This window comes from Streptomyces sp. NPDC048442 (assembly GCF_040651475.1).
Lineage (GTDB): Bacteria > Actinomycetota > Actinomycetes > Streptomycetales > Streptomycetaceae > Streptomyces.
The window spans coordinates 116,490-231,285 of sequence record NZ_JBEZKB010000009.1 but is presented as its reverse complement, the minus strand read 5'-3'; the positions used below and the strand labels follow the sequence as shown (position 1 = coordinate 231,285).

Sequence of the window (114,796 nt, the reverse complement as noted above, 5' to 3'; positions counted from 1 at the left end):
GCGCGGACGTGGTTGGCGAACTGCGAGGTGATCGCGCCGTCCTGCGTCCAGTGGCCGGAGTTGTGCGGGCGCATCGCGAGCTCGTTGACGAGGATGCCCGGGTTGCCGTCGACGTCCCTCGTCTCGAAGAGCTCGACGGCGAGGTGGCCGACCACGTTCAGCTCGACCGCGATGCGGATGGCGAGCCGCTGGGCCTCGCCCGAGAGCTCGGACGACAGGTCGGGGGCCGGGGCGATCACCGTGTCGCACACGCCGTCGACCTGCTGCGATTCGACGACGGGGTACGCGACGGCCTGCCCGTGCGGGGAGCGCACGATGTTGGCGGCGAGCTCGCGCACGAAGTCGACCTTCTCCTCCGCGAGGACCGGGACCCCGGCGCGGAACGGGTCGTGCGCGTCCTGCTCGGACCGTACGAACCACACGCCCTTGCCGTCGTACCCGCCGCGCACGGTCTTGAGGATGACCGGGTAGCCGTCGCCCTCTTCCGCGAAGGCGGTCACGTCGGCCGGATCGGAGACGATCCGGTGCCGGGGGCAGGGGGCGCCGATCTCCGTCAGCTTCGCGCGCATCACCCCCTTGTCGTGGGCGTGCACCAGCGCGTCGGGCCCCGGGCGGACGGCGATGCCGTCCGCTTCCAGAGCCCTCAGGTGTTCGGTCGGCACGTGTTCGTGATCGAAGGTGATCACGTCGCAGCCGCGCGCGAACGCACGGAGCGTGGCCAGGTCGCGATAGTCGCCAATGACGACCTCGCTCACCACCTGGGCCGCCGAGTCCTGAGGGGTGTCGCTGAGGAGCTTGAACTTGATGCCGAGGGGGATGCCCGCCTCGTGGGTCATTCGGGCGAGTTGACCGCCACCGACCATGCCGACTACCGGGAACGTCACTCTTCCAGGGTATCCGTAGGCACGCACCACTCCGGACGAGTGGTCCTTCGTACGAACACACAAGGGGCCGTCGGTCCTGTGACCGGGCGGAGCCCGTTCCTGCGTCGGGTTCCGGGGGTGATGGTTAGCATGGCTGGGTTGACGACATCAACCGAACGGGGTCGACAGACATCATGAGCGAGCCTGGCGGCGGTAGTGCGTTGCGGACCCGTGTGGAACGGCTCGCGCGCGAAGTCGTCAAGTTCGGGGCCGTCGGCGGCCTGGGGCTGCTGGTCAACATCGCCGCGTCCAACCTGCTGTGGCAGACCACCGACCTCCCGGTGGTACGGGCCGGTCTGATCGCCACCGGGATCGCGATCCTCTTCAATTACGTCGGCTTCCGCTACTTCACCTACCGCGACCGCGACAAGAGCGGCCGGGCCAGGGAGCTGACGCTGTTCCTGCTGTTCAGCGCGGTCGGCGCGGTCATCGAGACGGGGCTGCTGTACACGGCGACGTACGGCTTCGGCTGGAACACCCCGCTGCAGAACAACATCTTCAAGGTCTTCGGGATCGGGGTGGCGACCCTGTTCCGCTTCTGGTCGTACCGGACGTGGGTGTTCCGGACGCTGCCGGCGAAAGCACTGCCGGAGAAGGAGGCGGTCGAGCAGGCCGAGAAGTTCCTGGAGGCCGAAGCCAAGGCCGAAGCCGAGGCCGAGGCCGAGGGAGCAGCGGTGGAGCAGCCCGCGCCCGCCGCGTCCCGCCTCACCTGATCGTCTTCCCTTCGCCCTCCCCGCCTCGCCTGCTGTCCGGCACGACCGTGCTGAGGAAGAGGGCGAAGACGGCGGGCTTCTGCTGGAGGAGTTCCAGGCGGCCGCCGTCCGCCTCCGCGAGGTCGCGGGCGACGGCGAGGCCGATGCCGGTGGAGTTCCGGCCGCTGATGGTCCGCTCGAAGATGCGCGCGCCGAGGTCGACGGGGACTCCCGGGCCCTCGTCGGTGACCTCGATGACGGCCTGGTTGCCGGTGACGCGGGAGCGCAGGGCGACGGTGCCGCCGCCGTGCATGAGGGAGTTCTCGATGAGTGCGGCGAGGACCTGGGCGACCGCGCCCGGGGTGCCGACGGCGCGCAGGCCCGTCTTTCCTGACCGTACGATCGCCCGCCCGGCGCTGCGGTAGGCGGGGCGCCACTCCTCGATCTGCTGCTTGAGTACCTCGTCGAGGTCGAAGGCGACGGCCGAACCGGTGCGCGGGTCGCGGGAGTTGGTGAGCAGCCGCTCCACCACGTCCGTGAGGCGCTCGACCTGGGTGAGGGCGATCGTCGCCTCTTCCTTGACCGTGTCGAGGTCGTCGGTGAGCGTGATCTCCTCCAGCCGCATGGAGAGCGCGGTGAGCGGCGTGCGCAGTTGGTGCGAGGCGTCGGCGGCCAGTCGCCGCTCCGCGGTGAGCATGCGTGCGATGCGTTCGGCGGAGGAGTCGAGGACGTCGGCGACCCGGTCCAGCTCGGGCACGGAGTACCGCTTGTGGCGGGGCCGGGGGTCGCCCGACCCGAGGCGTTCCGCCGTTTCGGCGAGGTCGGTGAGGGGGGAGGCGAGCCGGTTGGCCTGACGTACGGCCAGGAGTACGGCGGCGACGACGGCCAGCAGGGCCACCGCCCCGATGATCAGCAGGGTGCGGCCGACCTCGCGGGTGACGGTGGAGCGGGACTCCTGCACGGTGACGGACTCGCCCCGCTCGCCGGTGGCGTGGCCCTCGATGACGCCGTCGGCGGGCTTGGCGCCGATCTCGATGGGCGACCGGCCGGGGATCTCGATACGGGCGTACCGGTGGCCGGCGATCTGTTTGGCGAGGACCTCGCGGCTGAGGTCCCCGTCGCCGCCGAGCCGCCCCTCGACGACGCTCACCAGCCGCAGCGCCTCGGAGTCGACGGACTCCTGGGCGCTGTTGCTGATGGTGCGGGTCTCGACGATGACGAGGGAGACCCCGAAGACGGCGATGACGACGAGCACCACGGCGAGCGTGGAATTGATCAGACGGCGGCGCATGGCATCAAGAATGCCTGGTCGCCGCACCAGCCGTACGAACTGCGGCGGTCAGCTCTTCTCGAAGCGGAAGCCGACGCCTCGGACGGTCGCGATGTAGCGCGGGTTCGCGGCGTCGTCGCCGAGCTTCTTGCGGAGCCAGGAGATGTGCATGTCGAGGGTCTTGGTCGAGGACCACCAGGTGGTGTCCCAGACCTCGCGCATCAGCTGGTCGCGGGTGACGACCCGGCCCGCGTCGCGCACGAGCACCCGGAGCAGGTCGAACTCCTTCGCCGTGAGCTGGAGTTCCTCGTCGCCCATCCACGCGCGGTGCGACTCGACGTCGATCCGTACGCCGTGGGTGGCGGGCGGCGGGGTCGGCTCGGAGGAGCCGCGCCGCAGCAGGGCCCGGACCCGGGCGAGGAGTTCGGCGAGCCGGAAGGGCTTGGTCACGTAGTCGTCGGCGCCGGCGTCCAGTCCGACGACGGTGTCCACCTCGTCGGCGCGCGCGGTGAGCACCAGGATCGGCACGGTGAGGCCGTCGGCGCGCAGCCGGCGGGCCACCTCCAGGCCGTCCATGCCGGGCAGCCCCAGGTCGAGCACGACGAGGTCGATGCCCCCCTGGAGTCCGGCGTCGAGGGCGGTCGGTCCGTCCTCGCGGACCTCGACCTCGTAACCCTCCCGACGCAGTGCGCGGGCCAGCGGCTCCGAAATGGATGCGTCGTCCTCGGCGAGCAGTACACGGGTCATGAGGGGAATGTTAGTCGGCGTGGCCAGTACCCCGGGAGTGATCACCCCGGAACAGAGCGTGCCTGCGGGACTACGACCCATTCCCATGAAGGACCTTTGAATGTGGGAAGTTAGTTCCATCATCACCTGTGATCCATGTCTCAAGTCCTTCCATATGTTGCCGTGTCGTGTCGTATGGTGGCGACCACGCCTTTAGCGCTAGACGGGGACCTTTGCGCTCAATGACTCACTGAGCTGCATAGGTCTCTTTTTCTGTGCGGAACCGGTTTCGGCCGGTTCCGGAGTAGTGAATGACCTATCGGCCGGGCCCTTCGTGCGAGGACGCACGGCGGGCGTGGATCCCGGTGCGGTCCGCCCTCTCGCCTCGCAATCCGAGTGCGAACCCCCTCCCGGCGTAGGGGTGGGACGGAAATCGCTCCCGGTGCCGGCCGCCCCCCACCGGGCGCTCACCCGTAGACCACACACGGGCGCGTCCCGAGCAAGCAAGGATCGACCATGGCGTCCAGCCTGACGAAGGAAACCCTCGGGGCACCTGCCGGGGACACGGCCTTCTTCGGCCACCCCCGCGGCCTGGCCACACTGTTCATGACCGAGATGTGGGAGCGGTTCTCCTACTACGGCATGCGTGCCCTGCTCGTGATGTACCTGGTCTCCGGCGGCGCCGACGCGGCGACCGGCAGCCAGGGCGGCGGCCTCGCGATGACCGCGGCCACCGCCACCGCCATCTACTCCGTCTACGTGGCCATGGTGTACCTCATGGCCATGCCCGGCGGCTGGTTCGGCGACCGTGTCTGGGGCGCCCGCAAGACCGTCCAGATCGCGAGCTTCGTGATCGTCGCGGGTCACCTGTGCCTGGCACTGCCGGGTCAGATCATGTTCTTCGTCGGTCTGTGCCTGATCGCGGTCGGCTCCGGTCTGCTGAAGGCCAACATCTCCACGATGGTCGGCCATCTCTACACCGACCCGAAGGACGTCCGCCGCGACGGCGGCTTCACGATCTTCTACATGGGCATCAACCTCGGTGCCGTGCTCGCGCCCTTCGTCATCGGCTTCCTCGGTGAGAAGGTCAACTGGCACCTCGGCTTCGGTCTGGCCGCGGTCGGCATGGCGATCGGGTCGATCACCTTCCTGATCGGCTCCCGCGGCTTCAACAAGGAGGACGACCGGGCCCCGAACCCGCTGTCGGCCGACGAGAAGCGCGCCGTCATCACCAAGTCGCTCGTGTGCGTCGCCGTGATCGCGGCCTTCTACCTCCTGGTCGGTCTCACCGACGTCTTCACGCTCACCAAGAACTGGGTGCTGGTCCCGATCATCCTGGCGGGTCTGCTGATCCCGATCGCCGTGCTGACCAAGATCAAGCGGGACAAGGACCTGTCGGGCGAAGAGCAGACCAAGATGACGGCGTTCATCTACTTCTTCGTGGCCGCCGCCGTCTTCTGGATGATCTTCGACCAGGGCGCGTCGACGCTGTCGCTGTTCGGTGACTCCAAGACCGAGCGCAACATCTTCGGCTGGGACATGCCGAACACCTTCTTCCAGGCCCTGAACCCGGGCTTCATCATGCTGCTCGCCCCGGTCGCCGCCGCCGTCTGGCTGGCCCTGGCCAAGCGCAACCGCGAGCCCAGCACGATCGTGAAGTTCTCCATCGCCCTGGCGGTGGCGGGTGCCTCGTTCTTCGTGTTCCTCGTCCCGATGAACCTGGCCACCGACGGCACGAAGGTCACCATGTGGTGGCTGGTGCTGATCTTCCTGATGCACACCGTGGCCGAGCTGTGCCTGTCCCCGGTGGGTCTGTCGCTGACCACGAAGATGGCGCCGGCGAAGTACGCCTCGCAGATGATGGGTGTCTTCTTCCTCGCCGTCACCGCCGGTGACAGCGTGACGGGCATGCTGGCCGTCGCGGAGGTCGACCTCAACAGCCCGGGTGTCGTCGCCTTCGAGGCCGCTGCGGCCGTCGTGGCGGGCGTCCTGATCTGGATGTCCCGCAACAAGGTCCGCGCCCTGATGGGCGACGTGCGCTGACCGCACGTGCACACGGAGGGCCGCCGCACCGAATCGGTGCGGCGGCCCTTTGTCGTTTTTCGTCTGCGGCGCCGTCGTGGCTGGTCGCGCCCACGCGGCGGAGCCGCAAATCGATGCTGCCCGCGCCCCTTGGGGCGCTTAGCGCATGCCCCGCAGCCGCCGCCACGGCGTGAACGTGAAGACCGCACCGCCGAGCAGGATCACCGTCCCTGCGACCAGGGCCAGCGCCTGGAGGGCGCCGTTGTCCCCGGCCCCGGTGTTGGCGAGGTCGCCGCCTGCCGCACCCCCGGATGCCGCGCCTCCCGTGGCCGTACCGCCCGAGTCGCTTCCCCCCGCGGAGCCCGAGGCGGAGCCCGACGCGGAGCCCGACGCCCCGCCCGGCTGGGCCGCCGTGTCGAGTTCGAGGGAGACGGGGGCCTCGCCCTTGACGGTGCAGGGGATGTTGATCTTCTGCCCGCCGAGGGTGACGTCGATGTTCAAGGTGCCGGGGGCGAGAGTCGTCTTGCCGCTGGCGCCCGGCTTGTACGTGCCGGTCATGTCGGGGAGGTCGACCGGCTTGCCCTGTTCCAGGGGCTCCTTGTTGCCGGGCCCTGTCACATTGGCGGAGCCCTTGTCGGAGCCGCCCAGGGTGAGCTGCAGGGAGGGCTTCAGCGCGTCGGCGGGGAGGGCGGCGGGGCTGTTCATGACTCCCTTGGCGGTGACCACGGTGAGGTCGTAGCTGCCGCCGTTCTTCTTGGCGCTCGCGGTGATCCTGGTCTTGATGCTCGCCGGGCCGGGGGACTTGCAGGCGTACTCGACCGCGACCTCCTTGCCGGGGAAGTCGGTCTTGCCGCCGTCGTCGCCGCCGGTGGACCCGCCGGAGTCGGACCCGCCCGAGGTGGTGCCACCGGTGTCGGAACCGCCCGTGTCCGAGCCGCCCGAGGTGGTCCCGCCGGAGGTCGTCGTACCGCCTGCCGTCGTGCCGCCTGCCGTCGTGCCGCCCGCCGTGGTCCCACCGGCCGTGGTCCCACCCGCCGTCGTACCGCCGGTGGTTCCGCCGCCGTCCGTCACCTTGATCGTCGCGGCGGACTTCACCTCCTCCTTCGGTGTGCACTTGGTGTCGGTGGACATCGGCTTGCTGACGTTGATGTTGTACGCGCCGGGGGTGAGCGTGATCTCGCCCGCCTTCTCCAGCTTGAGCTTGCCCTTCATATCGGGCAGGACCATGGGGCTGTTCTTGGGGATGGGCGGGTTCTGGCGCGGGCCCTCCAGCTTCAGCTCGCCGGTGGCGGCGCCGCCGATCTTGATCGTGCCGGTCGGTTTGACGGTGTCCTTGTCGAGGTTGAGGACGTCCGGGTTCTTGGACGCGGCCTCGACCGTCTTCAGGACCACCTCGATCTCGTCGCCGACCTTCGCGGTGGCGGGCGCGGTCACGGACACCTTGGTGGTGCCCTGGACCGGGGGGAGACCGGAGATGGGCGGCGGAATGCACTCCGTCTTGTACGCGACCTCGGCGGCCTGCGCGGGCGAGGCGCCCAGCAGGATTCCCGCACCTGTGAGCATCAGCGCGATCCCTGCCGCGCCCATCCTCCGTTGCGTGTTCACGAATTGCCTCTCGACGTAGGGGGGTTGGTGTGGTCGTGCGGTTTCGGTGCGGAAACCTGTGCGTGTGTGGGGGCGGGCAGGCCCGGGTTGGTGTCCGGGGTGAACCACGGCAGGACGGTGGTGGCGGTGGTCGTCGCCGTGCCGTCCGCACCCCGCCGACCCGACTCTTCCGGTGCGTCACGCTCGTCGCGTCGTACGGTCAGGTGGCGGGCCACCGAGCGCCCACGCAGCGGCAGCGCTCCCGGGCGCACCCGGTCCACCACGGCCATCCCGATCCGGAACAGCGCCGCCGGGACCACGACCCCCAGCAGCAGCCAGAACAGGACCACGCCCCAGGGCCGGTCCACGCCCCAGGGCTGGGCGGCCATCACCTTGGGCCCGTACTTCACCGAGACCAGGTAGTCGCCGTGCGCGCCCGCCGGGAGCTGTACGTCGAGCGCGACCTCGGCCCGTTTGCCGGGGGCGATCGTGCCGCGCCACTGGCGCTCTTCCCAGATCGGCGCGAACACCCCGTGGGAGGTGCCGACTTGGAAGACCGGGTCGACGACGGGGGCCGACCCCGTGTTGCCGAACTCAAGGACGACCTTGCGGGCCTGCGGTGCGCCGAACCAGGTCAGCAGCGACCCGGACCCGTCGAGCCGTACCGTACGGTCGACGACCGAGAGCCGTCCGGCGTTCGGGGCGGGCTTGGGCAGCGGGGCCACGGGATGCCCCGCCACCTTGAACTCGGCGTCCACGGCGGCCTGTTGGCCCTGCACCGTGGCGACGTGCACGACGCACGGGCACGGTTTGGGCGGTTCGGCGACCGCGAGCGTGCGGCTGAAGCGGCCCTCGGCGTCGGTGGTGACGGCCCGGCCGTCGGCGTTGGCACAGGAGTTGGTGCCGCCCGCCACGCCGGTGGCGGGGGACGCCTCGCCGCAGATGAGCATCATCAGCAGCGCGCGCGGCCGCCAGCCGGTGCCTTTGACGGTGATCTCGCCGCCCTTGCCTGCTTCGGCCTTGGAGAGGGTGACGACGGGCTTCGCGCTCTCGTCGGCAGCAGCGGAGGCGCCGATGGGCAGTAACAGCAGAAGGGTTGTCAGCGCCGCCGCGACAAACCGCCCGCCGGTCCTGCCGGCCCTGCTAGCCCTCGTCATGTGCGCTCCTCCTGCGTCGTACGGTCCACAGCGCCGGGCCCGCGCCCACCGCGAGGAGCACGGCTCCCCCGCCGAGCGCCGGCCCCCAGGTCACGAAGGTCGCCGTGGCGGTGGCCTCCTCGTGGACGCCGCCGTCCGCGGTGACGGTGAGGCGGGCGGTCGCGCGGTCGAGGGCGGGCGTGTCGGTCCAGGGTTCGGCGTGTTCGGTGCGGCGGCCGGGGGCCAGGGCGCTCACCGGGTGCGGTGGGCGGCGCAGCAGTTCACCGAAGAGGCCTTCGGCGTGGACGGCGACGTGCGGGGCGAGCGTGGTGTTGCCCCGGTTGACCAGGGCGTACCGGATGACTCCGGCCCCGATCTGCACGTCCTCGACGGAGAGCGCCGCCAAAGTCGGGCCGCTGACGCGCAGTTGCACCGCGGTGCGCTGCTCGCGCCCGTCCGGTGCCGATGCCACGATCGCTCCCGGGTGGTCGCCCGGCTGTGCGCCCGCCGGGACGGTCACCGTGAACGGCACGTCCGCGCGGGTGCGCGCCGGCACCTTCACCTCGACCGAGGCCAGCGCGATCCACGCGCCCTCGGCGTCCTCGGCGCGCAGGCTGACCGTGCGGGCCTCGCGGCCGGGGTTGGTGACGGACAGCTTGTCCTCGAAGACGGTGCCGGGGGCGCCCTGGAGGTAGAAGTACGGGCGCCCCTCACTGTCGGGCCGGGTGCCGCCGCTGGAGGCCGGTCCCGCCGTCCAGGCGTCGGCGGCCAGGGCGGTGGGCGCGGGCCCGGCCACGTACAGGAGTCCCAGCAGCCCCAACAGGGCGGTGAGCAGACGGAGTTGGCGACGCACGATCACTCCGGCCGGGTCAGCTCGCGGACTGCTGGTTGCGCTGGTTGCGCCGGGTCAGCCAGAGCACTCCGGCGGCCCCGGTGAGCAGGACGGTGGCGCCGAGGGTGCCGAGCGCGGCCGCGGAGTCGAGCGGTCCGGTCTTCGGGAGTTCACCGCTGCCGGAGGGCGTGCTCTGGGACGTACCGCCGGAAGCGTCGTCCGATCCGCCGGAACCGCCGCCGGAACCGCCACTGCCGCCCGAGCCCTTGACGTCCAGCTCCAGCGACGGCTTCGGGCTGTTGGAGGGGGTGCAGGTGGTCGTGGTCCCCAGGGCCTTGATGGTCAGGACGGAGGCGGTGAAGGTGACCTTGCCGCTCTTCTTCGGGGTGTACGTCCCGGAGAGGTCGCTGATCTTGATGGGGGTGTTGGCGGGTATCGCCGAGGAGTTGGCGGGGCCCGCGACGGCGACCGTGCCGCCGTCGGCGCCGCCGACCTTGATTTCGGCGTTCGGCTTCATGGCGCCCTTGCCGAGTTCGACGGGGCTGGAGGAGACGCCCTTCTGGAAGGACATGGTGAGGGTGTAGCCGCTGCCGCCCTTGACCGCCTTGATGTCGATCGGGGAGACGGCGCCCTTGTTGCCGATCGGGGTCTTGCACTGGTAGTTGACGTCGACGACGTCGGCCTGCGCGGCGGGGGCGGTGACCAGCACCACCGAGCAGGCAACTGACGCCGCCAGTGCGAGAGTTGTCCGCCGCCGGGTCCGCTTCTGGTACGACACCTTGTGATCCCCTCGTACGCCGGAACGCCGCGTTACTGACGGCGCATCAGATTGGGCGCTCAAGGTACGCCGGGGACCTTGGGAGGGGAAGACAAAGAGCACGCCGTATCGACGTGCTCTCTCACCACACCTTTAACTGCCAACTGCTAAGCAGGGGCGGCCAGTTCCGCCCAGACCGTCTTTCCCGCGCTCTGCCCGGAGCCTTCGGGCGTACGGGCGACGCCCCAGTCCAGGCACAGCCGCTGGACGATGAACATGCCGTGGCCGCCGGGCCGGCCCGCCCGGTGCGGGCTGCGCGGGGCGGGCTCGCCGCCGCTGCGGTCGGTGACCTCCAGGCGCAGGACCTTGCCGTCGCTGGCGACGCGCAGGCTCTCGGGGCCCTCGGCGTGCAGGCACGCGTTGGTGACCAGTTCCGAGACGACGAGCAGGACGTCCTCGGCGGCGGCGCGCCGGTCGGCGGTGGACGCGGGCAGCCAGCCCCAGTCGTACAGCGCCTGCCGGGTGAAGTCGCGGGCGAGCGGGACGATGCCGCTGGCCCCGTTCAGCGGGAGGGAGCGCACCTGCCCGGAAGCCACGAGCGCGGAGCCGGCCGGGGCAGGCTCGGCCTGGGCGGGATCTGCCTGGGCCGGATCGGGCCGGACCGGCGCCTCGGACGAGATTCCACGGGACGCGTCCGGGGACACGGCGGCGGCAGCCGCGAACCCGACGGGAGCACCGGCGGACGTACCGGCGGGCGTGGACGCGTCGGCAGCCACGGGCCCGGCAGGCGAATCGACAGCCGCATCGGACACGGGCGCAGCCGACGCACCGGAGGCGACGCCGTCCGGCTCGGGGCCGAGGTCGCCCGGCGGATGCTGCCGGGTGGTGCTCATCAGCGCTTCACCTCACCGATTCACCAAATCGTCGTTTGCAGGGTCTGGGGTGTTGCAGGCTCTGGCGTATTGCAGGGTCTGAGGTTCCTCCTGCCCGAGGGGACCGTGAGAACACCCACGATTCACTACGAGCCGTGTCACACGTCTCACGTGTGCCGCGCCAAGAGGCAGACGGGCGGGTCAGTCGGCGAGAGGGGACGCAAGGGCGGCGTCGAGCGAGTCGTGGACGGTGAACACCGCTTCCGCCCCGGTGATCTCGAAGACCCGGGCCACCACGGGCTGCATGCCCGCCAGATGTACCGCGCCGCCCGCGGCCTCGGCCTTGAGCCGGGCCCCGAGCAGTACGTTCAGCCCGGTGGAGTCGCAGAATTCGAGCAGCGAACAGTCGACCACGAGGCGTGTCCGCCCCTCGTCGAGCGCCCGCTCCAGAGGTTCCCGAAGCAGCTCGGCCGTGTGGTGATCCAGCTCACCCACCGGCGTCACGATCTCGCTCCGGCCCTCGGTCCGGACTCCGACCTGAAGCCGGCCCCGGTTCGCGCTGCCGACCGTCCCGCGGTCCATGCCCGTCCCTTTTCGCCGTCGTAGTTCTACGTGTTCGCATATTCGTCGCTGTACGTGGCCCACGGTCCCGGCCTCCGCCACCGCCCCGCCTCCGCCCCGCACGCGCGGTGCGTCAAGGCGGCGAGAGGTGCTCTCAACAGCAGCAGAAGACTACGCCTTCTTCACACGCACGGGTAGCCGAACAACCCCCTGAACTGGTGCTATTCGGACATAAGGCACTTGCAAGTGTCCGCCGAGAGCGGGTAGGCCTAGTAGGGACACATCCGACCACCGTCCGCCCACCACCGGCTTTGGAGGCGCCGCTTCACCGCAGGAACACGTATCGGCATCGGCAGCCATATGCCGAGAACGATGGAGGAGACCATGTCACCCCGGCTCGACGAAACGCGTACTCACCACAAACAGGACGCGGCGTCGACACTCCCGCCCCAGCAGATCGAGACAGGAACCGGAAGCAGCGCGAGCACCGTGGCCACTGTGGCATCCACCACAGCCACCTCTGCCCCGGCGCTCACGGACCGGCCCGACAGCCTCTGTGACCTTCCCGAGATTCCGCCGTACGACGAGGTGGGGCCGCTGGATGCCAGGGCCCTGTCGAAGACGCTCTTCGGACGTCTCGAATCCCTCGAAGAGGGAACCCACGACCACGCATACGTCCGCAACACCCTGGTCGAGCTGAACCTGGCCCTGGTCAAGTTCGCCGCCTCCCGGTTCCGCACCCGCAGCGAACCGATGGAAGACATCATCCAGGTGGGCACGATCGGCCTGATCAAGGCCATCGACCGCTTCGAACTCAGCCGAGGTGTGGAGTTCCCCACCTTCGCCATGCCGACGATCATCGGCGAGATCAAGCGCTTCTTCCGTGACACCTCCTGGTCCGTGCGCGTCCCGCGCCGTCTCCAGGAGCTCCGTCTCGACCTCGCCAAGGCGGGCGACGAGCTGGCCCAGCAGCTGGACCGCTCCCCCACCGTGGCGGAACTGGCCGAGCGCCTGGACATCACGAAGGAGGAGGTCGTCGAGGGCATGGCGGCGAGCAACGCGTACACCGCGAGCTCGCTGGACGCCCAGCCCGAGGAGGACGACTCCGAGGGGGCGCTGGCGGACCGGATCGGTTACGAGGACCACGGCCTGGAGGGCATCGAGTACGTCGAGTCCCTCAAGCCCCTGATCGCGTCGCTGCCCACCCGTGATCGCCAGATCCTCTCCCTGCGCTTCGTCGCCAACATGACGCAGTCGGAGATCGGCGACGAGCTGGGCATCTCCCAGATGCACGTCTCGCGCCTGCTCTCACGCACACTGGTCAAGCTCCGCAAGGGCCTGACCGTGGTGGAGTAACTCCCGCTGCCTCTTTGGCCGTTGGACTCTGAACGTTGGGCTGCCCCAGGCCGTATCCGGGGCAGTCCAACGTTCTTTTCGTGCGGGCACGGTGTCACTGTGTGCCGGTGGTGCAAGGACCGCCTACCCAGGACCTCACACCGCAAGCACACCGTTTCGCCAGACCGCGGAGACGAGCGGCACTCCGGGCCGGTACGCCAGGTGTACGTGGCTGGGCGCGTCGAGCAGCGCGAGGTCGGCGCGGGCCCCTGCCGCGATCCGCCCGACGTCCTCACGCCGCAGCGCCCGCGCCCCGCCCGCCGTCGCGGCCCACATCGCCTCGTCCGGCGTCATCCCCATGTCGCGTACGGCGAGGGCGATGCAGAACGGCATCGACGAGGTGAACGAGGACCCCGGATTGCAGTCCGTCGACAGCGCGACGGTCGCTCCGGCATCGAGCAGCCGCCGCGCGTCCGGCCACTGGGCCCGGGTGGAGAACTCCGCACCCGGCAGCAGCGTCGCGACAGTGTTCCCGCTCGCAAGAGCATCCACATCCGCATCCGTCAGATGCGTGCAGTGATCAGCACTGGCCGCGTCCAGCTCCACCCCGAGCTGGACCCCGGGCCCGTACGACAGCTGATTCGCGTGGATCCGCGGCAGCAGCCCCTTCGCCTTCCCCGCCGTCAGGATCGCCCGAGCCTGGTCCCCGTCAAAGGCACCCTTCTCGCAGAACACATCGATCCAGCGGGCGTACGGAGCGCACGCCTCCAGCATCTCGCCCGTCACGAGGTCGACGTAGGCCGCCGGGTCCTCGGCGTAGTCCGGGGACACGATGTGCGCCCCGAGGTACGTAACCTCCGACGTCTGGGCGCTCGCGATGCGCAGCGCGCGTGCTTCGTCCTCGACGGTCAGCCCGTACCCGGACTTGGTCTCGAAGGTCGTCGTGCCCTGCCGCAGGGCTTCGTTCAGATACTTCGCGAGGTTCGCCGCCAGCTCCTCGTCGCTCGCGGCCCGGGTCGCGGCGACGGTGGTCCTGATCCCGCCCGCCTTGTACGGCTGACCCGACATGCGGGCGTTGAACTCCTTGGTCCGGTCGCCGCCGAACACGAGGTGCGAGTGCGAGTCGACGAACCCGGGGATCGCGGCCCGCCCCCCGGCGTCGTACACGGCATCGGCGGCCGGAGCCTTCGCCGCGGCCCCGACCCAGGCGACGCGGTCGCCCTCGACCACGACGGCGGCGTTCTCGATCAGACCGAGGGGTCCGTCGCCGAGGGCGGGGTCGTTGGTGACGAGGCTGCCGATGTTGCTGATGAGGGTGGTGGTGGAGGCGCTCATGTCAGCATCCTCGCAGCAGGGAACCGGGACCGGGAGGCGGGGCGCCCTCCTTACCCCCGGCCGCCGAACTGCCAGTCGTGGACCTCGACGCCGGCGTAGCGGTCGGCGGTCAGGACGGCGCGTGCCGTGCCGGGGTCCGGTGCCCGGAGCAGCGCTGCCGTGCCGAGCCAGGTGGCGGCGTCGTCGGACAGCAGCGGCCCGTAGGCGATCAGCTCGTCCCGGTCGGACGGTACGACGAGGTCGGCGGGCTGCCCCGAGCCAAGCCCGATCACCAGGTACCGGTTGCCGCCGGTCGGGCCGCCGGGGAAGTCCCACATGGTGCGGCCCAGGAGGTTGCGCCAGCGGCGCAGCAGTACGTCCCGGTAGACGCCGGCCTGGTAACCGGGCTCGTCGAAGGCGAACGCGCGGGCGGCGGCCGCATCCGGGAGATCGACGACGTGCACGCTCCCGGTGGGCGTCTCCCGGTCCTCCGTGAGGGTCGGACCGCGAGCGATCAGCTCCTTGGCGTACCCGTCCATGTAGGACCAGTGGGCCTCCAGCAGTTCGTCCCGCAGGGGGACGGAGCCGGGGCGGTCGCGGTGGTAGCAGAAGAACTCCATGCCCACAGAATTGCCGACGCAGGGTTGCTTCTCCACAGGCTTTGACGGGGTGGTGCCCGCGGGCACGCTTCCCTCGTGTGGGGGATGGCACACCCCGCACTTTCGAAGTACTTTCAAAGTTGTGAACGCAGACAGAAACGCCGCTGTGAACTTCTCCGAGCTGGTCAATAAGAACAAGCAGACGCTGGCCCGGCTCAAGGTCACGCCCCGGCTGGTGCTGCACCGCAGGGACGGCGAGGACCTGGTTCTCACCACGGCCGCACGGGCCGAGCAGGACCAGACCGTGGTGTCGGCCGCCACACGCATGCTGGCGGCGATCGCGCGGCGGGAGCCCGGGAGCACGGAGCTGTTGCTGGACCTGTTGCCCGACGCGTTCCCCTGGGTGCGTTTCCTGCCCGAGCCGGATGTGCATGCCTTTGCCGTGGAGCTGGTGTCCACGATGCGAGCCGCCGAGTCCATCGCCAACAGTGCCTCCGTCGCCCAGCTCCTCACGGCCTGGCAGCACACGGCCGAAGTCCACTCCGACCCCGAGCTGCTGGCCGCACTGACCACCGACCACGGCGCCGACTACGGCCCGGTGCCCGACCCGCGGGACTTCGGATGACGCCGGGGCGCGGTGACCGGGCCGCTCCGCCCGCGCCCGAAGGACAGTGGGAAGTCCGGTTCGCGGACGCGGCTTCGGCCAAGGGATGGGAGGAGCTCACCAGGCAAGCCCGCCAGAACACCTATCGCGCATGGGTCGTCATGCGGACTGAGCCGAGACCGGCAAACGAGACCTCGCGTCACCACAGACTGAAAGGCACCCTCGCACACGGCACACACCGCGGGCAGACCTGCGAGCAGTGGCAGATCGAGGTGACCGGCGGAGGCCGCATCTGGTATCTCGCGGACACGACGCGTCACACCTGTTGGATCACCTACGCCGGCACGGGGCACCCCCGCGCCACGGACTGACGTGCCGGACGTCCGCAGCGGTGGGCGGCCCGCGCCGGGGGCGGCGAGGAGTGCGGGCGTACGGCCCCCGTCAGGCGTGCAGTGCTCCGATCGACGTGGCGAGGGCTTTCGCCGTGTCCGGGATGGTGGTGTGTACGCCGTCGCGGACCACCTGGCGGCCGCCGACGATCGTGTGGCGGACGTCTGCGCCCGTGGCGGCGAAGACTGCTGTTTCCGCGCCCAGTATCGGGACCGGGCCCGCCGTGCGGACCGTGTCCAGGGCGATGGTGGTGAGGTCGGCCAGGGCGCCGGGTTCGATGGTGCCCGCTTCGGACCAGCCGAGGGCCGCGTGGCCGTCTGCCGAGGCCGCGCGGAGCAGGGCCGCTGCCGTCCAGTGGCCTCGGGTGCGGGAGCGGAGGCGTTCGTTCAGCTCCATTGCCCGAGCCTCTTCGAAGAGGTCGATGACGGCGTGGCTGTCGCTGCCGAGGGAGAGGGGGGAGCCGGCCCGTTGGAGACCAACCGCCGGACCGATGCCGTCCGCGAGGTCGCGTTCGGTCGTCGGGCACATGCAGGTGCCGGTGGCGGACGAGCCGAGGAGTTTGATGTCGGCGTCGGTGAGGTGGGTGTTGTGCACGCCGGTGGTGCGCGGGCCCAGCACCCCGTTGTCGGCGAGGAGTTGGGTGGGGGTGCAGCCGTGGGCGGCCTGGCAGGCGTCGTTCTCGGCCGTCTGCTCTGAGAGGTGGACGTGGAGGGGGGCCTCGCGGTCCTGGGCCCAGGCGGCGACCGTGGAGAGTTCGGCGGCGGGGACCGCCCGTACCGAGTGGATCGCCGCCCCGTGGCGCACGAGAGCGGAGTCGCGGAGAGCGGAGACCCGTTCCGCCCAGGCCTCCGCCGTACCGTCCGAGAAGCGGAGCTGGTGGGAGTTGGGGGCCGCGCCGAAGCCCGAGGAGAGGTAGGCCGTGTCGAGGAGGGTGAGGCGGATCCCGGCGTCGGAGGCCGCGGCGATCAGGGCTTCGCCCATCGCGTTGGGGTGGGCGTACGGGGTGCCGCCGGGCGCGTGGTGGACGTAGTGGAACTCGCCGACGGAGGTGATTCCGGCGAGGGCCATTTCCGCGTACACGGCGCGGGCCAGGGCGTAGTACGAGTCGGGGGTCAGGCGGTGGGCGACCCCGTACATGACCTCGCGCCAGGTCCAGAAGGTGCCCGAGCCCACCTGGACCGTCGAGCGCAGCGCCCGGTGGAAGGCGTGCGAGTGGGCGTTGGAGAGGCCCGGGAGGGTGAGGCCGCGGAGGGCCACCGCACCCGGCGGGCAGAGCTCGACTCCCTTGCGTACAGCGGTGATTCGGCCGCCTTCGGACACTTCCACCATCACGCCCGGCTCGACGTACGTGTCGAGCCAGGCGTGTTCCAGCCAGTAGGTCGTCATGCGCAGGCGAGACCTTCCGTTACGTCGGCGAGCGCGCGCACCCCGGCGACGCAGTCGTCCTCGGCTGCGTACTCCGCCGGGGAGTGCGAGACGCCGGTGGGGTTGCGTACGAACAGCATGGCGGTCGGGACGGACGCGGAGAGGATTCCCGCGTCGTGTCCGGCGCCCGTTCCCAGGACGGGGATACGCGGGGCGCCTTCGCCGCCGCCACCGCCACCGCCGAGCAGCCGGGCGAGTTCGTCGCGCAGTGCGTTCTCGAACTCGACGACCGGGGTGAAGGACTCCCGGACGATCTTGAGGTCGATGCCGGAGCGGGTCGCCGCCTCGTGGGCCGCGGCCTCGATTCCGGCGATGACCTTGTCCAGGGTGTCCTGGTCGGCGGCGCGCGAGTCGAGCCAGCCGCGGACGAGGGACGGGATCGCGTTGACGCCGTTCGGTTCGACGGAGATCTTGCCGAAGGTGGCGAGGGCGCCGGTGAGTTGGGCCTGGGCGCGGGCGGCGACGACCGTTTCCGCGTACGTGAGCATCGGGTCGCGGCGGTCGGCCAGCCGGGTCGTGCCCGCGTGGTTGGCCTCGCCGTGGAAGTCGTACCGCCAGCGGCCGTGCGGCCAGATCGCGGAGGCGATGCCGACCGGGGCGCTGGAGAGGTCCAGGGCGCGGCCCTGCTCCACGTGCAGTTCGACGAACGCGCCGATACGGGCGAGGCGCTCCGGGTCCGGGCCGATGGTGGAGGGGTCGTGGCCCGCCGCCTCCATCGCCTGCGGGAGGGACACCCCGTCCCCGTCGCGGAGTTCGTACGCCTTCTGGGGTGTCAGCTGTCCCGCTGCCAGGCGGGAGCCGACGCAGGCGAGCCCGAAGCGGGCGCCCTCCTCGTCGCCGAAGTTGGTGATGGCCACCGGCTTCGTGAACTCCGCTCCCCGGTGGCGGAGTTCGTCGAGCGCGGCGAAGGAGGAGACCACGCCGAGCGGGCCGTCGAAGGCGCCGCCGTCGGGGACGGAGTCCAGGTGGGAGCCGATGACGACCGCGTCGCCCGCGGTGGCGTCGCCCTGCCAGGCCCACTGGTTGCCGTTGCGGTCCAGCTCGTAGGTGAGGCCGCGGGCCTCGGCCTGGTGACGGAACCAGGCCCGGCAGTCGGCGTCGGCTGCGGTCCAGGCGTACCGGCGGTAGCCGCCGGACGCCTTGTCGCGGCCGATGGGCAGGAGGTCCGCCCACATGGCGAGGAAGCTGTCACCGCCACCCCCTGCGGTGCGTGCGGGGTCGTCGCTCACGCGTCGTCACCCTCGCGCATCGGGATGCGTACGCCCTGGTCCTCGGCGGTCTGCTCCGCGATGTCGTAGCCCGCGTCGACGTGCCGGATGACGCCCATGCCGGGGTCGTTCGTCAGCACGCGGCGGATCTTCTCGCCCGCGAGCTTCGTGCCGTCGGCGACGGACACCTGGCCCGCGTGGATCGAGCGGCCCATGCCGACGCCGCCGCCGTGGTGGATGGAGACCCAGGAGGCGCCGGAGGCGACGTTGACCATGGCGTTGAGGAGCGGCCAGTCCGCGATGGCGTCGGAGCCGTCGAGCATGGCCTCGGTCTCGCGGTACGGGGAGGCGACCGAGCCGCAGTCGAGGTGGTCGCGGCCGATGGCGAGGGGGGCGGCGAGCGTGCCGTCCGCCACCATGTTGTTGAAGAGTTCGCCCGCCTTGTCGCGCTCGCCCTGGCCGAGCCAGCAGATGCGCGCCGGGAGGCCCTGGAACTGGACGCGCTCGCCGGCCATCTTGATCCAGCGGTGGAGGGATTCGTTCTCCGGGAAGAGCTTGAGGAGTTCGCGGTCCGTCTTGTGGATGTCGGACGCCTCGCCGGAGAGGGCGGCCCAGCGGAACGGGCCCCTGCCCTCGCAGAAGAGCGGGCGGATGTAGGCCGGGACGAAGCCGGGGAAGTCGAACGCGCGGGAGTAGCCCGCGAGTTGGGCCTCGCCGCGGATGGAGTTGCCGTAGTCGAAGACCTCCGCGCCCGCGTCCATGAAGCCGACCATGGCCTCGACGTGCTTGGCCATCGACTCGCGGGCCCGCTGGGTGAAGTCGGCGGGCTTCTCGGCCGCGTACGACGCCATCTCGTCGAACTCGATGCCGAGGGGGAGGTAGGCGAGCGGGTCGTGGGCGGAGGTCTGGTCCGTCACGATGTCGATGGGCGCGCCCTCGGCGAGCATGCGGGGCAGGAGCTCGGCGGCGTTGCCGAGGAGGCCGATGGAGAGGGGGCGGCGGGCGTCGCGCGCCTCGACCGCGAGCTGGAGGGCGTGCTGCAGCGAATCGGCCTTCACATCGAGGTACTTGTGCTCGATGCGGCGCTCGATGGCGCGCGGGTCGACGTCGATACAGATCGCGACGCCGTCGTTCATCGTCACGGCGAGGGGCTGGGCGCCGCCCATGCCGCCGAGGCCGGCGGTGAGGGTGATGGTCCCGGCGAGCGTGCCGTTGAAGCGCTTGGCGGCGACGGCGGCGAAGGTCTCGTAGGTGCCCTGGAGGATGCCCTGGGTGCCGATGTAGATCCACGAACCGGCGGTCATCTGGCCGTACATGGTGAGGCCAAGGGCTTCCAGGCGCCGGAACTCCTCCCAGTTCGCCCAGTCGCCGACCAGGTTGGAGTTGGCGATGAGGACGCGGGGCGCCCACTCGTGGGTCTGCATGACGCCGACCGGGCGGCCGGACTGGACGAGCATCGTCTCGTCCTGCTTGAGGGTCTTCAGCGTGCGCACCATGGCGTCGAAGGAGCGCCAGTCACGGGCGGCCTTGCCGGTGCCGCCGTAGACGACGAGCTTGTCGGGGTGCTCGGCGACCTCGGGGTCGAGGTTGTTCTGCAGCATGCGCAGGGCGGCCTCCTGCTGCCATCCCAGGGCGCTGAGCTCCGTACCGCGGGGGGCTCGTACGGGTCGGGGTCCTGACATGGGGTGCCTCCTGGTCGCGGCCATGATGTGGATATTCACATCCTCGCGACCTGAATAGAACTAGTCAACACCCCTGACTGTGATAACTGGACGTAACAGATGTACATCAGTTACATTCAGTGCATGGGTGAACCAGTGATTGAATCGATGGCCGAAGTCCGCAGCCACCTCGCAGATGCCATAGACCGCGCTCACCGCGACGACACTCCCACCGTCATTACGCGGCGCGGCAAGGAGGAGGCCGTACTGGTCGACATTGACGAGTACCAACGACTGCGACGCATTGCCGAGCAGAGCGAAGACGCCTGGCTCAACCAGCTGGCGGACGCGGCCGAGGCCGAGGGGACGACAGGATCCGTTTCCCTTGAGGAAATGGCCTCACAGCTCCGATCCCACCACGGCTGAGGCGATGGGATACGCCACGCGGTTCACCCCTCATGCTCAGCGCGACTTGCTCAAGATCCCCCAACTCGACGCCTTGCGGGTCCTGCGCCGACTAGCCGAGCTCCAGAAGGCCATGGACCAGGGCGACACCTCGGCATTCGACATCAAGGCCCTCCAGGGGCACTCCGCGCGCCGGCGCCTTCGCGTCGGCGAATGTCGCGCCGTCTACACCGTCGAGAACGGCGAGCTCTTTCTCTGGGTACTGACCGTCGCCAACCGTCGCGACGTCTATCGCGGAATGTGAGTGCGGGACCCAAGGGCGCAGACCGCTTCCAGAGGACGCCGTTCGCGACCCGAGGGCGCCGTTCGACGTCTCACGGAACCGCGCCGGACCTGCGGCGGGCACCCTAGTCCCAGATGGACCGTTCCGCTGGAATATGCCAGAACTCCCCTCCGTAACACCGCGGTTGCGTAGTGTCGACTCCGTCGCGCAAGCCCGGCGGGGAACCGGGGGAGGGGAGTTTCTGCGTGTCCGGAATCGACGCGTGCCTGGTCGAAGCGATGGCGTTGCCCGGTGCTCGCGGGGCCGCCGTCGTCGACTGGACCAGCGGGCTCGCCCTCGGTGCGGCCGGCCTGCCGCCCGGCGGCGACACCGAGACCGCCGCCGCTGAGTCCGCCGAGCTGGCCCGGATGGCCGCCGAGCACGGCACCTTCGCCCCCGGTCACGGCGGGAGCGGCAAGGACGGCGAGGCCGGTGAGGACGGCAAGGGCCTCCTCGTCGAGGACGTCATCATCACCACCCGCACCGACTACCACCTGCTGCGGTACGTGGAGACCTCCTTCGACAGCAGTGTGTTCCTCCATCTGTGGCTCGACCGCGAGCAGGGCAACCTCGCCCTCGCCCGGCTGCGGCTCGCCGACCTCGCCGCCCGGCTGGTGCTGGGATGACCGCACCGGTACTCCTGCCAGCCCCCCTCTCCCCCATGCTCGTTCGGCTCGCCGACGAGCGGGCGACCGGTGCGCTGCTGCGCGACCACGGCACCCTCTACCTCGCCGAGGGCAAGGTCGTCCACGCGGAGAGCCCGGCCTCACCCGGCCTCGACGTACTGCTGCACGGGCGGCTGCCGCGCGAGGGCTGGCAGGAGGCGTTCGACCGGGCGGGACCGGCCGGGCGGGTCGGGCGGTTCCTGGTGGACAGCGGGCGGCTCGCGGGCGGCGAGCTCGAACTCGCCCATTTGGGCGCCCTGTTCGACGCCGCCTACTTCGCCCTGGCCCCCGGCAGCGGACCGACCAGGTTCCGGCACGGGGTCGCGCACTGGATGGGCCCGGTACGGCCCGTCTCCGCGCGGGTCGTCGCCCGCGAGTGCTTACGCCGCAGGGAGCTGCTCGACACGCTCTGGCCCCATCCGGAGATCGACAACTCCCCCGTCGTCAAGGACCAGTTGGACATGCCGCACGTCACGCGCCGCCAGCGGGACGTGCTCGACCTGGCCGACGGCGTGCGGACGCCCGCCGACATCGCGCGGGCGCTCGGGCGGCCCGCGTTCCACACCCTGATCGACGTACGGCGGCTGGCGGCGGCCGGAGCAGTGCAAACGCCCCGCGACGCACCCCGGCCCGCCCTCACGCCCGTACCGCAGTGGGTGGCGGACCTGTCCGAGGATCCGGACGTCGCGCTGCTGCGCAGACTCCGCGACGCGCTGGAGGCGCTATGAGGCACACACCGACGGCGAGGCGCACACCGGGAGTGCGGTGCACACCGTGAAGCGCGCCTTGCGCACGCGGGCCGTGCGTCCGGAGAAGAGATCCCCCGTACCCCGGCCGAAGCCGCCGGACCCCGAAGTCCTGGAGGAATTGCGCCGGTTGAGGGCCCGCCTCCCCGAGCTGACCGGCGCCGTCGCCGCCAGCGTGGACGGTCTGGTGATCGCCGAGGACGCCCCGGGAGTAGAGGCGGAGGGCGTCGCCGCCCTCACCGCCGCCGCGCTCGGCGTCTCGCTGCGGCTGGCGGACACCACCGGCCGGGGCGACTTCCGGGAGCTGCTCGTACGGGGCGAGGAAGGGTACGTCGCGACGTACGCCGCCGGAGCCTCGGCCGTCCTCACCCTCCTTGCCGGACCCCGGATCAACGTGGGCCGGCTGCACCTCGAAGGACGGCGGGCCGGCGCCCGCATCGGCGAGCTCGTCGACCGTACGGACAACCCGGACCGCACGGGCAGCACAAACAGCACGAACGGCACGACCAGCACGACCAGCACGACCGAACCCATCGGCTGAACCCACACGAAGGAAGTGCGACCGCTCATGGCCACCACCGAAGCCGCCCTCAAGGAAGCAATGACCACCATCGAGGGCACCATCGGCGTCGCCCTCGTCGACTACACCAGCGGCATGGCGCTGGGCACCGCGGGCGGCACCAAGGAGCTCGACCTCACGGTCGCCGCCGCCGGGAACACCGACGTGGTGCGCGCCAAGGTCCGCACCATGGAGCACCTCGGGCTCAGCGACGAGATCGAGGACATCCTCATCACCCTCGGCAGCCAGTACCACCTGATCCGCCTCCTCAAGGGCCGCGGCACCAGCGGGCTCTTCCTCTACCTGGCACTCGACAAGGGCCGCGCGAACCTGGCGATGGCCCGCCACCAACTCAGGAAGATCGAGAACGAGTTGGAGGTCTGAGCCGCCACCCGGCGGGGGTGGGGAAACCCGGTTCCCTGCCCCCGCCGCCCTCCGCGAGCCCCGCGGGGGACTACTCCACGAACAGCCCGCGCGCCGCCGCCCGTACGTCGAACTCCTCCAGCCGCGCCTGCGCCTCCGGCAGCCCGTCGCACATCGCCTCCAGCAGCACCCGCCCCAGCAGCATCGGCGCGCACGCCGTGTCGAAGGCGAGCCCCGTGCCGACCGCCGCCGGAATCAGCAGGTCGCTGTGGTGGGCGACCGGTGCGAACGCCGAGTCCGCGACCGTGACCACGGTCAGCCCCTGCTCACGCGCGTAGGCCAGCGCCTCCAGGACCTCCTTCGGATGCCGCGGCAGCGCGAAGCACAGCAGTACGTCCGCGCCCGCCCGCCGGGCCGCGTCGATCCGGTCGGCGAGCATCGACCCGCCCTCGTCGAGCAGCCGTACGTCCGGGTGCACCTTCGCCGCGAAGTACGCGAAACCGCGCGCCTGCGAGGACGCGGCCCGCAGCCCGAGCACCGGCAACACCCTTGAGGCAGCGAGGAGTTGGCCGGCCCGCTCGACCGGCGCCGGGTCGGCGAGCAGCTCCGCGAGGTGCCGCAGGTTCTCGATCTCGGCCTGCACCGCCTGCTGGTACTCGTTGTACGAGGCCGCCGCGTCCGGTCCGCCGTCCGCACCCGGTGCGACCTCCCGCAGGTGCTTGCGCAGCGCCGGATACCCGTCGAAGCCGAGTGCGACCGCGAACCGGGTCACCGACGGCTGACTGACCCCGGCCAGCTCCGCCAGCTCCACGCTCGACAGGAACGGCACCTCGGCCGCCCGCCGCACCATGCTGTGCGCGATGCGCCGCTGGGTCGGGGTGAGCCGCCGCCCCTCGAAGAGCTGCTGAAGCCGCGCCGCAGGGCTGCCGCTGTCGCTGATCACGCCGTTCGCCCCGTCGCCCGTCCCGTTGCTCATCCCGTCGCCCCCTGTCTTCTTCTCCGTACATCCACGATGCGGGAATCCAAGCCGAACCATTGACATCTATTCAGCCACGCAGAACCCTGCATGACCATATACAGACCGCGTGGGAGGGACACACATATGCCCGAGTCCGCCGAGGCACCCCTGGCCAGGGACTCCCTGGTCGAGCGGCGCTCGATCGACGTCGTCCCCGATTCCGAACGCCACGGCAAGGCCTTCTCCCAGTTCACCCTGTGGCTCGGTGCGAACCTCCAGATCACCGCCGTCGTCACCGGCGCCCTCGCCGTCGTCTTCGGCGGCGGCCCGCTCTGGTCGATCATCGGCCTCCTCCTGGGCAACCTGCTCGGCGGCGCCGTCATGGCGCTGCACTCGGCGCAGGGCCCGAAGCTCGGGCTGCCCCAGATGATCCAGTCCCGCGCGCAGTTCGGCGTCAAGGGGGCGGTCGTCCCGCTCGTTCTGGTCATCCTGATGTACGTCGGCTTCTTCGCGAGCGGCAGCGTCCTTGCGGGCCAGGCGGTCGGCGAGCTCACCCACCTCGGCGACACCACCGGCATCGTCGTCTTCGCCGCGATCACCGCCGTCATGGCGGCCGTCGGCTACAAGGTCATCCACACGCTGGGCCGGGTCGCCAGCGTCATCTGCGCCCTGGCCTTCGTCTACCTGGGCGTCCGGCTCCTCGACAGCATCGACCTGGGCACGGTCCTCTCCTCGGACACCCGCTTCGACCTGCCGATGTTCCTGCTCGCCGTCTCCCTCTCCGCCTCCTGGCAGCTCGCCTTCGGCCCGTACGTCGCGGACTACTCGCGCTACCTCCCGCGCAGCACCTCCGGCAAGGCCACCTTCTGGTGGACCCTGGCGGGCTCCGGGATCGGGTCACAGTGGTCGATGACCTTCGGCGTGCTGGTGGCGGCGACGTCCGGCGGGGCGTTCATGAAGGGCCAGGTGTCGTACGTCGTCGGGCTCGGCGGCGCGGGCCTGATCGCTTCGTTCCTGTACTTCGTGATCGCGCTGGGCAAGCTGACCATCAACGTGCTCAACACGTACGGCGGCTTCATGTCGATGGTGACGAGCGTCAGCGGTTTCCGGGGGCAGCGGGAGCTCTCGCCGCGCGCCAGGTCCGTGTACATCGCGGGCATCATGGTCGCCGGAACGGCGGTCGCCCTCCTGGGCAAGGACAGCTTCCTGACGTCCTTCAAGGACTTCCTTCTCTTCCTGCTGACCTTCTTCACCCCGTGGTCGGCGATCAACCTGGTCGACTACTACCTGATCTCGCGCGAGCGGTACGACCTCCCGGCCCTCTCCGACCCGAACGGCAGGTACGGCGCGTGGCGCTGGGACGCGATCACCGTCTACGGCGTGGGCATCGTCGCCCAGCTGCCCTTCCTGGTGACGCACTTCTACACGGGCCCGCTGGTCGCCCCGCTGGGCGGCGCGGACATCTCCTGGATCATCGGACTTCTCGTCCCCGCGGTGCTGTACTTCTTCCTGGCCCGGCGGAACACCGCACACATTCCCGGGGGTGAACCGCAGGAGAAATCGGGGGACAGCCCCAATGCCGTCGCCACCCCGCATCCGTAACGTCGTACGCATGGACGCAACAGGCCGTGCTCGCGACGCCGAGCTGAAGAAGGACCTGGACGCCACCGTGCACGCCCGGAGGGAACTCGGGGCGGACTACGAGGCGGCCCTGGTCGAATCGTTCCTGGAGAAGGTCGAGCAGCGCCTCGACACCACGGTCGACCGGCGGGTGCGCCGGCAGCTGGCCGAGCAGCAGCTGGTCGTCGCGCGGGGCGCGTCCCGGCCCGCACGGCCGGCGTCGGGGGACGGCGGCTTCGGCGAGCGCTTCGGCCTGGCGATCATCTCGCTGATCCTGGCGATCCCGCTGTCCGCGATCGCGGTGGTGAACGCGGGACTGCCAGGACTGCTGATCTGCTGGCTGGGCGTATTCGGCGTCAACGCCGTTCATTCGTCGTGGAGTTGGCCGTTCGGCGGGACGCCTGGGCACGAGCACCGGGAGAAATCCTCCGACTGGGAGGCCTGACGCACGGGCACACCTGTGGGCTCGGCCCGGGAAAGTCTGGCGCGGGGACCGCCGCACCCCCGGCTGCCCGGGGGGCGGGACGACGACGGTCCCCACGCACGGACACGGTCCGGGTCAGAACCGGTGCCGTGTACTGACGTCCGCGGAGGTCCGGGAGCCGCTCCGGTTGTCCGTGACGCCGACAGAGACCACTGTGCCCGTGCCGTGTTAAGCGGGTGCTGCGACCGCATGTCGCGCTCGTACCATTTGCACGAAGGCACGGAATCCGGCGCACGCGGCCCCTTCCCCGTGGGCATCGAGTACGCAACAGGCCCGGATCGTGCCGTGATGCTCAGGCCAACACCTGAGTCCCACCGGCCGGTCCGGGCCCGTACACACGCACTCACGAGTGCGAGACGCGTCAGCCCTTCGCGAGGAACGCGAGCAGGTCCTGCCTGCTCACCACACCCGTCGGCTTGCCCTCCACCAGCACGATCGCCGCATCCGCGCCGCCCTTGCCGCCGAGGACGCTCATCAGGTCCTCGACCGGTTCGCCGGAGCCGACCTGCGGCAGCGGGGCCGACATGTGCTTCTCCAGCGGGTCGCCGAGCGAGGCCCGCTGTGCGAACAGGGCGTCCAGCAGCTCCCGTTCGACGACCGAACCGATGACCTCGGCGGCCATCACGTCCGGGTGGCCCGCGCCCGGCTTCACGATCGGCATCTGCGAGACGCCGTACTCGCGCAGCACCTCGATCGCCTCGCCGACGGTCTCCTCCGGGTGCATGTGCACCAGGTGCGGGATGTCCCCGCCCTCCTTGTACTGGAGGACGTCGCCGACCTGCGCCGAAGGACCGGAGTCCTCCAGGAAGCCGTAGTCGGCCATCCACTCGTCGCTGAAGATCTTGCTCATGTAGCCGCGGCCGCTGTCCGGCAGCAGTACGACCACGACGTCGTCGGGGCCGAGCCGCTCCGCCACGCGCAGCGCGCCCACGACCGCCATGCCGCAGGAGCCGCCGACCAGCAGGCCCTCCTCCTTGGCGAGGCGGCGCGTCATCTGGAAGGAGTCCTTGTCGGACACCGCGACGATCTCGTCCGTGACGGTCTTGTCGTACGCCGTCGGCCAGAAGTCCTCACCGACGCCCTCGACGAGGTACGGACGCCCCGAACCGCCGGAGTACACGGACCCCTCCGGGTCCGCGCCGACGACGGTGACCTTCCCGCCGCTGACCTCCTTGAGGTACCGGCCGGTGCCGGAGATCGTGCCGCCGGTGCCGACGCCCGCGACGAAATGGGTGATTTTCCCGTCCGTCTGGTCCCAGAGCTCGGGGCCGGTGGTCTCGTAGTGCGAGCGCGGGTTGTTCGGGTTGCTGTACTGGTCGGGCTTCCAGGCACCGGGCGTCTCACGGACCAGTCGGTCCGAGACGTTGTAGTACGAGTCCGGGTGCTCGGGGTCGACGGCCGTGGGGCAGACCACGACCTCCGCGCCGTACGCCCGCAGCACGTTGATCTTGTCGAGCGACACCTTGTCCGGGCAGACGAAGATGCACTTGTAGCCCTTCTGCTGGGCCACGATCGCCAGGCCCACACCGGTGTTGCCGGAGGTGGGCTCGACGATGGTGCCGCCGGGCTGCAGCGCCCCGCTCTCCTCTGCGGCCTCGATCATGCGGACGGCGATCCGGTCCTTCACGGATCCGCCCGGGTTGAAGTATTCGACCTTCGCCAGAACTGTCGCCTGAATGCCTGCGGTCACTCGGTTCAGCTTCACCAGCGGGGTGTTGCCTACGAGGCTGATCATCGAGTCGTGAAATTGCACGTCTTCTCCGGGGTCTCCGTGATGGTGCGGCCCAGACTAGACCGCCGCTCCACCTCCCGTATTCACCATTGGCGGAGATTGAGCAGCACCTGTTACCGGGCAGTTAGCAGATGTACGGACTGAACCGCGCACGGATGTTCGCGCGGATGGCTCTTCGAGGAGGTGGCTGCGACTGTGTCGAGAGCGAGGGTGGCACGGCGAATCGCCGCGGGCGCGGCGTACGGCGGCGGTGGCATCGGGCTGATCGGAGCCGCGACGGTGGGCCTGGTGATCGCGGAGGTGCAGTTGGCGAAACGGGCGGTGGGCGTCTCGGTCGCGCCGATCGCCCCACCGGCGGACGGCCTGTACGGCACGGCCTTCGCCGGCCGGACCGGCCTGCCCCCGCTGCGGCTGGGGGTGCTCGGCGACTCCACGGCGGCCGGCCAGGGCGTACGGCGGGCCGGGCACACCCCGGGCGCACTCCTGGCCTCGGGCCTCGCGGCGGTCGCGGAGCGGCCGGTGGAACTGCGGAACGTGGCGCTCCCGGGCGCGATGTCGGACGACCTGGAACGCCAGGTGTCGCTGCTCGTCCGGGACCCGGTGAACCCGCCGGACGTGTGCGTGATCATGGTCGGCGCGAATGACGTGACGCACCGGATGCCCCCCACGCAGTCCGTACGCCACCTGGCTTCGGCGGTACGGAGGCTGCGCACGGCCGGCGCGGAGGTCGTCGTCGGGACCTGCCCAGACCTGGGCACGATCGAGCCGGTCTACCAGCCGCTGCGGTGGCTGGCCCGCAGGGTCTCGCGGCAGCTGGCGGCGGCGCAGACGATCGGCGTCGTCGAACAGGGCGGGCGGACGGTGTCGCTCGGCGATCTGCTCGGGCCCGAATTCGCGGCGAACCCGCGCGAGCTCTTCGGGCCCGACAACTACCACCCCTCGGCGGAGGGTTACTCGACGGCCGCCATGGCGGTGCTCCCCACCCTGTGCGCGGCACTCGGCCTTTGGCCGGAATCCGACCGGCTGGACGGCTCCCGCGACGAGGGCATGCTGCCGGTCGCCCGTGCGGCGACGAAGGCGGCGGAGGAGGCGGGAACGGAGGTCACGGGCGCACGAGCCCCCTGGGCCCTCCTCAAACACCGCCGCCGCAGGAGGATCCCCACCGCCCCGGACCCGGCCGAAACATCGCCCTCTTCCCGCGGATAACGCGTGCGGGTGCGTCGTGGCTGATCGCGCAGTTCCCCGCGCCCCTAAAAGCCTGCCCCTCAGCCCGCTAGCCCTCTTGGGCAGCGGGGCCGCCCCCCGGGGGCGGGACGGGTGGGCAAGGGGGCGGCCCCCACGCGGAGCACGCCGTCCCGCGACCGCACGCGCTCGCCACCGCCCCGCCCCCCCCCCTGAGCAACCGCTTAGAAGTGCGGCCCGCGTCACACCACCCACCAGGTGACCACCCCCGGTACGGCCCGGTAACTTCGCAGAAGGACCGGCCACTTACCCCCGCACCCCCCAGGAGCCCCGATGCCCGAAGCCGTGATCGTCTCCACCGCCCGCTCCCCCATCGGCCGCGCCTTCAAGGGCTCGCTCAAGGACTTCCGCGCCGACGACCTCACCGCGACCATCATTCAGACCGCCCTCGCCAAGGTCCCCGAGCTCGACCCGCGCGACATCGACGACCTGATGCTCGGCTGCGGTCTCCCCGGCGGTGAGCAGGGCAACAACCTCGGCCGCATCGTCGCCGTGCAGATGGGGATGGACCACCTCCCCGGCTGTACGGTCACCCGCTACTGCTCCTCCTCCCTGCAGACCTCCCGCATGGCTCTGCACGCCATCAAGGCCGGCGAGGGCGACGTCTTCATCTCCGCGGGTGTCGAGATGGTGTCGCGCTTCGCCAAGGGCAACTCCGACTCCCTCCCGGACACGCACAACCCCCTGTTCGCCGACGCCGAGGCCCGTACCGCCGCCGTCGCGACGCAGGAAGGCGCCCACTGGCACGACCCCCGCGAGGACGGCCTCGTACCGGACGCGTACATCTCCATGGGGCAGACGGCCGAGAACCTGGCCCGGCTCAAGGGCGTGACCCGCGCCGACATGGACGCCTTCGGCGTCCGCTCGCAGAACCTCGCCGAGCAGGCCATCAAGAACGGCTTCTGGGAGCGGGAGATCACCCCGGTCACCACCCCCGACGGCACGGTCGTCAGCCAGGACGACGGCCCGCGCGCGAGCGTCACCCTCGAAGGCGTCTCGGGCCTCAAGCCCGTCTTCCGCCCCGACGGCCTCGTCACCGCCGGCAACTGCTGCCCGCTCAACGACGGCGCCGCCGCCCTCGTGATCATGTCCGACACGAAGGCGCGGGAGCTGGGCCTCACCCCGCTCGCCCGCATCGTCTCCACCGGCGTCTCCGGCCTCTCCCCCGAGATCATGGGCTACGGACCGGTCGAGGCCAGCAAGCAGGCGCTGAAGCGCGCCGGGCTGACCGTCGGCGACATCGACCTGGCCGAGATCAACGAGGCGTTCGCCGCCCAGGTGATCCCCTCGTACCAGGACCTCGGCCTGGACCTCGACAAGGTCAACGTCAACGGCGGCGCCATCGCCGTCGGCCACCCCTTCGGCATGACCGGCGCCCGTATCACCGGCACCCTCATCAACAGCCTCCAGTTCCACGACAAGCAGTTCGGCCTGGAGACGATGTGCGTCGGCGGCGGCCAGGGCATGGCCATGGTCATCGAGCGCCTCAGCTGACGACCCGCAACCGGCGACCGACAGTCACCGCCTGACTACCGTCAACCCGTGCGCCCCTGGCCCCCCTTGGTCCCCACGGACTCCCCCCACGGCCAGGGGCGCACCCCCTTTGTGGAACAGCTCACGAATCACCGAGATCACCGAGCGCGCAGCCCGTTCGAAGCGCACAATCATCTGAGCGCAGCTGGTGCGCACTCCCCCGTGCGCCCCGTCAATCGAGTCGCGTCCCAGTCGTGACCCAATCTCCCCCAGGATGTGATCTACCTCCAGGGGGAGGCGGATCACCGCAGGTCACGACTGTTTACGGACGAAAGGCCAGGCACAAAGACCTGTCCAATTCATGACGTAATGCACTGACAGCGAGCGAGCGCACACGGGAAGCTGATGTAGGAAGTTCGGGGGATCGGTCGGGGGACCGATGCCGGCCGGGTTCGCCTCGGAGTTGGCCGGGTTCGTCCAGGGGATCGCAATGAATTCAGGAGTACGTCAGTGAGCGCCATGTCTCTTGCCCTGCTGCTCGCCACCGCTGCTACGGCGGCCGTGGGCGGCGCTGCCCTGCACACCGTCCGCGGACTCCGCGAGGAGGTCGCCGCCCTGCGCGCCGACCGCGCGGCCGACCGCGCGGAAGCGGCGGAACTGCAGGCCAGGGCGGCGCTCTCGGCACTCCCCCAGCAGACCCGCAACGGCGAGAGCGCTGTCACTGCGGCCGCCGAGATACGGGCCGCCGTGACCGAGGCGCTGGCCGAGGAGCGGGAGCGGGAGCTGGCCGAGGCGCGCGCGTTCTGGGCGGCGCAGGAGGCCAGGGACGCGGCCGACGCCCCGTCCCTGCTCGGCGGATTCACCGCGGCCGAGCAGGAGTCCCTCTCGTACTACATGCCGAAGCCGGTCGAGTTCACCGGCCTGCAGGAGGGCGAGCTGGAGGCCCTCCTGGAGGCGACCCGTGCCTACGGCGCCGAGGAGTCGGAGTTCTACCTCTCCATCGAGGAGGAGGAGGCCGCCGAGGTCCAGACGCTGAGGGACGCGCAGAACGGCGCGGTGAAGGACCCCGCCCGCACCTCCGAGGACGACGACACAGACGACGACACGGACGGCGACACGCACGGCGAAACGGACGGCGAAACGGACGACGCGGACGACGACCTGCCGCCCGCCGACTCCGCCGAACTTGCCGCCGCCCGCCGCCGCCACCCCTCGCACCCCGACTTCGTGCCCTTCGTGCCGCAGCCGGCGGCCGCCCCGGTCACCGACCGCGGCGACCGCGGCGACCACGACGCGACGATGGCCAGGCTCGAAGGCCTCGCCGTCACCCGCGCCCCGCTCTCGGACATCCGTCCGGGCCCGCTCGGCACCCTCGACGTGTACGTCTTCGTGGACGGTACGACGCTGTGCATGACCCCCGGCCACCGCGAGACGGCGGAACAGCTCGCGCAGTCGCTGCGCGACGGGAATCCGCCGGTGCTGCTCGGCGGCTCCGGGATCTCGGGAGCGTACGCACTGACGTTCTCGTGCGGCGAGGAGAACGTCTACATCCTCGCGGACCGCGTCATCGCCTCGTACCCCGCGTAACCGGTCCCGTGCGCCCCCACCAGGGGCTTCACAGCCGCTTCTCGACCGCTTCCACCAGCGCCACGGCCTCGTCCAGTTCACCGGGCGGGGCCGTTCCCACGACCAGCGCCAAATCGCGCCCCGCGACGGCCAATTGGTCGGCGACGGCGAAGATGCCCGCGTCCGGCATCGGCAGCGGCTCGCGGCCGGGGAACTCCAGGCGCTGCGCGCGCAGCGCGAATTCCCTGGCCAGCGCCAGTCCTTCGGCGGCCGCGCCGAGGCGCAGCCTGCTCTCGGGGGTGGAGCGCAGCCGGTCGGCGAGCCGCTCCACGGCGGTCAACAGGGGTGTCGTATCCAGCACATCGCGACCCTACGCGCCTCCCCGGGGCTGTTGCCAACAAGCCAACACTCAGGCACGGTGACGTGAAGGACCAGCACCGCGCAATGCCTTCCGGAGGCGCCGATGTCCCAAGTCTTCTCCGAAGAGACCCATCGCAATCTGCTCTCCCGCATCCCCCAATGCACCGGTCGTGAAGTGTCCGACTGGTTGCGCACCGTCGATGACGGGCCCTCCCTCTTCCGCTTCGAGGAAAAGGTGAGCTGGCTCCGCAGCGAGCACAACCTGGCCCACGGTCACGCCAAGGCGATCATCCACGAGTACGACCTGAGGCGGGCCGCCCGCAGGTTCTTCCACTGACCCTCCGACCCACCGCCCCCTACTCCCCCCACCCCCTCCAGCTACCTACGCGAAAGGGCCCGCAGACCGTCCGTACGGTCTGCGGGCCCTTCCCGGCACAACGGTTCTGCTAGTCGTCGCCGCTCAGGATCGAGACGAGACGCAGCATCTCCAGGTAGATCCACACCAGGGTCATGGTGAGGCCGAAGGCCGCCATCCACGACTCCTCGCGCGGGGCGCCGTACGCGATGCCGTCCTCGACCTGCTTGAAGTCCATGGCGAGGAAGAACGCACCGAGCAGCACGCCCACGATGCCGAAGATGATGCCCAGGCCGCCGCTGCGGAAGCCGAGGCCGTCACCGCCGCCGAACACCATGAACAGCAGGTTCACGGAAGTGAGCACCAGGAAGCTGATCGCGGCGATCATCACGAAGCGCGTGAAGCGGGCCGTGACGCGGACGATCCGGGTCTTGTACAGCACGAGCATGGTGACGAAGACCGCCATCGTGCCCAGCACCGCCTGCATCGCGGCGCCCTCTGCGATGTACGTGTTGACGTAATTGCTGATCGCGCCGAGGAAGAGACCCTCGAAGGCCGCGTACGCCAGGATCAGCGCCGGAACGGGCTTGCGCTTGAACGACTGGATCAGGCCGAGCACCATCGCGATGACGGCCGCACCGATGGCGAGGCCGAGGCTCATCTGCGTGACCCACGCCACGGTCGCGCCCGCGACCACGAGGCCGAGCGTGATGGCCGTGCGCGTGACGACGTCGTCCATCGTCATGACGCTGCCGCGCGGCGGTGCCACCGGGGCGCCGTACTGGTCCTGCTGGGCGTACGGGTTGGTCGCGTACGGGTTCGTCGCGTCCTGGGCGTACGGATTGCCCTGGGCGTAGGGGTTGCCCTGGGTACCCACGGCGGGGCCCCCGGCCTGCGGCTGCTGCGCGTTGAACCCCGCGCGGCCGTTGTCGCGGCTGAACCCCCGTCGCGAGAAGACCGGGTTGCTGCTCCTCATCTCACTCCTCCATGGCCACCGTGTGCGACCTTGCTGTCAAGAGTAATGGGGTCGCAAAGAAACCACCCCTGTACCCAAGGAGGATCTTTCCCCGATCCTGACAGCCGACGCAACGGCAAAGGTATTCCCAGAAGGCTCCACGACCCGGGGCCCTCCGGGAACCTGCCGCGGCCGAGCCGCCCCCGCGATCCAGCGGACCAGGACCACCCGCGAAGCGGAAGCGGCCGTCGCCCGACCCGGCCTTCTGTCCGCACGCCGGAGAACGTGAATGTGCCCGGAACCGGACTCGAACCGGTACGCCCCCGAGGGGCAGCGAGGTTTAAGCTCGCCGTGTCTGCATTCCACCATCCGGGCCGGGCGCGAGGCCGCGACAACGGCTCTGAGCCTATCCGCAGAGATTCCCCGGACAGCCGCGCATCGGCCCAACGCTGTCTTATTTTATGGATGCTTGATGGAGCGTCAGTAGAGCGGCAGGGTCGGCGGCAAGGGCCGTAGCTGGCACGGGCCCGTTGCACCCTGTGTCGGAGCGTGCACGGGATTGACGGAAACTCGACCTCTTGTGCCCGGGTCTGCGGGGGACTGCCATGGACTGCCGCCCTGTCGGGCAGCTCCTGGCACGGTTCCGGTCTCGGGGTCGCCGTCATACTCAAGGAGGACCGAAGTCTCCGTGGGTCAGACCGGAGACTGTCAAGGGAACCGCCATGCGGAGGGACTCGCGGACGTAAAAGCGACGTGAGGATAAGAAGCGTCCCCCCAAGCGTCCCGACAGGAGCTCCCCCATGACCACGTACACCCAGCAGTCCACGCACCGCGCCACCTCGGTGGCCGCACGCGCCACCGAGCTGTCCAAGGTCTACGGGCAGGGCGAGACCCAGGTCGTCGCGCTGGACCGGGTGACGGTCGACTTCCGGCAGGGCGAGTTCACCGCGATCATGGGCCCGTCGGGTTCCGGCAAGTCGACGCTGATGCACTGCGTGGCCGGGCTGGACTCCTTCTCGTCCGGTTCCGTAATGATCGGTGAGACCGAGCTCGGGACGCTGAAGGACAAGCAGCTCACGCAGCTGCGGCGGGACAAGATCGGCTTCATCTTCCAGGCGTTCAACCTGCTGCCGACGCTGAACGCGCTGGAGAACATCACGCTGCCGATGGACATCGCCGGCCGCAAGCCCGACAAGGCGTGGCTGGACAAGGTCATCGAGATGGTCGGGCTCTCGGCACGGCTGAAGCACCGTCCCTCCGAGCTGTCCGGCGGCCAGCAGCAGCGGGTGGCCGTGGCGCGTGCGCTGGCCAGCCGTCCGGAGATCATGTTCGGCGACGAGCCGACCGGAAATCTGGACTCCCGCTCCGGCGCCGAGGTCCTGGGCTTCCTGCGCAATTCGGTACGGGAGCTGGGGCAGACCGTCGTCATGGTGACGCACGACCCGGTGGCCGCCTCGTACGCGGACCGCGTGATCTTCCTGGCCGACGGCCGGATCGTCGACGAGATGCTGCATCCCACCGCGGACGGCGTCCTCGACCGGATGAAGGACTTCGACGCCGTGGGCCGTACGAGCTGACGCACCCGCTCCGCCCCGTTCCCCCCTTCCCGGCCCTCTCCCACCAGGACGTAACCCCCATGCTCCGCACCGCCCTGCGCAATGTGCTCGCGCACAAGGCCAGGCTGCTGATGACCGTGCTCGCCGTCATGCTCGGCGTCGCCTTCGTCTCCGGCACCCTGATCTTCAGCGACACCCTCCACAACGCCTTCCGCCAGCAGTCCAACAAGGGTCTCGACAAGGTGGCCGTCGGAGTCGAGGACTACGGCAGCCGCCCCGACGACGCCGAACAGCGGCCCGGTATCAGCCAGGCCCAGGTCGCCAAGATCGCGGCAGTGCCCGGCGCGGACACGGCCACCGGCCTGGTCAACGGCTTCGCGGGGGCCGCCGACCGCGACGGCAAGCTCATCGCCCAGGGCTGGTCCAACAGGGGCGGCAACTTCTTCCCCGGCAAGGACGGCAAGGACTGGCGCTACGCCTTCACCGGCGGCCACGGCCCGGCCGACTCCGGGGAGATCGCACTCGACAGGGGGACCGCCGAGAAGGGCGGCTACCAGGTCGGCGACAAGGTCCGCATCGCCACCAACCGGCCGGTGAAGGAGTACACCCTCGCCGGTGTCTTCACCACCGACCAGGGCGAGGTCAACTCCGGTGGCAGCCTCGTGCTGTTCGACACCCGGACCGCCCAGGAGCTCTTCCTCAAGCCCGGCTTCTTCTCCTCCGCCCTGGTGACCGCCGGACCCGGCGCCGACCAGGCCGCACTGCAGAACGCGATCACGCCGCTGGTGTCCAAGGACGCCACCGTGCGGACCGGCACCCAGCTCGCCGCCGAGGAGGAGCAGTCGGTCACCGAGTCGACCAAGACCCTCACCCAGATCCTGCTGGGCTTCGCCGGCATCGCGCTGTTCGTCGGGGTCTTCCTGATCTCCAACACCTTCACCATGCTGGTCGCCCAGCGCACCAAGGAACTCGCGCTGATGCGGGCGGTGGGTGCCTCCCGCAAGCAGATCACCCGCTCGATCCTGGCCGAGGCCGGCATCGTCGGCCTGATCGCCTCGGTGATCGGCTTCGCCGTCGGCCTCGCCATGGCCTCGGGTCTGGACCCGCTCATGAAGGCCCTCGGCGCCCAGCTTCCTTCGGGACCGCTGGTCGTCGGCCCGACCCCGGTGATCGCCTCCCTCGCCGTCGGCGTACTGATCACGATGTTCGCCGCCTGGCTGCCCGCCCGCCGCGCCGCGAAGATCCCGCCGGTCGCCGCGATGAGCAGCGTGCACGCCACTCCCTCCATGAAGTCCCTGGTCGTACGGAACGTCATCGGCGCCCTCGTCACCGCCGTCGGTGCGGCCACCGTCGTCGGCGGCGCGGCCATGGGCAAGGACACGGGCCGGGTACTCATCGGGGCCGGCGCGTTCCTGGCCCTGATCGGCATCATCATCCTGATCCCGCTGCTGTCGCGGCCGGTGATCGCCCTGGTCCGTCCGTTCCTGAACCGGGTCTTCAAGATCTCCGGCAAGCTGGCCGGCCTCAACTCGGTCCGCAACCCGCGCCGCACCGGCGCCACCGCGTCCGCGCTGGCCATCGGCCTCACCCTGGTCACCGGGCTCACCGTGCTCGGCGTCACCATGGGCCGGGCCATCGACAAGCAGACCACCGAGGTGATCAAGGCCGACTACATGGTCACCATGGCCAACAAGTCCTCCATGGACAGGTCCGTCATCGACACGCTCGCCAAGGCGAAGGGCGTCAGCGCCTCCTCCCCGCAGCAGTACGGCACCCTTGAGGGGCCGGGCAACTCCGGCCAGAACGCGGTCGGCGTCACCCCGGGCGACGTCGAGAAGGTCCTCAACCTCTCCGTCGTCGACGGCTCGCTGAGCGGCCTGGCCCGCGGTGAGGTCGCGGTCGACGAGAAGACCGCCGCGAGCGAAGGCTTCCGGGTCGGCCAGACCCTGGACATGGCCTACGAGGACGGCAAGAAGACCAAGCTCACCATCGGTGGCATCTACCGCCACAACGACTACCTCAGCGGCATCATGATCGACGACAGGCTCCTGGCCAAGCACGTCGAGAAGCCGATCATCTACTCGGTGTACGTGTCCATGGACGGCGGCCCGAGCGCGGCCAACGCGCAGTCCCTCATCGACTCGCTCGGCAAGAACCCGGCGATCGTCATCATGGACAGCGACGACATCCGCAACGAGTTCGGCGGCGTCGTCAACCAGATGCTCAACATCATGTACGGCCTGCTCGCCATGGCGCTGATCATCGCCGTGCTGGGTGTCGTCAACACCCTCGCGATGTCCGTCTTCGAGCGCCAGCAGGAGATCGGCATGCTGCGGGCGATCGGCCTGGCACGCGGCAAGGTCAAGACCATGATCCGCCTGGAGGCCGTGGTGATCTCGGTGTTCGGCGCGGTGGTCGGTGTGGTCCTCGGTACGTTCCTGGCCTGGGCCATCGGCCAGACGGTCAAGGACCAGATCGCCGGCTACTCGCTGGTCATTCCGTGGGACCGCATCGGCATCTTCCTGGTGCTGGCAGGCGTGGTCGGCGTACTGGCCGCGATGTGGCCGGCCCGCAGTGCGGCGCGGCTGAACATGCTCTCCGCGATCAAGGCCGAGTAGCCCGGCGGGACCACCGGGACAAGGGGACCACCGGGACAGGGACCACCGGGACAGAGCAGCGGCCCCCACGACGTGTCGGACACGTCGTGGGGGCCGCTGTCGTGCGTACGCGCGTTACGAGCCCTTGCAGTAGCTCATGATCTTCGCGTGGTTCTCCTTGAACTGGTCGTAGAGCGCCGCATTGTCGATCTTCAGCAGCGTCTCGTCGTTGGCGCGCAGCGCCGCGTAGCTGTAGTTGTGGCTGCCGGTGAAGACCAGCTTGCGGCCGGTCTTTCCCTCGTAAGTGCCGTTCACCAGCACGTACTTGGAGTGCAGTCCGACCGGGTTCTTGCCGGGCCTGGCCTCCGCGCACTCGACGCGCTCGGTGAGCTTGCCCGCGAGGATCCCGGAGACGTCGGCGCTCATCGACTTACCGCCGTCGTTGGCGAGGATCACCTTGCAGCCGGCCGACTTCATCGACACCAGCTTGCTCGCGACCTCACGGCGCGAGAAGAGGTTGGCGGCCACCCGCACCTCGGTGCCGGCCCCGCAGTCGACGTTGCCGAGGATGAGGGAGATCGTGTCGGTGGAGGCGTCGTTGTTCCAGCTCTTGCCCGCCGCTTCCTTGCGCGGGAAAAAGTACGTCTTGTACGCGCCCGCCGACGGCGTCTGGTAGTAGTCGTTGTTCACCTGCCGCTTGGCCAGGTCGGCGAAGTAGCCCTGGTAAATGCCGTAGAGACCGGCGTCGACGATGGTGACCGCGTTGTTGAACAGGTCGGTGCGCTGGAGGCTCGTCATGTTCGCCGAGGCCTGTACGACGACGTTCTTGGTGCCGCCGGTCTCGGAGAACAGCCAGAACTTGTTGTGGTTGATCGAGCCGTCCTCGGAACCGTCCACCAGCTCGCGCGAGCCGATACAGCCGCGGTTGGCGCCGCAGTTGGTCACGAAGGAGCCCTTGGACTGGTCCGTGCCCAGCGCCGCCTTCAGGGCGTCGTACTGGCCGCCGGCGCCGGTCGCCGCGTTGTCGATGACGATCTTGACGTTGACGCCGCGGTTCTTGGCGTCCGCGAGTGCGCCCGAGACCTGGGTGTCGGTGAAGGAGTAGAGCCCGGCGGTGATGGTGGAACCCGCCGCTGCCCCCTCGATGAGACCCTTCACGTGGTCGCGGATCCGGCTCTGGGCCGCGCTGTCGCCCGCCGGGTCGTTGAACGTCGCGGTCGTCGTCACGGCTGCCGCCGCCTCGGGCGCGGCGCCCGCGAAGGCCACGGCCGGGACGGTCAGGGCGGCGACCGCCGCTCCCGTCCCCCACAGCCACATCCGCTTCGTACGCGTGCTCTTGCGGTGCTCCACGTCGCTTTCCCCTCTTCACTTGACGTGTCCGTACGTGACTTCCGTACATGACGGAACTCCGTGCCGGGGCCCGGAGGCCCTGATCACGGAGTTCCGCAAAAGCTCAACGTATCTTCGCGTCAGGGGGGTTCAAACACCCTCCCTCAGGTGGTCACTCACTCCCCCCACTCCACACACGGGCCCGCAGCGGCATGCCAGACGCCCCCGAGTCCGCCGGGCGGACAACCAGGATCTGGTTGACGCCTATCTTGTTGCGCTCGAAGGAGAGCGCGGAGGCCGCCATGTAGAGCCGCCAGACGCGGGCCCGGCCCGGGGTGACCGTCCGCAGGGCGGCGTCCCAGTTCTTCTCCAGGTTGGCGACCCAGTGACGCAGGGTCAGCGCGTAGTGCTCGCGGATCGACTCCAGGTCGCGGACCTCGAAGCCGGCGTCCTCCAGGAGGCCCACGGTGCGTCCCGCCGGTGCCAGTTCGCCGTCCGGGAAGACGTAGGAGTCGATGAACTCGTCGACGTGGTAGGTGCCTTCGTCGGCGATCGGCCGCCGGGCGATCTGGTGGTTGAGCAGCCTGCCGCCCGGCTTGAGGAGGGCGTACAGGGCGGCCGCGTACTCGCCGTACTGGACGGAGCCGACGTGCTCGGCCATCCCGATCGAGGAGATCGCGTCGTACGGACCGTCCCGCACGTCGCGGTAGTCCTGCACCCGGATCTCGATGCGGTCGGTGAGGCCCTCCTCGGCGATGCGCTTGCGGGCGAAGGCGGCCTGCTCGGTGGAGAGCGTCACGCCGGTGACGTGGACGCCGTACGTACGGGCCGCGTGGATCGCCATCGAGCCCCAGCCGCAGCCCACGTCCAACAGCCGCTGCCCCGGCTGCAGATCGAGCTTGCGGGCGATCAGGTCGAGCTTGTCGCGCTGGGCGTCCTCCAGGGTGGCGTCCGGGTCGGGGAAGTAGGCGCAGGAGTAGACCATGGACGGGCCGAGGACCAGGGAGTAGAAGTCGTTGCCCACGTCGTAGTGGTGACTGATCGACTCCTTGTCCCGGCGCTTGGTGTGCAGCCTGCCGGTACGGCGGCGCAGCTCCTCGGGCGGCGGGGGCGGCGGCGGGAACGGGCCGCCGAGCTTCAACAGGCCGCGGGCGGCGGCCCGCAGCTTGGGGTCGCGGGCCGGGTGGACGGCGTCCTTGACGTCGCCGTCGCGCTCCCAGATCAGCCCGGCGAGCAGGTCCAAGCCCTCGTACAGATCCCCTTCCACGTCGATCTCACCGGCCACCCAGGCGCGGGCGAGCCCCAGCTCCCCGGGCTTCCAGAGCAGCCTGCGCAGCGCCCGGCGGTCGTGGATCGCGAGGGCCGGGGCGCCGGGCGGGCCCGCCTCGCTGCCGTCCCAGGCGCGGATGCGGACCGGGAGCGGGGCGGAGAGGAGTTCCTCGGCAAGACGGGTCAGCCGCAGCGCGGCATCGGCCATGGTGCACACCTCCATGTCGTCCATGTCGTATGTCATCGACGTACTAGTGGGACTAACACCGGCCGGTGGCTGCCGCATCCCGATTCGCATCACGAGAAGGCAAAATAGATGTCTTTTGCATCTACATGCGTGCGGACACGCCGAAAGGGCCGCCCGCACCACGGATGGCGGACGGCCCTTTCGGGATCAGAACTCGTTCGGTTGTGCAGCAGCCGCGGGTGAGGCAGTTACTGGTGAAGCAGTCGCCTACGAAGCGTCAGGAGGCCTTGGCCTCGGTCTTCTTCGGCTCGGCCGCGGCCGGGACCTTCACCGCGTCGACCGGAGCCGGCGCCGGCTTGGCGGCCTCGTAGAACTCCTCGCGGGGAGTCTCCATGGCGCCGAGCGAGACGACCTCGCGCTTGAGGAACATCCCCAGCGTCCAGTCGGCCAGCACGCGGATCTTGCGGTTGAACGTCGGCATCGCCATGCCGTGGTAGCCGCGGTGCGCGTACCAGGCGAGCCGGCCCTTGAGCTTGATCTTCATCTTGCCCATGACGATCATCGCGACGCCCTTGTGCAGGCCGAGACCCGCGACCGCGCCCTTGTTGGCGTGGCTGTACTCCTTCTGCGGGAAGCCCCGCATGCCGGAGACCACGTTGTCGCCGAGGACCTTGGCCTGGCGCAGCGCGTGCTGGGCGTTCGGCGGGCACCAGGCGTTCGGGTTGCCCGCCTTGCGGCCGACCAGGTCCGGAACCTGGGCGTTGTCGCCACCGGCCCAGATGTAGTCGGTGCCCTGCACCTGGAGGGTGGCCTGGGTGTCGACGTGGCCGCGCGGGCCGAGCGGCAGGCCGTAGCGGGCCAGAGCCGGGTTGGGCTTGACGCCCGCGGTCCACACGATGGTGTTGGAATCGACCTCGAGGCCGTTCTTCAGCACGACGTGGCCGTCGACGCAGGAGTCCATCGACGTCGAGAGGTGAATCTCGATGCCGCGGCTCTCCAGGTGCTCCTTGCCCCAGCGGCCCAGCTCCGGGCCCACCTCGGGAAGGATCTTGTCGGCGGCGTCGACGAGGACGAACCGCATGTCGTCGCGCGAGACGTTGCTGTACTGCTTGGCCGCGTCGCGGGCCATGTCCTCGACCTCGCCGATTGTCTCCGCACCCGCGAAGCCACCGCCGACGAAGACGAACGTCAGCGCGCGGCGCCGGACGTCCTCGTCGGTCGTGGAGTCGGCCTTGTCGAGCTGCTCGATGACGTGGTTGCGCAGGCCGATGGCCTCCTCGACGCCCTTCATGCCGATGCCCTGCTCGGCGAGGCCGGGGATCGGGAAGGTGCGGGAGACCGCGCCGAGCGCGACGACCAGGTAGTCGAAGGGCAGCTCGTACGCCTCGCCGACGAGCGGCGAGATCGTGGCGACCTTGCGGTCCTGATCGATGGTGGTGACCCGACCGGTGAGCACCTCGGCCTTGGGAAGGACGCGTCGCAGTGGTACGACGACGTGCCTCGGCGAGATGTTGCCGGCGGCGGCTTCGGGGAGGAAGGGCTGGTAGGTCATGTACGAGCGCGGGTCGACGACCGTGACGGTCGCTTCCGCATAACGCATCTTCTTGAGAATGCGTCGTGCCGCGTACAGGCCTACGTACCCACCGCCTACTACGAGGATCCTGGGACGCTCCGTGGTGCTCATGCAATCGAGTATCCACCCCTCGGCGGGGGGTACCTCGTGAGCCCCTTCACAAGCTCTGCGGGACCCTCTGCTACACTCCGCGGCCCACGTGACTCAGGTCATGCTGCGAGGAGGGAACCACCGGGCGTCGGGGGTCGTTGAAAACCCCCTCCCAACTGGCCTGATGGCCCCTCACGGGCACTGGACCACTTACGCGATTCATACATCCGAAACACGCCCGGAACCGTCCGTTATGCACGCACTCGAGGCCGCCGCGCCGTCCGATCGGCTCCTGGACGTAAAAAAGGGGCCCCACGGGCCCCTTTTCCTTGTGAAGAACTTCACGAAGTTCGTTCGACGCGCTCTCGCGTCAGGCTACGGACCACCCGATGCCGTCCAGAATGTCGTGTTCCGAGACCACGACCTCGGCGGCTCCGGCGCGCTCCATGAGGGCGAGCAGGATGAGCGATCCGGCGACGATGACGTCCACCCGGCCCGGGTGCATGGCGGGGATCGCCGCCTTCTCGTCGTGCGTGGCGCCGATCAGCATCCCGGTGATCTCGCGGACCTTGTCGTACGGGATCCGGGCGTGGTGGATCGCCGACGGGTCGTACTCGGGGAGTCTCAGCGCGATCGCCGCGACGGTGGTGACGGACCCGGCGAGGCCGACGAGGGTGCGGGGGGAGCCGTCGGCCAGTGGCACGGTCCGCGCGGCCAGGTCGAGGGCGGCCTCGATGTCCTCGCGGATCGCGGCGACCTGCTCGGGGGTGGCCGGACTGGCCGGCTGGTGCCGCTCGGTCAGCCGTACGCAGCCGATGTCGACGGAGCGGGCGGCGCCGACCGTGTCACGGCCGACGACGAGCTCCGTGGAGCCGCCGCCGATGTCGGCGACCAGATAGTCCCCGCCCAGGCCCGCCAGCTCCTTCGTGGCGCCCGTGAAGGAGAACTCGGCCTCCTGGTCGCCGGAGATCACCTCGGGCTCGACGCCCAGGATGTCCAGGACGCCGGAGACGAACTCGTCGCGGTTCTCGGCGTCCCGGGAGGCGGAGGTGGCCACGAAGCGGACCTTCTCCGCCCCGTGGGCCTTGATGATCTCCGCGTACTCGCGGCAGGCGGCGAAGGTGCGCTCCAGCGCCTCGGGGGCGAGACGGCCGGTGCGGTCCACGCCCTGGCCGAGCCGGACGATGGTCATCCGGCGGTCCAGGTCGACCAGCTCGCCCGTCGCAGGGTCCGCGTCGGCGACGAGCAGCCGGATGGAGTTCGTACCGCAGTCGATGGCGGCGACCCGGGTCACTTGGCGGCCTCCTCGGCCTGGTCCGTGCACGGGGTGACGCAGGGGCCCTTCGCCCACCACTCGGGCAGGAGCGCCAGCGCCTCGTCGCCGAAGGGGTTCACGCCGGGGCCCGCGACCAGCGAGTGGCCGACGAGGACGTGCAGGCACTTCACGCGGTCGGGCATCCCGCCGGCGCTGGGGAAGCCCACCAGCTCCTCGATCTCGTCGCGCCGCTTCAGGTAGTCCTCGTGCGCGGCCCGGTAGGTGTCCGCCAGCTCCTGGTCGGTGGACAGCCGCGCCTGCATCTCCTTCATCAGACCGGAGCCCTCCAGAGTGCCGATGGCGCCCGTGGCCCGCGGGCAGGTCATGTAGTAGAGCGTGGGAAACGGCGTGCCGTCGTCCAGCCGCGGGGCCGTCTCGACCACGTCGGGGTTGCCGCAGGGGCAGCGGTGCGCGATCGCGCGCAGCCCGCGCGGCGGGCGGCCGAGCTGGAGCTTGAACGCCTCGATGTCCCGGTCGGTGGGCTCGGTGCGCGGCGTGGTCGGGGGCGGGGTGTGCATGCGTGCCTTCTGTCGGTCTGTTTTGTCTCGTACGGAGAGTGGTTCTACGGTTCCTGGCGGTCGGCCTCGTCGACGCCGCCCCAGACGTTGGAGTACCAGGGCCGGTCGGCGGCCCCGCCCTCGCCCGGCCGCTCGGCGCCGCCGGACGCGTCCGGGTCGTACATGGTGAAGCCGGTCTCGCCCGGCTTCACGTAGTGCAGGTGCTCGCGGGAGAGCCGCACGATGTACGCGTCGTCCTGGAGCCGCGCCTTGGCGTCGCGGAGCTGCTCGACGCGGAGCGCCGCCTCGTTCCTGGCCTGCTCCTGGTCGGCGATCTCGGTGCGCTGCGAGAAGTAGCTCCGTATCGGATACGCGAGTGCCACCACCAGCGTGCAGACCACCAGGACCAGCAGCGCCGCCCGGCCCGTGAGCCGGGAGCGGCGGGCCTGGCGGCGGGTCTGGGAGCGGTAGACGCGGGCGGCGGTCTGCTCGCCGAGCAGCCGCAGCCTGGTCGTGGTGGAGAACCGGTCGCGGTTGCCCTTCGCGGCCATCCGTTGTCCCTCCCCGTTACGCGCCGACGTCCCCGCACACGGTACGCGACCGGGTACGGGGACGTACGGAGGCTTAGCCCCTCGGGAGGGTACGAGCGACCCTCAGGACGGGATCAGCCCTTGAAGCGGGGGAACGCCGAGCGGCCGGCGTACACCGCGGCGTCGTCGAGGATCTCCTCGATGCGCAGCAGCTGGTTGTACTTGGCGACGCGGTCCGAGCGGGCCGGGGCGCCGGTCTTGATCTGGCCGCAGTTCACCGCGACGGCGAGGTCGGCGATGGTGACGTCCTCGGTCTCGCCTGAGCGGTGGCTCATCATGCACTTGAAGCCGTTGCGCTGGGCCAGCTCGACGGCGTCCAGCGTCTCGGTGAGCGAGCCGATCTGGTTGACCTTGACGAGCAGGGCGTTCGCGGAGTTCTCCTCGATGCCGCGGGCCAGGCGCTCCGGGTTGGTGACGAAGAGGTCGTCGCCGACGATCTGGACCTTGGAGCCCAGCTTGCCGGTGAGGACCGCCCAGCCCGCCCAGTCGTCCTCGTACAGCGGGTCCTCGATGGAGACCATCGGGTACGCGGAGACGAGCTCCTCGTAGTACTCGGTCATCTCGGCGGCCGAGCGGGACTTGCCCTCGAACTCGTACTTGCCGTCCTTGTAGAACTCGGAGGCGGCGACGTCGAGTGCGAGCGCGATCTGCTCGCCGGGGATGTAACCGGCCTGCTTGATGGCCTCGACGATGAGGTCGAGCGCGGCGCGGTTGGACTCCAGGTTCGGGGCGAAGCCGCCCTCGTCGCCGAGGCCGGTGGACAGGCCCTTGGTCTTCAGCACCTTCTTGAGGGTGTGGTAGACCTCGGCGCCCCAGCGAAGGGCCTCGGAGAAGGACTCCGCGCCGATCGGGGCGATCATGAACTCCTGGATGTCGACGTTGGAGTCGGCGTGCGACCCACCGTTGAGGATGTTCATCATCGGGACGGGCAGCAGGTGCGCGTTCGGGCCACCGAGGTAGCGGAACAGCGGCAGGTCGCTCGCCTCGGAGGCCGCGTGGGCCACCGCGAGGGAGACGCCCAGGATGGCGTTGGCGCCGAGGGAGCCCTTGTTCTCGGTGGCGTCGAGGTCGAACATCGCCTGGTCGATCAGGCGCTGCTCGGTCGCGTCGTAGCCGACGAGCTCCGGGCCGATCTGCTCGATGACGGCGAGAACGGCCTTCTCGACACCCTTGCCCATGTAGCGGTTGGGGTCACCGTCACGAAGCTCGATGGCTTCGAAGGCACCGGTGGAGGCGCCGGACGGAACAGCAGCACGACCGGTGCTGCCGTCGTCGAGGCCGACCTCGACCTCGACCGTGGGATTGCCTCGGGAGTCCAGGATTTCCCGGGCTACGACGACGTCGATGGACGGCACGAGCATCTCCTTATGGGATGTGACGCTGAAGCAGAGTGCAGGGTCGCTTTCGGCCTTGCGACATGAGCCTAACCGGATCACGGGCATCAACCGGCCGTCGGACCGCCCGCTGGGACGAAAAGATGCCCGAATGCCTGTATTACAGGACGAAGGGCCCATGGATCGTCGCCGCGCGTTACGGACACGTTCACTCAGTGTGCGTACGGGCCCTGCACATATGAGGGGACGCGGACACAAAAGGGCCCCGGCCCGGCGCGTACAGGGGGAAGTCGCGCCCGGCCGGGGTCCAGGAGTGCGGAACGGACGGGGGTGGGCCGTCCGTTCCACGGGGCGGAGACCGGGCGGGGGTGGGCCGCCGGGGTCTCCGCGGGGTCAGCTCAGGTGGAGCTGCTGACCCGGGAAGATGAGGTCGGCGTCGGTGACGACTCCCTCATTCAGGTCGAGGATGTGCTGCCAGCCGCCCTTGACGTGCTTCGCCTCGGCGATCTTGCCGAGGGTGTCGCCGGCCTTCACCTTGTACTCGCCGTCACCCTTGCGGATCGGGGCGGAGGGCTTGGCGGCGGCCTTGGGGGCCTCGGACTTCGGGGCCTGACGGGCCTCGGAGCGGGAGGCGGGGGCCTCGGAGCGGCGCTCCTGCTTCGGGGCGGACTTCTGCGCGCCCGAGCCGGTGCTGACGCCCGGGTCGACACCGTCGTTGCTGAGGTTGCCGGCGCCCGCACAGGCCCAGGCACCCGGGCCCTGGATCTTGAGGAGCTGCTCGGCGGTGGCTATCTGCTGGCCCTTGGACGCCTGGTCGGCGCGCGGCGCGTACTTGGTGCCGCCGGCGGCCGCCCACGAGGAGTTCGTGAACTGCAGGCCGCCGTAGTAGCCGTTGCCCGTGTTGATGGACCAGTTGCCGCCGGACTCGCACTGGGCGACGGCGTCCCAGGTGTCCACGGAGGCGGCGGAGGCCGAGGAGGCCCCCATCAGCGGAGCGGCGACCGCGACACCGGTGACGCCCGCGAGGGTGGCGACACGGGTGGCCTTGGACGGACGGCGGTGCTTGCCCTTGCCAATGAAAAGCGACATGGATATCCCCTCACCGACGCCTTCGAGGTGAGCTGTCGGGTTCGGGCTGTGAGTTCGCCCGGCCTCCGGTCGGGGCCGCCCAGTTGCTGCGGTCCTTCTCGAAGGCTTCACCCCAAGCCGTTCCTCGTACGTCTCTCAACGTCCGGGCCCGGCACTTACCTTGGGTCCCCCGCTCCTGCCTACGGCGCTTTCGCGACGACTGCTTCCGAGGCCCACCGGCAGGATTCGGCGTGCGGGCTCCGGTGCTCACCGGTGGCGAGCGAGGACGACCGAATCACAGGAGCCCCCGATGTTCAAAGAGGCACATCGGGGACATTCAGCCCCTACTTGCCCTCTCCGCGCAGTCGTTTACGCAGGTCAGAGGGGGCACAGCGGGAGCTTCCGGCAGGGACACGCCAGTTGGGGCAGAGAGACTCATGTCTCACTTGCGCAGAACCGGACATAAAGCCCCGAACTACCCGTGTTTCGCGCCTACTTTTCACTCAGGTCGAGGCTCTGGCCAGGCTTGATGAGGTCCGGATCGTCGCCCACGGCGTTGCGGTTCGCCTCGTAGAGCGCGGGCCAGCCGCCGGGCACGTGCGCCTCGTCGGCGATGTGCCAGAGGTTGTCACCGGGGCGCACGGTGTAGTTGCCGCGCTCGGGCGCGGAGCCGTCCGCACCCTTGTCGCCGCCGCGGGAGGCGTGGCGACCCGCGTCGCGCCCGTCGGTCTCGTCCGGAGTAGCCGAATTGTCCGGTACGGGAAGGGAGTTCTCAGGAGCGGGCTCACCACGGTGCTTGCCCGGGTTGGCGGGCGTGGCCGGTGTGGCGGGCGTGACGGGCGTCGTGGGCCCGGCCGACGCGTCCGGGGACTCGGGCGTACCGGGAGTCTGCGCACCAGGCGTGATGGCGCCGCGGGACGGCAGTTCGGCGCCCGGGGTGGTCGGGCCGGTGCTGGGCTCGATGCTGGAGCCCGGGGCCGGCTCGACGGGCAGCTCGCTGCCCGGGGAGGCGGGGGTGGCCGGAGTGGCGGGGGTGGTGGGCGCGCCGGGGGTCGTCGGCTTCCCCGTCTCCGCACCCGCATGCGTACCCGTACCCGCTTCCGGGGTGTCCCGGTGTGCGTCCGTGCCGGGAGTGTCCGGCTTCGCGGAGCCTGCCGGGGGCTTGGGCGGTGCGCTGGTGTCCGTACCGGGGTCGGCCGCGTCGACGCCGCCGGAAGCGGAACCGGAATCGGAGCCGCCGCCCGGGGCGAGCCCGGAGACGCCGGCGCAGCTCGGCCAGCCCTGCGGACCCTCGGCGGTGAACACCTTCTCGGCGACCTTGATCTGCTGGGCGCGGCTGGCGAGGTCGGGGCGCTGGGCGTACGCACCGCCGCCGTACTGGTCCCACTTCTCCTGCGAGAACTGGAGCCCGCCGTAATAGCCGTTGCCGAGGTCGGCACTCCACATGCCGCCGCTCTCGCACTCGGCGACGCGGTCCCAGGTGTTCGACTCTGCCGCACTGGCACTGGTCGCGCCCAGGAGCGGAATCGCGAGGGCGGATCCGGTCACCCCTGCCGCGACGATAAGAGCGGGTGCCTGACGCGGGCGGCGGTGTTTACCGTTCCCGGAGCGCATGCGGTTGCCTTTCAGCTGACGGTGACCCGGCTTCTGGCCGTAACTGCCGGGTCGCCCGTGAACGTAGCCGCAGTCGAACACCCGTCACAAGTCGATGCAGTGCAGATCACGCGAAGGTCACATGGCTGATGGTCTGTCAGTTTCAGCTACCCGCACGGCTCCCCCGAACTCGACCGGGAGGGTGCGCAGTCCGCGCATAATGAGACCGCCTCGCCACCGCAAATCGGCAGGATCTTCCGCGAGTTGCAGGTCAGGGAGACGGGTCAGGAGAGTCGCGAGTGCCGTCTGCGCTTCGAGACGCGCGAGGGGGGCACCGAGGCAGTAGTGAATGCCGTGCCCGTATCCGAGGTGCTGGTTGTCCCGACGGCTGAGATCGAGGGTGTCCGGATCCTGGAACCTTTCGTGTCGTCCGGCCAGTGTCAGCGCTGCAGGACCAGACGTCGCCTCCCTGCACTCCCGCCTACCCGCGCGGCCCCTGGGCGACAGGCCCGGAACGGAGCTGAACGGTCACGGCGAGTCCAGGCAGCCGGGGGCGCTGGTACGCCGGAGTACCCCGGGTACTCGCCTGCAGCGTGCTCATGACTGCGGGCCACAGCCCTTCCTGCCACCACTTCAACTGGCGTGTACGAATGGGGTCGACGGCTCCCCAGGTGAGGGGCATGTCTCGCCACCCCAGACCCTGGCGAAGCCTGTGCAGCATGCCGCAGAACTGCTGACGGATGTCGTACTTGCCGACGAAGTGCTTCTTCGACAGGTATGGACGCAGCATGTCGAGTACGGCCTGCCACTCCGTATCCGTCGGATCCGGGGGACCAGCGTTCCGGTCTCCCGGTGCCACTCGCTGACCTCGCACTTGACCCCGGGCTTGAGCAGCCTCTCCCTCACGCCGACGCGCACCTCGATGTGGAACAGGTCGAAGAACTCCTTGCGCTCCTCGAACGACAGGGCAGCCACGCCCTCACTGCCGTTCCCGACGAAACCGTCGAAGTCGCGGGCGCGGCGCTCGTGTGCGGCGTACGTCTCCAGCCAGCGCTCGGCGTAGCTCTTCTGCACCCGGAAGCTCTCCAGTTCGCCCTGCAATTGCTTCACCGACGCCTTGAGAACCAGGGGGTCGACACCGGCCCTGATGTACTCGGGCACCTTCGTGTTGATGAGATCTTCCTGCGCGGCGGCCTTCTCCCCGAACTCGACAACACGACGCTCGTACTTGGCCTTGTCCCCGGGAGGGTTGTCGCCCTGCTCCGCGGCATACGCCCAAAACCCCATACCCTCCTTCGCCATGAGGTCGGTCAACTCCTCATGGATGACCTGTTCGATCTCGTCGGCGTTGAGGTTCGGCTCCCCGCAAGAGGCGTCGCCTTTGAGGGTTCCCCTGCAGCGGTACACGCGTTTCTGACTGCTGCCGCCTCGGCCGGCACCGGTGTACACCTCACCGCAACTCCCTTTGATGCGGCCGCTGAGGGGGTACGGGCGGTTGCTGTGCCGTCCGTTCTGAAAGCCGATCTTCTTGAGTGTCTCCAGCAGGAGCCCGGCCCGTTCCCGGCCGAAGAGGGGTGGAACGCCGATCTTGACCGGTGTGCCGTGGACGGGTGTGCCGTCCTCATGGAGCCGAGTGGAGTTCTTTGCACCGCTTCGATACGTCTTCCGGTAGACCACGTATCCGTCGTGGATGGTCTCGCTGTGGAGACGGTTGCGGAGGTTGGCAACAGTCCAGGGCACACCGCTTCGGGTGTACAACTCGCGCCTGTTGAGCTCCTTTGCCGCCTCGGTGAAGTTCATGCCGTCATCCACGAGCAGCGCGACGGCCGCGCCGAGGACCATGGCCTCGCCTGCGTCCGTGACAAGGACGGAGCATTTCCTCCTGCGCCCGTCGACCCACGTCATGTCGTCCTGGATCCGGTAACCGTAGGGTGCCGGGCCTCCGGGCCACCCCCCGTAGCTGATCTTCAACTCGCGGCCGGCGACGGTGCGCTCCTTGATTCGTCGCCACTCCAGCTCGGAGAAGGTCACGTACTCCTTGAACCGGGACCAACCGGCCTCGGTGCTTGTGTCGATGCCTTCGCTGACCGAAAGGAAAGCGATGCCGAGGTCCGCCATGTCCCAGGCCCACTGGTAGGCAGCGCGAGCGGTACGCCCGATGCGGTCGACCTTGGGAACGAGGATGCGGTTGAAGCGCTGGTGGTGGGCGTCTGCCACGAGCCGGTCCATCTCGGGACGGCTTTCGAGAACGCCGGAGACTGCTTTGTCGATGTACTTGCCGAAAAGCGTGGCCTCAGGATGACTGTCGAGCCAGCTTCCGCAGATCGCGTCCTGATCCTCAAGGCCGAAACCATCGAGCTGGTTCAGGGTCGATACACGGCTGTACTGAGCAACAACAATCGACGTCGGGGCGCCAAAGCGTGCGCGTGCCACAATAGGCATGTCCAGTCCTCCCAGACTGTTCCGTCCCCGAGGTGTTGCTTCACCGTCGGGAAGGTTCCGGCCTCATCGCGCTGCTGCAAGCGCTTTGGGGCCGGTGCCATTTTTCGGGAGCGTATCCCTGCCTCTGTACAGAAGCGGGGCGAATGAAGAAGAGCGCTCTATGCGGGTAGCAGAAGCGATTCGCCATATCGCACACCGCTGACACAATCGAACTCGCCGCCGAATACCCAGGGGTGCGGTACGAAGGGTTCCGTCAGCCGTACCGGCGAAGCCACGTGTCAGCGAGCCCGGTACCGTCATGGCGTGAACACGCTGCACCCCACGCCGGAACTCTTCACCTGGGAGTTCGCCACCGACCCGTATCCCTCGTACGCATGGTTGCGGGAAAACTCTCCCGTCCACCGGACCACCCTGCCCAGCGGGGTCGAGGCGTGGTTGGTTACCCGGTACGCCGATGCGCGGCAGGCGCTCGCCGATCAGCGGCTGAGCAAGAACCCCGTACACCATGCCGAGGGCGCAGCAGGCAAGAGCAAGACCGGTATCCCTGGCGAACGCAGCGCCAACCTGATGACGCACCTGCTCAACATCGACCCTCCGGACCACACCCGGCTCCGACGCCTCGTCTCCAAGGCGTTCACTCCGCGCCGGGTCGCGGAGTTCGCGCCCCGGGTGCAGGAGTTGGCCGACGAACTCCTGGATCAGTTCGCGGCCAAGGGTGAGGCCGACCTCATTCACGAATACGCATTCCCGCTGCCCATTTATGCAATTTGCGATCTCCTGGGCGTACCTCGCGAGGACCAGGAAGACTTCCGCGACTGGGCGGGAATGATGATTCGTCATGGAGGCGGCCCACGAGGCGGCGTCGCACGGTCGGTAAAGAAGATTCGGAATTATCTTGCTGAACTGATTCACCGCAAACGCGAAACTCTCGGGGCGGACGGATCGGAAGACGACTTGATCTCCGGCTTGATCAGGGCCAGTGACCATGGCGAACACCTCACCGAGGACGAAGCAGTGGCCATGTGCTTCGTGTTGCTCTTTGCAGGTTTTGAAACAACTTTGAATTTGATTGGCAATGGGGCGCTCACCCTTATGAGAAACCCCGAACAGAGGAGGCTCCTTCAGGAGAGCCTTCAGCGTGGCGAAACGGCGCTACTGGAAACAGGTGTCGAGGAACTCCTGCGATTCGACGGCCCTGTCGAGATGGCCACCTGGCGGTACGCGACGCAGCCTCTCGAAATCGGCGGTGTCCCGATCGACGCCGGTGATCCCGTCCTTGTCGTACTCGCCGCGGCCGATCGCGACCCGGAGAAGTTCGAGGGCCCGGACACCCTTGAACTCGCCCGCAAGGACAACCCTCACCTGGGATACGGCCACGGCATCCACTACTGCATCGGCGCCCCACTTGCCCGGCTGGAGGGCCAGACCGCGCTGGCCACACTGCTGCGGCGGCTGCCGGACCTGGAACTGGCGGTGGCTCCCGAAGAGCTGCGCTGGCGTGGAGGGTTGATCATGCGGGGGCTTCGGGTACTGCCGGTGGCTTTCACGCCGCGTTGATCGTGCGCAGGCCCTCGCCTCGGTGGCGAACTCCCAGGTGAAGAGGGTGGGGGCGGCCCGGACGAGGGGATGGGTGACGCTTTGACGTCAGCCTGCGTCGTCAGCACGGGCCTTTTCGAGGTCGGCGAGGGCGGTGGCGGCGGCGAGGTTGCCGGATGCGGCGGCCTTGGTGAACCACTGGCGGGCTTGCAGCGAATTTCCGCCGCGGCTGAGTACCCGTCCCAGTTGATACGCCGCGAACGAGTCGCCGCAGTCGGCCGCCACGCGGAGGCAGTCCACGCCCTTGACGATCTGGCCCTGTGCCACCAACAGGACCCCGTAATGGGTCACCGAGTGCCGGTGGGTGTGCGGCCCGCGTTTCCCGGCCCGCAGGTACAGGCTCTCGGCCTCTGCCCGGGAGCCAGAATCGTCTCGTCCGGCGAGGAGTACCGCGAGGTCGTGCACAGCGGTCGTGTCACCGGCCTGGACACCCAGGCGGTACCAGCACTCCGCCTCGTCCACCTGCCCCGCGGTGTGGAGGAGGCTGCCGAGGCTGGCGGCCACCGTGTTGCGGTACGTGTCGTGCTCGGCGGCCTGGCGGTAGCGGCGCAGGGCTTCGTCCGGGTCGCTGCCCTGCAGCATGCGGCCGAGTTGATGGGCGGACTCCGGATCACCGCCGTCGGCGGCGACGGCCAGCCAGTGCCGGGCGCGGTCGAGGTGGAGCTTTCCGAGGAGTGCAGCCGCGTCGCCGTCCCCGGTCTTCACCGCCCTCTCCAAGTATGTGACGGCCCTGCCGTACTCGCCCTTCGCGGCCAGGGCCCGCCCGGCGGAGCCGGCCGCGGCGGCGTTGTCCTCGTCCGCGTCCGAAGCTAGGACGAACCAGTCGGCCGCCTCCGCGTCGCCGTGTTCCTCCAGCAGCCGCCCCATGTCGAACATGGCCGTGCCGTCCTCGGCTTCGACGGCCTTGCCGAACGCCTCCCTGGCCGCCGCCAGGATCCCCGCCCTGTCGTCCTCCCCTGCGGCCCGAGCGGCAACGAACCAGGCCATGGCGGCCACGTCCGAGGCGTCAGGCGGCTGCGGCAGACAGCCGAGCAGTGCGCCGTGCACCCGCCAGGTCCGCTCGTCCTCGCCGGCCACCAGCATCCCGGCCACCCCGTGCCGCACCTTCGTGGCCCAGGCCAGTGCCTCCTCCGCGGACTCCAGCTCCGGCTTCCTGGACTCGTACTCCTCGTACTCCCAGTGGGTCTCCCGCAGGGAGATCAGCGGCACCGGCCCCCGGTACCCGCACCGCGCCACGTCCAGCGCCGCCCGCACCAGCAGGTGTCCCCGCAGGTGCCCGCCGGAGTCGCCGGCCCACTGCCACTCGTCCCAGAGCTCGGAGCCGACCGCCAGGTACTTCGTCACGTGTTTCTCGTCCCGGACGGCCCGGTGCCGGGGGTTGGGGCTCTCCGCGAGCCGGGTCCGCTCGGCCTCGCTCCAGCCCTCCGCGACCCTCAGCACCCTCGCGTTGCGCAGCAGTTGCGCATGGCTGTCCTGCCCGAAGCGGTACGCACCGTAGTCCGCGTCCGACATCGTGGCGACGATCGGCACGCCCAGGTGGCGGAGCTGGCCCGCCACGTCGTGGTCGAGACCGCCCTCCCCCAGGCGTTCGGCGAGATCGTCGAGCCACAGCACGCACCGGCCACCGGCCGGGCTCTGCCGCAACGCGGTGGGCAGCGTACGGAAGTCCGTGTCCTTCGGGGGCGTGTAGATCCGGAGGCCGGGACCGACCTCCCGGATCGCCGCCCAGGCGCTGAACGTCTTGCCCGCCAGGGGCGGCCCGGTGACCAGCACGAAGGGGTGGGTCCGCAGCAGCTCCCGCAACGCCGGGTCGTGGTCCCGGGGCAGGTACGGCAGGACGTCCGTGCCGCCCTTGACGGTGGGCGCGCTCTCCGGGGCTTCGCGCGCCAGGGGCCAACTCATCGGGTCAGGAAGCGAGTTGCCCGGCATCCCGATGTGCACGGAATCGACGTACCTCGCCTGGACGACGGACCCGCCCACCTGCCCGGACACGCCGTTGGACACGTCCTGGCGTTCGCCGCTGCCCACAGCCCCCCACCCGCTCCCCTGCCGTGCGTCTCCCGCCACCGTACTAACCCAACTGCCCCTCCACCGCCAGGATCGCGTCCCGGTAGGCCCGCGACGCAGCCCGCAGGGCGGTCTCCGGGTCGACCCCTTCGACCTCGGACCGGGCAGCCAGGGCGAGGAGTTGGTAGCCGATGCCGTCGCCGGCCGGGAGCGGGACGTCGAGTCCCCCCGACCGCACCCGCGACGCCAGCTTCGCCGCGAGGGCGAGCGCCGGCTGGGTCAGAGGGATGCCCTCCGTCACCGAGTCGCGCTGCTTCTCGATGGCCTTGGTGCGCAGCCAGTGGGCCTTCACATCGGCCGGGGTCTCCGCCGTTTCGTCACCGAAGACGTGCGGGTGGCGGTGGATGAGCTTGGCGATGAGGGTGGCCGCGACGTCGTCGATGGAGAAGGGTTCGTCCTCGTCCCCTTCCTCGCCGGAGGCCTCCTGGGCGATGCGGGCGTGGAAGACGACCTGCAGGAGTACGTCGCCGAGTTCCTCACGGAGTTCGGTGCGGTCGCCCGACTCGATCGCCTCGACCAGTTCGTACGCCTCCTCCAGGCCGTACTTGGCGAGGCCCTCGTGGGTCTGCTGCGACGACCACGGACACTCGCGCCGGATCCGGTCCATCACGTCGACCAGGTCAAGGAGGCGGGCGCCGGGGAGGTCGTACGAACCGGGGAGGAGTTCGAGGTCGGGCATCTGGACGCGGTTCGAACCGGCCAGGCGGGCCAGGCCGTCGGTGAGGCGGGCGTCGCCCTCGCCGGAGGGGCCGGTGGGGAGGACGACGACGGTGCGTCCGCCCGCGCAGAAGGCGACCAGCTCGTCGGCCGTCGGCACGTCGTGCTCGACGGTGACGCCCGCCTCGTACAGGTACGGCAGCTGCGGGTGCTGCTCGTCCGCGCACAGCACCCGGTCCGCACCGCGCAGCGTCCGCCAGGCCGGCCACGACAGCAGGCCGGGGGCGACCCGGTGGCTGGCCGTGAGCAGGACGATGCGGCCGGGGGCGGGGGCCGTGGCGCGCGGCGCCTCGGAGGGTTCGGGGGCGCCGGGTGCTCCGGGTGCTTCTGTGGTCACTCCTCGACGGTACCCGGGAGGTACGACAGCACTGGTGGGGCGGGCCCCCGCCTGCGCCCGGACGGTACGGGAGCACCGGTGGGCGGCCTCGCCGGGCTGCTGACACTCGGGCTGCCCTCACTCGGACTGGCGGCAGTCGGGCTGCGGACCCCGTCAGCTACCTGCGGGCCCCGTCGAGCTGCGGACCCCGTCCGGCTAAGGAGTGGTCTGCGGGACGCCCGCCTGTTCCGCCGCCTGGGCCTCCGCGTCCTTCGTCTTCTGGGTGATCCAGGGAGCGCGGCGGTCGGCGAGGCCGATCTTCTCGTTGTCCCAGGTGCCGTAGCGCGGGTTGACGGTGATCTTCAGGGCCTTGGACGCCTTGGCGAGGACCTGGGTGACCTTTGCCTGGCCGCCCGGGGTGGCGAGGTTGGCCTGGTTCGCGGCGGCGACCTTGTTGAGGAGGATCTCCTCGCGTACGGCCTGCTCGATCTGGTCGGGGGCGATGCCGCGCTGGACCAGCATCTGCGCGAGCTTCTCCTCGCCCTGCGCCTGCTGGACTGCGGCGGCGCGCGCCTGCTGGATCTCCTTGCGGCTGACCTCGACGCCCGCGTCGGCCGCGGCCCGCTCCACCACCCTGCCGAAGAGCATGCTGTGCAGCTTGGCGCGGTTCATCTGGCCGGTGCTGCTGATCAGCTGGGCGGCCTGCGGGGCCTTCGCCTGGGCGGCCCGTACGTCCTTGACCTGGTTCTGGACGGAGGACACGTCGATCCGTTCGCCACCCACGAGGGCTGCCGCGCCGGGGTGGGCCTGATTGCCGCAGGCGGTGAGGACGGGGACTGCGGCGAGCAGACCGGCGGAGAGGAGGAGTGCGGTGCGGCGATTACGGCGGTGCAAAGAGTGCCTCCCGGTGGCGGTGATCGTGCGACGTTGCGACGAAACAGCCTTGCGGTTGTTGATGTTAGGCAGCCGGAGTGGTCCGGGCCACTGGTTCGACCAACGAGTCGTTCATGAGTTGGGATGCGGCGGGTGCGGAGCCGGGGGCCGGGCCGGGTGCGGGGCCGGGTCCGGTGTTCGTCTCGTCGACGAGGAAGTGCGGGCGGCGCTTCGCCTCGTAGTAGATGCGGCCGACGTATTCGCCGATGACGCCGAGCAGCACCATCTGCACGCCGGAAAGGGCCGTCACGGCGACGAGCAGGGTGACATAACCGGGGGTTTCCACGCCGTTGACGAGCGCGTCACCGACAATCCATGCGGTGTACGCGGCGGCAATGGCGAGCAGGAACAGGCCGAAGTAGAGGGCGGCGCGCAGCGGTTTGTTGTTGAAGGAAATGACTCCGTCGAGGCCGTAGTTGAGGAGTTTCCCGAAGGTCCATTTGGAACGGCCCTCCTCCCGTACCGCGTTCTCGTACTCGAATGTCGCCGTCGGGAATCCGATCCAGGCGAAGATGCCTTTCGAGAAGCGGTTGTATTCGGTGAGTCCGAGCACGGCGTCCACGGCGCGGCGGGACAGCAGCCGGAAGTCACCGACGCCGTCGACGAGTTCGACGTCGACGAGGCGGTTGACCAGACGGTAGTAGGCGCGGGCGGTGAGGGTGCGGGTGACGCGGTCGCCGGCCCGGGTGCGGCGCGCCACGACCTGGTCGTTGCCCCGGTGGTGCAGGTCGACCATGCGGGCGACGAGTTCGGGCGGGTGCTGGAGGTCCGCGTCCATGATCACTACGGCGTCGCCCGTGGCGTGCCGCAGACCGGCCAGCATGGCGGCCTCCTTGCCGAAGTTGCGGCTGAAGGACACGTACCGGACGCGGGGGTCGGCGGTGGCGAGCGACCTGAGGTGGTCGAGCGTCGCGTCCCCGCTGCCGTCGTCGACGTACACGAATTCGAATTCTATGGAAGGGGTGTTCAGGGCGAGTGGGGCAATTTCCCGTGACACGTGGGCGTGGAATCGCCGGACGATCTCCGCCTCATTGAAACAGGGCACGACGAGGGAGATGAGCATGTGCCATGGCAGCGCGGGGAGATGACTTTCCCTCAGGCGTTGTGTGACCGGTGGAGGGCGGTTCGGTTAACGGAATTGCATGGTGCTGGTGAAGTGCCTGGCAGGGTGTTTACGGTCGGCCTCATGCCGAATCGCCCACGCCGACCACTGCGCGCCCGCTGTGCCGCACTCCCCGCCGCACACCCCGTCGCCGCGTCCTCGCTGCTCGCCGCCGTCGTGGCCGCGCTCGCGCACTGCCTGGGGTCCGCGCTGGCGGGGAGCCAACCCTTCGGGCGGATGAACCGGAACGTGAACGACCTGGGAACACAGTTCGTCCCCTTCCACGCCCACCTGTGGGACGTCCTGCACGGCCGCGCGGACGGCGGCTGGCTGATCAACTGGCAGTCGGGGTACGGCTCCAGCTTCCTGCCCGACGTGGGGACGTATCTGTCGAGCCCGTTCGCGCTGCTGGTCGCGCTGTTCCCGAGGGAGCAGATCGACCTCGCGGTGTACGTGACGTCGGTGGCGCGGATCTCGGCGGCGGCGGCGGTGATGGCAGGGCTACTGCTCGCACTGCGTCCGGGCGGACGGTGGTGGCTCGCCGGGACGCTGGGGGCGGCGTACGCGCTGTGCGGATGGGCGGTGATCGAGGCGTCGTACAACCCGATGTGGCTGGACGGGCTGATCGGGTTCCCGCTGCTGTGCCTGGTGGGCGAATGGGTGCGTACGGGGCGGAGGTTCCGGGTGTGGTTCGGGGCCGGGGTGCCGCTGGTCGCGCTGGTGTGGACGGCGAACTTCTACACCGCGTACATGGCGACGGTCGGGGCGGGGCTGGTGCTGGGGGTGCGGCTGCTGACGGAGGGGACGGGCGCGGGGGGCATGCGTCCGCTGCGTACCGCCGCTCGGGCGTGCGCGGTGGTGTCCCTGGGGATCGGGCTGTCGGCGCCGGTGCTGTTCACGGTGTTCGCGGGGACGCGGCATGCGTATCCGGGGATGGGGCTGAGCTTCCGGCAGGCGGGGTGGGGGGACGTACTGGCAAGGCTCCTCCCTGCTACGTACAGCTTCAACTCACCCGCCACGTACGTGAGTTCAACGGTCCTGGTGCTGGCGTGCGCGCTGCCGTTCCACCGGGGGGTCGCGGTGCGGGTGCGGGTGGGGTGGTGTGCTCTGGTGGTGGCGGTGCTGGTGTCGATGCAGTGGGGGCCGACACATCTGGCCTGGCACGCGTTCGCGGAGCCGAACGGGAGCTCGTACCGGCAGACGTTCGTACTGAGCGGGGTGCTGGTGGTGGCGGGATGGCTGACGGTCAGTCATCTGCGTGTGCCGCGCGCGGCCTTGGCGGGTGGACTGGGATGCGTGGCGCTGCTCTCGCTGGCCGGCCTGGGCAGTTCCTTCACCGGACGGTGGGCGTGGCTCGGGGCCGGGGCGGGGCTGGTGGCCGTGGCGGGCGGGCTGGTGCTGCTGGGGCCGGGGCTGGGGCTGGGGCGTACGCGGCGAGGATTCACCGTGGCGGCCGCGGTGCTGCTGGTCGGCTGCACGGTCGGCCAGTCCGCCCTGACGACGGCGTGGGCGGCGAAGCGGCGGGTGGCCGCGCAGGACGACCACGCCCCGTACGGCGCGCGGCAGGTCGCGCAGAGCGCGACGATAGCCGGGGTGGACGACTGGCCCCGCCACCGCACCGACCCGGGGCGCGTACAGACCGTGCACAACGACGCGATGGTGGTGGGCGGCCAGGGCGCCTCGTACTACAGCAGCATGACCTCGGACGTGCTGACCCGGACCCTGGGCGCACTCGGCGACGGCTGGAACGGCAGCGGACGCGCCCCGCACAGCCTCGACAATCCGGTGACGGACGCGGTGTTCGGCGTCGGCGCCCGGCTGAGGTCGACGTACCGGCAGGGTGCGGACACGGAGTTCACGGTGGTACGGAGGGAGGCGGCGCCGCTGGTGACGGTGCGGGGCTCCTTGCCGGAGGGGACGGGATACGGACGATCGGCCTTCTCCAACCAGGAGTTGATGCTCGGAGCGAAGGTCTATGAGCGGCTGCCGGGGGCGGGGGGAACGGCGGGTACGTGCACGCCGGGGGCGCCGGTCTTCTTGTGGGCGCCGGGGTTCAACGGGGTGGCTCAGATGTCCGCCCCGGGGAGCAAAGGTGTGCACTTCGAGGCCAAACGGGGCCGGGTACGGGCGGCGATGCAGCAGCTGGGGGCGGCCCCGGCGGACGGACGGGTACAACTCTCCCTCCGCGGAACGGGCTCGAAGGGCGCGGAGGCGGCATGTCTGCGAGAGGACCGGCTGACGGCGGCGGTACGGGTGCTGCGGGCGGGCGGGGCGTCCGAGGTGGAAGTGGGCGACGGGACGATACGGGCCGTGCTGGGGGCGGGGACGGGAGCGCCGGGAGCGCCCACCCCGACGGCAGGACGCACCGCGGTGTTCGCCGTGCCCCGGATCGCGGGGTGGCAGTGCGCCGTGAACGGGGGCGAACTCAATCCTGCCGGAAGCTACTTGGGACTGCTGGCGGTCCCTCTGGGAGAGGGCGGCCGAACCTCGGAGGTTCGGTGCACCTTCCGCCCACCGGGGCTGCGGGCGGGGGCGGCGGCGGGGCTGGGGTCGGCGGTGATCACTGCGGCGGCGGGTGTGCTGCGCCTGGTGCGGCGGCGGGGTGGCGGCGAGGGCGGGTAGGGCTACTGCCGGGACGGTCGCGGAGGGGCGTGCTCCGCGTGGGTGCCGCCCCCGGGGGGCGGCCCCGCTGCCCAAGGAGGCTCGGGGACGGCGGCGTCAGCCGCCCGCAGGGGCGCGGGGCTGAGGGGCAGGCATTTAGGGGCGCGGGGAACTGCGCGATCAGCCACGACGCACCCGCACGATGCAATCCCCCTCCCCTCCCCCCCCCCCGCTTCCGATGTCCCGTGTCACACCCTGCCGATGCCCAGCGTCGAGACCAGCGGCAGCAGGCCCGAGCCGAGTACGGCTACCCAGAACTCGCCCAGCAGGTCGTTGAGTCGGGCCATGTCCTGCTCACCGAGGGCGGTCCAGGGCCCGGCGGCCAGTTCGTCCGTGCGGCGCTCGACCTCCGCGCGCAGCTCGCGGCCGGCCGGGGTGGCGGCGCCGTCTGGGCCCACCAGGCCTCGGGCGGCGAGCCGTTCGCGGGCGGCGTCCCACTCCTCGGCGCTCCAGCCCCGGCTCTCGAACGTCTCCTCGGGTGCGGCTCCGACCGCGGCGAAGGACACCAGTGCCTCGACCGGGTCGAGCCCGGCGGCGAGCAGGGCGGCCAGATGCCCGTCGCCGCGGTGCTCGCGCAGCACGGTCGTGGCGTGCCACAGCCGCAGATGCGGTGCGTCGGGCCGGCCAAGACCGGCATTGGCGGCGGCGAGCGGCCGCCCCGCGTGCACCGCGGCGTCGGCGGCCCGGCAGGCGAGCGCGGCGGCCTCGGCCAGTTCGGGGCTGTCGACACGCTCGCCCAGCAGCTCGCGGTAGGTCCGGTCGATCGCCCGGTACCGGGCTGCCAGCACGTCCGCCGGGGAGGCGGACTCCCAGGCGGAAGCGGCGTACCGCTCGACCGTCCGCGGGCTGAAGCTGTAGAACGCCGACGCGATCTGCTCCGGCCGCACTGGGCCCAGCGGCGCGGCGCGGTACGGGAAGTAGCTCGGCCAGCGCGTGTCGGTCGGGAAGCCGAGCGCTGCGGCCTCGTCGGCAGCCGCCGGGGCGAAGTAGAGCACGGCGTGCAGGGGTTCCAGCAGATGCCACATCTGACGTACGCGGCCCAGGTCATGCTGCATAGCTGCTCCTTCGCACCCACTCGAACTTGACACTGACTAGACTGTGCGCGGCAGTGGAACTTGTCAATGCCTAGACTGGCGTAGCCTGCTGACCATGACCAGTCATCGCACGTACCACCACGGCGATCTGCGCCACGCCGTCCTCGCCGCAGCCCTCGACGTCATCGCCACCGACGGCCCGTCCGCCCTGAGCCTTCGCGACCTCGCCCGCCGCGCGGGTGTCTCGCACGCCGCCCCGGCCCACCACTTCAAGGACCGGGCGGGCCTGCTGACGGCCATCGCCGTCGAGGGGCACACCCTCCTGGCCCAGACGATGGCCGATACGCAGGACCTGAGCGACCTGGGGGTGCGCTACGTCCGCTTCGCGACCCGGCACCCGGCGCACTTCCAGGTCATGTTCCAGCCGGAACTGCTGCGCGGCGACGACCCGGAACTCGTCGCGGCCCAGGCCCGTACGAGCCGACGACTGCACGAAAGTGTCGCGGCGGGCAACGCCACCGACCCGGAACTGGCCCATACGGCCGCCTGGTCACTCGCCCACGGCTTCGCGACGCTGCTCCTCACCGGAAACCTGGACCACCTGCTGGGCGACCGCACCCCGGAGGAGATCTTCCGCGCCACGGTCGGCCTGCAGCCCGGCCCCCGCTCCTAGCCCGTCCGCGGCGGTCTTCTCTCCCCCCGCCAGAATCCGCCGCGACAGCAGAAACGTCACCGGGATCGCCGCCACGGCCGCCGCCAGCGGGGCGATGCGGTCGTTCAGGTCGCACCACTCCACCAGCACGAACACCCCCACCGACGTGACCACGAAGTTCGTCAGGTTGGTCAGGGGGAAGAGGAGGAACTTCCGCCAGGTCGGGCGGGTCCGGTACGTGAAGCGGATGTTCAGGAAGAAGGAGCCGACCATGCTCAGCACGAACGCCAGCACATAGGCCGGGTAGTACGGCAGCCACCGGTGCAGCACCAGGTACGCCCCGTAGAAGGTAGCGGTGTTCACCACCCCCACCAGGGCGAACCTCAGCACCTGGGCCAGCGCGGGGTAGGGGCGCATCAGCCCTTCCGCAGGAAGCCGGACGTCGCCACCTGACCCAGGAAAGTCAGCCGCGAGCCGGTCCCTTCCGCACCCCCCGCGCCGGCGCCCGCACCTGCGTCGGCACCTGCGCCCGCGTCCGCCAAGTGCTCCTCCCAGGCCTCCTGCACCCCCGGCCACGCCGTGTCCCCGAAGTCGTCGAGCACCACGATTCCGCCCTCGGCGACGATCTCCTCCGCCCACCGGAGGTCCGCGAGCACGCCCTCCCTGGAGTGGTCACCGTCGATGACGATCACTCCGTACTTCCGGTCGGACACCGCCTCCCGCACCTCGGGGTCCTGCGAGAAGCCCTGCTGGATGCGGGTGCCCGACGCCCCGCCTGGGGCCGTGCCCGCCAGCGCCAGGTTCGCCCGTACGACGTCCTCGCGCACCGGCGTTCCCGTCGGGTCCGCGCTGTCGCGGACCGCGTCCGGCTGGAGCTGCGCTCCGACCAGCGGGTCGACGATGGTCAGCCGGGGCTCGATCCCCTCGCGGTGCAGCATGCGGGTGAGTGCCGTCGCGAACAGGCCGTGCAGCGTGCCGATTTCGAGTACGTCCGGGTGCGCGGGCGGCGCCAGCAGCGGCAGCGTCGCGAGCTTCCCGCACACGTTGGAGGTGCCGCCCGCGAGCCGCCCGACACCGAGGGCCTCCAGCGCCACGACCGTACGGAACGCGGACGTCACCGCCCGCCGCGCGTGCGCGCTCCCGCTGACCTCCGCCACCTGGGCGACCAGCGTCGAGATCTGCCCGGCGGACGGCATCCGGTGCGCGCCCCTTCCGGTGCGGTCGAGCAGCATCTCCACGGCGTGGCTCTGCTTCTTGAGAACGTCCAACTCGGCACGCAGGGCGGCGACTTCGCCGCGGGTGCGACTGGTGTGGGTGCGTACGCGCTGATCGACAAGGGCCGCGAAGGGACGCAGGGCGCGGCGGGCGAAGGGGTGGGTCAGCAGGGGCATGGCCGGGACGCTAGACGCCCCGGCCACCGGGGGCATGGCGTCCGTGCGACGGCTGGGCGAACCAGGGGTGACGGCTGCCCGGACCGCGGAGAGCGGCGCGGAGAGCGGCGCGGAGAGCGGCGCGACCCCGGGGCCCGCGGTCACCTCGTGCCGCCGCCCAGACTGTGCTGCCGTTCCAGTGCTTTGCGTACGTCCGCGACCAGCGGGTGATACGCCCCGTACACCCGCCCCGCGTCGTGCAGCAGCCCCTGCAACTGCCGGACCGCCTCCCGGTGATCACCCATCGCGAGGAGCAACTGGGCGATTCTGTACCGGAGTTCGAAGGCGCGGGAGGGGTCGCCGCCGGAGACGTAGCTGTTCTCGTAGTACGGGAGGAGGGCCCGGTGTTCGGCGAGTGCGGCGGCCGGTTCGCCGAGCTGTTCCAGGCAGAGTGCGGCGTCGTAGCGGAACTGGAGCGCCTGCGGGTCCGCCGGGCCCGTCTCGGCGGCCCGCTCGTCGGCGAGGCGGCGCAGTTCGGGCAGCGCCCGCCGGTACTGGCCGTCGTCGAGGAGCGTCGCCGCGTACTGCTTGCGCAGGATCCGTACGACCGGGGAACGCTCGCCGTGCTCGGCCGCGGCGGCCGGGAGGATGCTGCCGAGGAGGTCGACGGCCTGGGTGATGCGGCCCTCGCCGAGGAATCGCTTGACCTCGTCGACGGCCCCCGCGACGTCCGGCCGGGAGGGCGCGGGCACGGGAGGCTGCGGCGGCACGGCGGGCGGGGGCACGGTCGCGGCCCGGTCCGGCCACGGCGCGTGCGGGCGCAGGAAGGGGCGGGTGGGGTCGAGCGGGCCCAGCGGTCCGAGTGATCCTTGCGGCCCCGGCGCCCCTGCGGGCAGCGGGCCGGGCTGCCCGTTCGGCCCCGCCGGGTGCGGGCCGCGCACCGGGAGGAGCGGTGCCAGCCGCTCGTACACCTCCTGCGCGGATCCGGGCCTGTGCTGCGGGTCCTTGGCGAGCAGGTGCAGGACGAGCGCTTCGAGGTCCCCGGGGACGTCCGGGCGGCCCTGGCGCACCGGGAGCGGCGGTTCGTAGAGGTGGCGGTGCAGGATCCCCAGGGCGGTGGTCCCGGCGAACGGGACGTCCCCGGTGAGGAGTTCGTGCAGCAGCACACCGAGTGCGTACAGGTCGGTGTACGGGCCGACGGCGCCGCCCATCGCCTGCTCGGGCGCCATGTACGCGGGCGTACCGATGGGGGTGCCGGTGTGGGTGAGGCGGGTGGTGTCCGTGCCGAGTACGGAGGCGATGCCGAGGTCGAGCACGGTGACGGTGCCGTCGGGCCTGACCATGACGTTGCGCGGCTTGAGGTCGCGGTGCACGATCGGCACCGCGTGCACCGCGGAGAGCACCGCGCACAGCTGGGCGGCGACCGAGACGGCCCACTGCCAGGGGTACGGGTCGTGCTCGGCGAGGTGGTCGGCGAGGTCGGCGCCCTCGACGTACTGCATGACCAGGTAGAGGTCGTCGTCGTCGCTGCCCGCGTCGTGCACGGTGACCAGGCCGGGGTGGTCGACCTGGGCGGTGACGCGGCACTCGCGCACGAAGCGGCGGCGCATGTCCTCGGCCTCGGTGGCGGCGGCCATCCGGTCGGGGCGCAGCAGTTTCACGGCGACGCGGCGGTCGAGGCGCTGGTCGTACGCCGTCCAGACCTGGCCCATGCCGCCCTGGCCTATGAGGGTGGACAGTTCGTAACGGCCCGCGATGACACGTCCGTTCACCGGGGCCGTCCCCCGTCGCCGTCCCGCGGTTCCTTGCGCAGCAGCTCGCTCAGCTCGTCGAGCTCGGCGCGGACCTGGTCGATGCGGGGCTGGTCGATGCGGGGCTGGGGCAGTACGGGCGGCTGAGCGGGCTGCGGCCGCACGGGCTGCGGCTGCGGCTGCGGCTGCGGCTGCGGCTGCGGCTGTTGTACGGGCGGGTAGCCGTACCCGCCCGACGGCGCGTCGTACGGCACGGCGGTCGGCCGCCGACCGGGCTCCGGGTAGTGGTGGGGCCGGTGCACCGCCGGCATGGAGTGGAACGGCCCCCACACCGGCTCAGGGCGTTGCCGGAAGTGCTGGATGTCCGCGATCAGGAAGTGCGTCGCCGACCCGGCCGACAGGGCGAACATGACCGCCAGGCACACGTAGTCGACGGCATTGGCGTCGGTCGGCACGTCCGGGTTCTCCGACGGCGGCGCCCCGAACGCGCCGATCACGATGACCGTGGCGACCCCGAGGACCAGCACGGCCGCGAAGAGCAGCCAGTCCGACGCCCGCTTGCGCACGATCGCGACCCGCAGCGTCGCCGCCCAGGACAGCAGCCCGCAGCTGCACAGGGCGAGCAGCGTGAACACCACCCGGAGCGTGATCAGCACAGCGGGACTCGGCCGACTGCTCGGCGGCCTGTGGCCGGGGCCGTGCATGGCTGCTCCTGGGGGACGGCAGCACGGAGCGGGACGTGCTGGGGGACGTACGACGAGCGTATACAGCGACTCCGACAACGGCCCCAGGGTTGTACGGATCTGACGACTATTCCGGTGGCAGTGTCCCGTCGGCCAGCCCGTCGTACAGCCCCTGTACGAGCTGCTCGCCGAGCCGGCCCGCCACCCGCAGGGCGTCCTCGAAGGCAGCGAGGGCACGGAAGCGTTCGCCGTAGCGCTGCTGGTCGGCGAGCGGCAGCCGGGGCAGCTGGAGGCGGCGCACGTCGAGACGGGCGGCGGTGGACGCGTAACTGCTGGCCTGCCGGTTGTTGGCGGTGCCGCGCAGGAACCCGGCGAGGAACCACGGGTCGACTGCTGCCGGATCGGGCCGCAGGAGGTGCAGGTTGCGCCCGAGGACGGCCCCGGCGTTCGACTCGTCGATGACGCGGGCGACGGCGCCGCCGCCGAGGAGCGGCACGACGACGTCACCGGGGGCGGTGAGTACGGCGTCCCCGTCCGCACCGCTTCCTCCGCTCGGGCCGCCCGCGCTGATAGCACTGCCCGTACCGCCCGTCACGGAGCCGGATGGTCCGCTTCCGGCGAGTACATCCGTCTCGGTGAGCACGGACGCGCCGTCCGGGCCGCTGCCGCTGCCTCCCGTACGGAGCAACAGTGCGCCCGCGCGGGCGAGTTCGCCGACCGTGGTGTGCGGCCAGCGCGTGGAGCCCGCGGCCTCGGCCGCCCGGGTCGGCTCCGGGTTGAGCTCGGCGGTCAGCCGCAGGGTGTCGGCCAGCCGCTCCCGTACGGAGGCCAGCTCGGCCGCCCCGCCACCGGCGGCCGGGGGCGGGAGGTGCCGGGCGGGGGCGAGGTCGACGTCGTCGTCGAGCAGCTCGATGACGGGCACGGACCGGCTCACCCCCGGCCGTACCTCGACGGTGCCGTCCCGGTCGAAGGCCTGCCAGGTGTCGAGGACGGCGGCGTGCAGGGCGGCCCAGTCGAGCTTGTCCCGCCCGGCGGCGGAGAGGTCGGCGGTGTCGACGACGAGCAGCTCGGGGGCGGGACGGGCGCTCACCGCGGGCCTGCGCAGCACCCACAGGTGCAACGGCACTCCGTACGGCGGGGCGGCCCCGGCGGGCAGGGCGACGACGGCTCGCAGGGCGCCCCTGCGCAGCAGGTCGGCGCGGATGCGGCGGCCCGAGCGGCGGGACGCGGCGGCGGGCGGCATCAGCAGCACGGCGGTGCCGCCGTCCCGCAGCCGGGCCAGGGCGTGCTGGACCCAGGCGAGCTCCGACTCGGTGCGGGCGGGGAAGCCGTACTCCCAGCGGGGGTCGTAGGCCAGCTCGTCGTGGCCCCAGTTGCGTTCGTTGAACGGCGGGTGGCTGACCACGGCGTCGGCGGTGAGCTGCGGGAAGGCGTCGGCGCGCAGACTGTCGGCGGCCGCGGCGCGCACCTGCGTGGTGGCGGCGTCGGTGCTCAGGGCGAGGCGCAGGGCGGCGAGGGCGGCGAGGTCGGGGTCGGCGTCCTGGGCGTACAGGGCGGTGGGGCGCTCCCCGCCGGGGGCGGCGTTCAGCGCGCACAACAGAGAGGCGGTGCCGCAGGCGGGGTCGAGGACGGTACGGGGGCGCCCGGCGAGGGCGGCCATCAGGGCGGCCGGACCCGGCGGGGTCAGCGTGTACTGACGCGGATTGGCGTCGAGGTGCCGGCCGAGCAGGAACTCGTACGCCTGCCGGGCACCGGATTCGGCGGCCAGCTCGGCGGCGGCCCGCAGCAGCGGTACAGAGGGGGCGAGTTCGTCCGCGGTGGGGGTGGCGACGGGGCCGCTGCGGGCCCCCTCGGTGGCTACGGCGCCGGTGACCACGGCGCCGCCGGGGGACTCCTCCGACCCGCCCCCGAGGCGGCCGCCTGACTCCTCCGGCCCGCCACCGAGGCGGCTGCGCAGCACCTGATCGACCGCAGCCGGCAGCAGTTGCGCGCACTTCGCGTCGGAGACGGCGGCCAGTTGGAGCCAGGCGGTGGGCCTGTCCCGTACGAGAAGCAGCCCGCAGCCGGTGTGCACGAGCGCGGTGACGGCCCCGGCGGGGTGGCCCGCCACCTGCTGCCAGACCCGCTCCCGCAGCGGGACCTCGGCGAGCTTGCCCTGGGCCCGCAGCCAGTCCTCGACCTTGGCCAGCGCGAAGGAGGGGCTGGTCTCGGTGCCGCCGACGGGCTTGGGGAAGTCGGGGTGGCGGCGCCGCCAGTTGCTGACGGCGGCCCTGCCGACCCCGGCCAGCCGGGCGATTCCGGCGGCGGTCACCTCTGTCGCGTTGTCCGGCACCGGCTGCTGCTCCCCTCGTACGCACATGAACTGTGACCCGAGCATACCGACGGGTGCCATCACGCACCCCCTTCACAGCGTGAACCAACATAACCCTGTGAATCGTGTTGACTCGGTTCACAGCTTCTGCTGTCATTGACTCATCACCACCCGTCCCCATGTGGCTTCGACCGAAGGACTCCCGTGTCTCAGTACTCGAACCAGCCGTCGTACCCCCAGGCCCCGTCGCAGCAGTACCCGCCGCAGGGCGGTGGCCACGGCGCTCCCCGCACCGCCCGCAACGGGCTGGGCACCGCCGCCCTGATCCTCGGCATCATCGGTTCGCTGTCCGGGCTGGTCCCGCTGCTCTTCTGGCTCGCCGGGATCCTCGGCCTGATCGCCCTGGTCCTGGGCCTGACCGGCGCGGGCCGGGTCAAGCGCGGCGAGGCCACCAACAAGGGCGTGGCACTGACGGGCGCGGTCCTCGGCCTGGCCTCGCTGGTGCTGTCGGTGGTGGGCGCGGTCCTGCTCTTCAAGGCGGTCGACGACGGCATCAAAGAGGTCGACAAGGCGCTGTCCGGTCAGGAGCCCGTGAAGAAGGATGCGGGCAAGGGGGCGGCCGCGGCCGGGAGCGACAAGGCGGCGGACAAGGAAGGGGCCAAGGACGGGACCAAGGACGGGGCCAAGGCGCTCGCCGCGGGCGAGGCGGCCGAGTACGAAGACAAGCTGACCGTCACCGTCTCCGCGCCGGCCAAGTACACGCCCGGCGAGTACGCGGCCGGACACACCAAGGGCAACAAGGCACGCCTGGTGACCGTCGTCATCAACAACGCGGGCACCGAGAAATTCGACGCCGCACTCGTGACCGCCACGGCCCGCGCCGGCCAGGACGGCACGGAGGCCGAGCAGATCATCGACGACAAGGTCGGTCTTGGCTTCAGCGGCACCGTCATGCCGGGCAAGAAGGTCACCGTGAAGTACGCCTTCGACGTCCCGGCCGACGCGAAGAACCTCACGGTCGAGGTGACGCCGGACTTCACGCGCAAGTCCGGCGTGTGGGACCTCAAGCTCTGAGGCCGTCGGCACTGGACGACCACGCCACGACCACCCTGGTAGGGCCGCAGGAGGGGGCGGCCCTACCGGGGTTTCCCCACGCTGCGGCCAGGCCTGAGTTTCCCGTAGCACGGCCTTACCCGGGATCCCCCGCACCGCCGCCCCGCCGGGATCCCCCCGCACCGCCGCCCTACCCGGGACTCCCCGCACCGCCGCCCCGCCGGGATCCCCCATACCGCCGCCCCGACCGGGTTTCCCCGTACCCGGGCGGGTCCTACCGCCCCGCCTTCGCCTCCGTCGGATTCCCCCCGCCGGGCAGCCGCTGCTCCGGGCACCCGTTCAGCACCGTCTTCATCGCGTCGCGCTCCCCCGCCGTGACCCACACGCCGTACTTCTTCTTCACCGCCACCTGTGAGGCGACGTACGCGCACCGGTACGCCTTGTTCGGCGGCAGCCAGGTCGCGGTGTCGCCGTCACCCTTGCGCCGGTTCGCGGAGGCCTCTGCGGCGAGCAGGTTCAGCGGGTCGTTGGCGAACGCGAGCCGCTTGCCGGGCGTCCACTGCTGGGCACCCTTCTGCCAGGCGTCGGAGAGCGCCACCAGATGGTCGATGTCGACCTTGCTGGCCCCGCGCCTGTATTCGACCCGGCCACCCGTGTACGGATCGTTCACCAGCACCCCGGCGCCGACCTTGCAGCTCTTCGCGTCGGTGAACTTCACTTCCTTCAGGTCCCGCTTGAGGATGTCGTCGCGGGTGCCGCACCCGTTGGCGTCGGTGTCGGCCCAGGCCCGCCCGAACGCCTTCCGCTCGTAACCGGTCTTCGGCGCCCGCCCCTTGACGGTCAGTTCACCCACGGCGGCCAGTGCGGAGCCCGGCTTTCCGGCGGGCCCGCCCTGCCCGCCGCTCGCGCCCTTGTCCGACGGTCCGCCGCCGCACCCCGCGCTCCCGAGCAGCAGCACCGCCCCGAGTCCCGCCGCCGACACGGCCTTCCAGGTCTTCTTGGTCGTACGAGATATCAAGACGGGCCACCCCAAGGAGAGTTCGACACGGCAAACGCCTCACCTTAGGGATGGGTGCCCCGAACGAACCGCCCGACCCGCGACATACCAGCGGAATGTGGCCCAGTCCACAGGTCGCGCCGGGGCGCAGCGCCGGGCGGCTCCCCCGGCGCGCACAATCCCGACCCCGGGCGTAGCGTCTGGAATGTCCCGTTCTCTTCTGCGGAAGGAGCCCGCCCGTGGGGATCTTCGACAGGTTCAAGGACCAGGCTCAGCGGAAGAAAACAGACGCCCTCGCAAGGGGCGGCAACCAGAAGGGCGACCCCGCACCCTGAGCCGGTGCAGGCGCCGCCCGACACCGAACGGGACTCCTTAAGCCCCCGCCCGCGAAGCCGATCGACTCGGCATCGCGGGCGGTGTGTTGTCCGGCGCTCTGTCAGCCGCCCGGGATCGTCGTCAGGAACCGTCAGCCGCCCAGGATCACCGTCAGGACCCTTCAGCCGCCCAGAATCGTCGTCAGGAATTCACCCGTCCACGCCAGCAGTTCGCGGCCCACGACCGGCTTGCCGCCGATCGTGCCCGAGCTCGGGCGCGGCACCAGGATCTGGTGGGCCGTCGCCTTGATGACCGTACGCGGGTAGAGCCGCTTGAGGCGGAGCTCCTGGGACTCGCGGAGCTCCACCGGGGCAAAGCGGATGTTCGGGCCCTGGAGGACGATCTCGCCGACTCCGCAGGCGCGGGCGAGCATGCGCAGCCCTGCGACCAGGAGGAGGTTCTCGACGGGCTCCGGGAGCTTGCCGTAGCGGTCGGTGAGCTCTTCGCGCACGGCGGTGATGTCGGCCTCCGTGTTCGCGGAGGCGATCGAGCGGTATGCCTGCAGGCGCAGGCGCTCGCCGGGGGCGTAGTCGTGCGGAACGTGGGCGTCCACCGGGAGTTCGATCTTGACTTCCAGGGGGGCTTCCGGCTGCTCCTCGCCGCCTTCGACGGCGGCCCGGTAGTCGGCGACCGCCTCGCCGACCATGCGGATGTAGAGGTCGAAGCCGACGCCCGCGATGTGTCCCGACTGCTCGCCGCCGAGCATGTTGCCCGCGCCGCGGATTTCGAGGTCCTTCATCGCCACGTACATGCCCGCACCCATCTCGGTGTGCTGGGCGATGGTCGCGAGCCTCTCGTGCGCGGTCTCGGTGAGCGGCTTCTCCGGCGGGTAGAGGAAGTACGCGTAACCGCGGTCGCGGCCACGGCCGACGCGGCCGCGCAGCTGGTGGAGCTGGGAGAGGCCGAAGTTGTCGCCGCGCTCGACGATCAGGGTGTTGGCGTTGGAGATGTCGATGCCGGACTCGACGATCGTCGTCGAGACGAGGACGTCGAACTTCTTCTCCCAGAAGTCGACGACGACCTGCTCCAGCGCAGTCTCCGACATCTGGCCGTGGGCCGTGGCGATGCGCGCCTCGGGGACGATCTCGCGGAGCTTGGCGGCCGCCCGGTCGATGGACTCGACACGGTTGTGGATGTAGAAGACCTGGCCCTCGCGCAGCAGTTCGCGGCGGATCGCGGCGCCGATCTGCTTCTGCTCGTACGGGCCGACGAAGGTCAGCACCGGGTGCCGCTCCTCCGGCGGGGTGGTGATCGTGGACATCTCGCGGATGCCGGTGACCGCCATTTCGAGCGTACGGGGGATGGGCGTGGCCGACATCGTGAGGACGTCGACGTTGGCGCGGAGCTTCTTCAGCTGCTCCTTGTGCTCGACGCCGAACCGCTGCTCCTCGTCGACGATGACCAGGCCCAGGTCCTTGAACTTCGTCTCCTGCGAGAAGAGCCGGTGGGTGCCGATGACCAGGTCGACGGAGCCGTCCTTGAGGCCCTCGAGGGTGGCCTTGGACTCGGTCTCCGTCTGGAAGCGGCTCAACGCGCGCACATTGACCGGGAATTGGGCGTAGCGCTCGGTGAACGTACCGAAGTGCTGCTGGACGAGGAGCGTCGTGGGGACCAGGACCGCGACCTGCTTGCCGTCCTGGACCGCCTTGAAGGCGGCCCGTACCGCGATCTCCGTCTTGCCGTAGCCGACGTCGCCGCAGATCAGCCGGTCCATGGGGACGGACTTCTCCATGTCCTCCTTCACCTCGGCGATGGTGGACAGCTGGTCGGGCGTCTCCACGTACGGGAAGGCGTCCTCCAGCTCGCGCTGCCAGGGGGTGTCGGGGGAGAAGGTGTGACCGGGGGCCGCCATGCGGGCGGAGTAGAGCTTGATGAGATCGGCCGCGATCTCCTTCACCGCCTTCTTGGCGCGCGCCTTGGTCTTGGTCCAGTCGGCGCCGCCGAGGCGGTGCAGGGTGGGGGCCTCGCCGCCGACGTACTTGGTGACCTGCTCCAGCTGGTCGGTGGGGATGTAGAGGCGGTCGCCCGGCTGGCCGCGCTTGGCGGGTGCGTACTCGACGAGCAGGTACTCGCGGGTGGCGCCCTGCACGGTGCGCTGCACCATTTCGATGTAGCGGCCCACGCCGTGCTGCTCGTGCACGATGAAGTCGCCGACCTGGAGGGTGAGCGGGTCGACGGACTTGCGGCGGCGGGCCGGCATCCGGCCGAGTTCCTTGGTGGCGGTGCGCTGGCCGGTCAGGTCGGTCTCGGTGAGGACGGCGAGCTGGAGGACCGGGTCGACGAAGCCGTTGGCGAGGCCGCCGCAGGCGACGTGCACGACGTTCGGGGAGAGGGTGGTGAGGTCGGCGTCGAGGCGGGCGGCGATGCCCTCGCCGGAGAGGACCTCGACGGTACGGGCGGCGGTGCCGTGGCCCTCGGTGACGAACACGGTGCGCCAGCCGTCGGCCAGCCAGCCCTTGGTGTCGGCGAGGGCCCTGGCGGTGTCGCCCCGGTACAACTCCGGTGCGTGCATGCCCAGTTGGAGCGTGTCGTCCTCGTGGTCGACGTCGTCGGCGGCGAACGGGGAGACCGACCACCACATCATGCCGAGCTCGCGGGCGTGGTCGCGGACGTCGGCGATGCCCCAGAGCGAGGCGGCGCCGACATCGATGGGGGCCACTCCGCCGCCGGCGGTGGCGGCCCAGGAGGCCTGGAGGAATTCCTGCGACGTCGCGACGAGGTCGGCGGCCCGGGTACGCACTCTCTCCGGGTCGCAGACGACGGCCATCGACCCTTCCGGCAGCACGTCGAGCAGCAGCTCCATGTCGTCCACCAGGACCGGGGCGAGGGACTCCATGCCCTCCACGGCGATGCCCTCGGCGATCTTGTGCAGCAGCTCGCCCAGCTCGGGGTGGGCCTCCGCGAGCGCGGCCGCCTTCTCCCGCACCTCGTCGGTGAGCAGCAGCTCACGGCAGGGCGGGGCCCACACACCGTGCTCGGCGACCTCCAGCGAACGCTGGTCGGCGACCTTGAAGTACCGGATCTCCTCGACGTCGTCGCCCCAGAACTCGACGCGCAGCGGGTGCTCCTCGGTCGGCGGGAAGACATCCAGGATGCCTCCCCTGACCGCGAACTCCCCACGCTTCTCGACCAGTTCGACCCGGGAGTACGCGGCTGCGGCGAGAGCGGCGGTGAGCTCGCCGAGGTCGGCGCTCTGCCCGGACCTGATCGACACGGGAACGAGGTCACCGAGGCCCTTGACCTGCGGCTGAAGCACGGAACGTACGGGTGCGACGACCACGCTCACCGGGCCGGCCGCCGGATCGTCGTCACGGGGATGGGCCAGCCTGCGCAGTACGGCGAGACGGCGGCCGACGGTGTCCGAACGGGGCGAGAGCCGCTCGTGCGGCAGCGTCTCCCAGGCGGGGAACTCCGCCACGGTGTCCTCGGGAAGCAGGGTCCGCAGGGTGGCGGCCAGCTCCTCCGCCTCCCGCCCGGTCGCGGTGACGGCCAGCACGGGCCGTCCGGCGTCACGGGCGAGAGCTGCGAGCGCGAAGGGGCGGGCGGCGGAGGGTCCGACGAGGTCGACATGCATACGGTTGCCGTCGACGGCGGCCTTCACCGCTTCGGCGAGCGCCGAGTCTCGTACCACTGCATCCAGCAGGCCGTGCAGGCTCATGAAAGGCATCCATCCGAACGCTGAGAACACTTTGGTCGGCCGCGCAGGGGCACCCGCCGGCAGGTCCGGCGGACAACGCGAGCCGCCCGACACGTCGCACGGGCCGGGGGCTCCCAGCCTACGACGCACCACGCCACCCTGCTGGCCGTCCACCCGACCTGCGGGCGCTGATGCCGCTCTGAAGGGGCGGGACGGGTGGGCACAGGGCGGCCCCCTCGCTGCGGGCCGGGCCCCGTTCGGCTTGCTTGCCTGCCGGGCCGCTTGCCGAACCCCGGGGCGGCAGCGAGGGGCGCGGCCGCGGAGGGGGTGCGCTCCGCGTGGGGGCCGCCCCCTTGCCCACCCGTCCCGCCCCCGGGGGGCGGCCCCGCTGCCCAAGGGGGCTGGCGGGGTAAGGGGCAGGCTTTTAGGGGCGCGGGGAACTGCGCGATCAGCCACGACGTACCCGCAGAGAACGCACCCCGTCCAGTCGCTCAGTCCGTGGCAATGGCGGTGAGGATGTTCATGCGGCCTGCCCGGAAGGCCGGGACCAGGGCGGCCAGGAGGCCGACCAGGGCCGAGGCCAGGAAGACCGTCAGGATCGTCGGCCAGGGGATCTCCAGGACGGATATCCCTTCCAGGGCGAGGAGCTTCTGGGCGGACATGCCCCAGGCGAGCCCGAGCCCCAGGCCCAGCAGCGCTCCGAAGAGGGCGATGACGACCGACTCCAGGCGGATCATCCGGCGCAGCTGACGGCGGGAGAGCCCGATGGCCCGCATCAGGCCGATCTCCCTGGTCCGTTCGACGACGGAGAGGGCGAGGGTGTTGACGACGCCCAGGACCGCCACGATGATCGCCAGGCCGAGGAGCCCGTAGACGATGTTGAGCAGCTGGTCGATCTGTGCCTTGAGGTCCTTCTTGTAGTCGGTGGAGTTCAGGACGCGGTACTGCGGGTACTTCGCGACGGCCGCCTTCAGCGAGGCGTACGCCGCGTCCGCCTGCCCGTCCGCCGCCTTCGCGAAGACCGCCATGTCCTGCGGCATCCGGTCGGCGGGGGTGTACGCGGCGGCGGTGGTGATGTTCAGGTAGAGCGCCCCCTTGTCGACGTTGACGTCGTCGGAGGTGATCGCGGCGATCTTCAGCCGGGCCCTCTTCCCGCCGGGGAAGGTGACCTTCAGCGCGTCGCCGACCTTGAGAGCGCGCTGCTTCGCGTAGTCCTCGCCGACCGACATCGCCCCCGGCGCGTAGGCGGCGGAGAGGTCGCCCGACACCGTCTCGCGGCGCAGGTCCTGCAGGTAGGAGGGGTCGGTGGCGGAGAGCGACTTGCGCTCCGAGGTGCCGTCCGGGGCGGTCACCTCGGCGGCGACCAGCTTGTAGTGGGTGAGGCGAACGATGCCTTCGGCCTTGGCGAGGGCCTGCTGGGCCTGCGGCAGAACGGGCTGCTGATTGCTCGACCGAACGGTGAAGTCCGCACCCACCGACTTGTCGAGCTCCTGCGTCGCCGAGGCGACCATCGACGACGCGCCGACCGACAGACAGGCCACCAGGGCGAGCCCGATCATCAGGGCCGAGCCGGTCGCCCCCGTACGGCGCGGGTTGCGCAGCGCATTGCGCTCGGCCATCCGGCCGACCGGGCCGAAGACCCGCAGCACCACGGCGCTGAGCCCCTTCACGATCACCGAGACCAGCAGCGGTCCTACGACCACGAACCCGACGAGGGTGAGGACGACACCGAGGCCGAGGAAGAGGGAGCCCTCGCTCGCCTTCGCCGACCGCGCGGCCGCGTACAGCCCCGCCCCACCGAGCACGGTGAGGGCCAGGCCGATGCCCGCCCGTATCCGCCCGGACTTCGCGTCGGCGGGGGTGCCTGCGTCGCGCAGGGCGGCCATCGGGGACACCTTGCCCGCCCGGCGGGCCGGCAGGTACGCGGCGACGACAGTGACGACGACGCCCAGGACCAGGCCGATGACCGGGGTGGGCCACCTGAAGGTCAGGTCGCTCGTGGCCAGCTTCATGCCGACCGCGCCCATCACCTTCATCAGCCCGACGGCGAGCCCCACACCCGCCGCGACGCCCAGCAGCGATCCGACGACACCGAGCAGCAGCGCTTCCAGCAGCACCGACCGGTTGATCTGCCTGCGGCTGGAGCCGAGCGCCCGCATCAGGCCGATCTCCCGGGTGCGCTGGGCGACCAGCATCGAGAAGGTGTTGATGATCAGGAAGATGCCGACGAGGAGGGCGACCCCGGCGAAGCCGAGCATCGCGTACTTCATCACGTCCAGGAACGAGGCGAGGTCGTTCTTGCTCTCCTCGCCGGCCTCCTGCTTGGTCTGGAGTTTGTACGGGGCGGCGCCCGGCGCGCCGGATCCGAGCGCTGCGGCGACCTTGGTCTTCAGCTGCTCGTCGGTCACCCCGGGCTCGGCCTGGACGTTGATTCCGGTGAACCGGTCCGGGCCGCCGAGCAGTTTCCGCTGTGCGGTCGCACTGTCGAAGAAGACGATCGTGGCACCGGGGTTGGTGGTCCTGAACGTCGCTATTCCGCTGATCCGCGCGGTGAAGTCGCCGGTGACGGCGATCGTGCGCAGGGCGTCGCCGAGCTTCAGCCCGTGCTTGTCGGCGGTGTCGGCGTCGATCATGACGTCGGTCGGGCCGCGCGGCTCGTGCCCGGAGGTGATGTCCATGGAACGGGTGTCGCCGGCCGACCAGTTGCTCGCGATGGTCGGGGCTCCGGTGGTGGCGCCCATGTCCTTGTTGTCGGCGTTGACGACGGTGACCGACATGCTGCTGACCGTGCCCTCGGCGGACTTCACGCCGTCCGCGCCCGCGACCGTACGCACGGCGGAACCGGGCAGGACGGCGGGACGGCCCGCGTTCTGCGCGGAGTGGTCGTTCTTGTCGGTCTTCGGCGTGACGGTGACGTCGGCCGAGGTGGTGGCGAAGAGCTTGTCGAAGGTGGTGTTCATGGTGTCGGTGAAGACGAGGGTGCCGCAGACGAACCCGACCGACAGGAGGACGGCGACGGCGGAGAGCGCCATGCGGCCCTTGTGCGCGAGGAAGTTGCGCATCGAGGTCTTCCAGACGGTCATGACGTACGCCCCCGCCCGTCAAAAGCCTTCATCCGGTCCAGGACCAGGTCGGCAGTCGGGTGGCGCATCTCGTCGACGATCCGGCCGTCGGCCAGGAAGATCACCCGGTCCGCGTACGAGGCGGCCACCGGGTCGTGCGTGACCATCACGATCGTCTGCCCCAGCTCGTCGACCGAGCGGCGCAGGAAGTCCAGGACCTCCGCGCCGGAGCGGGAGTCGAGATTCCCGGTCGGCTCGTCACCGAAGATGATCTCGGGGCGGGCCGCCAACGCCCTTGCCACCGCGACCCGCTGCTGCTGCCCCCCGGACAGCTCGGCCGGCCGGTGCTTCAGCCGGTCCGCGAGCCCGACGGTCTCCACGACCCGCTGGAGCCATGCCGCGTCCGGCCTGCGGCCCGCTATGTCCATCGGCAGCGTGATGTTCTCGATCGCGTTGAGCGTCGGCAGCAGGTTGAACGCCTGGAAGATGAAGCCGACCCGGTCCCGGCGGAGCTGGGTGAGCTGCTTGTCCTTGAGGCCGGAGATCTCGGTGTCGTCGAGGAAGACCTGCCCAGACGACACCGAGTCCAGCCCGGCCAGGCAGTGCATCAGCGTCGACTTGCCGGACCCGGAAGGGCCCATGATCGCGGTGTACTCACCGCGCGCCATGTCGACGTCGACGTGGTCGAGCGCGACGACACGGGTCTCCCCCGCCCCGTACGCCTTGACCACCTGCCGCGCCCGCGCGACGACGGCCGTACGCCCACCCGCGCCCGCGCTCCCGGATCCCTGTCCCGGAATGTCCACTGCCGTTTTCATGCCAAGTCCCCCTATGTGGCCGGGAATTCCCCGTAAAGCCAAGTTAAGGAATCGGCCCCTTCCCGTGCGTCGCCCTGGGGTACGAAAACCGGGCTGCACCCAAGGGGGGAACCCGGCCCCGACCGCTCAACCCCTGGGTGGAGCGGTCGGGGGGAGCGTGTCCACCCGCTCCGCCCCCTCCCCCGCCCGACCTGCGGGTGAGACGCTGTCCGGACAGAAATACGTGCAGGGGGAAGGGACTTCGGTGGGCGGCGAGGATGTAGGGGGCACGGAGAGCGGGGAGAGCGGGGAGGGCGCGGACAGCGGGGAGGGCGCGGACAGCGCCGGGGCGATACCCGGAGCCGTACGGCCTGATCCTGTACGGCGGGGGCCGGTCGTTGCCGCGCTCATGCTGGGGATGGCGCTCGCCGCGCTCGACGGGACGATCGTTTCCACCGCCGTCCCCCAGATCGTGGGCGACCTCGGCGGGTTCACGGTCTTCTCCTGGCTGTTCGCCGGCTACCTCCTGGCCGTGACCGTCACCCTCCCCGTGTACGGGAAGCTCTCCGACACCTTCGGCCGCAAGCCCGTACTGATCACCGGCATCGCGCTCTTCCTCGTCGGCTCCGTACTGTGCGCGCTCGCCTGGAACATGCCGGCACTGATCGCCTTCCGGATCGTCCAGGGGCTGGGCGGCGGCGCCATCCAGGGCACCGTCCAGACCGTCGCGGCCGATCTGTACCCGCTGAAGGAACGCCCCAAGATCCAGGCGAAGCTGTCGACCGTGTGGGCGGTGTCGGCGGTTGCGGGCCCCGCGCTGGGCGGGGTGCTGGCCACGTACGCGGGCTGGCGGTGGATCTTCCTCATCAACCTGCCGGTGGGGGCGGTGGCGATGTGGCTGATCGCCAGGTACCTGCGGGAGCCGGAGCGGGTGGGGCGGGCCGGCCGGGTGGTGCGGGAACCGGGAGGGCCGGTCGTACGTTCTCGTATTGACTGGCCCGGTGCGCTCGCCGTATTCGCCTGCGGCGGGGTGTTGTTGACGGCACTGGTGCAGGGCGGAGTGGCCTGGCCCTGGCTCTCCGCCCCGTCCCTGGCGCTGTTCGCGACGAGCGCCGTGCTGGTCGTGGTCGTCGTGATGGTCGAACGGCGCGCGGCCGAACCCATCCTCCCCGGCTGGGTCTGGCGGCGCCGCACGATCGCCGCGGTCAACGTCGCGCTGGGTGCGCTCGGCCTGCTGATGGTCGCCCCGACCGTCTTCCTGCCGACGTACGCCCAGTCCGTGCTGGGGCTCGACCCGACGGCGGCCGGGTTCGTGCTGTCCATCATGACGCTGAGCTGGCCGGTGTCGGCGGCGCTGAGCCAGCACGTGTACCGGCGGATCGGCTTCCGGCAGACGGCGATCATCGGGATCTCGCTGGCGACGCTGATCCTGCTGACGTTTCCGCTGCTGCCGTTCCCGGGCGCCGCGTGGCAGCCGGCGCTGATCATGCTGTTGCTGGGCGGGGCGCTCGGGATCTTCCAGCTGCCGCTGATCGTCGGGGTCCAGTCGACGGTCGGCTGGTCCGAGCGGGGGACGGCGACCGCGTCGATCCTCTTCTACCGGCAGCTGGGGCAGAGCGTGGGGGCGGCCCTCTTCGGAGCGGTGGCCAACGCGACGCTCGCGTCGCGGCTGGAGTCCGCGCCCGCGGCGATCCGGGACGGCCTGCCCGGAGACCTCGACTCGGTCTCCCACGCGCTGACCGACCCGGGGTCGGCGCTGGGCGCCGGGGCGGCGGACTATCTGCGGCGGGCGGTCGATACGGCCGTCGACCATGTGTATGTGGGGGCGGCGGGGGCCGGGGTGGTGGCGCTGGTGGCGTTGGTGGTGATGGCACCGAGGAGGTTTCCGGTGCTGGGGGAGGTGGGGCTCCCTCGGGGCGAGGAGGATTCCGGGGCGGGGGGCGGGGTGGGAGACGGAGCGGGAGACGGGGTGGGAGACGGGGTGGAGCGGGTTCCGGGGGCCGGGCGGTGAGTGGGTGCCGGGGGCGGTGAGTGGGAGCCGGGGGCGGTGAGTGGGAGCCGGGGGCGGTGAGTGGGAGCCGGGGGCGGTGAGTGGGAGCCGCGGGCGGTGAGTGGGAGCCGCGGGCGGTGAGTGGGAGTGGTGCGGGGCGGTTCGCGCCTGCGGCGGGCCATGCCCCTCCCCACCCCTTCCCTCAACCGCTCGTCGCGGGGCGGGAAAGGGCAGCACGGCTTGCGCCGGTGGGGGCGGGTGTTCCGGGCTGCGCCCGGTGCACGGCTGCGCCGCGCGTCCTCACACGCCGGACGGGCTGAAGATGCCCGCCCTCAGGTGCCGGACCAGGCTGCAGTTAACCCTCCGTCCCCGCCCTCCCCGTCAGCGTCGCCAAGCTGTTCCGTACGTGCGTCATGTGCGCCTGCATCTCCTCGCGCGCCTCGTCGTGCTCGCGTACCACCCGCTCCGTCTCCCGGGCGATGCGTTCCTCCTGCATCCGGGCCGCCGCGATCAGTTCCGCGCCCTGGGCATCCGCGTTCTCCTGGCCGTGGCGGGCCTCCTCCTCCGTCTCGGCGAGGGCTCGTTTCGCCTTCGCGAGTACGGATTCGGCGCGTGCCGTCAGTGCGGCGAAGTGTTCGTCGGCCGCTGCTTCCCGTGCGGCGAGTTCGTGCTCGGCCGTTTCACGGCGTTCCGCGTGTTCCTTCTTCTGGCCGGTGAGCAGCGCCTCCGTGCGCTGCCGCATCTCCGTCAGCCCGGCCAGCGCCTCGGCCCGCCACTGCTGCGCGTCCCGGGCCGCCGCGGCCCGCGCGTCGTCCGCCTCGGACTGCGACGCCTCCAGCAGCGTGCGGGCCGCTTCCTCCGCCTCCGCCCGGAGCGCGTCCGACGCCGCCCGTGCCTCGTCCTGCGCCTTGCGCGCCGCGGCGTCGGCGGCCGCCGCGAGGGCGGACGCGTGCTCCGCCGTAGCCGACCGCAGCTCTGCGGACTCCTCCTCGGCCAGGGCCAGCAGCGACCTGGCCCGCTCGGTCAGCGACTCGTACGTCTGCACAGGCAGCTGGGCGACCCGTTCGCGCAGCGCCTCCGCTTCCGCTGCCAGCTGCTGCGCGAGGTCCGTCAGCCGGGCGGCCCGCTCCCGCGCGTCGTCGCGGTCGCGGGACAGTCCGGCGATCCGGTGGTCCACCTGTTCGGGGCGGTAGCCGCGGCCACGCACCATGGTGAAGCCCTGGGGTGACGTCGATGCACTCATCCCTGATTTCCCCTTACATCCGGTGATTCCGGTCTCCGGCAGAACTCCGGCACATCCTGATGGATCGGACTCCAGTGTCCATAAGGCGACACTCTGCCCGGAACCCGGCCCTGTCCGAGACGAAAAAAAGCCGGGGCGCCCGACCTGGGAAACAGGTCGGGCGCCCCGGCCGCCATGCGCGTACCCGGGGGAGCCGTACTACAACAGCCCGTCCCACATCTGCTCAAGGAGCACCGACCACCAGCTCTCCGGCGACGCCAGCGCCGCCGGGTCCAGCGCGGCCAGCTGGGCCTGGAAGTCGACGGTCCAGCGGCCCGCCTGCTCCGGATTGAGGCCGAAGCGCAGCCGCCACATCCGGCCGAGGAGGGCCAGGGAGCGCACGAACTCCGGCAGGCCGGTGTTGACGAACTGCGGCGGTACGGGCTGACCGCCGGGGCCCGCCTCGACCGGCACGGCCACGATGTTCGCCGTCCCGTACTGGACGCAGATCGCCCGCCCGAAGTCCGAGCCCATCACCAGGTACGAGCCCGCGTCCGAGGCCGGCTGCACGCCGCGCTGCTGAGCCAGCTCGGCGAGCGTCGGGACCGGCTGGCCCGGCGCCGCCTGCGCCCAGAAGAACGGGCCGAAGTCGACCGGCAGCCCGGCCCACATCAGCGTCATCGCCACGACCTCCGGCACGCCCTGGCGCGACACCGCACCCTGGTCGAACCGGAAGATCGCCTGCGGCCCGAACGCCGAGACCAGCTCGTGCGCCACACCCTCCGGCGGAATCGGCGGCAGCTGCATCAGCTGGCTCGGGTGCGGCAGCGGCGCGCGTACGGGCGCGGGACGCGCCGGACCGTCCGCGACCTGGTGCAGCTCGCCCTGGTGGGTGAGCAGGTGCTGCATGCCCTGCTGGCGGGACGCGTGGTCCGTGCCGTACGGGGCGACGCTCGTGATCCGCACCTGCGGCCAGGTCTCGCGGATCATGCGCGCGCAGTACCCACCGGGCAGCTCACAGGACGCCAACTCCGTGTGGAGTTCCAGGACTTGCTGCGGCGGCACCTGCATCGCGCGCAGCTCGTGCAGCATCTGCCACTCAGGGTGCGGAGTGCCAGGCGCCGAGCGGCGGATGAGCTGCTGCTCGGAACCGTCCTGCGCGCGGTAGCGCAGCACGGCCTGGTAGCCGGGGCCGACCGTCGGCAGCCCGGACGGCGGCTGCTGCGGGTAGCCGTACGCGGGCGGCCCCTGGTGCGGCTGAGGCTGCGGGGCCTGGTGCGGGGCCTGGTGCTGCGCATGCGGAGGCGGCATGTTCGGCGGCGGAGCCTGCTGCTGCATGTGCGGCGGCGGCATGAGCCCGTGCGGGGGCGGCATCGCACCGGGAGGTCCGGGCGGACCGGGCGGCTGCAGCGCGCCGGGGCCGCCGGGGGGCGGGCCCGCGAGCATGGTCGCGGCGTGATGGACGCCTCCGCCGGGAGCACCGGGGGCACCGGGGCCGCTGGGGGCACCAGGAGCGCTGGGGGCACCAGGAGCGCCAGGCGGCCCCGGCGGCTGCGGAGCGCCCGGACCCTGGTTCGGGCCGGGCGGCGGCGCGAGCATGGTCGCCGCATGGTGAACTCCCCCGCCCGGAGGCGGAGTCGACCCCGGGGAGCCGGGCGCACCGGGGGCACCGGGCGGGCCGGGAGGCTGTATGGCGCCCAGGCTGTGCTGACCACCCTGGCTCGGGTCGGCCAGCATCGTCGCCGCATGGTGGACGCCACCACCGGGCGGCGGCGTGGAACCGGGAGGTCCGGGCGGCCCGGGAGGCTGCGGAGCACCCGGAGCACCCGGCGCACCCAGGTGCGGAACCAGCGCCGTCGGTACGTAACCCCCGGCCGGGGCACCCGGAGTGCCGGGACCCGACGGCGGTGCCACCGCTCCGGGCCGCGCCCCCGGAGTGCCTGGCGCACCGGGCGGCGGCGGAGTCGTCGGACCCCCGCCGCGCCGGGCACCGGGCGGCAGGGTGGCCTTGCTGGTCGCGGCGTCGGCGATGTCCCCGGCACCTGTGGACGGGCCGGGGCGGCGCGGGGCGGCGGGAGCACCGGGAGCACCCGGCGCGTTCGGTGCCGCGGGCGGCTGCGTACCGGAACCCAAAACGGAACCCGAAGCGGAACCCGGTCCGGCCCCCGGCAACGGCTGCGGAGCCGACGGGTCCTGCAGAGCGGGCGACACGGCCGTGCGCGGCAGCTGGCTGCCGCCCTGCAGCAGCGAGGTCTTGGCCTCGGGGGCGGCCCCCGGCGGCGGGGTGTCGTCGTCCGCCCCGACGAGCGGTGGCGCGAACATGGTGGCGGGCAGCGGAACGCCGCCCGCGTCGGAGTTGGTGTCGGTACCGGCCCACGGGGTCGCCCCCGCGGGCACGGCGGCGGGTACGCCATCGGATGCCGTCGGCTCGTACGCAACCGAAGCCGGGGCCGAGGCGGGGCGCGAAGCGGGGCCCGAAGCCGAAGGGGAATTCGATGCGGAACCGGTATTCGCTCCGGGAGCCGGCCAGGCGGTCGCCCCGGAATCGGGCGTGCGGGAAGCGGAACCCGCCCCGCCGCCGGTCGCCGACCCACCGCCGGACCCGGAACCAGAACTGGACCCGGAACCAGAACCGGAACCGGAACTGGAACCAGAACCCGCCCCCGACCTCCGGTCCGGAATCCCGATCTTGTCCGCCGCCTCCTGCAACCACTCCGGCGGCGTCAGCAGGAACGACGTCTGTTGCAGGTCAACGCGGAGCGGCGGCTCCGGAGCAGGTTCGTCCGCGTCGCCCGCCGGAGCCCCGTACTCCTCCTCGTACCGCCGGATCACCTCGCCCACCGGCAGCTCCGGCCACAGCGTGGCCTCGCCGCTGTCGCGGGCGATGACGAGCCGCTGCCGGCCGCCGTCGGAGACCGGGCCGTTCTCCCGGTCCTCGGCCCACACCACGAAACCGAGGTCGAACTCCCGTACCCGCACCTCCCGGTGCTGGTACGCGGGCACGTCCCCGTTGACCCACTCGTCCGCACGCTCCTGCGCCTGCGCGAAAGTCACCATCGGACAGTCAACCCCGTCATCCCTCGTCCAGAACATCCGAAACGTCGACGGCGCGCGCGAAGCCGCCGTCGACCATCAGATTCGCCACCGTCTGCAGCTCCGGCGGGTTGCCCGCCAGCCGCTGCAGGAATTCGTCGAAGTCGTCGCCGCAGGGCAGCAGCAGCCGCTCCACGCGCTCCTGCACCGACCAGCCGTTCTGGTCGCGTGCGTCGTCGTACGCGCAGAACCACACCGAGCCGACGTCCTCGCCGCGCACCTTCACAGCGAGGATCCCGCCCTGGACGAAGGTGACGCCGAGGTAGTCCTTGGTGAGGTGGTCGCGCAGGCACTTGTTGACGTAGACCAGGTCGTTGACGCCGGCCTCGTCGCGCACCGTGAAGAACGGCTGGTCCACCAGCAGCCCCAGCTCGGCGTCGAGCGCCGCACCGACGGGCGCGCAGCCGCCCGCCGCCTTCAGGAAGGAGCGGTACGCACCGGGCAGCCGGTAGCCCAAGTCCTCTTCCACGCCCAGCACTTGGGACTCCGAGACGGCGACCGTCCCCTTCGGCAGCCCGAAGTGGACGGGCCGCGTCTCCTGCAGGGGGCGGGTACCGCGCTTGTCCTGGTCGACGGAGGTCGTGGCGAGCCCGCCGTGATGACGGAGCAGCGCCTTCACCTCCACCGGTACGAGGTACATGCGGCGGGTGTACGGAACGTGGTGCCAGGTCCAGCCGTGCGGGGTGGAGACCGGGTCGAGCGTCTCCCACAGCTCGTGGCCCTCGGCGTGCAGGGCGGCGTTGGCCGACACGTAGTCGGTCAGCCGGAGCTCGTCCACGCCGAAGCCCTCGGGGGGTTCGGCGATCTCGGCTGCGGCGCGCGCGTAGGGCGCGAAGTCCGGGTAGCCATCCTCGTCCACCCGTACCCCCTGGGGGTGACGGGCGGCCCGGACGGGGTCCGGGAAGTTCACGAGCTGCCCGGCGTAGGCCGCGTTCGGTGGCGCGGCTTGCTGCCCGAGCCGACCTGTCGTCATGGCTGATGCCCCCTGCTGCGTCCGGCTGATTCACCACAGCCTATGCGGTGGTGCAACAAGGGGTCCTGCCCCCGGAAGGCCGCCGCGATGCCTGAACGAGACCTGCACGGCAGCCCCGTAACGGGGGGTCCACGCACGATCCACGGGCGGTCACGCACACCCGCCCCAGCACCCTCACGCGGCGCCCTTCTCCTGGAAGACGCGCCCGAACCAGTGCCCCAGCTTCCCCACGACAGGGCACATTTGGCAGGCTGTCCCCGCAACTCGGGGGATTGCAGGGAGGGAACGCACCACCATGCACACTGCACAAACAGGAAATCTGCACGCACCGCAGACAACAAGGACAACGGGGGCACCAAGGGCGGCGGGCGCACCGGGAACAACGGCAGCCACGATGAAGGCCACGCGCACGGCGAGCGACCCCCGCACGGGCGGACCGACGGGAACCGCACCGACGGGGACGAACACGGGGGCAGGACCGGGGGCGGGGCCGGGGGCAGGACCCGCCCCGACCGCGACAGCGACGGGCTCCACGGGCCCGACGCCGGCACGCGACACGGCAACACCGGCATACGGACAGACGGCACGCGACGCAGCAGCACCGGCGTACGGACAGACCGCACGCGACGCACACGCAACCCGCGAAGCGGACACTGCGCACACGTCCCGCGACGCACACGCAACGCGCGACGCCCACGCAGCCCACCCGTCCCGCGACGCGCGCACGGCACCGGCTGCCCGCGACGCGCAGACGGCACCCGCTGCCCGAGCCACCACCGGCCCGCAGGCAGCCCGCCCACCACACCCGGCCCGCGCCTCGGCCCACGCCCACCCGGCCCACGCCGTGGCCGGCCCGGCCACGCCCGGCGAGCCCCGCACACCGGCCGCACCCGTACCCACGGACACCGAACCCACCACAGCCGAACCCACCACAGCCGGCGCCACCACATCCGGCGACCCCCGCCTCTCCTGGAGCAGCAGCACCGAAACAAGCCCGCCGCCCACACTCCGCCACCGCCGCGACGGCATACTGCCCGCCGTCGCAGCCGCCCTCTCCGTACGCGGCGCGGACACCCTCACCTGCACCGCGGGCAAGGCGGACCAGCCTCCCGCCCTGCACCCCCTCGTCCAGGACTTCCTGGACACCCTCACCACGGTCCAGCGCACCCGATTCACCGGCCGCTGCCCCGAGGCGATCCTGCTCTCCCGGCACATCTCGGCGGCCGAGACGGGCCGCTCCAAGCGCGCCTCACGCAAACCGCTCACCGCGAACGAGGCCCGCCGTTCCCTCAAACACTCCAAGCTCACCGCCCGCCGCATCCGCGAGGACGGCGACCCACTGCACGGCAGCTACGCCCCGCCCTGCCGCTCCTGCGCACCACTCCTCGCCCATTTCGGCGTACGCCCGGTAGACCCCACCGCCGAGAAGGGCTGACCACACCTCCATGCCCCCCACCACCCAGCAGCACCCCCAGCCCCACCTCAACACCAGCACCACCCGCTTCCCGGTGGCCGTCGACGCCGCGCTCCGGGAGGCGGGCTGGCAGCCGGGCCGCTGGGACATAAGGCAGGCCGAGCACTGGGCGGACACCCTCCGCGCCCACGTCTCCCCGGCCGGCCACCGGCACACCGTCTTCCCGGCAGCGGTCGAGGCCTGGGCCGAGTTCGGCGGCCTGCACATCAACCCGCCGGGCACCGGCCGCCAGATCGCCCCGACCCCGGCACTCCTGGACCCCCTGCACGGCCTGCACCTCGCCCGTACGTTCGCGGACCTGGGCCGCGCCCTGGACACCGAGGTCTGCCCGCTGGGCCGGGAGAACGGCAAGGCCGGCGACATCCAGGCCACCCTGGCCATCGACGCCGAGGGCCGCATCTACAGCCTCGACCACACCGGCGACTGGTTCCTGGGCCACACCCTCGACCAGGCACTCGCCACCCTCATCACCGGCGCCCAGCCCCACCGCCTCGGCACAGCCTGAACAACCACCGCACCACCGCCCGCACCACCGCCCGAACCAGCACCCGAGGCCCGAACCAACGCCAGGACCAGCCCCGCAACCCTGTCAAGAAGTCGCAGGAAAAAGGAGACGGACCGCCCGTAGGCTGGTCCGTATGACCGTTACGGGGGCAGACCGCAGCGACGTGGACCTGACCAGTCCACGCTTCTGGTGGTGGGAGCGGCGACGCAGTGTCGTGCTCGATTCAGGACTGGCGGCCGCATCGGCGGCCGAGTGCACGGTGGAAGGCGTGGCCTTCGCCCACCAGACCGGAGTGCCGGTCGTACTGAGCGTGCTCGTCGGCCTGCTGGTGGGTGCCAGCCTTCTCGTACGACGCCGGTGGCCGATCGCCGTCGTCCTCATCTCGCTCGCCGTGACCCCCGCCGAGATGGGCTTCATGCTGAGCGTGGTCGGGCTCTACACGCTGGCCGCCTCGGAGGTCCCACGCCGCATCACCACCGTCCTCGCGGGCATGGCGTTCGCCGGCACGCTCATCGTGTCGGCGGTCCGAATGCGCTCCCTCGCGGGCGACGGCGAGTTCGACCCCAGCACCGGCTACACCCTCGCCATGTCCGTGGTGCTCGCCCTCGGCATGACCGCCCCGCCGCTCCTCCTCGGCCTGTACATAGGCGCCCGCCGCCGTCTGATGGAAAGCCTCCGCGAACGAGCCGACTCCCTCGAACGGGAACTCTCCCTCCTCGCCGACCGCGCCGAGGAGCGCGCCGAGTGGGCCCGTACCGAAGAACGCACCAGGATCGCCCGCGAAATGCACGACGTGGTCGCCCACCGCGTCAGCCTGATGGTCGTCCACGCGGCAGCCCTCCAGGCGATCGCCCTCAAGGACCCCCAGAAGGCCGTCAAGAACGCCGCCCTGGTCGGCGACATGGGCCGCCAGGCCCTCACCGAACTCCGCGAGATGCTGGGCGTCCTGCGCTCCCCCGATGCGGCAGCCCTCACCCGCACCGCCACCCCGCCGATCCCCCTGGCAGCCGTCGGCGCCGCCGCGGCGGCAGCCGCAGAAGCAGCGGAGAACGGCCCCTGCCTCGCCGACGTGGAAGCCCTCGTCGAACAGTCCAGGGCCGCCGGAATGACCGTCGAACTCTCCGTCGACGGCGACCCGGTCCCCTGCGGCGCCCTGGTCGAGCAGACCGCCTACCGGGTCATCCAGGAGGCCCTCACCAACGTCCACAAGCACGCCCCCGGAGCGAAGACCTGGGTCCGCGTCGCCCACCGCGAGGGCACCGAGATCGCCATGCAGATCGAGAACGCGGCCTCCGACGCGGACGCCCCCCAGGCGGGCCTCCCGAGCGGCGGAAACGGCCTGGTCGGCATGCGCGAACGGGTCCTGGCCCTGGGCGGAGTCTTCGTCGCGGGCCCCACGGACCCGGGCGGCTTCCGCGTCTCGGCCGTACTCCCGGTGAAGTAATCCCCTGAAACACACAAAAGTTCTCTCTGCCACCGGATCATCCACAATCCACCCAGATACATGAATCGCGGCCGTTCCCGGCACACGCATCCGCTCAGCGAACAAAGCTGCTCGCATGACGATCACACCGGGCCGTCCCGGCAAATACGCGGACTTCGAGGCTCTGCGCGAGCAGGCCGTCGCACTGCGCCGCGAAGGCCTCAGCCTCCGCCAAATCCGAGACCGGCTGGAGGTCTTCAACAACGACGTCCTCTATCGCCTCGTGCAGGACGAACCGCCGCCGGAGTGGACGAAGCGGCCGAGAGCGAAGGACGACGTGCGAGCGACGGCTAGGGAGCTACGGCTCCAGGGCATGACCTACACCCAGATCCAAACAGAGCTGGGGTGCTCCAAGAGCTCCATCTCGACATGGGTACGGGACCTCCCGAGGCCAGATCTCGGCACCCCGGCCGACCGCGCAAAGCGCGCAGCACAGACTCGCTGGGAGCACGAGCGTCCGAGGCGGGAAGAGGCGCGCCGCCAGGTCAAGCAAGAAGCCGCACGCGAGATCGGCCCCCTGGACGACCTACAGCTACATATTGCTGGAGTCTCCCTGTACTGGGCCGAGGGAACCAAGGACAAGGCTCACGTTCGACGTGAACTCGTCGAGTTCATCAACAGCGACCCCAATGTCATCCGCCTCTTCCTACGCTGGCTGACCCTGGTCGGAGTCGGGCCCGAGAGGCTCCGCTGCCGGGTGTCGATTCACGAGACGGCCGACGTCCCTGCCGCCGAAGAGTTCTGGGCCGAGCTTGTCGGTATCCCTCGCGAAGCATTCAGCAAGCCCGTGATCAAGAAGCACAACCCGAAGACGGTCCGCAAGAACACCGGCGACACCTACCGAGGCTGCCTGGTTATCCGTGTGACCCAAAGCGCTGAGCTTTACCGTCGCATTGAAGGCTGGTGGTACGGCATAGTGTTGGGGTCGCAGCCCGCAGCCTGACGCAATGTCCGGTTTGGGTCACTATGGTCCCCCATGGTGTAATTGGCAGCACTGTGGCTTTTGGTGCCATATGTCCGGGTTCAAGTCCTGGTGGGGGAGCTATCCCTTTTGTCGGGTCCCGACCTCCCCAGGTCGGGACCCGCCCTCGTTTCCCCCTCGTAACCCCCCGGTATCCTGCGGAGGTCCACCCCCGAAGAAGCCGAAGGGCACCACTGTGAGCGCCAATAGCCCGGCAGCCGTCGTCGTCCTCGCAGCGGGTGAGGGCACCCGCATGAAGTCGGCCACCCCGAAGGTCCTGCACGAGATCAGCGGGCGCTCGCTCGTCGGCCACGTCGTCACCGCGGCACGCGAACTGGACCCCGCCGACCTGGTCGTCGTCGTCGGTCACGCTCGCGAGAAGGTCACCGCCCACCTCGGTGAGATCGACCCCGAGGCGCACACCGCCGTGCAGGAGCAGCAGCTCGGTACGGGTCATGCCGTACGGATGGGTCTTGAGGCCCTCGGTGGCAGCCCGTCCGGGACGGTCGTCGTGGTCTGCGGCGACACCCCACTGCTGACCGGCGAGACGCTCACCGCTCTCGCGGCCACGCACACCGCCGACGGCAACGCCTGCACCGTGCTGACCGCCGAGGTCCCGGACTCGACCGGGTACGGGCGGATCGTGCGGGACGCCGGGACGCAGGCCGTCACGGCGATCGTCGAGCACAAGGACGCCAGCGACGCCCAGCGTGCGATCCGGGAGATCAACTCCGGTGTGTTCGCGTTCGACGGTGAGCTGCTGGCCGATGCGCTGGGCAAGGTGCGTACGGACAACAGCCAGGGTGAGGAGTACCTCACGGACGTCCTGGGCATCCTGCGCGAGGCCGGTCACCGGGTCGGTGCGTGTGTCGCGGCCGACCATCGCGAGATTCTCGGCATCAACAACCGTGTGCAGTTGGCGGAAGCGCGTCGGCTGCTCAACGCGCGGCTGCTTGAGCGCGCGATGCTCTCCGGTGTCAGCATCATCGACCCGCAGACGACGTTCGTGGACGCGACGGTCACTTTCGGCCAGGACGCGATCGTGCACCCGGGTACGCAGCTCCTCGGTTCGACGCACATCGCCGCGGACGCGGAGGTCGGCCCGAATTCCCGTCTGAAGGACACGACGGTCGGTATCGGTGCCCGTGTCGACAACACCGTGGCGGACGGTGCCGAGATCGGCGCCGCCGCCAACATCGGTCCGTTCGCGTACCTGCGCCCCGGTACGAAGCTGGGCATGAAGTCGAAGATCGGCGCGTACGTCGAGACGAAGAACGCGGTGATCGGCGAGGGCACGAAGGTTCCGCATCTGTCGTACGTCGGGGACGCGACGATCGGTGAGTACAGCAACATCGGTGCGGCGAGCGTCTTTGTGAACTACGACGGCGAGGCCAAGCACCACACGACGATCGGCTCTCACTGCCGTACCGGTTCGGACAACATGTTTGTGGCGCCTGTCACGGTCGGGGACGGTGCCTACACCGCTGCCGGGTCGGTCATCACCAAGGACGTTCCGGCCGGTTCGCTGGCCGTGGCCCGTGGCCAGCAGCGGAATATCGAGGGTTGGGTGGCCCGTAAGCGTCCGGGCAGTGCCGCTGCCCAGGCGGCTCAGGCCGCGCCGCAGGAGACCGGCAGCGAAAGCTGACCGGAAACAGGTGCTCCGTGCACCGCGTACCGTGATAGATGCACACCATTTCGGCTGGCTCGCAGGCTTCTGGCGGCCAGAAACACTCTGAGGAGACCGTTGCTGTGACCGGGATCAAGACGACCGGCGAGAAGAAGATGATGCTCTTCTCCGGCCGCGCACACCCCGAGCTGGCCGAGGAGGTCGCACATCAGCTGGGTATCGGCGTTGTGCCGACGAAGGCCTTCGACTTCGCCAACGGTGAGATTTACGTCCGTTTCCAGGAGTCCGCTCGCGGCGCCGACTGCTTCCTGATGCAGAGCCACACGGCTCCCATCAACAAGTGGATCATGGAACAGCTCATCATGGTCGACGCGCTGAAGCGGGCCTCGGCCCGTTCCATCACGGTGATCGTGCCGTCGTACGGGTACGCCCGTCAGGACAAGAAGCACAAGGGCCGCGAGCCGATCTCGGCCCGTCTGGTGGCGGACCTGCTGTCGACCGCCGGTGCCGACCGCATCCTCACGGTGGACCTGCACACCGACCAGATCCAGGGCTTCTTCAACGGCCCGGTCGACCATCTCACCGCGCTGCCGGTCCTCGCGGACTACGTGGGCGCGAAGGTCGACCGTTCCAAGCTGACGATCGTCTCCCCGGACGCCGGCCGGGTGCGCGTCGCCGACCGCTGGTGCGACCGGCTGGACGCCCCGCTGGCGATCGTGCACAAGCGCCGTGACAAGGACGTCGCCAACCAGGTGACCGTCCACGAGGTCGTGGGTGAGGTCAAGGGCCGCGTCTGTGTCCTGGTCGACGACATGATCGACACGGGTGGCACGATCTGCGCCGCCGCCGACGCTCTCTTCGCGCACGGCGCGGAGGACGTCATCGTGACGGCCACGCACGGCATCCTGTCGGGCCCCGCGGCCGACCGTCTGAAGAACTCCAAGGTCAGCGAGTTCGTGTTCACGAACACCCTGCCGGACCCGGGCGACCTGGAGATGGACAAGATCACGGTGCTGTCGATCGCCCCGTCGATCGCCCGCGCGGTGCGCGAGGTCTTCGAGGACGGTTCGGTGACGAGCCTCTTCGAGGAGCAGTCCTAGCTTGCGCTAGCTGTACGGAGAAGGGCCGCCCGGGACCCCCGGGCGGCCCTTCCTCGTACCCGCCGCACGCCGCGATCCGTACCGGCCGCACGCCGGGGTCCGTACCGGCCGCACGCCGGGGTCCGTACCGGCCGCACGCCGGGTTCCGTACCGTACGAAGTGATCGATTGGGCCGTGCGTGATAGTGCGGCTAGACTTCCGGAGTTGCTCGGCGAGGGAGGCCTTTTGAGGCCGTCCGTTATCGACGCGCTCTTCGTAGCAGGCTCCGTTGCGGGCCGTTCGTGTGGCCGGGTGACGACATACCCCGTTTCCACCACTTACGAGGAGTGCAGTCATGGCTGAGGTCAAGCTCACCGCTGAGGTCCGTACCGAGTTCGGCAAGGGCGCCGCCCGCCAGACCCGTCGCGCCAACAAGGTTCCGGCCGTCATCTACGGTCACGGTGCCGAGACGGTGCACATCACCCTTCCGGGTCACGAGCTGATGATGGCGCTCAAGACCAGCAACGCGCTGCTGAACCTGGACATCGAGGGCCGCAGCGAGCTGGTCATCCCCAAGGCCATTCAGCGTGACGCCATCAAGCGCACCATCACCCACGTCGACCTGCTCGCGGTCAAGCTGGGCGAGAAGGTCACCGTCGAGGTCACCGTGCTTTCCGAGGGCGACCTGGCGCCGGGCTCCAACCTCCTGGAGAACGTGCTGAACACCCTCTCGGTCGAGACCGAGGCCACGCACATCCCCGAGTCCGTCACCGTCTCGGTGCAGGGCCTGGACGCCGGTGACGCGATCCTCGCGAAGGACGTCACGCTGCCCGAGGGCACCACGCTGGTGACCGACCCGGAAGCGGTCGTCATCCAGATCGTCTCCACGCAGGCCGAGGAGCCGGCTGCGGACGCCGCCGCCACCACCGAGGCCTGAGCCTCGTAGCGACCCCAGCGGTACCAGCCGCCGTTCCGTGCCGCAGGGCGCGGGGCGGCGGCTGCCGCATGTGTACGGGCTCCCCGGTATCTCCCCGGTATGAAGGAGCCGTACGGCACTCGCAGGTATGAAGGAGCCATGCAGATGACGACGCCTCCCGCCGCCCCGGACCCGTCGGCCCCCTGGCTGGTCGTGGGCCTGGGCAACCCGGGTCCCGATTACGCGGCGAACCGCCACAACGTGGGCTGGATGGTCGCGGACCTCCTCGCCTCGCGGATCGGCGGCAAGTTCAAGTCGCACAAGGCGCGTGCGCAGGTGCTTGAGGGCCGGATCGGTCCTCCGGGCCCTTACAACCGCCGTGTGGTGCTGGCGAAGCCGCTGTCGTACATGAACCTGTCGGGCGGCCCGGTGACGGCGCTGCGTGACTTCTACAAGGTGCCGACGGCGAACATCGTGGCCGTCCACGACGAGCTGGACATCGACTACGGTGTGCTGCGTCTCAAGCTGGGCGGCGGCGACAACGGTCACAACGGCCTGAAGTCGATGACGAAGTCGATGGGCCCCGACTATCACCGGGTCCGTTTCGGCATCGGCCGGCCGCCGGGCCGGATGCAGGTGGCCGACTTCGTGCTGAAGGACTTCTCCTCGGCGGAGAAGAAGGAGCTGGACTACTTCGTGGACCGGGCGTCCGACGCGGTGGAGGCTCTGGTGATCGAGGGCCTTGAGCGGGCGCAGTCGACGTACAACTCGTAGCGCGTACGGCAGCGAAGAGGGCGGCACCGGAGATCCGGTGCCGCCCTCAACTTGCTTACTGTCAGCCGGTGTTGCGCAGTCCGGCCGCCACACCGTTGACGGTCAGCAGCAGTGCGCGGGCGAGCAGCGGGTCGCTCTCCTCGCCTGCCGCGGCCGCGTCGCGCTGGCGCTTGAGGAGTGCCACCTGGAGGTAGGAGATCGGGTCCAGGTAGGCGTCGCGGATGGCGAAGGTCTGCTGGAGGACGGGGCTGTTGTCCAGCAGTTCGGTGCCGCCCGTGATGCGCAGGACTTCCTGGACGGTCAGCTCGTGCTCGGCTTCGATGGTGGTGAAGACGTGCTTGAGCTCGTCGGGCACGAGGGTGTCGACGTAGTGGCGGGCGATCCGCAGGTCGGTCTTGGCGAGGGTCATCTCCACGTTGGAGAGGAAGTTGCGGAAGAAGTGCCAGTGCTCGTGCATCTCTTCCAGGATGCTTTCCAGGCCCGCCTCGCGCAGTGCCTTGAGGCCGGAGCCGACGCCGAACCAGCCGGGCACGATCTGCCGGGACTGGGTCCAGCCGAACACCCACGGGATGGCCCGCAGTCCGTCGAGGGAGACGCCCGAGCCGGGGCGGCGGGAGGGCCGCGAGCCCAGGTGCAGGTCGGCGAGCTGGTCGACGGGGGTGGAGGCGAGGAAGTACGTCGGCAGGTCCGGGTTCTCGACGAGTCCCCGGTAGGCGGTGTGGGCGGCCTCGGACATCGTGTCCATGGCCGCGTCCCAGCGTGCGAGCGCCTCGTCGGACTGGCGGGGCGCGGTGTGCAGGGCGGATGCCTGGAGGGTCGCCGCGACCGTCAGCTCCAGGTTCTCCCTGGCCAGGGAGGGGACGAGGTACTTGTCGGAGATGACCTCGCCCTGCTCGGTCACCTTGATCTCGCCCTCGAGGGTGCCCCACGGCTGCGCGAGGATCGCGTCGTGCGAGGGGCCGCCGCCGCGGCCGACGGTGCCGCCGCGGCCGTGGAAGAGCCGGAGCCGGACGCCGTAGCGGTGGGCCACGTCGCGCAGTCGGCGCTGTGCGCGGTGGATCTCCCACTGGGAGGTGGTGATGCCGCCGAACTTGGAGGAGTCCGAGTAGCCGAGCATGACTTCCTGCACGTCGCCGCGGAGCGAGACGAGGCGCCGGTAGGACGGGTCGGCGAGCATTTCGTCGAGGATCACGTCGGCTGCGCGCAGCTCGTCGGTGGTTTCCAGAAGCGGCACGATGCCGATCTTCGCCCAGCCGGCGTGCAGGTCGAGGAGTCCGGCCTCGCGTGCCAGTACGGCGGCTGCGAAGACGTCGTCGGCGCCCTGGCACATGGAGATGATGTACGACTCGATGACCTCGGGTCCGAAGCGCTCCAGGGCCTCCTTGACGGTGAGGAAGACGCCGAGGGTCTTCTCGCCCGCCGCGTCGAGCGGGGCCGGGACCGGTGCGAGCGGGCGTCGTGAGCGCAGTTCCTTGGCGAGGAGCTTCTGCCGGTACTCGCGGGGCATGTCCGCGTACCGCCAGGATTCTTCGCCGAGCCGGTCGAAGAGGAGGCCGAGTGCGTGGTGGTGGGCGTCGGCGTGTTCGCGTACGTCCATGGTGGCGAGCTGGAGCCCGAAGGCGGCCAGTGTGCGGATGGTGCGGTCCATGCGCCCGTTGGCGAAGAGTCCGCCGCGGTGTTCGCGCAGGGAGGTCTGGATCAGGGCGAGGTCGTCGATGAGCTGGCTGGTGCCGAGGTAGTCGCAGCCGGGGCGGTGGGTGGAGCCCTGGGCGAGGCGCTCGCGTGTGTTGACCAGCTTCTGGCGGATGCAGGTGGCCTTGAGCCGGTAGGGCTCTTCGGCGTTCAGCCGCTTGTAGCGGGGGCTGATCTCCGGGAGTCTTTCCAGGTCGGCCTGGAGGGATTCGAGGAGCTCGTCGGTGGCGCCCGTGTACCGGATGGAGTTCGACAGCTGTCCGCGCAGCTGGTCGACGAGTTCGAGGGCGTCGGTGATCCCGTGCTCGTGCTGGAGGATCAGTACGTCCCAGGTGACGGCGGGGGTGACGTTGGGGTTGCCGTCCCGGTCGCCGCCGATCCAGGTGCCGAAGGTGAGTGGCCTGGTCTCCGGCGGGATCTCGACGCCGACCCGTTCCAGCTCGGCTGCCAGGTCCTCCAGGACGTCGCCGACCGCGCCGGCGTGCAGCTCGTCGAGGTAGTAGATGGCGTTGCGGGCCTCGTCGGCGGGCTCGGGGCGTACGACCCGGAGCTCGTCGGTCTGCCAGATCAGGTCGATCGACTCGGCGAGGCGCAGGTCGTGCCGGCGCCGGTCGGAGGCGATGACGGGTGTTTCCAGGAGCTCTGCGATGCGGCGGAGCTTGTTGAGTACGGAGCGCCGGGCGGCCTCGGTGGGGTGGGCGGTGAAGACCGGCCGCACGTTGAGGTTCTTGACGGTCTGCTTGAGGTGCTCGGGGTCGGCGTCCTTCAGCAGGTCGGCGGTGCGGGCCAGCAGCCCGCCCTCGGCCGCGCGCAGCTCGCGCATCTCGCGCCCGCGGTGTACCTGTTCGGTGACGTTGGCCAGGTGGAAGTATGTGGAGAAGGCGCGCACGAGGCGTGCGGCGGTCTCCAGGTCGGTGTCGCCCAGCAGCTCTGCTGCGGCTTCGCCGTCGGTACGGGTGAGGGCCCGGACCCGTTCCACGAGCTCCAGGAGCTCGGGGCCCTCCTGGCGTACGAGCGTCTCGCCGAGGAGGTCGCCGAGGCGGCGGATGTCGGCACGCAGCTCGGGGCTGGTGTGGGGGGTCGTCTGGTCGGCACTGCTCACAGGTGCGGCTCCTTGCAGTGGGGGAACACGTCAGGCAGGAACTCGGACCGCGCTGTCCGACACGGCCCAGGATAGGTGCCCCCATATTCGGGTACTCGGCGGCCTCGGCGGGCGGGCCTCACCGCTGCCATACTTACGAAGCCGTAGGTTACGGAACCGTAGCCAGGCATTACCCGCATTCCTCACCCCACAGGGGACCACATGACCATCAGCCCCGATCTACTGAAGGAGTCCCCGGATTCGTCCGGGGCTTCGGGATCGTCCGCCGACTCGTCCGCCGGCCCGTCCGCCGACCGGGCGGCTGCTCCGGCTCCGCTCGCGACGCGCGGCGGCGAGTCGAAGCGCTCCATCGAACAGATCGCCCTGCTCCTGTTCATCACCGTCCCCTTCGTGGCGCTCCTCGCGGCGATTCCGCTCGCGTGGGGCTGGGGGGTGAGCTGGCTCGACCTGGGCCTCATGATCTTCATGTATTACCTGGGCTGCCACGGCATCACGATCGGTTTCCACCGCTACTTCACGCACGGCTCCTTCAAGGCGAAGCGCCCGCTGCGGATCGCTCTGGCCCTCATGGGTTCGATGGCCGTCGAGGGCCCGCTGGTGCGGTGGGTGGCCGACCACCGCAAGCACCACAAGTTCTCGGACGGGGAGGGCGATCCGCACTCCCCGTGGCGCTTCGGCGAGGATCTGCCGTCCCTCATGAAGGGCCTGTGGTGGGCCCACATCGGCTGGATGTTCGACGAGGAGCAGACCCCGCAGGACAAGTACGCCCCGGACCTGATCAAGGACCCGGCGATCCGTCGCATCTCGCGCGACTTCATCTACTGGACCATGCTCTCGCTCGCGATTCCGCCGCTGGTCGGCGGCCTCGTCACGATGTCCTGGTGGGGTGCCTTCACGGCGTTCTTCTGGGGCTCGCTGGTCCGTGTGGCGCTCCTCCACCACGTCACCTGGTCCATCAACTCGATCTGCCACGCGGTCGGCAAGCGTCCCTTCAAGTCGCGGGACCGCTCAGGCAATGTGTGGTGGTTGGCGGTCCTCTCCTGTGGTGAGTCCTGGCACAACCTGCACCACGCGGACCCGACCAGCGCCCGGCACGGCGTGCTGAAGGGCCAGGTCGACTCGTCGGCCCGGCTCATCCGCTGGTTCGAGCAGGCAGGCTGGGCGTACGACGTGCGCTGGCCGACGGCATCGCGGCTGGCCTCCCGGCGCAAGACCGACGACGAATCCGACGACGAATCCCCGAGCAAGACCCAAGCGACAGAAACGGCATGATGGAGCCTGTGGCGACCGACGGCAGCAGCACTGGCAGTACGAACCCGAGCGCGAGCGGCGACAAGCCCCGCCCCGTGACGCGGCGGGCCCGCCGCGTCCGGATGACCGGCGCGGAACGCCGTGAGCAGCTGCTGGACATCGGCCGCACGCTCTTCGCGGAGAAGGGCTTCGAGGGGACGTCGGTGGAGGAGATCGCGGCGAAGGCCGGTGTCTCCAAGCCCGTCGTCTACGAGCACTTCGGCGGCAAGGAGGGCCTGTACGCGGTCGTGGTCGACCGCGAGATGCGGGCGCTCCTCGACATGGTGCAGAGCGCCCTGACGGCCGGCCACCCGCGCGAGCTCCTGGAGCAGGCCGCCTTCGCGCTCCTCGATTACATCGAGACGTACACGGACGGTTTCCGCATCCTGGTCCGCGACTCCCCCGTCGCGCAGTCCACGGGCACTTTCGCGTCGCTCATCTCCGACATCGCCACCCAGGTCGAGGACATCCTCGGCCTGGAGTTCAAGGCCCGCGGCTTCGACCCGAAGCTGGCCCCCCTCTACGCGCAGGCCCTGGTGGGCATGGTGGCGCTGACGGGCCAGTGGTGGCTCGACGTCCGCAAGCCGAAGAAGGCGGAGGTCGCCGCGCACCTGGTGAACCTCTCCTGGCACGGGCTGGAGAACCTGGAGGCGAAGCCGCGGCTGATAGGGCACCGCAAGAGCTGAGACCTTGAGCGGTCGGCGGTACTCGGCGGTACTCGGCGGTACTCGGGAGTGCGAGGCAGCACTCGGCGAGCCCTCGGCAGTACGGGAACGGGCCGCCCCGGCATGACGCCGGGGCGGCCCGTTCGCGTACGTACGTCCTCAGGCCCCGGTGTCGGCCTTGGGGTCGGGCGAGGTCAGCACCACGACCGACCCGTCGCCGTCGAAGTCGTCCACGAGGGCGTACACCGCAATTCCGGCACGGGCGTACTCGCGGCGCTTGTGGATGCGGTCGCGCTGAATGTGCTGCCGGCCCGAGGCCACGACCTCGACGACCGTGCCGACGCCCGGCGCCGGGATCCCGTAGCCGTCCTCATCGCCGAACTCGTCGCACGAACGGGTGCCCCGTACGACGCCGCGCTCGTACGACGCCGCGCTACTCACCCGCCGTACGGACCCGGCTGCGCGGCAGCACCACCGCCACCCACACCAGCCAGATCAGCCCGCCGAAGCGGACCACCGGCAGGGCGTAGCCGAAGGGGTCGGCCAGCAGGCTGAGCGTGGCGAGCATGCCTGCTGCTGCCAGCGCGCATCCCACCCGGGCGAGCGGCTTGGGCAGCAGCCCCGCCCGGAGCCCGGAGACGGCGAGCCCCGCGACGAGCAGCCCGAAGGCCACCGCGTACGTCACCCCGCCCGTCAGGAACGAGAGATCGGCGACCGCCCGCGCCAGCGCCGGTGCGGCATCGGCCGCCAGCCGCTCCCCCGTCCAGGTGAAGAGCGCGCTGAGCGTCAGTGCGAGGGACGCCATCACCCCGCCCACCAGGGTGATCGCGGAGCCGGGCGCGGTGATCCCGAGGGCCCGCAGCCGCCGGTGGGCAACGGCCGCGAGCACCGCCAGCGGTACGGCGGAAGCCAGCAGCAGGAAGGCCCCGATCCGGATCGTGCTGCCGTTGCCCTGTGTGTACGTGAGGACTTCGGCGCCGGTGGCGGTGGGCTGCGGGGTGGCGCTGTTGAGGGCGACGTACGCGATCGTCAGGGCGGCGAAGGAGAGGACGGGCAGGAGCAGGGGCGGGCCCGCCTGGGGACGTCGTGTGCGGGCGGTGTCCGGTACAGCCGCGGTGGTGGTCAAGGTGACTCCTCGGTCGGGACCCGCACCCGGAGGCCGGAGGGGCCTCCGCCGTGGTGCGCGGTCACCGGTACGACGGGGCGCCCGGCCCGGGATGTGACATCAGCCCCGAGCCTCCGAGCCCCCGGGCCCCCGGGCCCCCGGGCCACGCAAGCCCGCTACCCCCGGCCGAGTACGCACTCAAGGTGGTGGTCCAGAACTCCCTTGGCAGCGGCCGGAGTTCGCATGCCGAGTGCCACGTCCACGCCCAGTCCCGTGGCCACGGTCCAGCAGATGTCCGCATCGATGCGGGGGTCGCCCGCGGCCTTCGCCCCCCGCTCCGCCCGTGCTCCGGCGATCAGGCCCGCGGTGAAGTCCAGGAGTTCGCCGTCGCCCGGTCCCAGTACGCCTGCCATCTCCGGGTCCGAGATCGCCCGTCCGAGTACGGCGACGGACAGCCGGAGCAGCCGTACCCCTTCCTCGTCGCGTGCGAGCATCGCGTACAGGCACTCGCGGAGCATGACCTCCGCGCCGGGGGGCCCGTCCTCCTCCGCCACGGCCTTGATCGATGCCTCGATACGGGCGTTGAGTGCGGCCACGGCCCGCCGGACCGCGTCCCGTACCAGCTCTTCGCGTGACGCGTGGTAGTGCTGCACCTGCCCCATCGACACGCCTGCCTCGGCCGCGACCTTCCGCAGCGTGACGCCTTCGAGCCCGTCCTGGAGGGTCAGTGCCCAGACGGCTTCGGCCAGCCGTCGCTTGCGGTCCTCGTGGTCCACGACCTTCGGCATGCGTGCGTCCGCCCTTCCCGCGTTTTCCCATGCGATCGCATTGCATCCGTGCGACCCACTCAATACAATGCGAGTGCATTGTATTGGCTCACGTCCCGCACAGCGAAAGGCAGCCCGCCATGAAGTTCGACGTCCTCCAGATCCTCGGTGCGGTCCTTCTGGTCATCGGCGGCCAGGGAGCGATCCGCATGCTGATCGACCACGCCCACACGGGCCTGCTCGGCGGCCTCGGCGCCCCGTTCGCGGTCACGCTCGTCACGTACCTCACGGCCGTCCTCTTCGGCCTGATCCTGGCGGGCTGGGCGCACGACCGCGCGAAGGCGCTGGGCCGGCGCGGGAAGTAGGCGAGCCCGCCGCCCAGGGGAAGGGTTGACCCTGACCCTGCGTCAGGGTTGGAGCCTTGTCGCATGACGAACAGCAACAACAGCAGTCGCAACAGCAGCAGCAATAGCAGGAGCAACAACAGCGCTTCCCCGACCCGGCCCGCCCCGCCGGTCGGCGGGTTCCAGGAGATCGACGGCCGGCGCGTCTTCGTACACCGGGCGGGCAGCGGCGGACCGGCCGTGGTGTTCCTGCCGGGCGCCAGCGCGATCGGCCTGGACTACTTCGGTGTCCTGCAGGAGGTCTCGCAGTTCACCACCGGCGTGCTGTACGACCGCGGCGGCACGGGCTTCAGCGACGCCGTCCCGCTGCCGCGCACCGCCGCGGCGGTCGCCACGGAACTGCGCGAGCTGCTGCGCGCCCAGGACGTCGCCGGTCCGTACGTCCTGGTGGCGCACTCCCTCGGCGGCTTCTACGCGCACCGGTTCGCCCAGCTGTACCCGCAGGACGTGGCCGGGCTGGTCTGGCTGGACGCCTTCCACCGCGACTGGGACGCCTTCATGCCTCCCGCGGCGAGTCTGGCCGCGGTCGAGCGGATGGGCCCCGGCTGGGAGCAGATGGTGCGGATGCGCCCGACGCTGCGCGAGATGTACGCCGAACTGCTCGCGGACTACCCGGAGCAGCTGCGGCAGGCGATGATCGACGCCAAGACGAGTGACGAGCTGACCCGCTCCGGCATCGCCGAGCGCACCGGGCTTGCCGCACTCGCCGCCGAGCTGCTGACCGGTCCCGGCGTCCCGGACGTCCCGGTGGTCGCTCTCACCGTGGTGGGCACCGACCCCGGCCAGAAGGCGATGACCTCGGAGCGGACACTGCAGGAGATGCACGACGGCAGGACGAGGCTGGACGCGGCCCTGGCCGGCGCGGTCTCGCACGGGGAACAGCGCATCATCTCCGACACCGCCCACCACCGGCTCTGCTTCGAACGGCCCGATGCGGTGATCCGGGCGGTACGCGACGTGGTCGACCGCTCTCGTCACTAAACTCGGCACGACTGCACGGCGTACGAAGGCCCGTGGGACAGAGACCTAGGAGGACGGTGCTCACGATCGGCCGGCTTGCGGCGACCGCCGGAGTGACCGTGCGTACCGTTCGGCACTACCACCACATCGGCCTGCTGCCCGAGCCCGAGCGCGACGCCTCCGGCTATCGCCGCTACAGCGCGCAGGCGGCGGTGGATCTCATCCGGATCAGGACCCTCGCCGATGCCGGGGTGCCCCTGGCCCGTATCGACGCGCTGCTGCACGCGGAGCCTGCCGCATTCGAGGCGGCCGTCACCGGCATCGACGCCGAGTTGCGGCGCAAGATCGACCAGCTCACCGAATCCCGCCGCCGGATCGCCCAACTCGCCGGCGGTGAAAGCCTCGTCCTGCCTCCCGAGGTCGTCGCCATCCTGGACCGGATGCGCGGCCTCGGGATCAGCGAGCGGAGAGTACTGCTCGAACGCGACTCGTGGATCCTGATGCGGGCACTGGACCCGCAGATCGTGCCGGAGCGGATACGGGACAAGAACGCCGGCCTCGACGACCCCGAGACGACGCGCCTGTTCCTCGCCTGCGACGAAGCGGTCGGCTGGGATCCGCACGATCCGCGCCTGGGCCGGCTCATCGACGACCTGGACGCGTGGGAGATCGCGCACGAACGCGACAGCAACCGGGCCGGATACCTGAAGCTGGTCTCCTCCCGGATCTCCGAGGCATCCCCTGCCTGGCGACGCATCGTCACCGCCCTCGCCCACCGCGCCGAGCAGCGCCGCCCCGCCAAGAACGACGACTGAGGCACATCAGGCCAGGCGTCACTCTTTGTGAGTACATCTCGCGATCTCGGCCGCTACGGTGAGGGGGCAGGCCCAGAATCCCGTCCATGGGAGGAATCACCATGACCGCCGAGCCGATCGCCGAGTCGGGATGCCACTGGCCCGTGCCGCCGCAGGACGGCTACACCGTGGACGACCTGTTTACGCTGCCCGGCCTCCCGCCGCACACCGAAATGCTCGACGGGAGCCTGGTATTCGTGAGTCCGCAGCGGCGTTTCCACGCCAAGATGATCGAGCTGTTGATGAACGGCCTGCGCAGCACACTTCCAGAAGCCCTGACGGTCGAACGGGAGATGACCGTCGTGATCGACCGGCGCAACGGCCCCGAGCCCGACCTCTCCGTCACGCTGGCCGAGGCCGCGACCAGTCTCGACCAGACCCACTTCCAGGCGTCCGACGTCCGTCTCGCCGTGGAAGTCGTCTCCCCCGAGTCCGAGTCCCGCGACCGCGACACCAAGCCTCGCAAGTACGCCGCTGCCGGTATCCCGCACTTCTGGCTCGTCGAGATGACCGACAGCAACGCCCACCCCGTCGTTCGTGTCTACGAACTCGACCCGCTGTCCAGGACATACGCACTGACCGGCATCCACCACGATCAGCTCAAGGTCAGAGTCCCGTACGACATCGCGATCGACATCTCGCTGGACGCGCTCAAGGAGCTGTGAGCTCCACCGCTGTGACCGCCTCCAGGAACTCCAGCCTGTTCCCCACCGGGTCCGTGGAGTAGAAGCGTTTGTGCCCCGGCAGGTTGTCGTCCCGTACGACCTCCGCGCCGTGCGAGGCCAGGCGGGCCGCGTACGCCTCGATCCCCGAGATGCGGATCCCCGGGTGAGCCTTGCGGGCCGGGTGGAAGTCCTCCTCGATACCCAGGTGGAGCCGGACCCCGCCCGCCTCGAACCAGCAGCCTCCGCGCGCCGCCAGCACCGGCGGTTTCGGGACCTCCCGCATGCCGAGGACGTCGACGTAGTACGTACGGAGGGCGGGCTCGGAGCCGGGCGGGGCGGCGAGCTGGACGTGGTCGAGGGCGGCGATCACGGGCGCACCGCCACGGCGAAGATGCGGCGGAAGGGGAAGACCGTCCCGGCGGGGCCCGGCGGGTAGGCCTCGCGGAGGGCGGTCGCGTACTCGGCGGTGAAGGCCGCCGCGGCCTCCTCGTCGTCGGCGAGTGCGGTCAGGACGGGGCGCAGGGCCGTGCCCTTGACCCAGTCCAGGACGGGGTCCTCGCCGGTGAGGAGCTGGAGGTAGGTGGTCTCCCAGACGTCCGCGGCGCAGCCGAGGGAGGTGAGGAGGGAGAGGTAGTCGGCAGGGGCGAGAACCGCCGCCGCGCGGTCGCCCGTGCCCGAGAGCCGTGAGCGCCAGCGCGGGGACTCCCGCAGGCCCGCCAGGATCGTGTGGCTCGGGGCATCGAAGTTCCCCGGGACCTGGAAGGCGAACGTCCCGCCGGGGGTGAGTCCCTCCAGCCATCCTTCGATGAGCGAGGCGTGGCCCGGGACCCACTGGAGGAGTGCGTTGGAGACGATCAGGTCGTACGAGGCGGGGGCGGGGGCCCAGGTCGACGCCTCGGCGTACGCGAAGTCCAGGTTCTCCCCGGCGTACTGCTGCGCCTTCACCAGCATCTCGCGGGAGTTGTCGTAGCCCGTGATGCGGGCGTCGGGCCAGCGGGAGGCCAGGAGTGCCGTCGCGTTGCCCGCGCCGCAGCCCAGGTCCGCGATGCGGGCGGGAGGTGTGGCGGGGGTGATGCGGGACAGGAGGTCCGCGAAGGGGCGGGTGCGGTGGCCCTCGTGGCGGAGGTACTGGGACGGGTCCCAGACAGGAGAAGGGGAAGTCGTCATGGCTTCAGCCTCCCCCAGGCATATCTTGACGTCAAGAGAGTTGTCGTCAAGATACTTGAATGCAAGAGACTTCATGTCGACAGACCCCCTACACTGATCGTCATGGAGGACGAGGTCGATCGACTGGTCGCAGCATGGCGCCGAGAGCGCCCCGACCTCGACGTGGAGCCCCTTGAGGTGCTCAGTCGAGTGTCCAGGCTGGCGCGCCATCTCGACCGTGCGCGCCGGCTGGCGTTCTCCGAGCACAGCCTGGAGCCCTGGGAGTTCGACGTACTGACGTCGCTCCGGCGGGCCGGGGATCCGTATCAGCTCTCCCCCGGGCAGCTGCTGACGCAGACGCTCGTCACGTCCGGGACGATGACCAACCGGATCGACAGGCTCGCCAAGAAGGGCCTGGTGGAGCGGCTGCCGGACCCCAGTGACCGGCGCGGGGTTCTCGTGCGGCTGACGGACGAGGGCCGTGACCGTGCCGACCAGGCGCTCGCGGGCCTGCTGGAGCAGGAGCGGGCGATCCTCGGTGAGCTGTCACGGGCGCAGCGCGGTGAACTGGCCGCTCTGCTACGCCAGTTGACCGCCCCGTTCGACAACGTCCCCAGCAGTTAGGTCGGCGGGTCCCACACCCGCCCGGCGGGCCAGGGCGACCGCGGCGAGGGTCGAGTGGACGCCCAGCTTTCCCAGCACGTTCTGCATGTGGGTGCGGACCGTGTGCGGGGACAGGAAGAGTCGTTCGGCGACGGCCTTGCGGCCGAGGCCGGCGACCATGCAGCGCAGCACCTCGCGCTCGCGCGGAGTCAGGGACTCCACCAGCCGTTCGCTCTCCGTGCGGTGCTTGCGGGCCGCGGTCAGCTCGCGGAGCACCCCGGTGAGGAGTGCGGGCGGGAGGTGCGTCTCGTCGCGCAGTACGCCCCGGATGACGGCCAGGAGGCGCTGCAGGGAGCAGTCCTTGGCCACCCACCCACAGGCGCCGGCCTGCAGTGCGAGGGCGGCCCTGCGCGGGTCGTCCTTCTCCGCGAGTACGACAGTGCGGACGCTGGGCTGGCCGGTGCGCACGCCTGCGACCAGGGAGATTCCGTCGACCAGGCCGTCCTGCTCGGCCCCGTGGTCGGGGACGGCGACCGCGTGCGGGGCGCCTCCGCCCGGCGCGAGGGTCGTGCCGAGGTCCGCGTCGATGAGCATCACGTCGAACTTGCGGCCTTCCGCCGCTCCCCGTTCCAGACACCGCAGCGCGGCGGGGCCGCTGCCGGCGGCCGTCACGTCGACGTCCGGTTCCGCCGCGAGGGCGGCTGCGAGCGACTCGGCGAAGATTCGGTGGTCGTCGACCACCAGGACGCGAATACGAACCACTGCCTCTGACACCCCCATGAGTCGGAGGACGGACCTGCGCGGACACGACTCCCGGGGCCGGGCGGAATCGTCGGTGCGCACGGCCGCCGCCGTGTGCCGATCAATACCGGCCGATCAATACCCCGGCCCCGGGGGTCGTAGTCCGACTGTCTCGCCCCCTGATCAGCACCGGCCCCCACCGGTGCTCAAGCCTCAGAGTACGGGCGGGGGCGATGACCGGAAGGGTATTTGCAGAACTGTTTGGCCTCGGGGCCCGGCGTGCGCTTCCTGTGTCGTGTTGTGGCGAAAGGCGAGAGGGAATGGACAGTTCCTGTCACTCATGGGCCGCCCAACCCCCCTGCGCTTCACGGCAGTTCAGCTCAGCCTGCGGGCACCTGCCGCCGGTGTGACCGGGAAGACGCGCGGACTCCGGTGACCGGCCGCCTCGAACGCCGCTTCGACTGCCCGCGTCAGGTCGGCCACCGCCGACTCCTCCACGAGGACGATCGCGGAGCCCCCGAAGCCGCCGCCGGTCATCCGGGCGCCGTACGCCCCCGCCGCGTTCGCCGCCTCGACGGCGAGGTCCAGTTCCGGGCAGGAGATCCGCAGGTCGTCCCGGAGGGAGGTGTGCCCCTCGGTGAGTACCGGGCCGATCGCGCGGGTGTCGCCCGCGTCCAGGTGGGCGATCACCTGCTCGACGCGGTGGTTGTCGGTGAGGACGTGGCGGACGTAGCGGCGGACCCGTTCGTCGTCCAACTCGGCCAGTTTCGCGTCCAGTTGTCCGTACGGTACGTCGCGCAGGTGGGTGACTCCGAGGAGGCGGGCGCCCTCCTCGCAGCCCGCGCGGCGTTCCGCGTACGCCCCGTCGCCGAGGGCGTGCTTGACGCGGGTGTCGACGACGACGAGGGCGAGGCCCTGTGCGGCCAGGTCGAAGGGGACCTGGCGGCGGGTGAGGTCGCGGGTGTCGAGGTGGAGGGCGTGCCCGGCCTCGCAGCAGGCGGACGCCGTCTGGTCCATGATGCCGCAGGGCACCCCGACGAAGGCGTTCTCCGCACGCTGGCAGATGAGCGCCAACTCCGGGCGGGAGAGCGGCAGTTGGTGCAGCTCGGTGAGGGCGAGACCGAGGGAGACCTCCAGGGCGGCCGAGGAGGAGAGGCCCGCGCCGGTGGGGACGGTGGAGCGCAGGTGTACGTCCGCGCCGCCGGCCGCCTCCTCGTGCCCCGCCTCGCACAGCGCCCAGACGACGCCCGCGAGGTAGGTCCACCAACTGCCGTCGCAGGAAGGGGGCTTGAGGTCGTCGACGTGGATCTCGGTGACGCCCTCCTCGCTGTCGCCCGAGTGCAGTCGCAGCACACCGTCGGTGCGGCGGGCCACCGCGGCCTGCGCGGTGTGCGGGAGGGCGAGCGGCATCACGAAGCCGTCGTTGAAGTCGGTGTACTCGCCGATGAGGTTGACCCGGCCGGGGGCCGCCCAGACGCCCTCGGGCTCCGTACCGTACAACTCCCTGAATTCCGCTATGACGTGTTCCGGGCTCACTGGCCGCTCTCCTTGCCCTGTGCGAAGCGCCACGCGTCGCCGATGATGTCGGCCAGGTCCGTGCGCGAGGGGGTCCAGCCCAGTTCGGTGCGGGCCCGGTCCGCCGAGGCGACCAGGATCGCGGGGTCGCCCGGACGGCGGGGGCTCATGACCTCGGGGATCGGGTGTCCGGTGACCTTGCGGACGGTTTCGATCACCTCGCGGACGGAGAAGCCGGTGCCGTTGCCGAGGTTGCAGATGCGGTGCGTGCCCGGTTCGGCGGCGGCGACGGCGAGGAGGTGGGCCTCGGCGAGGTCGGCGACGTGGAGGTAGTCGCGGACGCAGGTGCCGTCGGGGGTCGGGTAGTCGTCGCCGTACACGGAGATCGACTCGCGGCGGCCCTGGGCGACCTGCAGGACGAGCGGAATGAGGTGCGACTCCGGGTCGTGCCGCTCGCCGCACGCGACATTTCCTGAAGGGCCGTACGCACCGGCCACGTTGAAGTAGCGGAGCGAGACCGCGGCCAGGCCGTGGGCGGTGCACTCGCCGCTGATCATGTGGTCGACGGCGAGCTTGGAGGCGCCGTACGGGCTGGTGGGCGCGGTCGGCAGGTCCTCGGTGATGGGGGTGACGGCGGGTTCGCCGTACGTCGCCGCCGTGGAGGAGAAGACGAGGCGGCGCACGCCCGCGTCGCGCATCGCGGCGAGGAGGTCCATGGTGCCGCCGACGTTGTTGCGCCAGTACTTCCCCGGGTCGGCGACGGACTCGCCGACCTGCGAGAACGCGGCGAAGTGGAGGACGCCGTCGTAACTCCCGTCCAGATGCGCGGCCGCGTCCTGGATGCGGCCCTCGACGAAGGCGGCGCCGGTGGGGACGGCCTCGCAAAAGCCCGTGGAGAGGTCGTCGAGGACGGTCACCTCGTGGCCGGCCTCCAGGAGGTGCGCCGTGACGACGCTGCCGACGTAGCCCGCGCCGCCCGTAACCAAGTACTTCATGTGTTGCTCGCTACCTCTCGCAGTCGGGTGGCCGCGGCCTCCGGCGACACGTCGTTGACGAACGCGCCCATGCCGGACTCGGAGCCCGCGAGGACCTTCAGCTTGCCGGACGTGCGGCGGACGGTGAACAGCTCCAGGTGCAGGGCGAAGTCCTCGCGCAGCGGGTGCCGGAAGGGCGCCTGGTGCCAGGCCGAGATGTACGGGGTGGGGGGCTGGTCCGGCCCGAAGATGCGGTCGAAGCGGCGCAGCAACTCCAGGTAGACGGACGGGAATTCGGCGCGGGCCGCGTCGTCCAGGGCGCGCAGGTCGGGGACCCGGCGGGTGGGGTAGAGGTGCACCTCGTAGGGCCAGTGCGCGGCGTACGGGACGAAGGCGGTCCAGTGTTCACCCTCAAGGACGACCCGGGAGCCTTCGCCGCGTTCACGGGCGACGACCTCGTCGAAGAGGTTCGACGCGCCGCCGGTGCGGGCGGCGTGGGCTTCGAGGGAGCGGAGCATCAGGTCCGTACGGGGGGTGACGTACGGGTAGCCGTAGATCTGGCCGTGCGGGTGGCCGAGGGTGACGCCGATCTCGGCGCCCCGGTTCTCGAAGCAGAACACCTGTTCCACGGCGGGGAGCTGGGCCATTTCCGCCGTGCGGTCGGTCCACGCTTCGAGGACCAGGGCGACCTGGTCCTCGGTGAGGTCGGCGAACGAGGCTCCGTGGTCGGAGGTGAAGCAGACCACCTCGCAGCGGCCCGAGTCCCCGGCGAGGGACGGGAAGCGGTTCTCGAAGACGGCCACGTCGTAGTCGGCGTCCGGGATCTCGCTCTCGTGGCCCTCGCGGGACGGGCAGAGCGGGCACGCGTCGGCGGGCGGCAGATAGGTGCGCTCCTGGCGGTGCGAGGCGATGGCCACCGAGTCGCCGAGGAGCGCGTCGTGGCGGATCTCGGACGCGGTGGCGACCGGGGTGAGCGGGCGCGGGTCGACCGCGTCCCGGACCCGGTCGTCCGCCGTGTCGTAGTAGAGGAGTTCACGACCATCGGCAAGCCGGGTCGATGTCTTCTTCACAGTCACCTCACGCACGCACACCTGCCAACAGAATCGAACATAAGAAACCATGGCACAACAGTGGCGTCAATGGCGGAGGTACATGGCGGGGCGGATCGGAGCAGGTCCCCGCGCCCCTCGATGCCCCTCAGGTCTCCTCAGTGCTCCTGCGGGGCAGCTGTCGTCGCGCGGTCGAGGAGCCCCGTACGGGCCGCGAGGGCGGCCGCCTCCAGGCGGGAGCCAACGCCCAGCTTCATCAGGACGCGCTGGACGTGGGTGCGCGCGGTGCTGGGCGCGATGCCCATGCCGGCCGCGATGAGCCGGGTGTCCTCGCCGTCGGCGACCCGGACCAGGACCTCGACCTCGCGCGGGGTCAGCAGGTGCAGCAGCCGCTGGCCCTCGTCGTCGGGCTGGGCGGCCGGGTTGAGGAGTTCCGCGAAGGCGTTCTGGAGGAGCTGCGGCGCCACCGCCGCCTCCCCCGCGCGCGCCTTCACCATGGCGCGCTCGACGCCCTCGATGCGCTCGTCGTGACGTACGTAACCGGCCGCCCCGGCGGCGAAGGCGGCGGCGATGCCGCGCGGGCTGGGGACGGGACCGAGGACGACGACGGCCACCTGGGGCCGCTCGCGTTTGATCCGTACGATCGGGTCGAAGGTGCCCGGCAGGGCAGGGGTCGCCGTGCCGAACAGACAGACCTCCGGCGCCCGGCTGACCACCAGTTCGGCCGCACCCGCGGTGGGCGCGGCGGCGGCGAGCACACGGTGCCCGCGGAGTTTGAGCGCCGAGGCGAGTGCCTCGGCGAGCAGGCGGTGATCGTCGACCACCATGAGCCGTACGCCCATCGAAACCCCCCACGTTCCCCCAGGAGCAGGCCCCCCGGCCTCCTGACCCGGCAAGCTACACGCTTGTTCGACGTTGCGCGCCCCTTACCGTCAGAAGCCACTCAAAGTTGTCAAATACCCTTGTTGGCCGATTGGTTGGGTTTGAGAGCTGTAGCAGCGCGAAGAAGGGGCGCCCCCGACATCAAGTCGGGGGCGCCCCTCGGCGGTGGTGGGCTCCGGTCAGGGGCCGAAGACCATCGCCAGGTACTTCTGGCTGGTGTTGCTGTCGCTCAGCAGGTCGTTCGAGAGGAACAGCCGCCCACCGGCGAACCGTGCGTTCTCGAAGTTGATGGTGAGGCTGGACTCGGCGTCCCTGACCGCCCGGTCGCCCGGGTTGTCCAGCAGGACCGTCTGCTTGAGGGAGCCGCCGTCGATGCTGGCGACCTGGCCTCCCTTGTCGTACGGGGGGAACTTGTAGACGATCAGGTTTCCACCGTCCATGCGCAGCGGGACCATCGAGTACCGCTCGCCCGCGGGGATGTTGTCCGAGGTGGGCTTGCCGGTCTTCAGGTCCCAGGACACGATCTCGTTGGTGCGGCCGGTCTCGGCCGTGCTCCGGCGCTGGACGGTCGGCAGGTAGACCTTGCCGTTGCCCACCGCGACCTTGGTGCAGCCCTCGATGTCGCCGCGCGGGCAGTGCAGGTCGTACTTCTCGCCGTCGACCGGCATCTGGGCGAGCAGCTTGCCCGTCGCGCCGTCGATCGAGAACAGGTCGGAGATGCCTGCGGTGCCGGTGGCGGAGTCGTTGACCTCCGCGCCGACGAGCAGCGGCTTGGTCGAGACGATCGAGGCCGTCTCGGCGCCCGCGGGCAGCTTGTACGTGGAGAGCGGCGCGCCGGAGGTCGGGTTCAGCGTCTGGATCAGCAGCTGCGGGGCGTCGTAGGTGCCGCACTGGCGGATCGCGACGAGGGCGGGACCGCCGCCGTAGCCCTTGTCCTCGCAGTTGTCGGCGGAGGGCTTGGGGCTCCACAGCTCCTTGCCGTTGATGTCGACCGCGCCGGCTCCGCCGGTGCCGCCGGCCGCGACGGTGTCGCCGGAGATGGTGACCTGGTCGAGGCTGGCGAGCCGGTCGGCGTCCTTGAAGTGGTGCTGCCACAGCAGCTTGCCCGTGGTGAGGTCGAACAGGCCGATCTCACTGCACGGGGCGACCTTCTTGCCGGCTTCCAGGGTGCCCTCGAAGAGGAAGGCGGCCTTGTTGCCGTCCTTGGAGAGGAAGCGCGACTCGCCGCAGACCTCGCCGGTCAGGGGGAGCTTCCAGAGCTCGGTGCCCTTCTCCGGGTCGTAGCCGACGATGGTCTTGACGCCGGCCTTGGCGTACACCTTGTCGGTGGCCCAGGAGCCCTTGGCGTCGGTGAGTTCCTTGACCACCGGCATCGGGACCTGGAACTTGACCTTGGAGGTGACGTTCTCGGGGGCCTTCTCCTTGCCCGCGCCGTCCGGGGCCGGGGGTCCGGCCTTCTCCTCGGTCTTGCCGTCGCCGCCGCCTCCGCCGGAGGAGCTGCCCGCGACGTCCTCGGTCCCGTCGCTGCTGGTCGCCTTGTAGACGACGCCCGCGCCGACGATCAGGACGACGGCGGCGACCGCCGCGATAATGATCTTCAGCTGGTTGGACAGACCGCCACCGCCGCTGCCGCCTGGCTGCTGCGGGGCGGGCGCCTGGGGCGGGTACATGCCGACCGTGGCGGGCTGACCGGGCTGACCCGGGAAGCCATAGCCCTGCTGGGGCGGCTGCGGCTGCTGTCCGGGCTGGCCCGGGTAGCCGTAACCGGCCGGGGGCGCCTGACCGCCCGGCGGGGGCGTCTGCGGCGGCTGGCCGGGAGCCTGCGGGGGCTGGCCCGGGGCCTGCGGGTAGCCGTAGCCGGGCTGGGCCGGCGGCTGGCCGGGCGGCGTCGGGGCGCCGAAGCCACCGGCGGGCGGCTGGGTGGGCGCACCGAAACCACCGGCGGCCGGCGGGGGCGTCTGCGGCGGCTGCGGGGCCTGGTTCGGGCCGGACTCGGGCGACTTGCTGAACGGCGACGGGGGCGGAGACCCGTCCCCGTTCTTCGGGGGTTCGTTGGGCGGCTGCGTCATGGTGGCACTACCTCTGGGGACGTAGGAGGGTGGCAGGGAGAAGGCCGGGAGACCTTCGGAATTCTTCGTGGTGCGGCGGGTGCGCGAACGGGGGGTGCGGCGGGTGCGCGAACGGGGCGGGGCCGGCCGCTGCCGGCCAAACTCCCGCCCCGTACACGTCAGTTGCCGAACGCCAGCAGGGTCTGCGGCTTCTCGTCGTCCTTGCCCGAGACGCGGTCGGGAGCGAGGAAGAGCCGGCCGCCCTCGTAGGAGAGGAGCTTGGAGTACATGCCGTTCTCGATCGACTGCACGGCCGACGAGTTCTTCAGTACGGGCACCGGATTGCCGCCCGCGGCGGGGATCTTCACGAGCCCGCCGGGCTTGTCGTACGACGGCTCGGTGTACGCGAAGACGAAGCCGCCCTCGGCCTTGACCGGGAGCAGTTCGCGGCCCGGATCCTTCGAGGCCCACTTGAGCTTGCCGGTGACGACGTCGTACGCGCGGACCTCGTTGCTGCGGCCCGACACACCGGGGTCGGAGGACTTCGCCTCGCTCGGCACGTACAGCGTGGTGGCGTCGGCGGCGACGCCCTGGCAGCCCTGGAGGCTGTTGTTGAACATGCCGCACCGGGCCGAGGGCAGTTCACCGGTCATCTGGGCGCTGGGCTGACCGTTCGCCTTGAAGAAGGAGACGTTGCCGGCCTTCTTCTCGCGGTTCTGCAGGTAGATGACCAGCGGCTCGACGGAGTAGACGTTCTTGATCTCCCAGCCCTCGGGCGCCTTCCAGGTCCACTTGCCCTTGCCCGTCGCCGGGTCGAGCTCACGGAGCTGGTAGCTGGTCTTGCTGTTGGAGCCACTGCCGGTGCAGCTGTCGACGCCGAGCAGCTTGGTGCCGTTGGAGGCGAAGGAGGACAGCCGGCAGCCGCCGACGCGCTCGCTGGTGAACGCGCTGGATCCGTCACTGACCTTGAAGGCCTTGGGGTTGCCGAAGCGGGCGCTGGTGGTGACGGTGTCACCCGTGATCGCCATTTCGTCGACGCCGCCGAGGTCGAAGAGGCCCGACTTGGTGACCTCCTTGCGCCAGCCCGTCTTGCCGGTCTTCAGGTTGATCTGCTGGAGCTGGTTGCAGTCGCCCTTCTCCGTGTTGTTGTTCTTGACGGCGATGACGGTGACGCCGTCCGCACCGGCCTGGCGGGGTGCGGCGCAGATCTCGGTCTGGAACGGGATCTCCCAGCGCTTCTTGCCGTCGGCGGCGCCGTAGGCCGTCATCGTCCGGTAGTACGCCTGGATCACGGTGTCGCCGACGAACACCGACGGCATCACCTTGCCGCCGCCCTTGGGCAGGTCGACCGCGTTGACGTGGTTCCACAGGACCTTGGAGTCGCCGGGCTGGCGGCCCGCGTTGAGGTCCGTACCCGCGTCGCGGCCCGGGGCCTGTGACTGGCCGTTGCCGCCCTTGCCGTCGCCCTTGTCGACGGGCACGGTCGGCTTCACGTCCGTGGTCGGCTTGGCGATCGGCTCCTTGTCGCCGCCGGAGACCAGGTAGATACCGCCCGCGATCACGATCAGCGCGGCGACGGCCGCACCGATGATGAGCAGCAGCTTCTGCTTGTTCTGCGGGCCGCCGCCGCCTGGGCCGGGGGCCGGGGCGCCGGGGTAACCGGGCTGACCTGGCTGACCCGGGTAGCCGTAGCCGGCTTGCGTCTGCTGCGCGTACGGGCCGGGCTGTCCGGGCTGGCCCGGGTAGCCGTAGCCCTGCTGCGGCGCGGTCGGCGGCGCTGCCTGCTGCGCGTACGGGTTGTCGGCGGCCGACGGCGGACCCTGCGGGTATCCGTAGCCCGGCTGACCGGGCGGCGGGCCCTGCGGCGGTCCGGGCGGCGGGCCCTGCGGCGGTCCGGGCGGCGGGCCCTGCGGCGGTCCGGGCGGCGGGCCCTGCGGCGGTCCGGGCGGCGGGCCCTGCGGCGGACG

General features: G+C 70.7%; 94 protein-coding genes, 2 tRNA genes, 4 pseudogenes and 1 riboswitch (1 of these 101 running past the window's edge). Of the genes and pseudogenes, 39 read left to right on the top strand and 61 right to left on the bottom strand.

Annotation, left to right across the window (positions count from 1 at the left end; genetic code table 11):
• Positions 1–914, bottom strand: the 5' portion of a protein-coding gene (locus tag AB0D18_RS16875; RefSeq protein ID WP_362418264.1) for a 5-(carboxyamino)imidazole ribonucleotide synthase. 268 nt of this gene lie to the left of the window's left edge; the window shows 914 of its 1,182 coding nt (coding positions 1–914); its start codon is at positions 912–914; its stop codon lies beyond the left edge, outside the window.
• Positions 915–1,057: 143 nt separating this feature from the next.
• Between AB0D18_RS16875 and AB0D18_RS16870 the strand changes: the two genes are divergently transcribed.
• Positions 1,058–1,636, top strand: a complete 579-nt coding sequence (locus AB0D18_RS16870; protein WP_362418105.1) for a GtrA family protein — start codon at positions 1,058–1,060, stop codon at positions 1,634–1,636.
• Here AB0D18_RS16870 and AB0D18_RS16865 read toward each other — a convergent pair.
• Together AB0D18_RS16865 and AB0D18_RS16860 are read right to left on the bottom strand one after the other, a co-directional pair.
• Positions 1,629–2,906 carry an ATP-binding protein gene (locus AB0D18_RS16865; RefSeq protein WP_362418102.1) on the bottom strand — a complete coding sequence of 426 codons (1,278 nt, stop codon included), beginning with the start codon at positions 2,904–2,906 and terminating at the stop codon, positions 1,629–1,631. The genes AB0D18_RS16870 and AB0D18_RS16865 overlap by 8 nt on opposite strands.
• Before the next feature lie 48 nt (positions 2,907–2,954).
• The gene (locus tag AB0D18_RS16860; RefSeq protein WP_362418099.1) at positions 2,955–3,632 is read right to left on the bottom strand and encodes a response regulator transcription factor; all 678 of its coding nucleotides are present in this window, start codon (positions 3,630–3,632) and stop codon (positions 2,955–2,957) included.
• Between the two features lie 495 nt (positions 3,633–4,127).
• On the opposite strand from AB0D18_RS16860, the gene AB0D18_RS16855 reads away from it, so the two are divergent.
• Positions 4,128–5,654 carry an oligopeptide:H+ symporter gene (locus AB0D18_RS16855; protein ID WP_362418096.1) on the top strand — a complete coding sequence of 509 codons (1,527 nt, stop codon included), beginning with the start codon at positions 4,128–4,130 and terminating at the stop codon, positions 5,652–5,654.
• A 138-nt stretch (positions 5,655–5,792) separates the two neighbouring features.
• Here the strand turns inward: AB0D18_RS16855 and AB0D18_RS16850 are convergent, their stop codons facing one another.
• The 6 genes from AB0D18_RS16850 to AB0D18_RS16825 all read right to left on the bottom strand — a co-directional run bounded on the left by AB0D18_RS16850 (position 5,793) and on the right by AB0D18_RS16825 (position 11,396).
• Positions 5,793–7,220, bottom strand: a complete 1,428-nt coding sequence (locus tag AB0D18_RS16850) for a hypothetical protein (RefSeq protein ID WP_362418261.1) — start codon at positions 7,218–7,220, stop codon at positions 5,793–5,795.
• A gap of 14 nt (positions 7,221–7,234) precedes the next feature.
• Positions 7,235–8,374 carry a hypothetical protein gene (locus tag AB0D18_RS16845; RefSeq protein WP_362418093.1) on the bottom strand — a complete coding sequence of 380 codons (1,140 nt, stop codon included), beginning with the start codon at positions 8,372–8,374 and terminating at the stop codon, positions 7,235–7,237.
• Entirely contained in the window at positions 8,361–9,206 is an 846-nt protein-coding gene (locus AB0D18_RS16840; RefSeq protein WP_362418090.1) for a hypothetical protein, read from the bottom strand. Before AB0D18_RS16840 ends, AB0D18_RS16845 begins: the two co-directional genes overlap by 14 nt.
• A 16-nt stretch (positions 9,207–9,222) precedes the next feature.
• The gene (locus AB0D18_RS16835) at positions 9,223–9,963 is read right to left on the bottom strand and encodes an LPXTG cell wall anchor domain-containing protein (protein ID WP_362418087.1); all 741 of its coding nucleotides are present in this window, start codon (positions 9,961–9,963) and stop codon (positions 9,223–9,225) included.
• A gap of 146 nt (positions 9,964–10,109) precedes the next feature.
• Positions 10,110–10,538, bottom strand: coding sequence for an ATP-binding protein (locus AB0D18_RS16830; RefSeq protein ID WP_362418259.1), 429 nt, complete (start codon positions 10,536–10,538; stop codon positions 10,110–10,112).
• A gap of 477 nt (positions 10,539–11,015) precedes the next feature.
• Positions 11,016–11,396, bottom strand: coding sequence for an STAS domain-containing protein (locus AB0D18_RS16825; protein ID WP_362418084.1), 381 nt, complete (start codon positions 11,394–11,396; stop codon positions 11,016–11,018).
• A gap of 351 nt (positions 11,397–11,747) precedes the next feature.
• Between AB0D18_RS16825 and AB0D18_RS16820 the strand changes: the two genes are divergently transcribed.
• A complete protein-coding gene (locus AB0D18_RS16820) occupies positions 11,748–12,731 on the top strand; it encodes an RNA polymerase sigma factor SigF (RefSeq protein WP_362418081.1) in 984 nt (327 codons plus the stop codon).
• Between the two features lie 135 nt (positions 12,732–12,866).
• Here AB0D18_RS16820 and hutI read toward each other — a convergent pair whose 3' ends face one another.
• Together hutI and AB0D18_RS16810 are read right to left on the bottom strand one after the other, a co-directional pair.
• Positions 12,867–14,045: an imidazolonepropionase gene (hutI, locus tag AB0D18_RS16815; RefSeq protein ID WP_362418078.1), complete on the bottom strand. Its 1,179-nt coding sequence runs from the start codon at positions 14,043–14,045 to the stop codon at positions 12,867–12,869.
• A 50-nt stretch (positions 14,046–14,095) separates the two neighbouring features.
• Positions 14,096–14,644, bottom strand: a complete 549-nt coding sequence (locus tag AB0D18_RS16810) for a YciI family protein (RefSeq protein ID WP_362418075.1) — start codon at positions 14,642–14,644, stop codon at positions 14,096–14,098.
• 121 nt (positions 14,645–14,765) lie between these two features.
• Here AB0D18_RS16810 and AB0D18_RS16805 point away from each other — a divergent pair, with 121 nt between their 5' ends.
• Positions 14,766–15,248 (top strand): hypothetical protein, encoded by a 483-nt coding sequence (locus AB0D18_RS16805; RefSeq protein WP_362418072.1) that lies wholly within the window; start codon positions 14,766–14,768, stop codon positions 15,246–15,248.
• A 420-nt stretch (positions 15,249–15,668) separates the two neighbouring features.
• On the opposite strand, the gene AB0D18_RS16800 is transcribed toward AB0D18_RS16805, so the two are convergent.
• From AB0D18_RS16800 to hutU, 3 genes are read right to left on the bottom strand one after another with little or no spacing between them, the layout of a single operon-like run.
• Positions 15,669–17,003 carry a formimidoylglutamate deiminase gene (locus AB0D18_RS16800; RefSeq protein WP_362418069.1) on the bottom strand — a complete coding sequence of 445 codons (1,335 nt, stop codon included), beginning with the start codon at positions 17,001–17,003 and terminating at the stop codon, positions 15,669–15,671.
• Positions 17,000–18,217 carry an allantoate amidohydrolase gene (locus AB0D18_RS16795; protein ID WP_362418257.1) on the bottom strand — a complete coding sequence of 406 codons (1,218 nt, stop codon included), beginning with the start codon at positions 18,215–18,217 and terminating at the stop codon, positions 17,000–17,002. The genes AB0D18_RS16800 and AB0D18_RS16795 overlap by 4 nt, the downstream gene beginning before the upstream one ends.
• A 50-nt stretch (positions 18,218–18,267) precedes the next feature.
• Positions 18,268–19,932 (bottom strand): urocanate hydratase, encoded by a 1,665-nt coding sequence (gene hutU / locus AB0D18_RS16790; RefSeq protein ID WP_362418066.1) that lies wholly within the window; start codon positions 19,930–19,932, stop codon positions 18,268–18,270.
• A gap of 123 nt (positions 19,933–20,055) precedes the next feature.
• On the opposite strand from hutU, the gene AB0D18_RS16785 reads away from it, so the two are divergent.
• From AB0D18_RS16785 to AB0D18_RS16760, 6 genes are all read left to right on the top strand, one after another.
• Positions 20,056–20,337 (top strand): type II toxin-antitoxin system Phd/YefM family antitoxin, encoded by a 282-nt coding sequence (locus AB0D18_RS16785; RefSeq protein ID WP_362418063.1) that lies wholly within the window; start codon positions 20,056–20,058, stop codon positions 20,335–20,337.
• Positions 20,338–20,341: 4 nt separating this feature from the next.
• Complete coding sequence (locus tag AB0D18_RS16780) at positions 20,342–20,620, top strand: type II toxin-antitoxin system RelE/ParE family toxin (RefSeq protein ID WP_362418060.1); 279 nt, start codon at positions 20,342–20,344, stop codon at positions 20,618–20,620.
• Between the two features lie 224 nt (positions 20,621–20,844).
• Positions 20,845–21,264, top strand: a complete 420-nt coding sequence (locus tag AB0D18_RS16775) for a hypothetical protein (protein ID WP_362418057.1) — start codon at positions 20,845–20,847, stop codon at positions 21,262–21,264.
• A gap of 35 nt (positions 21,265–21,299) precedes the next feature.
• Positions 21,300–22,031, top strand: coding sequence for a transcriptional regulator (locus AB0D18_RS16770; protein WP_362418054.1), 732 nt, complete (start codon positions 21,300–21,302; stop codon positions 22,029–22,031).
• Between the two features lie 73 nt (positions 22,032–22,104).
• Positions 22,105–22,590 (top strand): roadblock/LC7 domain-containing protein, encoded by a 486-nt coding sequence (locus AB0D18_RS16765; protein WP_362418254.1) that lies wholly within the window; start codon positions 22,105–22,107, stop codon positions 22,588–22,590.
• A gap of 27 nt (positions 22,591–22,617) precedes the next feature.
• Positions 22,618–22,992 carry a hypothetical protein gene (locus tag AB0D18_RS16760; protein ID WP_362418051.1) on the top strand — a complete coding sequence of 125 codons (375 nt, stop codon included), beginning with the start codon at positions 22,618–22,620 and terminating at the stop codon, positions 22,990–22,992.
• A gap of 70 nt (positions 22,993–23,062) precedes the next feature.
• Here AB0D18_RS16760 and AB0D18_RS16755 read toward each other — a convergent pair whose 3' ends face one another.
• The gene (locus AB0D18_RS16755; RefSeq protein ID WP_362418048.1) at positions 23,063–23,947 is read right to left on the bottom strand and encodes a MurR/RpiR family transcriptional regulator; all 885 of its coding nucleotides are present in this window, start codon (positions 23,945–23,947) and stop codon (positions 23,063–23,065) included.
• Positions 23,948–24,073: 126 nt separating this feature from the next.
• Here AB0D18_RS16755 and AB0D18_RS16750 point away from each other — a divergent pair, with 126 nt between their 5' ends.
• Both AB0D18_RS16750 and AB0D18_RS16745 read left to right on the top strand, forming a co-directional pair.
• Positions 24,074–25,531 carry a cytosine permease gene (locus AB0D18_RS16750; RefSeq protein ID WP_362418045.1) on the top strand — a complete coding sequence of 486 codons (1,458 nt, stop codon included), beginning with the start codon at positions 24,074–24,076 and terminating at the stop codon, positions 25,529–25,531.
• A 10-nt stretch (positions 25,532–25,541) separates the two neighbouring features.
• Positions 25,542–25,994: a hypothetical protein gene (locus AB0D18_RS16745; protein WP_362418042.1), complete on the top strand. Its 453-nt coding sequence runs from the start codon at positions 25,542–25,544 to the stop codon at positions 25,992–25,994.
• 400 nt (positions 25,995–26,394) lie between these two features.
• On the opposite strand, the gene AB0D18_RS16740 is transcribed toward AB0D18_RS16745, so the two are convergent.
• Positions 26,395–27,786, bottom strand: coding sequence for a cystathionine beta-synthase (locus AB0D18_RS16740; protein WP_362418039.1), 1,392 nt, complete (start codon positions 27,784–27,786; stop codon positions 26,395–26,397).
• Positions 27,787–27,975: 189 nt separating this feature from the next.
• Between AB0D18_RS16740 and AB0D18_RS16735 the strand changes: the two genes are divergently transcribed.
• The 3 genes from AB0D18_RS16735 to AB0D18_RS16725 all read left to right on the top strand — a co-directional run bounded on the left by AB0D18_RS16735 (position 27,976) and on the right by AB0D18_RS16725 (position 32,067).
• Positions 27,976–28,971 (top strand): SGNH/GDSL hydrolase family protein, encoded by a 996-nt coding sequence (locus AB0D18_RS16735; protein WP_362418036.1) that lies wholly within the window; start codon positions 27,976–27,978, stop codon positions 28,969–28,971.
• Between the two features lie 309 nt (positions 28,972–29,280).
• The gene (locus tag AB0D18_RS16730; protein WP_362418033.1) at positions 29,281–30,501 is read left to right on the top strand and encodes an acetyl-CoA C-acetyltransferase; all 1,221 of its coding nucleotides are present in this window, start codon (positions 29,281–29,283) and stop codon (positions 30,499–30,501) included.
• Between the two features lie 498 nt (positions 30,502–30,999).
• The gene (locus AB0D18_RS16725; protein ID WP_362418252.1) at positions 31,000–32,067 is read left to right on the top strand and encodes a hypothetical protein; all 1,068 of its coding nucleotides are present in this window, start codon (positions 31,000–31,002) and stop codon (positions 32,065–32,067) included.
• 28 nt (positions 32,068–32,095) lie between these two features.
• Here AB0D18_RS16725 and AB0D18_RS16720 read toward each other — a convergent pair whose 3' ends face one another.
• Positions 32,096–32,407: a hypothetical protein gene (locus tag AB0D18_RS16720; RefSeq protein WP_362418031.1), complete on the bottom strand. Its 312-nt coding sequence runs from the start codon at positions 32,405–32,407 to the stop codon at positions 32,096–32,098.
• A 102-nt stretch (positions 32,408–32,509) separates the two neighbouring features.
• On the opposite strand from AB0D18_RS16720, the gene AB0D18_RS16715 reads away from it, so the two are divergent.
• Positions 32,510–32,743, top strand: coding sequence for a DUF4287 domain-containing protein (locus tag AB0D18_RS16715; protein ID WP_362418028.1), 234 nt, complete (start codon positions 32,510–32,512; stop codon positions 32,741–32,743).
• 109 nt (positions 32,744–32,852) lie between these two features.
• On the opposite strand, the gene AB0D18_RS16710 is transcribed toward AB0D18_RS16715, so the two are convergent.
• Positions 32,853–33,737, bottom strand: a complete 885-nt coding sequence (locus AB0D18_RS16710; protein WP_362418026.1) for a Bax inhibitor-1/YccA family protein — start codon at positions 33,735–33,737, stop codon at positions 32,853–32,855.
• Positions 33,738–34,008: 271 nt separating this feature from the next.
• Positions 34,009–34,091, bottom strand: a tRNA-Leu gene (locus AB0D18_RS16705).
• A gap of 425 nt (positions 34,092–34,516) precedes the next feature.
• On the opposite strand from AB0D18_RS16705, the gene AB0D18_RS16700 reads away from it, so the two are divergent.
• The gene (locus AB0D18_RS16700; protein WP_362418023.1) at positions 34,517–35,293 is read left to right on the top strand and encodes an ABC transporter ATP-binding protein; all 777 of its coding nucleotides are present in this window, start codon (positions 34,517–34,519) and stop codon (positions 35,291–35,293) included.
• A 59-nt stretch (positions 35,294–35,352) separates the two neighbouring features.
• A complete protein-coding gene (locus AB0D18_RS16695) occupies positions 35,353–37,890 on the top strand; it encodes an FtsX-like permease family protein (protein ID WP_362418020.1) in 2,538 nt (845 codons plus the stop codon).
• 114 nt (positions 37,891–38,004) lie between these two features.
• Here AB0D18_RS16695 and AB0D18_RS16690 read toward each other — a convergent pair whose 3' ends face one another.
• From AB0D18_RS16690 to AB0D18_RS16635, 12 genes and pseudogenes are all read right to left on the bottom strand, one after another.
• Positions 38,005–39,219: a phospholipase D-like domain-containing protein gene (locus AB0D18_RS16690; RefSeq protein WP_362418017.1), complete on the bottom strand. Its 1,215-nt coding sequence runs from the start codon at positions 39,217–39,219 to the stop codon at positions 38,005–38,007.
• A 151-nt stretch (positions 39,220–39,370) separates the two neighbouring features.
• Positions 39,371–40,675: a cyclopropane-fatty-acyl-phospholipid synthase family protein gene (locus tag AB0D18_RS16685; protein WP_362418249.1), complete on the bottom strand. Its 1,305-nt coding sequence runs from the start codon at positions 40,673–40,675 to the stop codon at positions 39,371–39,373.
• A 256-nt stretch (positions 40,676–40,931) separates the two neighbouring features.
• A complete protein-coding gene (locus AB0D18_RS16680; RefSeq protein WP_362418014.1) occupies positions 40,932–42,338 on the bottom strand; it encodes an NAD(P)/FAD-dependent oxidoreductase in 1,407 nt (468 codons plus the stop codon).
• Between the two features lie 349 nt (positions 42,339–42,687).
• On the bottom strand, positions 42,688–43,611 hold the full coding sequence (locus AB0D18_RS16675) for a Ppx/GppA phosphatase family protein (RefSeq protein WP_362418011.1): 924 nt from the start codon (positions 43,609–43,611) through the stop codon (positions 42,688–42,690).
• Positions 43,608–44,150, bottom strand: a complete 543-nt coding sequence (locus AB0D18_RS16670) for a DUF501 domain-containing protein (protein ID WP_362418008.1) — start codon at positions 44,148–44,150, stop codon at positions 43,608–43,610. The genes AB0D18_RS16675 and AB0D18_RS16670 overlap by 4 nt, the downstream gene beginning before the upstream one ends.
• Before the next feature lie 44 nt (positions 44,151–44,194).
• On the bottom strand, positions 44,195–44,680 hold the full coding sequence (locus tag AB0D18_RS16665) for a septum formation initiator family protein (RefSeq protein WP_362418005.1): 486 nt from the start codon (positions 44,678–44,680) through the stop codon (positions 44,195–44,197).
• Positions 44,681–44,793: 113 nt separating this feature from the next.
• Positions 44,794–46,080, bottom strand: coding sequence for a phosphopyruvate hydratase (gene eno / locus AB0D18_RS16660; protein WP_362418002.1), 1,287 nt, complete (start codon positions 46,078–46,080; stop codon positions 44,794–44,796).
• Positions 46,081–46,446: 366 nt separating this feature from the next.
• Complete coding sequence (locus tag AB0D18_RS16655; protein WP_362417999.1) at positions 46,447–47,142, bottom strand: transglycosylase family protein; 696 nt, start codon at positions 47,140–47,142, stop codon at positions 46,447–46,449.
• A gap of 2 nt (positions 47,143–47,144) precedes the next feature.
• A riboswitch (cyclic di-AMP (ydaO/yuaA leader) is annotated at positions 47,145–47,339 on the bottom strand.
• Between the two features lie 274 nt (positions 47,340–47,613).
• A complete protein-coding gene (locus AB0D18_RS16650; protein ID WP_362417996.1) occupies positions 47,614–48,669 on the bottom strand; it encodes a transglycosylase family protein in 1,056 nt (351 codons plus the stop codon).
• Positions 48,670–48,852: 183 nt separating this feature from the next.
• Positions 48,853–49,137: pseudogene (locus AB0D18_RS16645) on the bottom strand (cytochrome P450); the annotation flags it as partial.
• Positions 49,138–49,195: 58 nt separating this feature from the next.
• Positions 49,196–49,504 (bottom strand): hypothetical protein, encoded by a 309-nt coding sequence (locus AB0D18_RS16640; protein ID WP_362417993.1) that lies wholly within the window; start codon positions 49,502–49,504, stop codon positions 49,196–49,198.
• 533 nt (positions 49,505–50,037) lie between these two features.
• Positions 50,038–51,156, bottom strand: a pseudogene (locus AB0D18_RS16635) (recombinase family protein); the annotation flags it as partial.
• 303 nt (positions 51,157–51,459) lie between these two features.
• Here AB0D18_RS16635 and AB0D18_RS16630 point away from each other — a divergent pair.
• The gene (locus AB0D18_RS16630; RefSeq protein WP_362417990.1) at positions 51,460–52,713 is read left to right on the top strand and encodes a cytochrome P450; all 1,254 of its coding nucleotides are present in this window, start codon (positions 51,460–51,462) and stop codon (positions 52,711–52,713) included.
• A gap of 87 nt (positions 52,714–52,800) precedes the next feature.
• Here the strand turns inward: AB0D18_RS16630 and AB0D18_RS16625 are convergent, their stop codons facing one another.
• The 4 genes from AB0D18_RS16625 to AB0D18_RS16610 all read right to left on the bottom strand — a co-directional run bounded on the left by AB0D18_RS16625 (position 52,801) and on the right by AB0D18_RS16610 (position 57,848).
• Positions 52,801–54,780, bottom strand: a complete 1,980-nt coding sequence (locus AB0D18_RS16625) for a hypothetical protein (protein WP_362417987.1) — start codon at positions 54,778–54,780, stop codon at positions 52,801–52,803.
• A gap of 43 nt (positions 54,781–54,823) precedes the next feature.
• Complete coding sequence (locus AB0D18_RS16620) at positions 54,824–55,873, bottom strand: nucleoside triphosphate pyrophosphohydrolase (protein WP_362417984.1); 1,050 nt, start codon at positions 55,871–55,873, stop codon at positions 54,824–54,826.
• A gap of 195 nt (positions 55,874–56,068) precedes the next feature.
• Positions 56,069–56,746: a SurA N-terminal domain-containing protein gene (locus tag AB0D18_RS16615; protein ID WP_362417981.1), complete on the bottom strand. Its 678-nt coding sequence runs from the start codon at positions 56,744–56,746 to the stop codon at positions 56,069–56,071.
• 64 nt (positions 56,747–56,810) lie between these two features.
• Complete coding sequence (locus AB0D18_RS16610) at positions 56,811–57,848, bottom strand: glycosyltransferase family 2 protein (RefSeq protein WP_362417978.1); 1,038 nt, start codon at positions 57,846–57,848, stop codon at positions 56,811–56,813.
• 123 nt (positions 57,849–57,971) lie between these two features.
• Here AB0D18_RS16610 and AB0D18_RS16605 point away from each other — a divergent pair, with 123 nt between their 5' ends.
• Entirely contained in the window at positions 57,972–60,509 is a 2,538-nt protein-coding gene (locus AB0D18_RS16605) for a YfhO family protein (protein WP_362417975.1), read from the top strand.
• Between the two features lie 227 nt (positions 60,510–60,736).
• Here AB0D18_RS16605 and AB0D18_RS16600 read toward each other — a convergent pair whose 3' ends face one another.
• The gene (locus tag AB0D18_RS16600) at positions 60,737–61,603 is read right to left on the bottom strand and encodes a hypothetical protein (protein WP_362417972.1); all 867 of its coding nucleotides are present in this window, start codon (positions 61,601–61,603) and stop codon (positions 60,737–60,739) included.
• A gap of 94 nt (positions 61,604–61,697) precedes the next feature.
• Between AB0D18_RS16600 and AB0D18_RS16595 the strand changes: the two genes are divergently transcribed.
• Positions 61,698–62,255, top strand: a complete 558-nt coding sequence (locus AB0D18_RS16595; protein ID WP_362417971.1) for a TetR/AcrR family transcriptional regulator — start codon at positions 61,698–61,700, stop codon at positions 62,253–62,255.
• 45 nt (positions 62,256–62,300) lie between these two features.
• Here the strand turns inward: AB0D18_RS16595 and AB0D18_RS16590 are convergent.
• The 5 genes and pseudogenes from AB0D18_RS16590 to AB0D18_RS16570 all read right to left on the bottom strand — a co-directional run.
• Positions 62,301–62,651: pseudogene (locus AB0D18_RS16590) on the bottom strand (GtrA family protein); the annotation flags it as partial.
• On the bottom strand, positions 62,651–63,625 hold the full coding sequence (locus AB0D18_RS16585) for a class I SAM-dependent methyltransferase (RefSeq protein ID WP_362417968.1): 975 nt from the start codon (positions 63,623–63,625) through the stop codon (positions 62,651–62,653). The pseudogene AB0D18_RS16590 and the gene AB0D18_RS16585, both read right to left, overlap by 1 nt.
• A 140-nt stretch (positions 63,626–63,765) precedes the next feature.
• The gene (locus AB0D18_RS16580; protein ID WP_362417965.1) at positions 63,766–65,376 is read right to left on the bottom strand and encodes a protein kinase; all 1,611 of its coding nucleotides are present in this window, start codon (positions 65,374–65,376) and stop codon (positions 63,766–63,768) included.
• Positions 65,373–66,011: a hypothetical protein gene (locus AB0D18_RS16575; RefSeq protein ID WP_362417962.1), complete on the bottom strand. Its 639-nt coding sequence runs from the start codon at positions 66,009–66,011 to the stop codon at positions 65,373–65,375. The genes AB0D18_RS16580 and AB0D18_RS16575 overlap by 4 nt, the downstream gene beginning before the upstream one ends.
• Before the next feature lie 154 nt (positions 66,012–66,165).
• Positions 66,166–68,370, bottom strand: a complete 2,205-nt coding sequence (locus tag AB0D18_RS16570; protein WP_362418246.1) for an N-6 DNA methylase — start codon at positions 68,368–68,370, stop codon at positions 66,166–66,168.
• 183 nt (positions 68,371–68,553) lie between these two features.
• Here AB0D18_RS16570 and AB0D18_RS16565 point away from each other — a divergent pair, with 183 nt between their 5' ends.
• Positions 68,554–69,423, top strand: a complete 870-nt coding sequence (locus AB0D18_RS16565; protein WP_362417959.1) for a DUF4190 domain-containing protein — start codon at positions 68,554–68,556, stop codon at positions 69,421–69,423.
• Positions 69,424–69,676: 253 nt separating this feature from the next.
• On the opposite strand, the gene AB0D18_RS16560 is transcribed toward AB0D18_RS16565, so the two are convergent.
• The 4 genes from AB0D18_RS16560 to AB0D18_RS16545 all read right to left on the bottom strand — a co-directional run bounded on the left by AB0D18_RS16560 (position 69,677) and on the right by AB0D18_RS16545 (position 78,291).
• Positions 69,677–70,360: an HNH endonuclease family protein gene (locus AB0D18_RS16560; RefSeq protein WP_362418244.1), complete on the bottom strand. Its 684-nt coding sequence runs from the start codon at positions 70,358–70,360 to the stop codon at positions 69,677–69,679.
• A gap of 535 nt (positions 70,361–70,895) precedes the next feature.
• On the bottom strand, positions 70,896–74,432 hold the full coding sequence (gene mfd, locus AB0D18_RS16555) for a transcription-repair coupling factor (RefSeq protein WP_362417956.1): 3,537 nt from the start codon (positions 74,430–74,432) through the stop codon (positions 70,896–70,898).
• Positions 74,433–74,902: 470 nt separating this feature from the next.
• Entirely contained in the window at positions 74,903–77,494 is a 2,592-nt protein-coding gene (locus tag AB0D18_RS16550) for an FtsX-like permease family protein (protein ID WP_362417953.1), read from the bottom strand.
• Positions 77,491–78,291 carry an ABC transporter ATP-binding protein gene (locus tag AB0D18_RS16545; protein WP_362417951.1) on the bottom strand — a complete coding sequence of 267 codons (801 nt, stop codon included), beginning with the start codon at positions 78,289–78,291 and terminating at the stop codon, positions 77,491–77,493. Before AB0D18_RS16545 ends, AB0D18_RS16550 begins: the two co-directional genes overlap by 4 nt.
• Before the next feature lie 388 nt (positions 78,292–78,679).
• Here AB0D18_RS16545 and AB0D18_RS16540 point away from each other — a divergent pair, with 388 nt between their 5' ends.
• Positions 78,680–80,281: an MDR family MFS transporter gene (locus AB0D18_RS16540; protein WP_362418241.1), complete on the top strand. Its 1,602-nt coding sequence runs from the start codon at positions 78,680–78,682 to the stop codon at positions 80,279–80,281.
• 334 nt (positions 80,282–80,615) lie between these two features.
• On the opposite strand, the gene AB0D18_RS16535 is transcribed toward AB0D18_RS16540, so the two are convergent.
• The 3 genes from AB0D18_RS16535 to AB0D18_RS16525 form a co-directional block, all read right to left on the bottom strand.
• Positions 80,616–81,503, bottom strand: coding sequence for a cellulose-binding protein (locus AB0D18_RS16535; protein WP_362417948.1), 888 nt, complete (start codon positions 81,501–81,503; stop codon positions 80,616–80,618).
• A gap of 198 nt (positions 81,504–81,701) precedes the next feature.
• A complete protein-coding gene (locus tag AB0D18_RS16530; protein WP_362417945.1) occupies positions 81,702–84,539 on the bottom strand; it encodes an SUKH-4 family immunity protein in 2,838 nt (945 codons plus the stop codon).
• 16 nt (positions 84,540–84,555) lie between these two features.
• Positions 84,556–85,548: an SMI1/KNR4 family protein gene (locus tag AB0D18_RS16525; protein WP_362417942.1), complete on the bottom strand. Its 993-nt coding sequence runs from the start codon at positions 85,546–85,548 to the stop codon at positions 84,556–84,558.
• 946 nt (positions 85,549–86,494) lie between these two features.
• Between AB0D18_RS16525 and AB0D18_RS16520 the strand changes: the two are divergent.
• From AB0D18_RS16520 to pth, 9 genes and pseudogenes are all read left to right on the top strand, one after another.
• Positions 86,495–86,983, top strand: a pseudogene (locus tag AB0D18_RS16520) (YwqJ-related putative deaminase); the annotation flags it as partial.
• Positions 86,984–86,993: 10 nt separating this feature from the next.
• Entirely contained in the window at positions 86,994–87,527 is a 534-nt protein-coding gene (locus tag AB0D18_RS16515) for an SUKH-3 domain-containing protein (protein WP_362417939.1), read from the top strand.
• Positions 87,528–87,660: 133 nt separating this feature from the next.
• A complete protein-coding gene (locus AB0D18_RS16510; protein ID WP_362417936.1) occupies positions 87,661–88,971 on the top strand; it encodes a histidine kinase in 1,311 nt (436 codons plus the stop codon).
• A 115-nt stretch (positions 88,972–89,086) separates the two neighbouring features.
• The gene (locus AB0D18_RS16505) at positions 89,087–89,953 is read left to right on the top strand and encodes a helix-turn-helix domain-containing protein (RefSeq protein WP_362417933.1); all 867 of its coding nucleotides are present in this window, start codon (positions 89,087–89,089) and stop codon (positions 89,951–89,953) included.
• Between the two features lie 27 nt (positions 89,954–89,980).
• A tRNA-Gln gene (locus AB0D18_RS16500) sits at positions 89,981–90,052 on the top strand.
• 115 nt (positions 90,053–90,167) lie between these two features.
• The gene (gene glmU / locus AB0D18_RS16495) at positions 90,168–91,616 is read left to right on the top strand and encodes a bifunctional UDP-N-acetylglucosamine diphosphorylase/glucosamine-1-phosphate N-acetyltransferase GlmU (protein ID WP_362417930.1); all 1,449 of its coding nucleotides are present in this window, start codon (positions 90,168–90,170) and stop codon (positions 91,614–91,616) included.
• A 104-nt stretch (positions 91,617–91,720) separates the two neighbouring features.
• On the top strand, positions 91,721–92,698 hold the full coding sequence (locus tag AB0D18_RS16490; RefSeq protein WP_362417927.1) for a ribose-phosphate diphosphokinase: 978 nt from the start codon (positions 91,721–91,723) through the stop codon (positions 92,696–92,698).
• 334 nt (positions 92,699–93,032) lie between these two features.
• On the top strand, positions 93,033–93,614 hold the full coding sequence (locus tag AB0D18_RS16485) for a 50S ribosomal protein L25/general stress protein Ctc (protein WP_362417924.1): 582 nt from the start codon (positions 93,033–93,035) through the stop codon (positions 93,612–93,614).
• 138 nt (positions 93,615–93,752) lie between these two features.
• Positions 93,753–94,367 (top strand): aminoacyl-tRNA hydrolase, encoded by a 615-nt coding sequence (gene pth, locus AB0D18_RS16480; protein ID WP_362417921.1) that lies wholly within the window; start codon positions 93,753–93,755, stop codon positions 94,365–94,367.
• Between the two features lie 61 nt (positions 94,368–94,428).
• Here the strand turns inward: pth and ppc are convergent, their stop codons facing one another.
• On the bottom strand, positions 94,429–97,161 hold the full coding sequence (gene ppc, locus AB0D18_RS16475; RefSeq protein WP_362417918.1) for a phosphoenolpyruvate carboxylase: 2,733 nt from the start codon (positions 97,159–97,161) through the stop codon (positions 94,429–94,431).
• Between the two features lie 201 nt (positions 97,162–97,362).
• On the opposite strand from ppc, the gene AB0D18_RS16470 reads away from it, so the two are divergent.
• A complete protein-coding gene (locus tag AB0D18_RS16470; RefSeq protein ID WP_362417915.1) occupies positions 97,363–98,433 on the top strand; it encodes a fatty acid desaturase in 1,071 nt (356 codons plus the stop codon).
• Positions 98,430–99,137: a TetR/AcrR family transcriptional regulator gene (locus AB0D18_RS16465; protein ID WP_362417912.1), complete on the top strand. Its 708-nt coding sequence runs from the start codon at positions 98,430–98,432 to the stop codon at positions 99,135–99,137. Before AB0D18_RS16470 ends, AB0D18_RS16465 begins: the two co-directional genes overlap by 4 nt.
• 138 nt (positions 99,138–99,275) lie before the next feature.
• Here AB0D18_RS16465 and AB0D18_RS16460 read toward each other — a convergent pair whose 3' ends face one another.
• The 3 genes from AB0D18_RS16460 to AB0D18_RS16450 all read right to left on the bottom strand — a co-directional run bounded on the left by AB0D18_RS16460 (position 99,276) and on the right by AB0D18_RS16450 (position 101,009).
• Positions 99,276–99,557, bottom strand: coding sequence for a hypothetical protein (locus AB0D18_RS16460; RefSeq protein ID WP_362417909.1), 282 nt, complete (start codon positions 99,555–99,557; stop codon positions 99,276–99,278).
• Positions 99,550–100,242, bottom strand: a complete 693-nt coding sequence (locus tag AB0D18_RS16455) for a DUF4386 domain-containing protein (protein ID WP_362417906.1) — start codon at positions 100,240–100,242, stop codon at positions 99,550–99,552. Before AB0D18_RS16455 ends, AB0D18_RS16460 begins: the two co-directional genes overlap by 8 nt.
• Before the next feature lie 155 nt (positions 100,243–100,397).
• Positions 100,398–101,009, bottom strand: coding sequence for a TetR/AcrR family transcriptional regulator (locus tag AB0D18_RS16450; protein WP_362417903.1), 612 nt, complete (start codon positions 101,007–101,009; stop codon positions 100,398–100,400).
• A gap of 119 nt (positions 101,010–101,128) precedes the next feature.
• On the opposite strand from AB0D18_RS16450, the gene AB0D18_RS16445 reads away from it, so the two are divergent.
• From AB0D18_RS16445 to AB0D18_RS16430, 4 genes are all read left to right on the top strand, one after another.
• The gene (locus tag AB0D18_RS16445; protein WP_362417900.1) at positions 101,129–101,353 is read left to right on the top strand and encodes a hypothetical protein; all 225 of its coding nucleotides are present in this window, start codon (positions 101,129–101,131) and stop codon (positions 101,351–101,353) included.
• Between the two features lie 63 nt (positions 101,354–101,416).
• Entirely contained in the window at positions 101,417–102,373 is a 957-nt protein-coding gene (locus tag AB0D18_RS16440; protein ID WP_362417897.1) for an alpha/beta hydrolase, read from the top strand.
• 56 nt (positions 102,374–102,429) lie between these two features.
• Positions 102,430–103,167, top strand: a complete 738-nt coding sequence (locus tag AB0D18_RS16435; RefSeq protein ID WP_362417894.1) for a MerR family transcriptional regulator — start codon at positions 102,430–102,432, stop codon at positions 103,165–103,167.
• Positions 103,168–103,253: 86 nt separating this feature from the next.
• The gene (locus tag AB0D18_RS16430) at positions 103,254–103,871 is read left to right on the top strand and encodes a Uma2 family endonuclease (RefSeq protein ID WP_362417891.1); all 618 of its coding nucleotides are present in this window, start codon (positions 103,254–103,256) and stop codon (positions 103,869–103,871) included.
• Here AB0D18_RS16430 and AB0D18_RS16425 read toward each other — a convergent pair.
• Entirely contained in the window at positions 103,858–104,241 is a 384-nt protein-coding gene (locus tag AB0D18_RS16425; RefSeq protein WP_362417888.1) for a VOC family protein, read from the bottom strand. The two genes, AB0D18_RS16430 and AB0D18_RS16425, sit on opposite strands and share 14 nt — an antisense overlap.
• Positions 104,238–105,038 (bottom strand): trans-aconitate 2-methyltransferase, encoded by an 801-nt coding sequence (locus AB0D18_RS16420; protein WP_362417885.1) that lies wholly within the window; start codon positions 105,036–105,038, stop codon positions 104,238–104,240. The genes AB0D18_RS16425 and AB0D18_RS16420 overlap by 4 nt, the downstream gene beginning before the upstream one ends.
• A gap of 102 nt (positions 105,039–105,140) precedes the next feature.
• Between AB0D18_RS16420 and tamR the strand changes: the two genes are divergently transcribed.
• On the top strand, positions 105,141–105,641 hold the full coding sequence (gene tamR, locus AB0D18_RS16415) for a MarR family transcriptional regulator TamR (protein ID WP_362417882.1): 501 nt from the start codon (positions 105,141–105,143) through the stop codon (positions 105,639–105,641).
• Here tamR and AB0D18_RS16410 read toward each other — a convergent pair.
• From AB0D18_RS16410 to AB0D18_RS16380, 7 genes are all read right to left on the bottom strand, one after another.
• Positions 105,597–106,382 (bottom strand): response regulator transcription factor, encoded by a 786-nt coding sequence (locus AB0D18_RS16410; RefSeq protein WP_362417879.1) that lies wholly within the window; start codon positions 106,380–106,382, stop codon positions 105,597–105,599. The genes tamR and AB0D18_RS16410 overlap by 45 nt on opposite strands.
• A gap of 354 nt (positions 106,383–106,736) precedes the next feature.
• Complete coding sequence (gene galK, locus AB0D18_RS16405; protein ID WP_362417876.1) at positions 106,737–107,897, bottom strand: galactokinase; 1,161 nt, start codon at positions 107,895–107,897, stop codon at positions 106,737–106,739.
• Positions 107,894–108,871, bottom strand: a complete 978-nt coding sequence (gene galE, locus AB0D18_RS16400) for a UDP-glucose 4-epimerase GalE (RefSeq protein ID WP_362417873.1) — start codon at positions 108,869–108,871, stop codon at positions 107,894–107,896. The genes galK and galE overlap by 4 nt, the downstream gene beginning before the upstream one ends.
• Positions 108,868–109,920 carry a galactose-1-phosphate uridylyltransferase gene (gene galT, locus AB0D18_RS16395; protein ID WP_362418238.1) on the bottom strand — a complete coding sequence of 351 codons (1,053 nt, stop codon included), beginning with the start codon at positions 109,918–109,920 and terminating at the stop codon, positions 108,868–108,870. The genes galE and galT overlap by 4 nt, the downstream gene beginning before the upstream one ends.
• 137 nt (positions 109,921–110,057) lie before the next feature.
• Positions 110,058–110,741 carry a LuxR C-terminal-related transcriptional regulator gene (locus tag AB0D18_RS16390; RefSeq protein WP_362417870.1) on the bottom strand — a complete coding sequence of 228 codons (684 nt, stop codon included), beginning with the start codon at positions 110,739–110,741 and terminating at the stop codon, positions 110,058–110,060.
• A 219-nt stretch (positions 110,742–110,960) separates the two neighbouring features.
• The gene (locus AB0D18_RS16385) at positions 110,961–112,850 is read right to left on the bottom strand and encodes a PQQ-binding-like beta-propeller repeat protein (RefSeq protein ID WP_362417867.1); all 1,890 of its coding nucleotides are present in this window, start codon (positions 112,848–112,850) and stop codon (positions 110,961–110,963) included.
• Positions 112,851–113,008: 158 nt separating this feature from the next.
• Positions 113,009–114,796: PQQ-binding-like beta-propeller repeat protein (locus AB0D18_RS16380; RefSeq protein ID WP_362417864.1), on the bottom strand; the 1,788-nt coding region annotated here is incomplete at its 5' end.

Excerpts from the sequence above, each read along its gene's own strand:
- AB0D18_RS16870 (WP_362418105.1), top strand. The coding sequence starts at position 1,058 with ATGAGCGAGCCTGGCGGCGGTAGTGCGTTGCGGACCCGTGTGGAACGG.
- AB0D18_RS16865 (WP_362418102.1), bottom strand. The coding sequence starts at position 2,906 with ATGCGCCGCCGTCTGATCAATTCCACGCTCGCCGTGGTGCTCGTCGTC.
- AB0D18_RS16860 (WP_362418099.1), bottom strand. The coding sequence starts at position 3,632 with ATGACCCGTGTACTGCTCGCCGAGGACGACGCATCCATTTCGGAGCCG.
- AB0D18_RS16855 (WP_362418096.1), top strand. The coding sequence starts at position 4,128 with ATGGCGTCCAGCCTGACGAAGGAAACCCTCGGGGCACCTGCCGGGGAC.
- AB0D18_RS16850 (WP_362418261.1), bottom strand. The coding sequence starts at position 7,220 with ATGGGCGCGGCAGGGATCGCGCTGATGCTCACAGGTGCGGGAATCCTG.
- AB0D18_RS16845 (WP_362418093.1), bottom strand. The coding sequence starts at position 8,374 with ATGACGAGGGCTAGCAGGGCCGGCAGGACCGGCGGGCGGTTTGTCGCG.
- AB0D18_RS16825 (WP_362418084.1), bottom strand. The coding sequence starts at position 11,396 with ATGGACCGCGGGACGGTCGGCAGCGCGAACCGGGGCCGGCTTCAGGTC.
- AB0D18_RS16820 (WP_362418081.1), top strand. The coding sequence starts at position 11,748 with ATGGAGGAGACCATGTCACCCCGGCTCGACGAAACGCGTACTCACCAC.
- hutI (WP_362418078.1), bottom strand. The coding sequence starts at position 14,045 with ATGAGCGCCTCCACCACCACCCTCATCAGCAACATCGGCAGCCTCGTC.
- AB0D18_RS16810 (WP_362418075.1), bottom strand. The coding sequence starts at position 14,644 with ATGGAGTTCTTCTGCTACCACCGCGACCGCCCCGGCTCCGTCCCCCTG.
- AB0D18_RS16800 (WP_362418069.1), bottom strand. The coding sequence starts at position 17,003 with ATGACGACCTACTGGCTGGAACACGCCTGGCTCGACACGTACGTCGAG.
- AB0D18_RS16795 (WP_362418257.1), bottom strand. The coding sequence starts at position 18,217 with ATGTGGGCGGACCTCCTGCCCATCGGCCGCGACAAGGCGTCCGGCGGC.
- hutU (WP_362418066.1), bottom strand. The coding sequence starts at position 19,932 with ATGTCAGGACCCCGACCCGTACGAGCCCCCCGCGGTACGGAGCTCAGC.
- AB0D18_RS16785 (WP_362418063.1), top strand. The coding sequence starts at position 20,056 with ATGGGTGAACCAGTGATTGAATCGATGGCCGAAGTCCGCAGCCACCTC.
- AB0D18_RS16780 (WP_362418060.1), top strand. The coding sequence starts at position 20,342 with ATGGGATACGCCACGCGGTTCACCCCTCATGCTCAGCGCGACTTGCTC.
- AB0D18_RS16770 (WP_362418054.1), top strand. The coding sequence starts at position 21,300 with ATGCTCGTTCGGCTCGCCGACGAGCGGGCGACCGGTGCGCTGCTGCGC.
- AB0D18_RS16760 (WP_362418051.1), top strand. The coding sequence starts at position 22,618 with ATGGCCACCACCGAAGCCGCCCTCAAGGAAGCAATGACCACCATCGAG.
- AB0D18_RS16755 (WP_362418048.1), bottom strand. The coding sequence starts at position 23,947 with ATGAGCAACGGGACGGGCGACGGGGCGAACGGCGTGATCAGCGACAGC.
- AB0D18_RS16750 (WP_362418045.1), top strand. The coding sequence starts at position 24,074 with ATGCCCGAGTCCGCCGAGGCACCCCTGGCCAGGGACTCCCTGGTCGAG.
- AB0D18_RS16745 (WP_362418042.1), top strand. The coding sequence starts at position 25,542 with ATGGACGCAACAGGCCGTGCTCGCGACGCCGAGCTGAAGAAGGACCTG.
- AB0D18_RS16730 (WP_362418033.1), top strand. The coding sequence starts at position 29,281 with ATGCCCGAAGCCGTGATCGTCTCCACCGCCCGCTCCCCCATCGGCCGC.
- AB0D18_RS16725 (WP_362418252.1), top strand. The coding sequence starts at position 31,000 with ATGTCTCTTGCCCTGCTGCTCGCCACCGCTGCTACGGCGGCCGTGGGC.
- AB0D18_RS16715 (WP_362418028.1), top strand. The coding sequence starts at position 32,510 with ATGTCCCAAGTCTTCTCCGAAGAGACCCATCGCAATCTGCTCTCCCGC.
- AB0D18_RS16710 (WP_362418026.1), bottom strand. The coding sequence starts at position 33,737 with ATGAGGAGCAGCAACCCGGTCTTCTCGCGACGGGGGTTCAGCCGCGAC.
- AB0D18_RS16700 (WP_362418023.1), top strand. The coding sequence starts at position 34,517 with ATGACCACGTACACCCAGCAGTCCACGCACCGCGCCACCTCGGTGGCC.
- AB0D18_RS16695 (WP_362418020.1), top strand. The coding sequence starts at position 35,353 with ATGCTCCGCACCGCCCTGCGCAATGTGCTCGCGCACAAGGCCAGGCTG.
- AB0D18_RS16685 (WP_362418249.1), bottom strand. The coding sequence starts at position 40,675 with ATGGCCGATGCCGCGCTGCGGCTGACCCGTCTTGCCGAGGAACTCCTC.
- AB0D18_RS16680 (WP_362418014.1), bottom strand. The coding sequence starts at position 42,338 with ATGAGCACCACGGAGCGTCCCAGGATCCTCGTAGTAGGCGGTGGGTAC.
- AB0D18_RS16670 (WP_362418008.1), bottom strand. The coding sequence starts at position 44,150 with ATGCACACCCCGCCCCCGACCACGCCGCGCACCGAGCCCACCGACCGG.
- AB0D18_RS16665 (WP_362418005.1), bottom strand. The coding sequence starts at position 44,680 with ATGGCCGCGAAGGGCAACCGCGACCGGTTCTCCACCACGACCAGGCTG.
- eno (WP_362418002.1), bottom strand. The coding sequence starts at position 46,080 with ATGCTCGTGCCGTCCATCGACGTCGTCGTAGCCCGGGAAATCCTGGAC.
- AB0D18_RS16655 (WP_362417999.1), bottom strand. The coding sequence starts at position 47,142 with ATGTCGCTTTTCATTGGCAAGGGCAAGCACCGCCGTCCGTCCAAGGCC.
- AB0D18_RS16640 (WP_362417993.1), bottom strand. The coding sequence starts at position 49,504 with ATGCTGCGTCCATACCTGTCGAAGAAGCACTTCGTCGGCAAGTACGAC.
- AB0D18_RS16610 (WP_362417978.1), bottom strand. The coding sequence starts at position 57,848 with ATGCTCATCTCCCTCGTCGTGCCCTGTTTCAATGAGGCGGAGATCGTC.
- AB0D18_RS16605 (WP_362417975.1), top strand. The coding sequence starts at position 57,972 with ATGCCGAATCGCCCACGCCGACCACTGCGCGCCCGCTGTGCCGCACTC.
- AB0D18_RS16600 (WP_362417972.1), bottom strand. The coding sequence starts at position 61,603 with ATGCAGCATGACCTGGGCCGCGTACGTCAGATGTGGCATCTGCTGGAA.
- AB0D18_RS16595 (WP_362417971.1), top strand. The coding sequence starts at position 61,698 with ATGACCAGTCATCGCACGTACCACCACGGCGATCTGCGCCACGCCGTC.
- AB0D18_RS16585 (WP_362417968.1), bottom strand. The coding sequence starts at position 63,625 with ATGCCCCTGCTGACCCACCCCTTCGCCCGCCGCGCCCTGCGTCCCTTC.
- mfd (WP_362417956.1), bottom strand. The coding sequence starts at position 74,432 with ATGAGCCTGCACGGCCTGCTGGATGCAGTGGTACGAGACTCGGCGCTC.
- AB0D18_RS16550 (WP_362417953.1), bottom strand. The coding sequence starts at position 77,494 with ATGACCGTCTGGAAGACCTCGATGCGCAACTTCCTCGCGCACAAGGGC.
- AB0D18_RS16545 (WP_362417951.1), bottom strand. The coding sequence starts at position 78,291 with ATGAAAACGGCAGTGGACATTCCGGGACAGGGATCCGGGAGCGCGGGC.
- AB0D18_RS16540 (WP_362418241.1), top strand. The coding sequence starts at position 78,680 with ATGCTGGGGATGGCGCTCGCCGCGCTCGACGGGACGATCGTTTCCACC.
- AB0D18_RS16535 (WP_362417948.1), bottom strand. The coding sequence starts at position 81,503 with ATGAGTGCATCGACGTCACCCCAGGGCTTCACCATGGTGCGTGGCCGC.
- AB0D18_RS16530 (WP_362417945.1), bottom strand. The coding sequence starts at position 84,539 with ATGGTGACTTTCGCGCAGGCGCAGGAGCGTGCGGACGAGTGGGTCAAC.
- AB0D18_RS16525 (WP_362417942.1), bottom strand. The coding sequence starts at position 85,548 with ATGACGACAGGTCGGCTCGGGCAGCAAGCCGCGCCACCGAACGCGGCC.
- AB0D18_RS16515 (WP_362417939.1), top strand. The coding sequence starts at position 86,994 with ATGCCCCCCACCACCCAGCAGCACCCCCAGCCCCACCTCAACACCAGC.
- AB0D18_RS16510 (WP_362417936.1), top strand. The coding sequence starts at position 87,661 with ATGACCGTTACGGGGGCAGACCGCAGCGACGTGGACCTGACCAGTCCA.
- AB0D18_RS16505 (WP_362417933.1), top strand. The coding sequence starts at position 89,087 with ATGACGATCACACCGGGCCGTCCCGGCAAATACGCGGACTTCGAGGCT.
- AB0D18_RS16485 (WP_362417924.1), top strand. The coding sequence starts at position 93,033 with ATGGCTGAGGTCAAGCTCACCGCTGAGGTCCGTACCGAGTTCGGCAAG.
- pth (WP_362417921.1), top strand. The coding sequence starts at position 93,753 with ATGCAGATGACGACGCCTCCCGCCGCCCCGGACCCGTCGGCCCCCTGG.
- AB0D18_RS16470 (WP_362417915.1), top strand. The coding sequence starts at position 97,363 with ATGACCATCAGCCCCGATCTACTGAAGGAGTCCCCGGATTCGTCCGGG.
- AB0D18_RS16465 (WP_362417912.1), top strand. The coding sequence starts at position 98,430 with ATGATGGAGCCTGTGGCGACCGACGGCAGCAGCACTGGCAGTACGAAC.
- AB0D18_RS16450 (WP_362417903.1), bottom strand. The coding sequence starts at position 101,009 with ATGCCGAAGGTCGTGGACCACGAGGACCGCAAGCGACGGCTGGCCGAA.
- AB0D18_RS16445 (WP_362417900.1), top strand. The coding sequence starts at position 101,129 with ATGAAGTTCGACGTCCTCCAGATCCTCGGTGCGGTCCTTCTGGTCATC.
- AB0D18_RS16440 (WP_362417897.1), top strand. The coding sequence starts at position 101,417 with ATGACGAACAGCAACAACAGCAGTCGCAACAGCAGCAGCAATAGCAGG.
- AB0D18_RS16430 (WP_362417891.1), top strand. The coding sequence starts at position 103,254 with ATGGGAGGAATCACCATGACCGCCGAGCCGATCGCCGAGTCGGGATGC.
- AB0D18_RS16420 (WP_362417885.1), bottom strand. The coding sequence starts at position 105,038 with ATGACGACTTCCCCTTCTCCTGTCTGGGACCCGTCCCAGTACCTCCGC.
- tamR (WP_362417882.1), top strand. The coding sequence starts at position 105,141 with ATGGAGGACGAGGTCGATCGACTGGTCGCAGCATGGCGCCGAGAGCGC.
- galE (WP_362417873.1), bottom strand. The coding sequence starts at position 108,871 with ATGAAGTACTTGGTTACGGGCGGCGCGGGCTACGTCGGCAGCGTCGTC.
- AB0D18_RS16390 (WP_362417870.1), bottom strand. The coding sequence starts at position 110,741 with ATGGGCGTACGGCTCATGGTGGTCGACGATCACCGCCTGCTCGCCGAG.
- AB0D18_RS16385 (WP_362417867.1), bottom strand. The coding sequence starts at position 112,850 with ATGACGCAGCCGCCCAACGAACCCCCGAAGAACGGGGACGGGTCTCCG.